Raw genomic sequence first — 115343 nt, forward strand, 5'->3', positions numbered from 1 at the left:
GAACACACCGGAGCAACACAAGCGGTTCGTCCAGTTCCGCCTCGCCCGTCAGAACGTATTGAGACGACGCGAGGAGCCGCTGCAGCTGCATGTCGTGCTGGGCGAGTTGGTGCTCCGGCGAGTGATCGGCGGCCCTGAGGTCATGCGTGAGCAGCTGTCGGCCATCGCTGACCAGCTCCGGAACGGCCTCCCCAACGTGACGATCCAGGTTGCCCCAGGCGCCCTGCTCACACGCGGCGCGATCGGCGGCCCGTTCGTCGTCATGTCCTTCGCGGACAGCCAGGACGACGACCTGATCTACCTCGAGGGGCGCTCCGGCGCCGAGTACCTGCAGGGCACTGACTATCTCACCGAATACCGAACTCTCTTCCATGAGCTCGCGTCCTCGGCTCTCGATCGCGAAGCGTCCCTGGCAATGATCGAGGAGGTGGTCAAGACACTGGAGTAGGTCACCTCCAACCATCCCCACCACGTTGACATCCGGCAAGCGCTTCCCGCCAACCGGATGCGGGATCGTCTGTGCCAAGTAGACTCTCCTCACCCATGTGAGGAGGCCTTGCGTGCCGGATTCGGAGACACCCGAGGAAGAGCTGTTCATCCGCAGCTCCTTTTCCACCGGAGGAAACTGCGTCGAGGTCGCGAGTCGCGACGACCGCGTGGTGGTGCGCCACAGCCGACATCGGGAGCAGGGCACCCTGGTGTTCTCGCAGTCCGAGTGGACAGCCTTCGTTCTCGGGGTGAAGCACGGCGAGTTCGACTACCCCTCGCCGAAGTAGCTCGCCCAGTGGCCAGGTTGTCTCAGGCCGGCTCCAACTCCGGTGCGCGCAGGTCGCCTTCCAGCTGGGCACTGGCGGCGTCCAGCGGCACACCGGATGGGTCGCGCAGCACCAAGGTCGCGAGTATCGCCAGCACGAAGCACGCACCCGCGAGCAATGTGGTGACCCTCAGTCCGTAGGCGCTCAGCACCAGCGGGGCGACGAGAGCACCGATGAACGCGCCCACTTTGCCGAGGCTGGAAGAGATCCCGTGGCCGGTGCTCCGCGCCGCCGTCGGATAACACTCGGCGCTCAGCAGGATCAGGCCCGGATTCGGGCCGAATGCGGAACCGAACAGGGACAGCCCGAAAACTACCGCGAATGGCGCCACCGTATCCGTCAGGCCCGGGATCAATGTGATCAGCAGCATCGATGCGGCACACAGACAGAGCCCCGAGATCTGCAGGGTGGTGCGCCGCATCCGGTCGATCACGGCGAGCCCGACCAGGGCGCCGGTCACTCCGAAGCAGATCACCAGCAGGGCGTTGATCGCCACGTTGGTCACGTTGTCGGTTGCCGGCGAAATGCTCTTGATCAGCAGCGGCTGGCTCACCGAGTTGCCGTAGGACGCCACGTCGTAGAAGAACCAGCTCACACCAGTGCCCACGAGCGTGATGAGAAAGATCTTGTTCCGCAGCATGTCGCTCAATGAGAGCTTGACGCGGGCGTGGCGAGAGACCGTGCCGACGTCGCGTCGCTCGGAGAACACGGAGAGATCATTGGCCGCCCGCTCTCGATCCCCGGCCACCCGCAACGTCCAGCGCGGCGATTCGGGCATGTGCCTACGGTTCCAGAGCACGACGATGGACGGAATCGCGCCGAAACCGAGGATGAATCGCCACGCCAGGTCGGATGGCGTGCCCGCCGCCAGAATGAGCAACGACACGAGGTATGCCGTCATCTGTCCGAGCACGTAGAACGCGAACGACAGCCCCACCAACCGGCCTCGATTGAAGCGGTTCGCGTACTCCGTCATGATCACGCTCGAAGCGGGGTAGTCGCCCCCGATGCCCAGGCCGAGGATGAACCGGGCTACCAGCAGCCACGCGAAGTTGGGTGAGACGGCGGAGAGCAGCGCGCCGACCACCATGATCGCGGCTTCGAGCCCGTAGATCCGGCGTCGGCCGAGCAGGTCGCCCAACCGTCCGAACAGGAACGCGCCGATCGCGGTGGCGAGCAACGCAGAGCTACTGGCCAGCGCCACCTGGCCCGCGTCGAGCCCGAACTGTGGTCTCACCAGCAACATCACGGTGCCGATGACGTTGAGATCGTAGGCATCGGTGAAGAAGCCCGCGCCCGCCGTGATCGCCGCTCTGAAATGGAACAAGCTCAGTGGCGCATCGTCCAGTGCTTCCTCGATCGGATCGGATATCAGCGGCACCGCCGCCCTGTCACGGCGGGCTGATCGCATCATCTGCAGCTCCATACGCCAGGCACAACTCGGCCGGGGCCAACAATCCAAGACGCCCTTCGCCGGAAATGCCGACCAGGCATGGCACGCCGGTGAATTCCGAGGAAACGCTACCGACCCACGCACGGACAACTCGACCCGGTTCCCCGGAGTGGCCGAGGCCATACTGTGTGAATGACTATATATGACAGAAGCCGCCGGTTGCGCCTACGGTAGATCTGATCATCAGAACGTCTCATCGGTCCGTTGTCCACGGTTCGTCCAGATCAGCAGCCTCGTCGTGAACCAGCTCGACAACGAGAAAGGAGTCGCTCATGCCGCGCGTGCTTTTTCTGGGGGACGTGGTCGGACCTGATGCGGTCGATTACGTCTGCGAGCGGATTCCGAAGCTCCGCCGGGATCGCCGGGCAGACCTCGTCGTGGTCAACGCCGAGAATGCACTGCGCAGCGGCCCGCAGATCCGCACGGGATTCGGCATGAGCCAGGACGTCGTGCGACGGCTCGTCGAGTCCGGTGTGGACGTCATCACCAGCGGGAACCACGCCTGGGACGGCGACGTCGCCGAGGTGGAACGGGTCCTGGCGCATCCCCGCGTGCTTCGACCGGTGAACATGCCCGCCGGGGTTCCCGGCAAGGGCACGATCGCGCTGTGCGTCCGCGGCCACACGATCACGGTGGTCAACATGATGAGTAAATCCGCGGTGGTCGAGGCCCAGCCAATGTTCCAGCGCTGGCTCGACTACCCGGGGCGCGTCGACCCGCTCTGGCCGGCCTGGGAGGCCGTCGATCGGCAGGGCGCCACCATCGTCGACTTCCACGGCCTGGTGATCAGCGAGAAGCAAGCGTTCGCCTACGCGGTGGACGGGCAGGCGGCCGCCGTGCTGGGCACCCACACCCACGAGGCCACCCACCATCTGCACCTGCTCCCCCACGGCACGGCTCTGGTCACCGACGTGGGGATGACCGGAAGGCTCGGCGGCGTCACCGGCATCGCCCCGGCGCACTGGGTGGCCACCTTGCGGGGCGAAGACGTCACCGACCTCCCGCCCTACGAACTCGCCGACGGCCCCATGACGCTCGGCGCGGTCGTGGTGACGATCGACGGAAACCGGTCCACGGCGATCGAGCGGGTCAACTGATGGTGATCAGCAGGTCGGCGAGCGTGGACGCTGTCCTCCAGGGACGCCCGGCGCCGTCTCCCGGAAAGTCAGGGCGAGCGCGCCGCCAACCCGATGGTGATCAACGTTTGGGGCCGCACGACTGCATCCCACACGGTTCCCGGCCCCGATTTGCTGATCATGGAAGCCAGGGCGCCGCCTCCCAGCGAGCACCGGCTCACCGCGAGCAATGATCGCCGGCCACACAGCCGGGTAGCACCCGGTTCCCGGTCCCCAAATGCCGATCATGGACCGGCACCAGGTCGGCCGCCCAGCACGGCGATGGACGACCCGGCCAACCCGAGCAAGCGCCCGGCACGGTTGCCGCTCCCGGCCTGCCAATCATGGACACCGGAGGGGCCGTCTCGGCGGGTCGCCAGCTCGCCGATACCGATGATCACCATTTGGGGCCACACAGCCGGGCAGCACCCGGTTCCCGACCCCCAAATGCCGATCATGGACGGACACCGGGGCCGATCACCCAGCACGGCAGGGGCCGACCTGTCCGCCTCCCGACTGTGATCATCGTTTGCGGCCCCACAACCGCGCCCTCCACGGCCCCCGGTCCCAACCTGTCGATCATGGACAGCAAGGAGCCCGTCTCCCGGCAAGGCAGGGCCGACCCGCCCTCCCATCGATGACGATCAGCCTTTGGGACCACACACCCCGCGTCCCAGCACGGCCTCCGGTCCCGACTTGCCGATCGCGAAAGCCAACGGAGCCGCCTCCCGGCGAGCGCCGGCTCACAGCCAGCAATGATCGTCATTTGGGGCCCCACAGCCGGGTACCGCTCGGTCGCCAGTCCCCAAATGCCGATCATGTGCGGGTCGCTAGGCCGGGCCGCCAGCCAAGCAGGGGCCATCCCTCGCCTCCCGACCGTGATCATCGTTTAAGGCCCCATAGCCGGGTAGCGCCCGGTTGCCGGTCCCCAAATGCCGATCATGGACGGGCACCAGGCCGGCCGCCCGGTGCAGGAGCCGACCCGCCAGCCCGGCGATGATCATCGTTTGGGACCACGCACCCGCGTCCAGCACGGTTGCCGGTCCCGACTTGCCGATCATGAGCGGGGAACCCGGGCGGCTTCCCGGCAGGCAGGTGCCGGCCCCGCCTCCCACGAAGATCCCCACAGCCGCTTCCGGCACGGTCGCGAGAATCGATTCCCAACCGAGCGCCGGCCTCCGGCGATCATCTCGACGCACAACCGCCTCCCTCGAGCCTCGGGCCACCGATGAGTCCGCGATGGCCACGGGGTCTACCTGTCATGGGGACGAGAACTGGAGAATCCACAACGCCGCTGGCCAACGGCCGCGTCGCCACGAGACTCCCGGCGCAGGATCTCGACCGGGCGCGGGCGTTCTATGCGGAGAAGCTGGGCCTCGAGCCGGCGGAGGAGCGGCCGGGCGGGCTGCTGTACCACTGCGCGGAGGGGAGTTTCGCGCTGTTCGCCTCCTCGGGAGCCCCGTCGGGCTCGCACACGCAGATGGCGTGGAGTGTCGACGACATCGAGACGACGGTCGGCGAGCTGCGGTCGCGCGGCGTCGCGTTCGAGGAGGTGGGCCTGCCTGGCACGACCGCCGACGGGATCACCACGGTCTCGGGCAACTACCCGAGCAAGGGCACCGGCGAACGGGGTGTCTGGTTCCGCGACAGCGAAGGCAACATGCTCGGTATCGGGCAGTCGATCAGCTGACGGGCGCCCCGGCGGCACGAGCGGCGTCGGCGCGCTCTCATGTACGACGCAGCACGCGGCCAACGGTCTGTCGACGGCGGCGCACAGCGCCCGGCGACCGACCTTAAGGGGAGATACGGCCATTCGGCGCAGTAACTGCCGCCCAAATGGATCATCGTCCTCCCATTCGTCGACGCGAATGCACCGCGCGGCACACCGTTCGCAACCTGGATTCTCAGGTTCCGTGTGCCGGGAGCGGCGCGAAGTTAGCGTCCCGCGCCGTGAAGCGAGTGGTGGTCCGTGCGGCGTGGGTGACGGCCTTCGTGGCGCTGCCCCTGGTCCCTCTGATCCTCCTGATCGGCGTCCGCGCCGAGCTCGAGTTGGAGGTCTCGGTGGCGCTGGGGCTGGGAGCGCTCTCGGCCCTGTTCGGCGCGATCGTGGTGGCGTCCCGATTGCGATCGCTCACCAGAGGGCTCGGGATGGAGCAGCTTCTGGTGGTGCACCGCTACATCGGCTTGGTGCTGCTCGCTCTCGTGCTGGCCCACGTCGCCGTGGTGGTGCTCGCCAACCCTGCCCGCAACATCAAGTACCTCGACCTCGTGCACGCCTCACCTGGCATGCGTGCCGCCACCATCTCGACCCTCGCGCTGATCCTGCTCGCCCTGACCGCCCTGTTGCGCCGCCGGCTGCGGCTGCCCTACCAGGTGTGGCGGATCGCGCACCTGATCCTCACCGCGACGACCGTCGGCGGCGCCGCGCTGCACGTCGTCCTCCGGAACAACCTCGTCCACGAGGACGGGACGCGCACCTGGTTCGTCGCTCTCATCGGAGCGCTGGTCGTCATCCTCCTCGTGCGATGGTGCTTGCGTCCGTTGCTGGCGGAGCGCGGCGGATTCCGTGTGCGAGGCATCCGCCCTGAGTCCGACGACGTGAGCACGCTCGTGCTCGCACCCACCGGCTGGCGCCGCAGTTCCCGCCGCGACGCGCTGGCGTTCGCCCCTGGTCAGTTCGCCTGGCTGCGTCTGCGGCGCTGGGGCCTGCTCAGCGACCATCCGTTCACCATCGCATCGGGCGCCCGCGCCGACGGCACCCTGGAATTCACCGTCCGCCACATCGGCGACTACACCCGGACGCTCGGCCGTCTGCGGCCCGGCACCCGGGTCTTCCTGGACGGGCCGCACGGCTCGTTCAGCGTCGACCACATGCGCTCCACCGGGCTCGTCCTGCTCGCCGGCGGGGTCGGCATCACCCCGATGATGAGCATGCTGCGCACCCTCGCCGACCGCGGCGACCTGCGTCCCCATCGGCTGCTGGTCAGCGGCCGCTCCCCCGACGACCTGTTGTTCGCCGAGGAGCTGGAGGACCTCAAGGCGCGGCTTCACCTCACGGTCGTGCCGACCCTCACCCAGCCCTACCCGGGCTGGACAGGTGCTATCGGCCGGATCGACGCGGAGATGCTCTCCACGGTGCTGCCGGGCTCGTTCCGCCGCAACCAGCTCGACTACTTCCTCTGCGGTTCCGGCTCGTTCGTCAACGGCATGATCACCACGCTCGACGATATCGGCATCCCTCGCCAGCGGATCCACACCGAGCAGTTCGACACGGTCTGATCATCTCAGCGAACGGACCGGAATTCAGGCCACCCGACAACCGGGAAATCATGCCGGAATGGGTGACGGACGTTTCGGCATCGGTTCCTTGCAGCATGATGGCGCCGTGGAGCTGCGCGACCAATTGATCGTCGAAGGCTCATTCTTCGACTGTTCCACCCCGACGGTCGGGGTGCTGCTATGACCGGGCGACTGCTGATCTGGGCCGTGATCTCACTCGCCGCGGTGCTCGTGCTGGCCACCTCGGCCTGCGGAAGCGGCGGGGGCACAGCGACCGGACCGAGCCCCGAAGCGCCGGCCTCCGACCTCGGCACGAGACTGCGTCCGATCATCACCGAAGCGATGAGGGACATGTCCGTCCCGGGGGCGGTTGTCCTGGTCCGTACTCCGGCCGGCCAGTACCTGGAGGCGTTCGGCACCCGCAGGGTCCGAACCGACGATCCGGTGCAGGTCGGTGACCATTTCCGGATCGGTTCGAACACGAAGACGATGACCGGCACGGTGGTGCTGCAGCTGGTGCAGGAAGGCCGGATCGGGCTGTCGGACCCGGTGGCGAAGTACCAGCCGGAGGTGCCGAACGGTGCCGAGATCACCATCGCGCAGATGCTCGACATGCGCAGCGGGCTGTACAACTACACCGAACTCGAATCGGTCAACCGCACGATGGACGAGGATCCCGACAAGGTCTGGCAGCCCCAGGAGCTTGTCGCTCTCGCCCTGGCCCAGCCGCCCTATTTCGCACCCGGCCAGGGCTTTCATTACTCGAACACCAACACCGTGTTGCTCGGGATGATCATCGAACAGATCACCGGGCGAAAGCTCGAGGACGTTTTCCGGGAACGGATCTTCACCCCACTCGGACTGCAGAACACGGTGTTCCCCCCGCTCACATCGAGCTCCATCCTCGACCCGCACCCGCAGGGCTACCTGTTCGGCACGAACGTCTCCACGCTGGCCGATCCCGCACTACCTCCCGATCAGCAGGCCGCCGCCCGCGAGGGCACCCTTGCGCCCACCGACGTCACCGACGTCAACCCGTCGTGGGCTTGGGCGGCAGGCGCGGCGATCTCCTCGGCGGAGGACCTCGCCACCTACGTGAAACCGCTCGTCACGGGTGGTCTGCTCGATGCGGCGACGCAGAAACAGCGCATCGACAGCCTCCCGCCGACTCCCGCGAACGGGAACGAGGACGGAAACGGGAACGCGAACAGCGCCTCGTACGGACTGGCCCTGGCCAGGTTCGGACCGATGATCGGCCACGACGGCTCATTGCCCGGATACCAGTCGTTCATGGGCTACGACCCCGACGGCGACACCACGCTGATCGTGCTCACCAACCTGCAGGCCGCGCCCGACGGCGCCCAGCCGGCGAACGAGATCGCCAAACGCATCATCGCCCAGCTCTGACTGACGACGAGCCCGTCATCCGCGGGGCGTGACGTGCTCGACGAGCTCGGCCCCACCCGGCCTCACGTCTGCCCAGGAGCCGGGCACGTTCAGCACCGCGATCGCCGACGTCTTCATCTCCGGCGATTTCCCGGTGAGCAGTTCGATGAGGTCGGCGACGCCCGGGTTGTGCCCGACGAGGACCGCAGGCCCGGCGCCGTCGGGAAGGTCCCTGACAACGGCGAGCAGCTTCTTGACCGACCCCTCGTAGATCCGTTCGTCGAAGACCGGGTCGGGCGCCTTGTCGAGTTCGTCGGCCACCAGAGCCCAGGTCTCGCGGGTCCGGGCCGCGGGCGAACACACGACCGCCCTCGGGCGGCCGATCCGCTTCCGCAGCCAGCGGCCCACCGCGGGCGCGTCCCGGCGGCCCCGTTTGTTCAGTGGCCTCTTCTCGTCGGGCACGCCGTCGGGCCACGCCGACTTCGCGTGCCGGACGATCACCAGACGGTGGGAGTCGTCAGCCATGTCGCACAACCTGTACCAGCAGTTCCGCGGTCATCCCGATGAGTGTTCCCGCCGATCCGCGCTTCTGCACGGCCACCGACAGCCTCGTGACTCATCGATGCTGCCTGTGCCACCGCCGTTCGAAGTCCGACGCGGCCGCGGCGAGCGCCCGGCCCGCGTTGCGCTCCTCGCGCACCCGCGCCGCGGTGCCGTGGTCGTAGCCCGCCTTCCACGCTCGGTTTTCCGTGGCCTCGTAGAGGAAGACGAAGGAGTACAGCAACCCCACCACCGACCCGCCCACCGCGGCCATCAGCCGCACCGACATCGGCCCCGGTATCAGCACCACCAGCACGACCGCGACCGGCACCACCTGAACGAGCAACCGCAGCAGGTGGCGCAGCGGCCACGTGCGGCAGGTGACGTCGTGGAGCACCCACTCCCGGTACGCCATCGGGAGCCCGCCGCCGAGGGCGTACCAGAACCAACGAGCCGGACCAGGGCGTCGCTGCGACGCGGAAGTGGCCGGTGAAGCCGGATTCCGTATGCGCGGTATCCACCTCATGTCGGGTCCTCCGATCTCCCGGACGCCATGGCCGTCCGGGAATGGATTCCCTCGAGAGCGACGCGAGCTCGCCCTGTTCGTGAGGTTACGCCGGGAGGGGTCGACTGTCCTGATCGAGCAGCGATCGGCCTATCGACATCAACCGGTGGCACCTCTTACGTTCGATCCGGTCGGGAGCAGCGCACGCGGAGGAGTACCGATGACGATCTTGCCGGGTGCTGGTGCCTACTGGTTCGAGGGCAACGACGTCGGCTGCCTGCTGGTGCACGGCTTCACCGGCACGCCCCAGAACGTTCGTCCGCTGGCCGACTACCTGGCCCGCCGCGGGCTTGCCGTATCAGCACCCCGGATGCCTGGGCACGGCACCACCGTTGCAGATCTCGATCGCACCGGGCCGGAGGACTGGCTGGGCGCTGCCGAACAAGCGCTGAGCGAGTTGCAGGAGCGCTGCTCGACGGTGTTCGTGGCCGGCATCTCCATGGGCGGGACGATCACCCTGGAACTGGCTCGCCGCCACCCGGAACTGGCCGGCATCGTCGTGATGGCAGCGCCGGTGCAGGCACTCGAAGCGCTCGAACCCCTCGTCAAGGACCCGAACCGGCCGGCCACCGTGCCCGCGCCGTGGTCGGCGGTCGGCGTACTCACCGAAGACGTCGGCGTCGGCGGCATCGCGTACCTGGAGATGCCGCTGGGTGCTCTCGAGCGCGGCATGGGCCTGATGAGCGAGGTCCGGCAGGGCCTCTCCGAGATCACCGTGCCGACGCTGCTCATCTACGGGGACGGCGACCAGATCGTCGACAAGGCCAACGGGCCGTTCGTCCTCGACAACATCGGGTCCGGCGACAAGCGCCTGCTGGCGCTGCCCGACTCGTCGCACGAGGTGACGCTCGACGTCGACCGTGAGCGCGTGATGATCGAGGTGTTCGACTTCATCCGCGCACGCAGCAAGGCGTAGCGCTCACACCGGAACGGATTGGCGTTCCTGTCGACGTCGTCACCTCCAGACCGAGGCGCCTACGCTTCTCCGCCATGCTCTCCGACGATGCGACAGGACCATCGCGTCGCACCCTGCTCCGCGCGGCGGCTGTGGTACCGCTGATCGGACTGGGGTCGTGCGCGTCGTCTCTCCGATCGGCGGCGCCCACACCGGCCACGACGAGCCCACCTCCGACGACGGGCTCACCACGAGTACCGCCGCCCACCGGTGAGATCGAGCATGCGACATCTGGACGCCCTCAGGTCGCCCTGACCTTTCATGGCGCCGGGGACGAGGGGCTCGCCCGGCGGGTCCTGACCCTGCTGCACGACCGGGGGGCCTCGGTCACCGTTCTGGCGGTCGGCACGTGGCTGCAGCAGTATCCCGACGCTGCGCGGCTCGTCACCGACCTCGGCCACGAGCTCGGCAACCACACGTGGTCGCACCCCGACCTGTCGGCTCTCGACGAGCCCGGCATCCGTGCCGAGATCGAACGTTGCCGCGACCGGATCGTCGCCGGTACCGGCATCCCGGGTGCGTTCTTCCGGCCGTCGCAGGCGCAGCACGCGACACCGGAGGTTCGCCGGTTAGCGGCCGCGGCGGGCTATCCGACCGTGCTCTCGTACGACGTCGACTCGCGGGACTTCACCGACCCGGGCGCCGCCGCGATCCGCCGCAACGTGCGCTCCGTGACGGCCGGCAGTGTCGTGAGCCTGCACCTCGGACATCCCGGAACGTTGGAGGCGCTACCCGGCCTCCTCGACGACCTGGCCGATCGGCGCCTCGCCCCGGTCACCGCGGGGACCCTCTTCGCCTGAGGGCTCAATGCCCGTGATCCAGCTCTGTCTTCCCCGCGGGAGCTCCCCGTTCCTTCTGGCGGGGGAGGCGCCGGGCTCGTGGTGACTGCGATCTTCGGGACCGGGAGGCCACCAGGGCCTACCGGACCGGCGGCGGACTGATCAGCGCATGGGGTGAGGTGGTGGGACCGTCGTGGTCCGGCTCGGCGCAAGGTGGACAAAAGTGAGGTAAGGCACGTCCCGCTCTTGGTTGATGCGTCACCATTCAAGACTATTGTTGACGCATCCTCAAAGGAGGGGCGATGACCACTGACGTCCCGGTCGTGCGACGGCGCATGACCTCGAGAGAGCTACGGATCTGGCGGGCGCTGCTCGACACGACCGCGGACCTGCGGCGCATACTCGGTGCCCAACTGCAGGAGTCGAACCTCTCGCCCGCCGACTACGCGGTACTGCTCGCGCTCAGTGAGGCCGCGGGACGCGAAGTACGGTCCACGCAGCTCGCGGCGATGATGGAGTGGGAACGCAGCCGCCTCTCGCACCACCTCGGGCGGATGGAACGGCGCGGCCTCATCCGGCGCGACGAGTGCCCCACCGACAACCGCGGCGCCCTGGTGTCGCTGACCCCCGAGGGGGCGGACGTCTTCCGCCGCGCGTCGTCCCCGCACCTGCGGGCGATCAAGCGGTACTTCGCCGACGCGCTGACCCCGGCGCAGTTCGACGCGCTGGCCGAGATCCTCGACGCCGTCCGCCGCCATCTCGACCGGGAGAGCGGACGGTCATGACACACCCGTCTTCGCGGCTCGCCGTGCTGGGCGCCGGGCACGTCGGCTCGACCCTTGCCAGGGTGGCGGCCGAGGCCGGTCTCGACGTCTCGATCGCCGCTTCCGGCGACCCGACGGAGATCGCGCTGATCACCCAGGTGCTCGCACCCGGCGCCGAGCCACGCTGGGCCGCCGACGCCGTCCATGACGCCGACGTGGTCGTGCTGGCGATCCCGCTGCACCGCTTCCCGGCGTTCGACCCGGCTCTCGTCGCCGGGAAGATCGTCGTCGACGCGATGAACTACTGGCCGCCGATCGACGGCGTCCAGGAGATGTTCGACGACGACCGGTACGGCAGCAGCGAGATCGTGGCGCGCCGGCTGGCCCGTTCGATCGTCGTCAAGGCGTTCAACCACATCGGCTACCACGAGCTCGAGAGTGAACGCCGCCCACCAGGAGCCCCTGACCGCCGAGGGCTCGGCGTTGCGGGAGACGACCCGGCGGCGGTCGCCGCGGTGGCCGCGATCGTCGAGCGCATCGGCTACGACGTGATCGCGATGGACTCGCTCCGTGCCGGTCGCGCCTTCGAGCCTGGCGGGCCCGTGTTCGGCGCCTCGCTGAGCCGTGACCAGTTCGCGATGGCCGTCCGGCCGACGGCCACCGTCTGACGACAACCCACCAGTACGAAAAGGGAATCATCATGAACGCCCCCGACCCCCAGTTCCCGATCGTCCTCGGCCTCGACACCTTCGGCGACGTCGCCCGGGACGATCAGGGCCGGCTCGTGTCGCACGCCCAGGCGATCCGCAACCTCGTCGAAGAGGGTGTGCGGGCCGAGGCCGTCGGACTCGACTTCTTCGGCGTCGGCGAGCACCACACCCCGGACATGCCACTGTCCGCGGCCGACGTCGTGCTCGGCGCGATCGCCGCGCGGACCGAGCGCATCCGGCTCGGGTCCGCCGTGACCGTGCTGAGCTCCGACGACCCCGTCCGCGTCTTCCAGCGCTACTCGACGCTCGACGCCGTCTCGAACGGGCGCGCCGAGGTGATCCTCGGCCGCGGCTCCAGCGTCGACTCCTTCCCGCTCTTCGGCTACGACCTCAAGGACTACGAGGAGCTGTTCGAGGAGAAGACGAACCTGTTCGCCGAGCTGCTCAAGGGTGGACCGGTCACCTGGCACGGCAAGACCCGAGCCGCGCTCGTCGACCAGGACGTGGTGCCCCATGTCGAATCGGGCAGGTTCCCCGCGTGGATCGGAGTCGGCGGCAGCCCCCAGTCCGTCATCCGCGCCGCCCGCTACGGCTTCTCGCTGATGCTCGCGATCATCGGCGGCTCACCCCGGCGCTTCGCGCCGTTCTCCGAGCTCTTCGCCCATGCCCTGGACCAGCTCGGCCAGCCGGCACGCCCGGTCGGAGTGCACTCACCCGGACACGTCGCCCACACCGACGAGCAGGCCGCCGAGGAGTTCTGGCCGCACTACCTCCAGGTGATCACACACGTCAGCAAGACCCGCGGCTTCCGGATCCCGACCAAGGAGTCGTACATGCACGACATCGGGCCCGACGGCGCGCTCTACATCGGCTCGCCCGAGACCGTCGCCCAGAAGATCGCGGCCAACATGACCGCCCTCGGGGCCACGCGGTTCGACCTCAAGTACGGCATCGGCGGGCTCTCGCACGACAAGCTCATGACCAACATCGAACTGTTCGGGACGAAGGTGGCGCCGCGGGTCCGCGAACTTCTCGCCTGAGAACCTCCGTGGCCTGGGCGGGAAACGGCGAGCTCCGGCCGATTTCCGAGCCCTCTGTCAGGCGGTGGTGGGCACTGCAACGAAGGTCACCGTTCGGATGGTCTGTGTCCCGAGTTGCGACAGTCGGTAGGTTCAGGTGATCGTCGCCGAGGCGCCGACCCGCACGACCACCTCCGTCGCAAGGAGCCGCGATCACGTTCCCGGAGTACCTACTCGACCACTATGACCGGCTGCTCGAACTGTCGCTCGAGCACCTCGCCGTCGTCCTCGCCGGTCTGCTCATCGGCAGCGTGGTCGGGTTGGCCCTGGGCATGACCGTCCACCGCAGGCCGCGTGCGCGGACCCTCACCATCAACGCCTGCGGACTGATCCTCACCGTGCCGTCGCTCGCGATGTACGCACTGCTGCTCGCACTGCTGGGCACCATCGGGACCGTGCCGGTGGTCGTCGCGCTGGCGCTGTACTCGCTGCTGCCGATCGTGCGTAACACGATCACCGGTCTGACCGGGGTCGACGCGGCGGTCGTCGAGGCTGCCCAAGGCGTCGGGATGGGGCGCTGGCGCAGGCTGGTGAGCATCGAACTGCCGCTGGCGTGGCCGGTCGTGGTCACCGGGGTCCGGGTGTCCGCGGTGCTGCTGGTGGGAGTGGCGGCACTGGGCCCGATCATCGGCGGCCCCGGCCTCGGCGAGCTGATCTTCTCCGGCCTGCGGGTGATCTCGAGTCCGAACGCCGTCAACCTCGCCCTCATGGGCACGCTCGGTGTCGTGCTCGTGGGGATGCTCCTCGACGGTGCGTTTCTCGTCCTGACCCGCGTGACGACGTCCAGGGGAATTCGCTGATGCCCGACATGATCGAGCTGGAGCAGCTGACCAAGCTGTACGACGGCCAGTCGACGCCGGCGGTCGACTCCCTCGATCTGAGGATCGCCGAGGGCGAGATCGTCATCCTCGTCGGCCCGTCCGGCTGCGGAAAGACCACGACCCTCAAGATGATCAACCGGATCATCGAGCCGTCGTCGGGGATCATCCGGCTGCAGGGCGAGGACGTGACCAGGGAGAATCCTGACCGCCTCCGTCGCCGCATCGGCTACGTCATCCAGCAGGTCGGTCTCTTCCCCCACCAGACCATCGGACGCAACATCACCACGGTCCCCCGGCTGCTGGGTTGGCCGCAGAAGCGGATCGACGACCGGCTCGACGAGCTGATGCACCTCGTGGGGTTGGACCCCTCCACGTATCGGGACAGGTTCCCCAAGGAGCTCTCCGGCGGTCAGCGTCAACGGGTCGGAGTCGCTCGCGCGCTGGCGGCGGACCCGCCGGTGATGCTGATGGACGAGCCGTTCGGCGCGCTCGACCCGATCAGCCGCGAGCGTCTGCAGAACGAGTTCCTCCGCTTGCAGGAGGAGATCCGCAAGACCATCGTCTTCGTCACGCACGACATCGACGAAGCGATCAAGATGGGTGACCGGATCGCCATCCTGCGCGAGGGGTCGGTGATCGCGCAGTACGACACCCCGGAGACGGTGCTCGCGGCACCTGCCGACGACTTCGTGCGGGAGTTCATCGGCTCCGGTGCGGCGCTCAAGCGTCTCGGTCTCGTACGGGTGCGCGACGTCGAACTCGAGCAGTGGCCGACGTCCCCGATCAGCGCAGGCCGGGAGGCGGCGCTGCGCGCGCTCGAGTCGTCCGAACACGGGTCACTGTTGCTGCTCGACGAGCGGCGCAGGCCGCTGCGCTGGGCGCATGCCCGTGAGCTGGGGCAGCCCGGCGGATCGCTCGAGGACGTGGGGCTGGAGGTCCGCGCGACGGTCGAGCCCTCCGCGACACTGGCGGGCGCGCTCGACTCGATGGTCGGCAGCCGCGTGGGTGTGGTGGTCGTCGTCGACGGCTCCGGGGCGCTACTGGGCACCGTCGACATGCGGGTGATCATGGCCGCGGTCGAGACCGTGCGCACCGACGCTCGTGAACAGGTGCCCGAGGAGGTATCGGCTCGGTGAGCCTCGCCATCGAGGATCCCTACGCCCGCAGCGACGAGGTGCGCGACGAACCCGGTCCGCGCAGGTCACGGGCGGCATGGTGGCGCCGCTACCTCGGCGTTCCCGCGGTGCTGGCACTCGTCTGCATCGGCGTTGCCGTCTTCGTCGCCGCTGCCGACCTCGACGACGTCGAGCAGCGTCTGCTCACCCTCGGCGGCCTCCTCAACGCCACGCTCGTGCACCTGCAGCTCGTCGGTCTCTCAACACTGATCGTCATCGTCATCGCCGTGCCGCTGGGGATCCTGGTCACCAGGCCTGCGGCACGCCGGCTGACCCCGATCGTCGTCGGGCTGGGCAACATCGCGCAGTCGGTGCCCTCGCTCGGCGTGATCGTCCTGTTCGCGATCCTCTTCGCCCCCGGCTTCCGCGGTGCCGTCGTCGCGTTGGTCGTCTACGCGTTCCTTCCCATCCTGCGCAACACGATCGTCGGGCTGCAGCAGATCGATCCGTTCGTCGTGGAATCGGCGCGCGGCATGGGCATGTCGAGCAACCGGGTCCTGCGTGAGATCGAGTTGCCGCTCGCCGTGCCGGTGATCCTCGCCGGCGTGCGCACCGCAGCCGTCATCAACGTCGGAACGGCCACCATCGGCGCGCTCACCAATGCCGGAGGGCTCGGCAGCGTCGTGTACGGCGGAATCGTGCAGAGCCGCACGCCCGTCATCGTGGTCGCGAGCATTCTCACCGCGGTGCTCGCCCTCCTCGTCGACCACGTTCTCGGCGTGGCGGAGGACGTTCTCCGGCCTCGCGGCCTCTAGGTCCATCGAGATTCACTCGCCAAAGGAGGCGCTGTGCCGTTTCATGCCACGACGACCCGAAAGCTCCGTGTACTGAGCGCACTGGCCGTGATCGGCCTGCTCGCACTATCGGCATGCAGTAGCGGCGCGGGTGGCTCGGGCGGCGCCGACACGGGCGACTCGGTCGCGGCGAGCGTCCACCTGACGGGCACCCAGATCGCCGTGGGCTCCAAGGAGTTCACCGAGCAGCAGATCCTCGGCCAGGTGGCTGTGCAGGCCCTGGAGGCCTCCGGCGCGACGGTGGAGGATCGCACCAACCTCGTCGGCACGCCGGTCGTGCGCGGCGCGCTGCAGTCGGGCGAGATCGACATGTACTGGGAGTACACGGGCACCGCATGGCTCGGTCCGCTCGGCAACACCGATCCGGTCTCCGGTGAGCAGGCCCAGTTCGACGCCGTGAAGCAGGCCGACGCCGCGAACGGGATCACCTGGTTCGCCATGGCGGGCGCCAACAACGCCTACGCGATCGCGGCGAACCCCGACGCCGCGAAGGAGTTCGGCGTCTCGACCATCAGCGACTGGGCACGGTTGGCACAGCAGAACCCGCAGGCGGCCGCCCTGTGCACCGCCGCGGAGTTCCCCACCCGGAACGACGGCCTGCCCGCGGTCGAGAAGACCTACGGCTTCGACCTCCCCGACGCCGACGTCGCCGTTCTCGACTTCGGACTGGTCTACACGAGCGTCGCCGCGCGCGAGCCGTGCAACTTCGCCGTTGTCTTCGGCACCGATGCCCAGGTGCTTCAGAACAAGCTCGTCGTACTCCAGGACGACAAGCAGGCCCTGGCCACCTACAACGTGGCCGTCAGCATGCGGACGGACGTGTACCAGGCCAACGCGGCCGCCTACGACACCCTGTTCGGCGCGATCGCGAAGCAACTCACCACCGAGCGCGCCACACAGCTCAACGCCAAGGTCGACATCGACGGCGAGACGCCCGAGGACGCCGCCAAGGAGTTCCTCGTCGAGACCAAGATCATCAACGGCTGACGATCGGCGCCCCGGAAGGTCGATCTTCGCAGCTCAGGGTAGGGGCATTGCCACAGCCGAGCCGTGAGAGAAGGGTGTCGGACGACCGGCGGCGCCGCCGGGGCGCCACCCCGATCGGAAGGGGGTGGATCGTGTACGCACGCTCCACCACAGTCCTCGCACATCCGGAGTCGATCGACGCGGGAGTCGGGCACATCCGCGACGAGGTCATGCCGGCGGTGCTGGGGGTAGACGGGTGCGTCGGCCTGTCCATGCTGGTCGATCGCACATCCGGCTGCTGCATCATCACGACTGCATGGCGGGATGAGGAAGCCATGCACGCGAGTGAAGGCCGGCTACGGCCCGTCCGCGAGCGTGCCGGCGAAGTGCTCGGCGGCAGGCCGCAGGTCGACGAATGGGAGATCGCCGTTCTGCACCGCGATCACACGTCGAAGCCGGGCGCGTGCGTCCGCGCCACCTGGGTGCGCACGAATCCCGAGGACACCGACCGCCTCATCGACATCCACAGGTTGGGGCTGCTGCCGGAGATCGAGATCTTCGACGGGTTCTCCAGCGCAAGCCTGATGATCGACCGCTCATCCGGCTATGCCGTCTCGTCGGTGACCTTCGACAGCCGCGACGCCATGGTGCGGAGCCGCGATGCGGCGACCGCTCTGCGGGAGTGGGGCACCAGAGAAGCCAATGGCCAGATCATCGAAGTGACTGAATTCGAACTTGCGCTCGCCCACCTGCGGGTCCCCGAACTGGCCTGAATGGCGCGGCCGACTACAGCGACGCGGGAAGCGCTCGGAACGGTCGGGCGCTTCCCCGGTCGCGTCACGAGGTGGATCACGGGCGGTTCTCGGTGCCTGATAGCGGGGGTTGAGTGGCGGCCGGGCCGTCCGTGCCCGGCCCGCCCGCAGTCCTCTGGCCGCGGCGCCAGAGAAGCCGACTCTGTCCGGTCCGGGTGTCGGCGACCTCGGCCGCAGGGTCCGCGCCCTTGTGGGAGACCACTCGCGACGCGAAGTTCTTTGCGGCGTGTGCGCCTTCACCGGCCACGTCCCGGCCACGTTCCCGCAGCCGCTTGGCCTGCGGCCCGTGGGCGTACTCGACCGCCTGCCTCCGCAGCTTCTCCAGTTGACGACGGCCGTCGGGCTGACCGGCGTAGTAGCCGATTCCGGCCGCAATCACGTGACTGATCAGCCCCATGACGTCCTCCTGGCTCACTGTCCGAAGCGGTGCGCACGGCGCTGTACGCACTCAGGTATCGGTTACCCGATCCCGGTGGCGCTGATGCTTCACATCTGTATCGAGCGGCGCGGCGGCAGCGCGTCCACGAGCCGGTCGAGCTCGTCCTCGGTGTTGTAGTAGTGGACCGAGGCGCGCACCACCTCCGCCAGCCCCCGGCGGGGCATGTCGAGCTGGGCAGACCTGGCCCGGGAGATGGTGGTCCGCACCCCGCGCTCGCGCAGCACCCTCTGCACGTCCTCGCAGGAGACGCCGTCGACGGTGAACGTGACAATGCCACTGCGACGAAGGCCCTGGTCGTGGACCCGTACCCCGTTGACCGCCCGCAGCCGTTCGCGCAGCGCCTCGGCCAGGACCGTGACCCGCGCCTCGATGGCCTCCATTCCCCACTCGAGCGCGTAGTCGACGGCGACGCCCAACCCGATCCGCGCGGCGATGTCGCTCTCCCAGTTCTCGAAGCGGCGCGCGTCGGGCCGCATCTCGTAGCGGTCCGGAGCCGTCAACGTCGCGGCGTGCAGGTCCAGAAACGGTGGCTCCAGCCGTTCGAGCAGCGCGCGACGCACGTACAGGAACCCCGTTCCCCGCGGTCCGCGCAGGAACTTACGGCCGGTGGCCGACAGCATGTCGCAACCGATGCGCTCGACGTCCACCTGCAGCTGGCCCACCGACTGGCATGCATCGAGCAGGAACGGCACTCCGGCCTCGCGGGCGACGGCGCCGACCTCCTCGGCAGGGTTGACCAGCCCGCCGTGCGTGGGTACGTGCGTCATCGCGATGAGCCCGACCCTCCCCGCGCCGTCCTGTAGGCGCCTGCACAGGTCGGTCACGGACAGCTGGCCGTGCTCGTCGTCGTCGACGACCTCCACGACCGCGCCCGCGCGGGCTGCCATCTGCAGGAAGGCGATGACGTTGCTGGCGTACTCCGCGTGAGCGGTCAGGATGCGGTCGCCCGGCTTGAACGGCATGGCGTAGAAGGCCATGTCCCACGCGCGCGTGGCGTTCTCGACCAGGGCGACCTCGTCCTGCTCGCAGCCCAGCAGCCGGGCCACGGCCGTGTAGGTGCCGTCGAGCCGGTCCGCCGCCACCGCGGCTGCCTCGTAGCCGCCCACCTCCGCCTCCGTGCGAAGGTGGGCGACCACCGCGTCGGTCACCTGTCGCGGCGGAAGCGCCGCCCCTGCGTTGTCCAGATGCGCCACGTCATGCGCACCAGGGGTGTCGCGCCGCGCCCGATCGACGTCGAAGTCCACGCGATCACACGCTAGCGCCTGGCTGAACGACCGGCGCGGTCGTCCGAAAGGTCCGGACGAGCGTGCCGGTCGTTGCGCGCATGGATTCCTAACGCGCGTTGCGCAGCCTGATCCCGCTGAATCCCAGCGTGCTCGCTGTCACCGCTTCCCAGAACGTCCACAGCGTCGGCAGCACGCGCAGTTCGATGCCGGCCTCCTCGTGCAGCGTGAAGAGGTCGCCCACCGGCTCCGGCGGGCCCAGCGGGCGCACCGGCACCTCGGTGACGTGGGCAGAGGGCTCCGGCTCGCCGAACTGCCGGTCCGGCTCCGGCTCCGCGTACGGGCGGAACACGGCTGCCGGGAACCGGTAGGCGTAGAGCCGCACCGTCCGCATCCGCTCCAGCCAGCCGTACTCCACGGCATGAACCCGCGAACCCCCGTACGGGCCGATGATCCGCGCCACGTCCGAGCTGGTGGATCCGTCGCGCGCCCAGGCCATCACCCGCGGGCACTGCCTCGGAAACCAGTAGGAGGGTGCCCTCTGCGCATCGACGGCCCACACATAGGCGACCGAGACCCGAGCCGTGGCGGCGACGTGCGGGACGAACTCCGCGATCGTCGGGTCCTCCGAGAAGTGGAGGACCTCGCCCTCACGTGGTCGCACGGCGGTTCACCAGAACAGCGTGTGATCCACACCTGGCGTGGACAAGTGAATTTGTTCGGTCAGACCGCGGCAGTCCGGGCGGGCACGACCACGACCGGGCACGGAGCGTGGTTGACGAGCTGTGTGGCGACCGAACCCGTGAGCAGATGGCGGAATCCGCCGTGACCCCGGGAGCCCACCACCAACAGGTCCGCGGATCGGCCGAGCCGGATGAGCTCCTCGGACGCATTGCCGACCCGAACCTGCAGGTGCATGTCCTCCGGTGCAGGCCCCCCGTCGAGGGCCTTGCCCACCTGGTCCCAGAGCAGCAGCTCCGCCTGCACGAGCGTCGGCTCGGCCAGCGAAGCCGCGGCCTCCGGGCCCACGTCCTCGCTGATGTAGGGCTGCTCGCACACCTCGACGACGGTCAGCTCGACGCCCCGGAGGCGCGCCTCCTCGATCGCGAACCGCAGCGCGTCCACCGCGCGTGCGGACCGGTCGACGCCGACGACGACTCCACCCATGACGAGCCCCTTCCGGCCGCTCGCTCGATGTCAGGGCAAGTGTGCGCGCGAGTGTCCGGTCTGGACACCGCCCACGTCAGTCAACGGGCTTCGGCCAGGCCGGCGGCAGTGTCGTCGTAGCTGCCGGCAGCGCGGCCGGCCTCCAGGCGGGCGACGGGAATACGGAACGGGCTGCAGGAGACGTAGTCGAGCCCGACCTCGTGGAAGAAGTGCACGGACTCCGGGTCGCCGCCGTGCTCGCCGCACACCCCCATCTTGAGACCCGGCCGCGCGAGCCGGCCTTCCTCGACGGCGATCCGGACGAGACGGCCGACGCCGACGGCATCGAGTGTCTCGAAGGGCGACACGGTGAACACGCCCTTGTCCAGGTACGCGGCGAAGAAGGCCGCCTCGACGTCGTCGCGGGAGAACCCCCACGCGGTCTGGGTGAGGTCGTTGGTGCCGAACGAGAAGAAGTCGGCGGCCTCGGCGATCCGCGCCGCGGTGAGCGCCGCCCTGGGCAGCTCGATCATCGTTCCGACGGGGATGTCGAGGGTGACGTTCTCCTGCTCGGCCACCTCGGCGAGCACGCCGTCGGTCTCGTCCCGGATCAGGTGCAGTTCCATCACCGACCCGACGAGCGGAACCATGATCTCCACCTGAGGGTCGCCTCCGGCTTTGATGCGTTCCGCGGCGGCCTCCGCGATCGCGCGGACCTGCATCGCGAACAGCCCGGGCACGACCAGCCCCAACCGCACGCCCCGCAGTCCCAGCATCGGGTTGGACTCGTGCAGCCGCTCCACCGCGGCGAGCAGCGTCTCGTCGACGGCGGTGTCCTCCCCGCGTTCCCGGGCGACGGCGACCCGTACGGACAGCTCGGTCCGGTCGGGCAGGAACTCGTGCAGCGGAGGGTCGAGCAGGCGGATCGTCACCGGCAGCCCGTCCATCGCCTCCAGCAGTTCGACGAAGTCGGCGCGCTGCTTCGGCGTCAACGCTTCCAGCGCCGCGGACCGCGCGGCGGCCGTGTCGGCGAGGATCAGGCGCTCGACGAGCGCGCGGCGGTCGCCGAGGAACATGTGCTCGGTCCGGCACAGGCCGATGCCCTCGGCGCCGAGCCGACGGGCACGCGCCGCGTCCTCGCCGGCGTCGGCGTTGGCCCGCACCCCGAGGCGCCGGGTGGCGTCGGCGTGGGTGAGGACGCGGTGCACGGCCTGCACCAGCTCGGAGGTCTCCTCGTCCGCCCCGGACAGCGCGGTGTCCAGGCCCTCTTCCAGGTAGGTCGCCACGGGTGAGGTCGTCACCGGCACGTCGCCGAGGAACACCTCGCCGGTGGACCCGTCGATGGCGATGACGTCGCCCTCGTTCACGACGATGTCGCCGACGCGGGCTGTTCGGGCTGCGGCGTCGACGTCGATGGCCTCCGCGCCGCACACGCACGTGCGTCCCATACCGCGGGCCACCACGGCGGCGTGCGACGTCTTGCCGCCACGGCTGGTCAGCACCCCGGCCGCGGCGATCATGCCCTCGAGGTCGTCGGGGTTGGTCTCCCGGCGCACGAGGATGACCGAGTCGCCGGCAGCGTGCCGGGCGACGGCCGTGGCGGAGTCGAACACGGCCTCCCCCACTGCCGCGCCGGGCGAGGCGGCCAGGCCGGTGGCGAGTCGGGTCCGAGCGGCGGAGCGGTCGAACTGGGGGAACATCAGGCGTGCGAGCTGGTCACCCGTGACCCGCTGCAACGCCTCGTCCATCGTGATCAGCTGTTCGTCGACGAGCTGGGCGGCGATCCGGAACGCGGCGGCTGCAGTGCGCTTGCCGACCCGCGTCTGCAACATCCACAGCTTGCCGCGTTCGATGGTGAACTCGATGTCGCACAGGTCCCGGTAGTGGGTCTCCAACCGGCGCATCACGGCGTACAGCTGGCGCGCCGACTTCGGGTCACGCTCGGCCAGGTCGGCCAGAGTGAGGGTGTTGCGGATCCCCGCGACGACGTCCTCACCCTGCGCGTTGGGGAGGTAGTCGCCGTAGACGCCCTGCCGTCCGGTGGCCGGGTCGCGGGTGAAGCACACCCCGGTGCCCGAGTCCGGGCCCAGGTTGCCGAACACCATCGCGCACACGTTCACGGCGGTGCCGAGATCGTGCGGGATCCGCTCGCGGCGGCGGTAGAGCCGGGCCCGCTCGGTGTTCCAGGAGTCGAACACGGCGTTCATCGCCAGGTCGAGCTGCTCGCGCGGCTGCTGCGGGAACGAGCGCCCCGTCTCCTGCTGCACCACCTTCTTGTAGGTCTCGACGAGCTCTTCGAGGTCGTTCGCGCCGAGGTCGACGTCCTGGGTGACGTTCCTCGTCCGTTTCATCGAGTCCATCGCCTCGGCGAACAACGCATCGTCGATGCCGAGCACGGTCTTGCCGAACATCGCGATGAGCCGCCGGTAGGAGTCCCAGGCGAACCGCTCGTCCCCGGACACGCCGGCCAGACCGCGGACCGACACGTCGTTCAGCCCGATGTTGAGGACCGTCTCCATCATCCCCGGCATCGAGAACTTCGCCCCGGACCGCACCGACACCAGCAGCGGATCCTGCGGGTCCCCGAGCTGGCGGCCGGCGTTGTCCTCCAACGCCCGCAGCGCGCGTGTCACCTGCACCCTGAGCTCCGGCGGCACCACGCCGTCGGCCAGGTACCGCCGGCACGCCTCGGTGGTCACCGTGAACCCCGGCGGCACGGGCAACCCGAGCCGGGTCATCTCGGCGAGGTTGGCCCCCTTGCCGCCGAGAAGATCCTTCTCGTCCTTGCTGCCCTCGCTGAACTCGTACACGTACTTCGGCATCAGCTCCACCTCACGGAAGCCGGCGTCAGGTCGCAAGCATCAGCACTGTGACCCCGCTGGGTCGGGTTTTCAACAGGAACGTCGTGGTGATCGGTGCGGCACCAGCGCCCAACTGGATGGCCGACGCTTGCGGCCGGGGCCGGGCCTGAACTCACGCGTTCGATAAAGGATGAGTCGTGACGATCACCGGATAGCGTGATCGGGTGCTCGCGGATGGGTCACACGTCTTCGTCGTCCCCGGCGACATCACTCATCTCGCCGCCGACGCCTGGCTGCTCCCCACCGACCGGACGCTGCACATCACGGAGGGGTGGTACCGAGCAGTCCCTCACCTGCGCGAGTCTGTCGCGCGCCTCGGGGAGGCCGGTTCGGAGTTCCGGGCCGAGCGCGTCAAAGCGCTCGTGCTCCCCGGTTGGCCCGAGCAGGAGCCTCAGCCCGTCCTCGTCCCGGTTCCCTTTGTGGGGATCCGCGACGCCGAGCAGGTCGTCGAGCCGCTGACCGCGGCGTTGCGAGCCGCAGCCGACCCCGCCCGGACGCGGGCCGATCGCCGTCCGCGCAGTCAGCAGCGGCACCTGCCGCTCGTCGCGATGCCGATGTTCGGCTCGGCGGGCGGCGGCGGGGATTGGCTCCGCGGTGAGCTGCTGCGGCGCATTCTCGAGGTCGCGAACGCGGTCGGCCGCGAGCAGGGCATCGACGTCGTACTCGTGCTGCGCGACGCCCCCGACCTCGCGCGGGCCCACGACATACGCCGCGTCGACCCCTACCGGACCTGGGCGGTGCTCGGTGAGGCCCTGGTGCGCCAGGCGCAGGACCTCGCCGCCAAGGCGAGCGCCGGGCAGCTCGTGCCGTTCATCGGCGCGGGCGTCTCGGTGTCGGCCGGCCTTCCGACCTGGAGTGATCTCCTGGCGAGGTTGCTCGATGACAGCGGCCTGCCGCGCGCCGAGCACGACGGTTTCTCGAAGCTCGACGCGCTCGACCAGGCACATGTCCTGCGTCGGCTCCTCACCGAGCAGGGCGACTCGTTCAACGAGACCGTCGCGCGGCACGTCCAGGCTCCGCGCTACGGCCTCGCCCCCGCGCAGTTGGCAGCGTTGCCGACCCGCGAGGCCGTCACACTCAACTACGACACGCTCTACGAGAAAGCCTCACAGGACATGGGGCACCATCTCGCCGTCCTCCCCGAGGAGGCGGTGCGACCGGACGGGCGCTGGCTGCTCAAGTTGCACGGCACCGTCACCCGCCCGGACACGATCGTGCTGACCCGCGAGGACTACCTCGGCTACGGCCGCGGCCGCGAAGCCCTCTCCGCCCTCGCGAAGGCCATGCTGCTCACCCGGCACCTGCTGTTCGTCGGGTTCGGCCTGGCCGACGACCACTTCCACGAACTCATGCACGACGTCCGCGAGGTGCTACCCACGTCCGTCCGCGGAGAGGGCAAGCTCGGCACCGCACTGCTGATGGAGCCCGACGCGTTGCGTACCCGGCTGTGGGGCGCCGATCTCGACCTCGTCCCGATGGGCGGCGCGGATGTCCCCGAACAGGGACGACGGCTGGAGATCTTCCTCGACTGCCTGCTCGCCCACGCTGACCGGGGCCTGCACTTCTTCCTCGACGATCGCTACCGCCACCGTCTCACCGCGCCCGAGCAGCGGCTCCGCGGGCGGTTGCTCGGTCTCACCGCCGAGGCGACCCCGGACGAGCGGGCGACGCCCGCGTGGGCAGAGGTCGAGGCCCTGCTGCGATCACTCGGCCATCGCGAGTAGACCGGCCACGATCGACGGGCGCGGTCTGGCCGAGGGCAACACTGCGCGGACCCTCCGAAGCGCCGCTTCCGGTGTCGACCCCGTGATGAGGGCGCCATAGGCCGCGGCGACGATGGGCGTACGGGCCTCGGCGAACACGCAATGCAGGAGCACCGTCTTGCCCTCCCGACGCAGGTCCCGGATGACGGAGGCGGTATCGGCGAGCAGACCAGGCAGGTCGAGGTTCGCGTCGTCGCGGTCGGTGATCCAGACCTCGACGTGGTCGGCCGCCGGCACACCGGCCAAGGGCGCCTGCGTGGTACCCAGCCGGCAGAGGCTGACGATCGCGTCGGCGACGCCGGGCCGCAGCGCACCGACCGCGCCGAGCAGCACTCCCGGATCGTCCGGGTGCGGGGTGGTCGCTCGTGGAGAGCCCGCGTAGGCCTTGACGGTCGGGGCGCTCGGCCAACCGTCGCCGTCGGGCCTGCCGCGGCGGGCGGCGAGCACGGCGAGACGGGTCAGGTCGCGCGCCCGCAGGCCCGGCCAGCCCTGGAGCAGCCGCCGCCACCGGCTGGGCACAGCGCTCCCTCCGTATCGGGCCCCGAGCAGCGCCCCGGCGATTGCGGCGACCGTGTCGGTGTCCCCGCCGCCGCGCACCGCGGCCTGCAGCCCCTCTTCGAGACCGTCTGCCTGCGCGACGGCCGACCACGCCGCCTGCAGCGCCGCGACGACCCAGCCGTTGTTCGCCGCGTACCGATCCGGCGTGGAACGCTCAGCCTCGTCGAGCAGGGCCGGCCACTGCGGCCCGACGTATCCAAGCCCGACCCGCACGTCCAGCTCACCCGTCCGCACCGCGTGGTCGATCGCCAGGCACCACAACACGCACGCGTCCCCCGCCTGCGGATCGTGGTGGGTCAGGCCGCTCACCGCGCGGGCCGCCTGCGCGATCGCCTCCGGGTCGCCGAGATGTGCGAGCGCGACGGGTCCGGTCCGCATCAACGACCCGTTCCCCGCGGTACGTCCGCTGCGGGCGTGCAACTCGGCCGCCCGCGCTCGCATCCGCGCCGCCGCGCCCGCCTCGGCCGAGCCGTGCAGCGCTCCGAGTACGGCGCGGGTCTGATTGCCGATGTCGGCCGGGCCGTCGTCGTACCAGCGCAGAAAGCCTGCGGCAATGCGGTCGAGCGCGGCGTCGTCACGCAGGTCGGCGCCCGTCGCAGCGACCTCGGCGATGACGCACGCCATCTCGGTGTCGTCGCTCCACTGCCCCGGCGCGTAATCGCCGAGCCCGCCGCCCAGCATTCGTGCTTCCTCCCCGGGCCGCGGAAGGGGGCGGCTGCCGTACTCGTAGGGCACGCCGAGCGCGTCGCCCGCGGCGGCTCCGACCAGGACACCGACCGCACGGTCAAGGTTCATGTAGGTCATGCCGTCACCAGTTCGTGCCGAGGGTTGATCGCCACGGTCTGCACGGCCCGACCACGCCAGCCGAGCACCGAGACCCGGGCGTCCGCCGTCGCACCGCGACCGCTCGCGTCCAGCGGGACGCCCTTGATCTGCTGAGCGAACTGTCGCGCCCGCAAGCCAGGAGTCGGGATCGCCGGCCTCCTGACGGCGTCGACCGCCGCCGCGTGCAGCATCCCGTCCCACACCTGGGCCAGCGTCCGCGGCGAGTCGAAGACCTCGAGCAGCACCGGCCATCCGCTGATCCCGATCAGAACCCCGCTCTGGAACGGAAGCGGCCGCAGATCCCCCACGAGCGCCGCCGCCGCGTCGTCGACGCTGCGCGTGGTCTCCAGGAGCGACTCGGTGGCGCTCTGTCCGTACCGGCGCACCCGCTCCCACACCTCGTGCTGCCCGACCGCCGCACGTACCTGCACCGGCGCGCGTCGTCCAGTTCGGACGTGCTCGCCGCCGCCGTTCCAGCGGCCGTGTTCCACGCACCGCACCTCGAGCACGACCGACGCGCCCGGTTCCACCATCACCGACCGTGCCGCGACCCGGTGCTGCCAGCCGCCCTCGAGCAGCTCTCCCTCCAACACGAGCGCGGGCCGGGCGCCCTCGTTCGTCACGACGAGCTCCTCCACGACCGGCGCCCCGGCCCGCTCCGCCACCTCGATCCACGGCGCGTGGAGGTCGTAACCACGCTTCTCCACCGCCGCCCCGTTGAACACGGGAAACACCGTCAACGCCCCGCGCACCACCGGGTTGCCCACGTGCACGTCCGCCAGCTCCATCACACACTCCCTAGTTAGCGCGACAACGCGCTAACTAATAAGAGCACAGATGCGCTAACTTGTCGAGCGTGACGTGGCGCGACCCCTCCGGGCGGACCCTGGCCGACTACCCCCACCCCTCGATCGCCGTGGACGTGGCCCTACTGACGGTCACGCAGGACGGCCGGCTGGCGGTGCTGCTACACGAGCGCAATGACCACTACGAGACGGGACGCTGGGCGCTGCCGGGGACGTTCGTGCGGATGGACGAGACCCTCCGGGACGCCGCACTGCGGGCCCTGCAGGAGAAGGTCGGCGAGACGGGGCAGGAGCCGCGGCAGCTCCGCGTGTTCGACGCCGTGGATCGGGACGATCGCGGGCGGGTGATGAGCGTGGCCCACGTCGACCTCGTCCCGCCCGGCAGGCTGGAAGGTACGACGGGAACGCTCGTTCCCATCGACCCGACGACCCGGCAGCCGGTCCTCCCGGACCGGCAAGGCGGACTCAGCTTCGACCACGACCAGATCGTCGAAGCAGCCGTCGAGTGGGCACGGGAGGCCTACCAGGAGCGGCCCGACCCGAGGCATCTGATCGGCGAGGAGTTCACGCTGCTGGAACTGCAGCGCGTACACGAAGCAGTGCTCGGGCGGCCGTGGCAGAAGGACACGTTCCGACGACACATGGTGCAGCACCTGGACGAGACCGGCGGCCTCAGCCGCGGGACCGTCGGCAAGCCGGCACGCCTCTTCCGCCGCCAACACGGGAATCCGGCCTGACGGTCACGGAACCTGTTCGAACTGGTCAAACCTTCAGCGGACGAGCCGGTGTTCAGGACGACGGACGTGGTGCGCGCCGGTCCTTACGCTGAGCCAACTCCTCCTCGTCGACGAGGGTGAGCATGGGCTTGCCGGGCGTGCACACCATCGTGACGAGGAATCGGCTCCGGACGTCTGTTCGATTGTTGCCGTCCTGGTAGTGGATCACGTCCCCTCCCGGCTCCCAGAACGCTTCCCCAGCCTTAATGACACGCTCCGGCTCACCCTCCAGCTCGAACACCATCTCTCCCTCCAGCACGTAGCCGAAGGCGGGTCCGGGGTGCCGATGCGGCGGGGTGCCCGGGTCGCCGGGTGGGAACTCGATGACAACGGTCATCACCTCGGCACCGTCGGGGATGAAGGGCGGTTTCGCCTCCTGCAGCACGGTGAGCGCCGTCTGCCAGGCGGTGGACCTCGGCTCGTTGTTCAGCATCGCGAGTACCTCCAGTTGAGTGACCCTGATGTCCTGCGTTGTCAAGCCGTTCATGGTTGCCCGCCGCGTGGAACCGAGCGGGAGGACAGCTCCGGCTCATCGCTGCGGAGGCCGCCCGGACAGACAGTCCACCTCGACTGCCACATTCCTGAGAGGCCCACAATCGCCCACCTACCGTTGTGATCGCCAGTGCTCGGGTGGTTCGGACGACGTCCGGGGATCGCCCTATATCCGCTGATCTGCACGCGATGTAGCTCTCCGGCCATGATTATCGCCGGATGAAACCCGGTGACGATCTCAGTCGGCGGGTTGGGGGATGCTCGCTCGCCGCCGACTGCCGGCCTTGGGCAGCCGACAGAAGGACTCACGGGCCCGCTTGATCACGACGGGCTCGCAAGGTGCATCGACCTGCCCAGGCTCGTGGGGTGCGACTCGCGGCGCGCCCGGCCTCCCGGAGCCGCGAGCGATCCTGCGGCGGGTTTGGTGGTCGATCAGGCCTCGGAGCGGTCCAGCCCGGTCGAGGAGTGGCTGGTCCAGCCAGTCGACCTCACCAGGACGTCAGTGGGTCAGGCGATTCCTGCGCCGCGTTGCGGCATTCCGACTGCACGGTTGCGGGAGCGGGTCCGGAGTGGCGGTGCTCGTGGCGGCAGGAGCCCGGTGTCATCCCGAACTGCCGGCGGAACGCGCGCTCGAACGTCCTCAGGTCGAGGACGCCGACGGCGACTGCGATGCTCGCGATCGCGAGACGGTCGTACCTCGAATCGGACAGCATCGCCTGTGCCGCGAGCAGCCGCTGCTCGCGAAGGTACGCACCCGGCGTGGTCCCGATCCGCTCGAAGAGGGTGTACGCCTGGCGGACCGACACATAGTGCCGCCGCGCCAGCTCCTCGACACGCAGGTCCGGGTCGGCCAGGTGTTCGCGCACGTGGGTCCGCATCATCTCGAGCAACACCTCCTCGGAGCCGTCCCCGCGCGGCACGGAGGGGGTGACGCCCCGCAGCGCCATCGCGAGCACATCGATCGCGGCGTGCCCGGCGTCCAGCTGCTGGTGCGCGGTGAGGTCGTCGGCTTCCTTGAACAGCTGAACAAGGTAGGCGGACAGCATCTGCATGGCCGGGGCCGCGGGGTCCACGCTGCGCGCACACGCTTCGGTGATTTCGGCGGTATGGAGCGGAAGCAGCCGGCGGGAGAACTGCAAGGTCAACCACCGGGTCTCGGTCCGCGAGATCCGCTCGTAGGGGCTACGCGCCTCGATCAGAATGCCCGTACCAGCCGCCCACTTAGCGAGACGGTCGTTCTGGAGCATTTCGGACTGGCCAGACAGATTGATACAGAAGATCATCACGTCGTCTGCCGACGCTCTCGCTGCCATCCGGGCGGTCCGGACCGCCGACATGGATCCTTTCCAGTGCGATCGAAAGAGAGTCACGGCCTCGCCCAGCTCCTGGATCGCCGCCCGCCCGCAGAAATCCGGATCCATCCGAGCGATCATCGGGACGTAGATCTCCCTGGCGAGGTGTTCGTACTCCTCACCGGAGAACTCGCGAATCTGCACGGCCCCGAGGCTAGCTCCGGGCCATCCGCCCAGGTGGGAGCACTGCGAGTGCTCTTGGTGCTACCTGGACGGCTGTTGTCGAGATTAGCGCGGCGGATGATCGTGATCGACGTGTTCACCAAGCTCGGCGGCACCCACCGCCGGTGGTCGCCGCCGACACCGCCTTGACACGAACCAAACGGGCGCACGAAGCCTACGACCTGGGTGTCGTGCTATCCGCAACGCCGCGTCCGAGGACGTTCTCGCTACGGTGCCGGGCACGAACGAACTCGCCGGGCTGCTCATGGGGTGTTTGCGCTCGCGCTCGAACACGCCCGGCCCCGCGTCCCCTCCGGCAGCATTCTGGTCACCGCATTGACGAATCATTGACGATATTCGTAGCCACACCATATTGCCCCCGACGAAGCGTCGCGTAATGATCAACTCGCCAGACTTTGCGAACGTGTGGAGTGTCTCGGAGGGAAGCGTGCACGAACGCCTTACCAGTGGCCCAGAGCGAGAGATGCGGTCAGGGGCCAGCCGGGTTTCGCGGGCGGCAGCGATCAACCGATCACATGCGGAAATCCTCGCATTGCAGCGACTGGCGGGGAATGCGGCCGTGGTGGCCATGCTCCGGTCTTCGGCCGTCAGCGTCCAGCGGGCACCTGCCGAATCTTATCCCGGGCAGTGGAAGGACCTTCCCCCAGTTCCGCCACGGCCTCATCCATCCCAGTCCAGCGACGGTCTCCGGGACGCCACAACTCGGTTTGCCGACACCAACGTCGGCCCCCTCGACGTGTCGTCCAACCAAGTAGCCACGTACACCCCTTTCACCATCGGGGCGGATTTCAGAGACCCCGAGGTCAGCACGAGCGCCTCCTTCGCCGGCGGCATTGCAGGCCCCGCGGGTTCGACGGTCGCCAACACGGTTGGGCTCGGACTGGCCGTCAAAGAACTGAGGGAAGCGCGGCACGACCTGAGAACATCTCCCGAAGGCAGCGCTGCGCACCGGGACGCAGGTCGCCGGCGCGGCCAGGCCCAAGGCGACATCGTTCAGGACGTTTCTGGCGTCGCCGGCAACGCTGCCCTCACGGCCGGCGGGGCGATAAACCTGGCACACCTGCCCGTTGAGGCGTTCAACACTGCGCTCGCGGCCGGGTTTGCGGCCGGGGCACCGGCGACGGCAATACAGGTGGGGCGGTACGGCCGCAAGGCAGCCAAGGCTCACGCCCGTGCCAAGGAACTGCAGAAGCTCATGGCGGACGAGAACGAGCAGCCGAAGCGGGCATTGGAGGCGGCAGAACAGGAGGTCGTCGCCTCGCGGGAGCTGGTGAAAACTCTCGACGACTATCACGCGGACAAAAGCAAAGAGTACGATAGACAGGTCAACATGCTTCTCCACCACCCAGAAGAATCCGGCATACCCGTGGACCGGCCCTGGGATGATGTGCTTGCGCGGCTGCGGCCGATGCAGCTCGAGCTTCAACGGTTGAATCAAGCGCGGGACGAGGCGAACCTCGCGCTGCGCGGGGCATTGGCGAGGCAACAGGAACGCAGCGATCTCAAGGCCGCCATGGAAAATGCGTTGAATGAGGCCGCCGAGGAAGTCCAACAGCATCGGCGCGGCGCGCCCAAGAAAATCTCGCTTCGTATGATCCAAGCGTATGCGGTGAAGAAGAACAAGCGCGGTCTGATCAAGAAGATAGTCAACGCAGGGGTTGGGGCGCTTCAAACGGCGGCAGCCGTCGCCAACCTCGTCGTCGCGATCGCCGTGGCTGCTGGACTGGCAACAGCTGGGGCAAGCGTGCTGGCCGGCACCCCGGTCGGGTGGGCGCTCACCGGACTGGCCGCCGCCGTGGCGATCGGCTTCGTCGGGTACAAGTCGTGGAGGTACTTCGCCAAGCGCTGGAACCTGACGGACGAGTTCGACGAGGAGAAGCCCGCCCGCTCCTTTGGCACCCGGATCGTCGAGACCCTCGCGTTCTGGAAGAAGGCAGGACCGAACAAGCGCGAGGAATACGCGTCCGCGCTCTACCGGATGGCCAAGGGCGACCGGGCCGATCCGACACGGGCGAAAGAGGCGAAGGCGACCATCGCAGCCCTCGGGCTGGACTGGGACGGCCTGAACATGCGTGACGATCCCAAGAGCGCCACCAGCTTGATCGCCGCAAAACTCGCTTCCTGAGCGCAGGGCGGGAATCACCTCCGGGATGCGATGTCGTTCCGTCGCTACTTGCGTGGTTGAAGCCAGCGGCATCGACGCCGAGACCAGGCCCAGATGCGCTGATCAGGTGCGCGGTGAGGTACATGATCAGCCTGTGGATCTACGTAGACTCCCGTTGATCATGCACTCGTCTCACGCTTGGACCGCCTCATGAGCCACTTCCCCTTGGAGCCAAATCGCGACGCCATGGTTGAAATGGGAGATCTTGTCCTCAATCGGGTCATCGACCGCACCGAGCAACTCCCGTCCCGACCCGCAACCAGCCCACTTTCTCCGCAGGCCACGGCAGACCTGGTGGAGTCCTTCCTGGCACCCCCGCCCGCCGCGGGCGGCGACCTGAAGGTGCTGATCGAGCGCTTGGACGAGGCCGCCGACTGCGCCGTGGAGTCCGCCGGGCGCGGCGCCCTCGCCTACATCCCGGGCAGCGGACTGTTCACCGCCGCGCTCGCCGAGTTCTACAACCGCGCCACCAACCGCTACGGCGGCGTGGCCGCGGTGGCTCCGGCACTCGCCGCGCTGGAGGAGAGCGTGATCCGCTGGATCGCCACGGAGGTGTGCGGGCTGCCCGCTGGCAGCGGTGGCCTGTTGACCAGCGGCGGCTCCATCGCCACCTTCTCCGCCACGGTCGCCGCCCGCCACGACCGACTCGGTGAGGACATCGCCCCAGGCACCGTCTACACCACCGCCTTCGCCCACCATTCCGTCGCCAAGGCCGCTCGCCTCGCCGGCATCCGTGCGGCGCACATACGCCTCGTGCCGCACACCCCGAATCTGCGGATGGACCCCGACGCCGCCGCCGCGATGATCCGCGCCGACCGGGAAGCCGGGCTACGGCCGTTTCTGCTGGTGGCCACCGCCGGCACCACCCATGCCGGCACGATCGACCCTCTGCCGCAGCTCGCCCGGCTGGCCGACCGTGAGGACCTGTGGTTCCACGTCGACGCTGCCTACGGAGGCTTCTTCCGCCTCACCGCACGCGGCAGGGAACGCCTCGCCGGTGTCGAGCAGGCCGACTCCATCACCCTGGATCCGCACAAGACCCTGTTCATGCCCTTCGGCACCGGTGCCCTGGTCGTCCGCGACGTCGCGGCGCTACACGCTGCGCACGAGGGCACCGGCAGCTACCTCCAGGACGTCGTCAGCGGCAGCGTGCCCGACTCCGGACACCTCGGAATCGAGTTGACCCACGAGATCCGCGGCCTCCGGGCCTGGCTTCCTCTGCATCTGCATGGCACCGACGCCTTCCGCGACGCCCTGGACGAGAAACTCGACCTGACCGAGCACGTCTACGCCGCCCTCTCCGGCATCCCGGACCTGGAGGTCCCGCTGAGCCCGGACCTGTCCACGGTGATCTTCCGCATCCGTCCCACGGACGGCAGCCGGGCCGCTGCGGAGCGGGCCGATGAGGCGAGCCTGCGCCTCATGGACCGGATCAACGCGCACCGGCGCTTCGTGCTTTCCAGCACAGAGATCGACGGCCGCTACACCCTGCGTATCTGCATCGTGTCCCACCGCACCCACCAGGAACTCATCACCGAGGCGGTGGAGATCATCGGAGGCGAGACAGCCCGCATCGCCTCTGAGCGGTAAGCAACGGTCGGGGCGCTACCGGGTCCTCACCGCCCGAGAGGGCCATCTGTCGCGATCACACGACGGGTGGCCCCCGGCAGGCGACGAGGAACACGTCGCCGCACAGATGGCGATCAGTCCTAGAGGTTGAGCACCGCGTTAGTGCCGGTGACGTAGGGCGCGCAGCGTCTGCGCCGTACGCACCCCGGCGACGGACGTTCCGACGATGACCGCCGTTGGTTTCAATTGTCCGTAACTCTCAGAGCGCCCGCCGGGCAGCGGTGGGCAACTTCATCGATTCTTGCTCGGTCGGCTTCCGGGATTTCGGTCTTCAGAAGCACGACGAGACCGTCGTCGTCGATGTCGAACACGTCGGGGGCTCCCGCGACGCAGTTCGCCCAGCCCTGACAACGTCCCCGATCTGCAGTCACAATTGGCATATTGCTCTCCCCACCTTGCACGGCCGGGAAGTACACGAAGCGGTGCGGCGCTGCCGCACGCTGCCACGCAGACCCCTCGGCTGCGGGCGCCTCACGGCGTCTTCGGACACGACCCCTGCTAGGCCATGGGAATGCGACTGCTCGCCTTCGCGGCGAGTTCCTGATCGTCCACCATCGTGATCATCTCGACGCCGGATGCGCACAGCATGACCACGACGAACCGGCTCGTCCTGTCCGGGAGAAGGTTGGCGGCGGTGTAGTGGATGACGTCGCCACCAGGCTCCCAGAACGCCTCGCCGGCTGCGATGCGATACGGAGCCTGGCCTTCGAGCTCGAACAGGATCTCGCCCTCGAGTATGTACCCGAAGACCGGTCCGGAATGACGATGTGGTCCGATTCCGGGGTCATCCGGCGGCAACTCGAGAACCCGGGTCATCACTGCCGAGCCTTCGGGTATGGACGGACTCGTGACGTGGAGTAGGTCCTTCTGCGTCATCTTCGATGCAACAACGGGCATGCACCCGACGCTAACCCTGCCGGACCACTGAGCAGTGAACCAGTTCGGAGCGATTTGAAGGGACCACTTCCTGTGGCGAGCCTCACTGAATGGTCTTCCTCGAAACGGATCACAAAGAAACGTTTCGCACAATTTGTTGACCGACGCTGAACCCTCGGATAGGCGATAGTCTCCGCGCAGGCGTGTCGGCCTGCGATCTCAACGTCAAACCGTCGTTTGACCCGTCACGTCCGCTCCGCGGGCAGCGTTGGCCGCGCACGATGAGCGGACCTGAGCGTGGCGGTGGGGTGACAAGTTGTCGCACACCACACGCGGCGGGCACCGGCCGTCGGGCCGAGCCCGATCACGGTGGCACTTTGTCCGCTAACGTCCAGTTCTGATGCATCCTTCCTGTGGTGTCCACTCCTCGAAGCCTGACAGCGTTCATGCGACGGTCTGGGGCTTCCTGAGTATCTCGACCAGCGCGGAAATGCTGTGATCCGCGTGGCCGGCCTCGGCGGCGCGCCTCACGAGGTCATGCAGTGGCGCGTTCCAGGACACGTCGACGCCCGTCTCTCTGCCGAACTCCTCGTCCCACGCAGCCGCCTCGAGGAAGAGGCGCACCGAGGACATGGGTTCGGTGTAGTCGCCGCTGTCGATCTCGCGTGCGAAGACGGGCAGCACGGAGGCGATCATCTCCAGCCATTTGACGGTGTACGGGATCAGCGTTGCGGCTTGCAGCCCGCGGGACTGGACGGCCGCAGCACCCTGGAAGAAACCGACCAGCGCCGGCAGCAACGTGGCACCCACCGCGGACTCGTAGAGCGCGGCCAGGTCGGGCTCCTCGCCGAGGTGGGAGATGTCACCGCCCAGAACGTTCAGGGTGTTCTCGTACTCGGCGAACGCGCTGTCGCTCCCGCTGTAATACAGCTGGGTGTCGTCGGCACCGATGGCCGAAGGCACGTTCTTGATCGCTCCGTCGAGGAACCGCGCGCCGTGCCCGCCGGCCCATGCAGACATCGCGCGGGCGCCCGCCGGGGTGCCGCTGTTCAGCGTGACCAGCGTGCGCCCGCGCAGTGCGCCGGCGACAGGCAGCAGAACCTCGGTCGTAGCGTCGTAGGTCGTCAGGCAGGTGACGATCAGGGGGCTCGCCGCAACTGCGTCCTCAACCGCCTCGACATGGCGCGCGCCTCGAGCGACCAGAGGGTTTGCCTTGGCGGCGGTTCTGTTCCAGACCGTCGTCGGATGGTCCGCATCGATGAATGCTTCGGCCAATGCCCGGCCCATCGACCCCAACCCGACAATGGTCACCGGTGTGCGAGCGTGCCCCAGCATGATCATGCTCCTTTCGGGAAAAAATTTCCCACTCATGCTGCTTCGGCGCACGCAATCCCGCAAGTACGCACAATTACATCAGATACTAACAAGTGTGTAAGTGAGAACAGATGACGAAGCGGACCTTCACCTGCGGACTCGACGCCGCCATCGCCGTCATGGGTGGAAAGTGGAAGGGGTTGGTCCTGTTCATGCTTCAGGACGGGGCGCTGCGCTTCGGCGAGCTGCGACGTGCGCTGCCGGGGATCAGCGAGCGTGTGCTGGCACTGCAGCTGCGCGAGATGGAGACCGCCGGACTCCTGCACCGAGAGGTACATCCCGAGGTCCCGCCGAGGGTGGAGTACTCCCTCACAGATTTCGGGCATTCGCTCAGTACCGCGCTCGCGCCGCTCGGCGAGTGGGGTGAACAACATATGACCCGTATCGAGAACATCCCGTGGGGGTCCAGCTCCAGACCTTGACCGAACACCCGTCTCAACACACGAACGTGCGCGGTCAGCGCGAGACCCGAGGACGCCCAGGGAGACGACCGGCGGCGATCAGCAGCGAGGCGATCTCGGAAGGCAGGAAGGCTCGCGATCCGTCCCGCGGGACGCAGGCCGCACCGCCACCGCGACGAACCGCCGGTCGTGCACCGGAGGGCCGAGCACCCCCGGCGCAGCAGTGGCGTTCGAGACGACCGGGAACGTCGGGCGGTCCGGGACGATTGTCGGCGTTGCGCCAAGATTAGGATAGCCTCACTTTTAGGTCGAGATGATCCACCCGCGTCGCACCGTCGGCGCTGACCTCGATCGGACGGAAGGTCGACTGTCGAGCGCAGTGTTGCGCCCTGACTTCACCATGAGGAGTAGCGATGTTCGGACGAGTCGAGCAGGTCGAACACCTGAGTCCACACATGATCCGGGTCGTCCTGGGCGGGGACGGGCTCGCCGACTTCACGCCGTCGCCGTGGACCGACAGCTACGTCAACGCCTACTTCCTCCCACCCGGCGCGACCTACACAGTGCCCTTCGACGTCGACGCCACCCGGGCGCTGCCCGTAGCTCAGCGGCCCCGCTCCCGCCGCTACACAGTGCGCCACTGGGACCCCGAGCGTCGTCAGCTCTCGATCGACTTCGTCGTCCATGGTGACACCGGCGTCGCCGGCCCATGGGCGGAGGCGGCCCGGCCCGGCGACGTCCTCCAGATCAACCGGCCAGCAGGCTCCTACGCCCCCGACCCCGACGCCGACTGGCACCTGATGATCGGGGACGAGAGCGCATTGCCCGCCATAGCCGCCTCGCTCACCCACGTCCCGACCGGAAAGCCCGTGTACGTCGTGGCCGAGGTGGACGGACCCGCCGACGAGCTATCGCTTGTTTCGCCAGGCGACCTGCACGTCTCGTGGCTGCACCGCGATGCCAACCCAGGCACCAACGACCTCGCACTGCAAGCGCTTGACAAGCTGGACCGCCTGCCCGGACGGGTGCAGGCTTTCGTCCACGGTGAAGCCGTCGTCAACCGCGCACTGCGGAAGCACCTGCTCGTCGACTGGAAACTCCCACGCGAAGCCCTGTCGGTGTCGCCCTACTGGCGGCGAACCTTCACCGACGAGAGTTGGCGCGTGATCAAGCGCGACTGGCTGCACGAGGTGGAACAGGACGCATAGTCACCACCGACGTCCGCAGCAAGGCCCCCGCCACGTTCAGCCCCTGGACGCGACGCGGGCCCGGACCGAGTGGTCCGCCACCGTTCCGATGCTCGGACCCAGCACAGCCACGCACCCCGCATCACATGGGCCGCAGACCTTCGGCGATCCGCTCGACGATCTTGGACACCGGGCCGTTCCGGCCTGTCCCCCACAGCTGGACGGGCCCGTCGCCATGGCCGTGAGTCCGGACCACGGCGTCATCACCTGTCGCCCAATGGAAGGATCGTTCTCCCACCATGCTTGCCTCCTCGTCCTGACCGTGCTCTCCACCGTGCTCGCCCCGGCCCTCGTTGCCTGCGGCAGCGACCGCGGCGGCTCGGAGGAGACGGCCACCGGGCCGGCCCAGCCGCGGACCGTCGTGCACGCCCGGGGTGAGACGCAGGTTCTGGCGGACCGCAGCGGGTAGTCGTGCTCGAACCGGTGCAGTTGGACACCTCCGTCGCGCTGGGAAAGATCCCAGTGGGCGCCGCCGTGCTCAGCGAGGCAGCCGGAGTGCCCGCCTACCTGAGCAAGGAGGCTGCAGGCATCAGCTCGGCCGGGACCGTCGCCGAGCCGTCGCTGGAGAAGATCGCGGCCCTCGACCCCGATCTCATCCTCGGCACCGAGTCGCGGCACTCGGCCTTCTACGACCAGCTCTCGACCATCGCCCCTACCGTGTTCATGCCCAGCCAGACCGACCCGTGGCCCGACAACGTCCGGCTGGTGGGACGCGCGCTCGGCGACGAGCCGGAGGCGCAGGCCCTGCTGGACCGCTACCAGGCCCGTTGTGCGGAGATCGCCGAGACCTACGCAACGGCAGGGAAGACCGCGCAGCTGATCCGGCCGCGCGACAGCGTGCTCACTCTCTACGGCCCGACCTCGTTCGCGGGCAGCACCCTGGAGTGCGCCGGGGTTCACCACGCCGCCGCGCGACTGGGAGGACTCCATCTCGGTGGACCTGTCCCCGGAGCTCGTCCTCGAAGCGCGGGCGGACTACGTGCTCGTCACGGCGGCCGACCCCGCGGACGAGACCGCGATCCCGCCGACGGTGGCGGCGGTCAGGGCCGAGTCGTTCCCGGAGCTCCACCTCGTCGACCAGGCATTCTGGATCACCGGCCTCGGCCCGCGCGGCGGGATGGTCGTGCTCGACGACATCGAACGCATCCTGTCCGGCCAGGACCGCCCACGGTGACGGCACGCTCCGGCCGGCGTCGGTGAGCTGTGGCCTACAAGGGCTCGCGAGCGGGCGCAGTGGTGGCGCCGAGTATCAACTCGGGGGGCGCGCGACGCGCGGCTACCGGAGGCCTGGCAGGTCATACCCCCGAGGGAGGTCTCTGCCGTCTTGGAAGCCAAGAAACAACGCTTCACACCTTGATCGCAATTAATCAGAATTGATCCACCTGGGAGCCGCTCGGGGCAATCACAGGAAACAATCAGGCATGAGGCAGCGAGAGTTGATCCGTCCCGTTGCTCCGACGTAAAGCCTGCACGAACAGGTTAGTGAGCTTGCGGACGTCGTTGGGTGTATTCTGCAGGCCGTTCCAACGGCGCTCGTCGCCCGGGTAAAGGATCCATGTTCCATCGGTCCACGCAGTCACCGGTTCAAGAACTTCAAGGCTAATATTTATATCGTCGCGGGAGAATTGAGAGACCGACCGGTCCGAAGTCAGCCTGTCCATGATGTATCCCAGAGCCTGGATACCTACGCCGTGGGTAAGCCGAGATTTGCGCGGTGGCAATTCCCAGGCAATCGGCCATTTATCGCGAACCTGGCCCCAAAAGGTCGTAAGGTGCCGCAACATCAAACTCTCATCGCCTTCTCCGGTGCGAGAATCGCGATACTGGTAGAGCGCACCTTCGTACAAGCTGTTCTCAATCATCTTGAGGACGCTGTTGTCCTTGATGTAGCCCCCGGGCGTCGTGGGCGTGGCGATCGCACCCCGGAAGGGGCTGTCTGCAGCAGTATTGAGCCGAGTCAGCAGCGACGCGGGCAACCGGCGGCGAGCGTAACGGGCCGGTAATTCACCGGTCGTCTCCGGAAGCAGTTCGTGAATCAGACCCTTGGGTAGCGGCTTAGTGCTATTAACAAGGATGAACTGCGATCGCTGCTCCTCCTCACCAGAGGCGATAAAGCCGACGGCGGCCACGGGGAACTCCGTGAGATCGGCATCTCGGATGGCAGCTGTCCGTTGCTGGCCGTCCACCAGCCAGGCAGGCTTGTCGGCGTCGTCGCACGCTTCGTCGACTGGGATGACCAGTTCCCCTGGCTGCGAGTAGGCGACCATACCGTCCGCGGTCGAGTGCGCCGAGGGCTCGAAGTAGACCTGCTCAGTGAAGGCGAGAACGATCGCATTCGGCAGCATCGCCCCGTCGGACTCGAGGTAGCGCCGGATAGCCCTAATGTGAGCGACCACCTCCGGCCGTTGGTAGCCCTGGAGTCCATCGTCGTCGCGGCGTGCCCGCGAGACAGTCGTGAAGTCATCGAGACGTTTGCCGTCGATCCCGAAGACGTAGATGCTGTGCCTGCCCTGCGCGAGGCGGAGCGCGGGCACACGCAAGAGGTACTGATCAGCCACTAACGCTCCCTTGTTGTACTGCTGTCATGCGAGTCGCGGACCTGCGGGCCGCCAGTGCGGGTATGGAGTGCATCCTCCCGGCGAGGACTGACAGGTTGTGAAAGCCTCGGCGCTTGTTCCGTTCCGTTCCGCGGAAGATGATCATCTCGACGCCGTGGCGGCCGCAGAGGCCACAGAGGCAATCTCGCCACGGCGCCGCTTCCAGTGTCCGGTGGTACTCGGCCAGCCGGGATTTCTTCACGCCGATGATCGTCTCGTAGTCCGCGAGCACGGAGAGGACGTCCTCGACCCCCACCTCGCCAGCGTCGAGCCTGCGTAGACGGCTGAGGCATTCCCGCTCGAGCCGGAGCGCATCACGCTGAGAGACGTGGCCAGCGAGTATAGCGCGCTTAAGGGAAACGTTTCCGTCGACCTGCGGAACGCGAATCGCGACATAGGTTCCGGACGCCGTATGATAGTTGTCCCGGTCGTCCATGAATGCTTGCTTAAAGGGACTCGTACTGTCGAAACTGGTCACACCGTACTTCGCAAACATTTCCATCGACTCGATCCGACTGACGCCAAGCAGATGCAATTCAACCTCAGGTAGGCGGATCTCGCCGATGGCCTCTAGACACGCGAGAATGTCTGGTGTCTTCAAGGGCACCATCCCGCCGAGGCCAATCCGCCTGAAGCCCAGGCCCTGGAGAACACGAACGGACTCCGCGTAACTAGCCGGAGACCAACCCTGAGCCGAGGCCACCGGTTCCACTTGACTCGCCCGCCGCTCGACAGCGCCAATGAAGTCCTGCGCCAGGCGAAGTGTGATCGCCTGCCTGGCTTTCCACGCAGGGTCGGTCGTCGCCTTCGTGGCGGCCCGGTCGTATCCGAGGATGACGTGGTCGACGCTGACGCCGGCGTCAAAGCGGCAGCCGTCGTAGAAGTCAATGACCTCGTCCACAGAGTAGGGCGGCTCGTACTCGCCTACGTAGTTGAACGCCCCGCAGTCGCCGATCGTCGCCATGTTATCGGGTAGCCGGAAGAACCGTCGGACGCCAAGCCGGTAGATGCGTTGACGCTGAGATTCAGAGTATTTGCCCGCCCCGCTGACCGACCCGTCGACAATCGCCTTCGAGACCAGAATCCCGTCATAGGGCACCCTGGCGAGCACTTCGTGGGCGTAGAGGTCGTCGCGCTGGCGGACCCGCAGCGGACTGTACTCGTCATGGATGAAGTCATAGGTCGGCGAGACGAGGTCCTGACTGTCCGGAAAGTAGAACCTCATCGAGTAGTTCCCTGGGCATCCATGTAGGCCCTGACGAGGTAGTTGGACAGCGCATTGATGTGGCGAGAGAGGTTCTGCAGGTCATTCCAAGGCAGGTTGAGATCTTGCCACGTGCCCTCCGTCCACCGGCACAGCGGCGCGATACGTGCGAGTTCTCGTTGCGCAGCGGCTACCGGGTCCTTACTCCGGAGGTCGACGTGCACCATCACCCGTTCCAGCAGTCGAGACATCGCCCGGATCCCAGCACCGTGCATGAGCCGCGACTCGGTCGGTGGCCGACCCCAGGCCTCCGGGAAGGTGTCACGGACCGCCGTCCAGTAGGTGGTCAGCAGTTTACGGATGCCTTCTGTGTCTGTGGTGCCCGCCGCTATGTTGCGGTATGGGAAGAGCGCGCCTGAAGGTGAGTCCAGCGACTCCTTGAGCGCCTCGACGAGGCTGTTGTCCGTCACAACACGCTGCCGTGATGGATCTGGCTCACTAGAAGCCCGCTTGATCAAGTTGTGGAAGGGCGAGGCCGGGTCCTGGTTGAGCATGTCGACCAGTGCCGAGGGCAACCGCCGAGCTGACAGTCGGGGCGACGGCGCAGTGAAGATCTCAGGCAGCAACTCGGTGACGAGGTTGGCCGGAAGCGGATGAACGTTGTTGACGCGCAGGAACTGGTCGCGCTGCAACTCCAGACTCGAGGCGGCAAATCCTGATACCGGGATCGGGAAGCGCCGGTTGGCCGCACGGGCAAGTGCCAAGCTGCGCTGCTGACCGTCCACGATCCACCCGGGCCGTGGCGCGGCAGGGTCGTCCGGGATTGCGATCTCGAGCGTGCCGGCCGTCGCGAGACCGTCCGAGGTCCCGGGACCGCGACTGGACTTGAACTTGAGATCGTCGGGCAGCGCGATGATCAGTCCGTTAGGGAACAGGACGTTCCCCGAGTCGAGGTAGGCCTGGATCTGTCGGACGTGCTGCTTCTTCTCCGGTCGCTGGTAGCCAATGAGCTTGCCGGCCTCGTCCCGGGAGATCCGGGCTACGTCCGCCACGAGGTCGACCTCCTCAGCCGCCAGTGTGAATAGGTAGAGGGGCACGGTCTCGTTCTGCAGGATCCGCAGTGCCCGCCGCTCCAGCACCCGCTGTCCGCCCCTATGGCTGCGCTCCTTGTTGGTCACGGTTGGGTCACCCTGCGGTACAGCGCAGCGAACCGGTTCTGCTCGCATGCTCTGCCGCTGTCGCGCAGTTTTCGCAGAGCCCGGGTTCTCGACAGGTTGGGCTCCTTCGCTCGTGACTCGCGGATGAACCGCAGGACCTCATCGTCGTCTAGCGTCTGCCGTGCCCATGACTCGGCCCGTCGGACCGTATCCGCCCAGCCTTGCCACTGCTGCATACGTGTCGGGCAGGTCAGGGCGGGCCGCTCTAGTCCGCTTAGCCAGGTTTGCGCCATGCGCATGGTCAATCCGGTCGCCGTGCCGCCAAGTGCGGAACGTAGGCCTCGATCGGCGCGCAGCCGGGTGATGCCGGGGATGTCGCTGGCTCCACCGATCAGCAGGACGTCGTCGCCGCGGTTACCCAGTGCAACCAGGTCGGACTGCATCGCAGAGGCATAGGTCTGCGACAACACCAGCAGCACGCGACCACGCAGTTCAGCCCCCGGATCGAGAGCGCTCGGGGCCCCACGGAGGTGGTGCCACCATTCACGCACGTCCGCGGATGTGTCGCAGACGGTGTCAGCCTGGGACGCAGCGAAGGTCGCGGCGTATCCCGGCGCAACCGACTCGGCACTACGCAGACCGAGCCCAGCCGAGGCAACCAAGAGTCGCGGGGAGAACCCCACCCGGCGTGCAGCATCGAGTAACGCCGGAACGACGCTCCACCCTTCTCCTCGGTAGAGGTCTGTCAAGGCGCGAACACCGGCTGTCCTGCGCAGGCGGGAACGCCACACGGATGATCGCGCGGCGACGCCCACACGGGGTAGGTCCCGAGCCTGCAGGCCGGCGAGCGGCACCTCGGCCTTCCGGTCCGAGCAGATGACTACAACGTTCAGTTTCGCCAACCTGCTCCCCCTGTCTCGCCTGAAACTGCAGGCGCGCCCTGCCGTAAGCCCGATGTAGTTTCAGGCTAGGGTGAGCCTAGCTCAGCCGACCGCCCGAGGAGACCACATGTCGAAGCCAGCGATCGTACTGCTGTCCGGAGGCCTGGACTCCACCACAGTGCTCGCCATCGCCAAGGCACAGGGCTTCCAGCCCTACGCGTTGTCGTTCCGCTACGGACAGCGCCACAGCATCGAACTCGACGCCTCCCGCCGGATCGCCGACGCGATGGGCGTGGCCCACCATGTGGTCGCGGACATCGACCTCCGAGCGTTCGGTGGCTCCGCGCTCACTGCCGACATTGATGTCCCCAAGCACAACTCGGCCGCCGACCTCTCCGACGACGGAGTGCCGGTCACCTATGTGCCGGCGCGCAACACGATCTTCCTGTCGTTCGCGCTCGCTTACGCCGAAACCGTCGAGGCCTCTGACATCTTTATCGGCGTCAACGCCCTCGACTACTCGGGCTATCCGGACTGCCGCCCGGAGTACATCGCGGCGTTCGAGTCCCTCGCCAATCTGGCTACCCGAGCCGGCATCGACGGCGCCCGCACCACCATCCAGACCCCGCTGATCAGCATGTCTAAGGCCGAGATCATCCGCACCGGCCTCGACCTCGGAGTCGACTACTCGATGACCTGGTCCTGCTACGACCCCAGCGCGCAGTCGACGGCGTGTGGCCAATGCGACTCATGCCTACTTCGACTGAAGGGCTTCAGCGAAGCCGGCGCCGAGGACCCCGTCCGCTACCAGGCTCGCTGACTCATGTATCGAATTAAAGAGATCTTCTACACGCTGCAGGGCGAGGGCACCCACGCTGGTCGTCCTGCCGTCTTCTGCCGATTCAGCCTCTGCAACCTGTGGACCGGACGGGAGGCTGACAGGGCACGTGCGATCTGCAAGTTCTGTGATACCGACTTTGTTGGTACGGACGGGCCAGGCGGTGGCCGGTTCACCGACGCCGCCGAACTCGTGGCAGCGATCACAGCCGTCTGGCCCCAAACGGGACGCGACCGTCGGATGGTCGTGCTTACTGGTGGCGAACCACTCCTGCAGGTCGACTACCCCCTCGTAACCGAGTTGCACCGGCAGGGCTTCTACATCGCGGTCGAGACCAACGGCACTCAGACACCCCCGCCGGAGCTCGATTGGCTGTGCGTCAGCCCGAAGGTCGGCGCCGAACTCGTGGTCACCTCAGGGGACGAGTTGAAGTTGGTATTCCCGCAAGCTGGCGGAGACCCTGCCCAGTTCGAGAACCTCGACTTTCCGTCGATGCGGCTCCAACCGATGGATGGTCCCGGAGTCGCGGGGAACACGGCTGCAGCCGTCGAGTACTGCCTAAAAAACCCACGGTGGACGCTGAGCCTCCAGACTCACAAGTTTCTGGGAATCCCGTGACCGGCACACATGAGATTCATCGCGAGTTCAGCTTCGAGGCCGCACACCGCCTACCGAACCTCCCACAAGGTCATAAGTGCACCCGACTACATGGCCACTCCTATCGAGTCACAGTCCATGTCGCGGGCGATTTAGATCCAACCCTTGGGTGGGTTCAGGACTTTGGCGACCTCAAGGCGGCATGGAAGCCATTGGAAGATCAACTCGATCATTACTATCTCAACGAGATACCAGGTCTCGAGAATCCCACCAGCGAAGTCCTTGCAGAGTGGATTTGGAGTCGACTACAGCCGAGCCTTCCTCAGCTGTGTGCGATTACCGTTCAAGAAACGTGCACCTCAGGTTGCACGTTTCGAGGCCCCGGCGCCAACTCCTGATGAGCCTTCCGGATATCCAAAGCGGATCCGACTTCCGAGGTATCGACCTCGATCATGTCGGCATCTCGAACCTTCGCTACCCGGTCACCTTCAGCGACGGCGAACTCACGCAGTCGGGAGTCGCCGATATTGAAATGACTGTCGGCCTCCCGGCCGCGCATCGCGGCACGCACATGAGCCGCATGGTCGAGATCACCCACGAACACCTGCAAGACCTCGACCCTCGCACTATCGGAACGATTTTGAAAGTCGCCTCCACACGACTCGATGTGCCTACTGTTGCACTCCAGGTCGCTATGCCTATATCGGCGGAAGTGCAGTCACCAGTGAGTGGCGCAACCAGTTGGCAGGCGCACGACCTTGTGGTCCGCGCCACGCTTCGTCACAGCCAGATCTCCGTCGAGACCGCTATAGCAAGCGAGGTGACTAGTGTTTGCCCGTGCAGCAAAGCCATCAGCGACTACGGCGCACACAATCAGCGGAGCCGCATCACACTGACGACCATCGGGGAAGGAGATTGGCCCTATCCGATCTCAGCAACGGAGTCCATCGAACTGATCCGCGCTTCCGGGTCTTGCCCCGTCCTTCCACTAGTCAAACGACCCGACGAACGCGCCGTCACCATGCGGGCGCATGACAAGCCGATGTTCGTGGAGGACATGGCTCGTGACCTCTCAACAGTTATCCGCAAGCGACATGTGTCGCATCGGATTGAAATCCGCAACTTCGAAAGCATACACAGCCACGACGCCGTCGCCCGACTGACCTGGCGAAACCCAGCGAGCGCTTCTGCCCGACACAATTCCAGTTGACCCTGTTAACGCAGCGGTCGACGAGCAATAGGACACCGCGACAGCATCAGCAACAAATGCGTCAAAGCTCCGTAGGTTCGGACGCCACCAAACTGCACGATAGTCCCCGACGTGGAGGAGTCCGCACATTCCGTCAACCAGCGTCAAGACGGTCCACTTTATCGCGCATAAGCGCCTCCACGGCGGCATCCAGCATAGTGCCGGACCCAGCACCACGCGGGTAAACAACGTCACCAGTAGTGTGCTGCTCGATGAACGTGGTAGCTGCATGACTCGCCCGTGCCGTCGCAATGACCACGACGTCGCTAGCTCTCGCCTGGTCACGGAGGCGACTGTTGCCTGCGAGCTCCCGGCTGAGGTGAACCGTGATCCGAGGAAAGAGCCGGTCAAGCGCACTATTCACCCGCGCAAGCACATGATCTTGAAGGCTATACAACAGGACCGTCGTCGTTATCCGTGCGCGCCGCTCGCTCGCCTGCGGGCCGGCATTAGAGGTGGTGGGCCACGCGATGCCCGTGTGCAACTCGTCGCTCAGCGTCGTGGCGAGTACCAACTGTGCCGCGTCGAGTCGCCCGGCGAAGGCCCGCAGGCGGGTCAGGAACTCCTGACAACCGGTGATCCGGGCGGCTGGGTCGATCTCCGGGCCGGCGGCGATGAGGTCGACGAGGTCGAGAACGGTGTCGGCCGTGCGGGCCTGCACCAGGCGCGCGCTCATGTCGGCCAGCGCACCGAGCGCCTCCCGATAGGTACCCGGATCGGGAGCCGCGGCGAGGAAGAGCCGAAGAGCGTGGGACAGCGCCGACAGAGTCGCCGCCGAGTACTCCTCGGACAACATCAACAGGTGCAGCACCGTGCCGGTGGTCTTCGGCGCCTCCCCGGCCTCGATGCGCTGCAGCAGGATCGGCAGGACGTCGAGGACCTGCGACAACCCCGGGCCGTCGAGCGGGCAGGCGGCCAGCGCGTCTGCGATGTCCCCGTCATGCCGCGCCGGATCGGGCCAGGCGGAGGTGAGGTCCTCAAGACCGACAAGCACCGCCGGGAGGAGGGCTGCGGCGGCCGCTTGCTGTAACATCGTGATCCAACCCGACGGCGCCGTCGCGTACCCGGCGCAGTCCTGGGCATGCCGCCGCCACGCCTCCCGCAACCACGCGTGCGGAAGCACACTCGCCAGGTAGGAGCCGTCGCGGCGACTCAGGCGCTCCACTACCGCCCGGGTACGCTCGGGGTCGTTGATGTCCAGGCAGCACCGCACCGCGAATCGGTCCCGGACGGGCCCGTCCTCCATCGCGTCGAGGGCCCGCCACGCCTCTTCGTAGCGCGCCTCGTCCAGAAGAGCGGCGATGTCCGGTTGGGCGGCGTCTGCTGCCTGCACATGTGGAGCCAGCGTGCCGGTGAGGGCCGCCAACCACGGGTCATCGTGCAGGTCTGGACCGACCTGGTGGGGAATCGCCGTCGGATACAGGCGGTCTAGCACCAGCAGCGTGGCGAGAGCCTGCGCTTGATGCACCACTCGGGGCCCCGAGCGCAGGGCAAGGTACTGCGCATGCTCCCGCAGCGCCTCTACTGCGGCCTCGGTGTCGAGGCGAACGCTGGCCTCCTGCAAGTAGCGGTCATGCACAGCTGCCAACAGGATCTGTCGCACGCCACTCGGAAGGCGCATCCGAAGGACGTCGTCGACCTCCGGCAAGTCCAACGCCCGGACACGACTGCCGATGGCATCCAGGCGGCGGATCTTCAAGAAGGCGACGTTGGCGGCGTCGAGCCCACCGGACGCGGCGATCTGCTCGAGATGGCGGGCCGACAACTCCGCGTCACCAGCGACTAGAGCCAACCGGAAGTCCCGCAACAGCCGCCCAATCGGCATCGGGTCGTCGCTCTCACGCCACGGCCGACTGATCCAGTTCGCACGCAGCATGCTCAAAGCCGCCCACGCCTGCTGCCAGGTCGACGCCGGCACCGACAGACGCCAGACCGCCTGTGCGCCGAGATCCAGCAGAGCACCCTCCAGCGGATCATCGCGCCGCAGGACGGCGGGAACCGGGTCGAAGTGGCTGTAACTGGGCCCGACGAAGGCAGCGAGACTCTCCACGAGTCGCCTGCTCTGTGGGGCTTTGAACGCGACTGCGTAGACGTGACGGGTCGAACCGTTGATGCGGGGCAGGAAGATCGGCCTCTCCGAGGCAACCTCGAGATCCTCGAGGAAGGCCCGGAGTTTTGCGAAGTCAGGCCGGCCCTGCCAGTCCGGTGGCAGATTGCTGTCGTTGCCGTCGCCGAACCAGCGCTGCAGGAAGAGGGCGACGTCCACTACCCGGCCACCCCGTTCCACCGAGCGCGAAAAGCCAGTCGCGCCTCAGCGATCACCGACGGACCAGTGTCATACCGCACCAGTTCGTCCAGCAGGCGCACGCCGCTGTAGGTGAAGTTCATCGATCCGCTCAGCAGAAAGCTGTCAGACAGCAAACCCTTCTCGTGCAGCACCTCAGAAATCCGAACGTGCAGAGCAGCAGAGGCGGCACCGGCCGACTGCAGACGCTGCAGGAACCGCGCATTGCGCTCGTCCGGCCGGACCTCGACGTAGACGTGCGTCCCGGCACTCATCAGTTGCGCAAGGACCTCGCTCAGGCGGATGTCACGAGCACCCCACTCGGAGTGCAAATCACCAAATCCACCATGACCGTTGTCGATCACCGCGATGTCGCTGATCCAGGGGCTGATCAGCCACAGTTCCTGAGTGGGCTGCAGCAACTCGGCGACGAACAGCGTCTGCAGCAGCGAGCGCAGATCATCGGTCGTGCGGGCGTGCCCGCGACGCAGGGTGCGACTGCTCACTGCTCGGCCTCTCGCAACTCAAGCCGAGCAGTGATCCGACCTGCACCGCGCCTGGTATCACGCACCACCGGATGAAGCAGCATGTATCCCGCGTCGATCGCCTCCGCGCTCAACTGGAGCAACGCCACCTTCAAGTCGCCGGCGCATTCAGCCCGGGCAGACAGGTCAGCGACTCCCGTGTCGATGATGACCCGGCTCAGTGCAGCTCTCCACTCCGTATCGTGCACCGATACCTCGCTGGCCCGATCGCCAAGGACAGCCAGGGTCAGGTGCCGGTCCAGCGGAAGGCGCTGGTCAACATAGGGCGCGTAGTGCAGCAGGTCCCGGTGAAAGACCTCCGTGCCGCGCGGCCACAGGCTGGAGTACAACTGGTCCGCGTAACGGAACACATCAGCGATCTCAGGCATCGCCTCGCCGGCCAGCGACGCCCACACCCGCGCGTCGATCTCGAAGCCGAGATCGGCGCTGCACTGCTCCCACCGCTGGAGAACAGCATGCAGCGCCTGGTCGAAGCGGGCATTGGTGCCCGGGCGCAGCACACGGACGGCAACGGCGGCGAGCAGAGCATGAGTGGTCGCATATCCGGCGGTGCGCAACTGGTGGTGCAGGCGCGACAGCGCCGCGCGCGTCGCCTCCGCCGTGTCTGCCGTCCTCACCGCGCCGACCGCACCTGCGATCTGTCCACCGGGCCGGGTGGCGAGTTCACCGACGAGCCGGCACAACTCTTGGTCGACCCACTCGTACTCCCCCGCGCTCAGCGCGCTCCACGCAAGCCGCCAGAACCGACGTGGATCCTCGGCGTACTGGCGGGCGATCGATTCGATGACCCCCGCGCCGCCCACCGTCGACTCGGTCAGCCACAGAATGGCCTCGCCATCGCCGTCAATGACGTCGAGTAGCAGATCATCGTCTTGCGCGTTCTCGGCCAACGTCAGGCACGCGCGTTGTACGGCGGCCCCTACAGTGCGGGCGATGACTTGCTGAGCAAACCGCGCATCGTCAAGAACCGGCGGCCGGTGCAGAACCTGCGCATGGGCGGCCAGCGCGTCGCGCACGGCCGCCACGCCCACCGCTTCCTCCAGACGCGCCTGCAGATCGCGGGACTCATCAGAGGCAGCGCCCGGATCCTCCTCGCCCCCGGCCGCGACGCCTTCCGCTCCCGTGAGACGTCTAATAGCGGCCACGAGGGCGGCCTCAGTGAGGCGCGCCCGGCACTCCTCGACACTGGCCTCGTCAGACAAGGCAAGCGCCACGATGGCAATCTCGACCGCTTGGGCCAGCCACGGGCGCGCGAAATCGTCCGCCCACGGCTCGAGTGACCCGTCCGCGGCGACGAGGTGCCGAAACCGTGCCGACATCCACGTCGGCGTGACCAACCCGGGCGACGCCAACAGATCATCCACCGACGGAAGACCCACAACGATCTTGAGACCGTCAACGTCCAGAGCAAAGCCGAGGGCAGCAGGTTCACCTCCGCGTGCCGAGTAGCTGACCTTCAACGTCGGCGGCGGGGCTCCACGAGACCCCCGATTGGCCGAGCGAAGTCGGGCCCGCGCGCCTGGAGTGAACCGGCGCACCTCCACGGGCCGACGATTGGCGTGGGTGTGGACGGTGAGACCCCTGATGTGCTGTGACCATGGCGTGGGGATAACCGCCTCGACCGGGTCGTCCCCCATGGTCTCAACCTGGGTGAACCACACCGGGCGACTGTTGGAGGACTCGGCGAGCGAGCGGGGTGGGTCAGCCAACTGGATGGCGTACGGGCGCACGACCAAGCGCTGCTCGCCGGTCGCGGCGTCGGTCCAGGTGCCTTCGACGCTGCCCTGGGCGACGAACTCCGACAACGCCACGGTGGCGTGCGCGGCGTCGAGGGGAACGGGCACCCAGGTGGTTTGCGCGCCGGAGTGGACGGCGAACCGCTTGCTGATGCGTCCCGGAACTGCTTCACCCAGCGCTTGCCGGACCGGCATGCGCGTCTCGACGCCGCCGCGATGACCGGCAGGGAGGAGGAGTTCTACCTCCGGCAGGTTGAGTTCAGCAAACAGCGCGGCCGGAACAAACTCAGGGGCGAACCTCGCTGCCTCTCCACCCGGATCTGGCGCGACCGCACGCCACTGCGTCCTCGCCCGGCGCAGCAGTGTCGGGATGACCGCGGTCAGCAGCGCACGGGGGGGATCCCAGAGCAGCGCCTGCACCTCCTCGGCGTCCACACGCAACGCTCTGCGAAGGAACTCCGCGAACTCTTGCTGGGTGACCGCGTCAGTCAGGATGTCCTCCAGCAACCGCGCGACGGCTTCCCGCTGCGGATGGTTCTCCCCACGGCGCTTGACCAGAACCTCCGCGGCGTCGGCCCGCCACTGCAGTCGCCGAGTCAGCCAGTCCTTGAGCGCAAAGGTGGCCTGCATCCGCAGCACGTACCGGTTGTCCACCGGTAACGACCGAGGCATCAACTCAGGATCGAACAGCCGGTCATAGGCCTGGTAGGTCAGCCGGTCACGCCCATAGTCACTGAGAACGACGACGGTTATCGGGCGGACGGCGCGCGTACGTCCGGCACGGCCTCGCCGCTGCAGAAACTGCGCTGCATCCCGCGGGGACTTGTGCTGCAGAACCAACCCCACCCGCGGATCATTGAAACCGACGTCAAGGGAAGCCGTCGCGACGACCAGGTCGGCGGAATCTGCGACGCCCGGATCTTGAGAGGATGTCTTGCTGATCCTCAACCCGCGGGCCGGTGACGTCCCCGGCAGTTCGTGGCCGATGCGCTCCGCGAGACTCCACACCTGCCCGTCGACGTCGCGCCTGCCGCGCTGAGGAAGGCGACTGGACCGCAGGTTGGCCAGCACCTTGAACAGACCGGAGCGCCGACGAGCCATCCACCCGTCGCCTTCGGCATCCCGCAGGTTGTGGAAGAGCCGGTTAGTGACATCGAGGTCATCGGTGAATAGGAAGCCCTTGCTGCCGAAGGAGGACTCCGCAACGCCAGGCGGGTCCAGCGCCCGTCCCAGCAACATCGACGTCTGGATCGTCGTCGACAGCAGACTCGCCCCAGAAGTGGGATCGCCGCGCAGAGCCACCTGATACTGGCGGCCCTCATCTACCAGATCCTCATCAAGCGGTTCGACCAACGTCACATCGTTTTCGGGGATGCCGACCAGCCCGGCCATGAAGGCCTCGCTGTCTCGCAGGGTGGCGCTCAATCCCACCACCGTCACCGGCCGGCCGACAGCGTGACGCCACCGCCGCAACAACAACGCGACCTGCGCGCCGTGCACGCCCTCGTAGGTGTGAACCTCATCCAGCAGTAGCAGACGCGGCCGAGACCCACCGGGTGCGAAACCGAGCAACTTCCCCAACTCGGGGCTTGACGAGCCGCGGTTGAGCATCTCCGTCGTCGTGAACAACACGTCCGGTGGCCGCTGAACAAGTGCAGTACGCGTCAAGCCCAGCACCTCACCTGGGACCATTGTGCCGCAGCGCGCGCACGACAGCTGCTCCCGCGGTGGCGTGGCCCGTCGGTCTAGGTCCCGCCACAGCAGATCGCCACGGCAATCCGGACAGGCGGCGTAGGGGCAGCGCCGCCCATCCCCCACTCGACGCCACGCCTCCTGCAGATAGGAGGCTTGATCCAACTGCGCCGCCGACCACGGGGTGTCGCCGTACAGCGTGCCGATGCGCAGCGGACGACGACCCCGCCCGGCGAGAACGGCACTGAACTGAAGGGCGCTGCGCAGCGCCTCTCCCACCTGATCCTTCAACAGCTCAGTCCGCGGATAGATCGCCAGCGTCTGCACATCCCCGGCCGGTGCGCCATGTTCCGCCATCCAGGCAAAGGCGGGCAAGTAGAAAGCGATTGTCTTGCCGCTGCCGGTGCCGGCCGCGACGATCACGGCTTTCGTTGTCTCAGTCTTCAATGCTGCTTGTATGGCTACCGCGGCATCGATCTGGAACCTAGCGAGGTCCTGGCCTGAGGGCAGGTACTTGCCGATGACGGCCCGAGCCGTCTCACCCAGGGGACCCACCCGCTGCAGGCTGTCGAGAAGCTCCGCCACTGGCCGGTCTCGATCTGGGTAGCGACGGGACGCGACATGGATCCGGAAGTCACCGACGAGCCGACGGCCGCGTAGCCACCAGTCACCGCTGCCGTCTCCCAGCAGCTGCCGCAAATGCGTCGCCAGGCGCAGGGTCTCGGCCAGCCGCGACCGCCAGCGCCCGGGGGCCACCTCGACGAGGAGACCCCGCTCCTCCAGCGTCTGCAGCGCCTCCTCCACCGTCGCGCTCGCCGACACCTCCGCCAATGCGCCCTCTACGGCGTCAGCGACCTCCGCCGAGGCGAGCGCGCCCTCCACGTAGCCCCACGACAGCAGGGGCAGTTCGAGATCCTCGATGCGATTGAGGACGGCGCCGAGCTCGCGCGGTGAGACGGGGGTCATGCTGTGGCCCAGCGAACCTGAAGGTGCCGGTCGAACCCGCGTTCCTTCAGCTCCCGCAAGTCCTGCTCGGTGAGTTCACTCAGCGGCAGGCCGCCACCGTTGACCTCGCGCAGCAGTGCGCTCAGGTGCGGGGGAAGCTCGCGCACCCGCGTCGCCTCCAGCCTTTGCGCGACCTCGGCGACGAGTCGGTTGAACGAGCGGATCCCCTCCAGCGTCGTCGGAGGGGCGTTCGTCGCGGCGTCGATCCGGTTCATCGTGCTATCCAGCGCCTGCCGAGATGCCGGCGGGAGCAGATGCACGCTCGCCAGTCCCGCCTGGTTCACCCGGCTGGTCGTGTGGCTCCGCCACGCCTCGTCCAGCCGGGCGCGAAGTTGGTGTTGAAGGCCGGCCAGCGCGTTGCGCAGATCGACGAACACCTCGTCCGGCGGCGACGAGTCCGGGCCCAGCATCGCACGCAGGCTCGCCAGAGCCGCGACGAGCGGTTCGAGTTGCGGTAGCGCGTTGACCGCCAGCCCTTCCTCTCGGTAGACGTCCCATTGCTGCGCTGCTGCCCCGGCCGCTGCGAGTGCTGACTTCAGTTGCCCAGTGCGCTCCCGTAACCGTTGGGCGTCCTGCAGCGCCGTGCGGTGTGCCCGCACCCGCCGGGAGTTTTCCAGGACGGCCACGGCCTGCTGTTGCAGCGTCTCAGACATCGGCACCGCTCCAGATCGCGACAGCCCGCTCGGCTTGGTCGAGCAACTGCTCCAACTCGTCGACCGGGCTTTCCGGCTGCGCGGACAACTGCTGTTCGGTCCTTCTCCGAACGGCGTCGAGGCTCTTGCCGTAACTCCGAAGGAACGTCAGCATCTCCTGCATGTTGGGCCCGCGGTCCACACTCCCGAGCGCGAACTTGCGTGCCCACGTCTCGACGCCCTGCGACTCGCCGTTGCTATCGGCGAATTCCTCGGCGAGTTGGCGGACCGCTTTCCACGGGAAGGATCGTGCGCGCACCATGTCTGCCTTGACCTGCATCGGGTCGAGGGCCAGCGCGCCGGGCACGGCCTGCTGCGCGGAGCTGAGGGCCTCCTCTACTGCCGAGATCATCTCCTCGGGGTCGTCGTCGCCGAGATAGCCCTCGACTTCCCGACAGAGGCCCTGGAGTCGCTCCCACTGGTCCTCAACGGCACCCTGCAGTTCCGCGCCGAGGCTCTTGTGGGGCCGGCCGAGCCAGTCGGGCAGATCCAGGCCCGACGTCTCGCGCCACGTCGTGCGCACCATGGCGAGCAGCGGCCGCAGCGTCTCCGCATCGACCAACTGCTCGCCGCCGTCTCCCTGCGCCACTCCGACGATCCCCCGCAACTGGGTGACCACCGCGCTGCGGGCGCCCGCATGCCGGCGCGCCGCGCGCGTCCAGGTCTCCGACCGCACCTGCTCGTCCTTGTACAGCGGGGTGTCGGGGGCGGCACGGTCGGCGGCGACGTTGAACAGGCAGTCCAAGATCTTCTCGGTGGTGTGGCTTTGACTGCCGTCGAGGTTGAGCAGTCGCGCACCGAGCAGGGACACCTCGACCGCCGCCTGCAGCGTGCCCGGGCGGTCCAGGCCGAGATCCGCTCGAACCGCGTCGACCATCGTGGCGCCCCACTCGTCGAGTTTGCGGGTGAAGCGCCGCTGCTGCTCGGGGCCTCCCGGGAAGTCCCAGGTGCCGCGCGCCTTCCGCTCGAGCAGCGCCCGGAAAAGGGTGGCGGTGCCCGGACCCCGCTTCAGCACGACCGTCGCGGCGCTTGGCGCATCGAGGTCGCGGTCACCGTAGGCACCTTCGATGATCACGCCGTTGCCGCGTCGGTCGACGAGCAGCGACCGGCGGGTCGCCTCGGTCGGGGTGGCCAGGCCGAGGTCCCCCCAGTTGACGTGAGCCACGATCGCTTCGCGGATGATCTGCCGCAAATCATTGGCCACCGCCTGGCTCAGGATTCCACCGTGGTGCCATTCATCGACGACAGCCAACTTCGCCGCAGCGACGTCCCTGTCCCTCGTGCCGGCCCCTGCCGGTGTGGGATCGACGCTGACCGGTGCGCGTTCCCGAGCGGCCTTCACCATCTCGTCCGGCAGTCGCGGCAGACGGAACGCCTCGTGAATCCCCTCGTGCAGGTTCTCGACGGTGCCGGTACCCCACAACTCCAGCAGCGGGATGCGCCGGGCGTGCTCCGGATCCTGCCGTGTCAGGTAGTCGGCCTGCGCTGCGGACAGGTCACCCCGGTCGTCCTTCGCGAACTCGCCCCGGAACGCCTCCGAGGGGAACTCGCCGGCCCGAAGAGCGCTGTCGTAGTTGTCGAGCACGTGTCTGACGACCCGACCGAGGATGCGGCGAGGATTGAAATCAATGCTGTCGCGCGGCATCGACAGCCGGACGGCACGAGCCACCGCTCGCTGACTGTAGGGGTAGAGCCCGAAACCATCGCTGGTCGTGCCAAACGCCACGTGACACCGAGACTGCACGGTGCAGGTCCGGCATGCGTTGGGCACCACACCGTCACCGTTGATGTCGCTGCGCAGCACATCCGCGCCGAGCCGGGCCGCGTTGAGATAGCGGCCGACGAAGTCGACGAGATGCTGGTCATCGACCCCCCCGTCGGTCTCGATCGGGACGTCGAGTTGGTAGGAGTAGGGGACGCTCGCCATCGCCCGCGTCCGGAACGTCTCCGGGATGTTGTCCTTGTAGTAGCCGGGAGTGACGGCGAGGAGGGTCCGGACGGTCGCCAACTCCTGGCGGCCCCCCCGGATCCCGGGTTCGCTCACTGCGTCCAGCAGATCGCCTTGGACGCCCTGGATGACCGCGAAGTCCTCGACGAGCAGGACGATCTCCTGGCCGCGGCCGTACAACTCGCGCCGAATGTCGAGCATCGCCTGCTGCAACTGCCCGGCGCCGAGGTCGGCCAGGCGCAACACCGCCTTGTCGAGGTTGGCGTTGAGCACCTCGGCAGCGCAGGTGATCAACTCCGGAAGTCCAAGGAGTTGCTGGAAGATCCTCCGCGCGGCCTCGCCCATGTCGCCGGACTTGATGTCCGCGGGGCGGAGGTCCTCGGCGGTAAACCCGAAGGGCCGCTCGTGCTCGCCCTCCTGGCGGCCCCGCTGAATCTCGCTCGCCAGGCGCGAGAGGACTCCGTCGGGCCGGACGAGATGCCGGTTGTACTCGTAGTCGTTGAGTAGAGCGGGCAGGCCCTTGTCGCTCGTCAGCATCTTCACGAGAGGCCGCTGCGCGGGGTCCAGAGTGTCGGACTGATGGAACCTGACGGCAATGGCCAAGCGTGCCAGCAACTCGTACGGCAACCGTTCCCGGTCGTACCGCTCCGTGGTGCGCGACACCCGGGTGCGGATCTCGTCGAACGAGGGCCCTTCCAGGTCCAGGAGCAGGGCCCGCACGACCGCAGGAAGGTTCGTTCCGGTCTTGGGCAGATACACGACCCGCCGCTGCGGGGTATCGGAAAGATGCTCCCAGACCCACCGGACGAGGTGGGATTTCCCCGTTCCGGATTCGCCGAGGACCGGCATCAGCACGACGCCGCCCACCGGCCGACGATCGATGAAGTCGTCGAACACTTGCTGCTCGTCGACCACGCGCGCGGTCTTCCCCGAATCCCAACTCGACTGCAGCACGCGCAGCGGCCTGTGCGTGGCGAGGAAAACTGCGCGATCGGCGTGAACTGCTTCCGTGCTGACGGTCTCGGCGACGAACTCGCGGGTCCAGCACACTGGGAACGACCTGGCGGTCATGCGTCATCGGCTCCGATCTCGACGTGGCTGATCGGGTGCGCAGCGTTGCCATCCGACAGGGTGACCTTGCTGGCGTCGGAAAGGCTCAGCAGGCCGAGCAGTCCGTCTTCCGCGCACCGCAGTAGCGCATGGCTGAGGGCCCGGTCGATCGCCCCGCTGACGGCCTGACGTCCCGGTGGGAGGTCCCACGTCGGCCGCCACCGCATAGCCAGGCGGCCGCCGTCGACGACGGGCAGTTCGGCGCGGACGACCGTGAGGAATTGATCGGCCCTGACGGTTCCATGGAGGCCGGAGATCCTGACCGCACGCTTGAGCGCGCGCGTCACGTCTGGGATGAGTCGCAGGCCGCCCGGTTCTCCGAACGATTGCTGCTCGGCGAAGCCCAGACTAACGGCCCATCGCCCGAACGCCAACCAGGGGACGCTGTTGCCGATCGGAAAGGACTGGAACGTCGCGCCCATATCATGGCTGAGCAGTTCTTGCACCCGATCCCAGCCCACGGGCTCGGCGTGTGGATCTTGAGCACACCACCAGGCGAGGGCAGCCATCAAGTCCTCCTGCGCCGTGCCGTCCTCCTCACCTATGGCGGCGTCGCTCATGATGCATGCCAAGAGCCCGTCATAGAAGGTTTCCATGTCGTCGGGCGCCGGCGCCTTTGCATTGTAGGTAACAGTAGAGCCGTCGGTTTGGGCCAAGCCAAGGTCGCGCAGTGCCTTCAGGGATGCGTCGAAGGTGTTCGTACCTGCCTTGCGCAGCGGAAGGCTAGGCGGCTGCAGCAGGGCCTTCAACGATGCCCTTTCGACGGGCTTGCCGTGGTGCCGCAAGGTGCGGGCGATGAGGAACATCCCCTTGGGCAGGATGTTCGGCGGGTTGAGAAGCGGCATCAAAGTTCCTCGAGGACGCGCGTTTCGGTGATCGCCGGCCCGTACATGTCTTGCCACGGCGTTCCCGGGCGACCGGGAGCCGTGTTGCCGGGCGGCGTCAGGACGACGACACAGGGGTAGTACAAACGGCACTCGTCGAGATCCGGTCCTTCTCGACGATCCGGACCGAGGACCACCACGGTGGGCACGGACGGGTGCCACAGGTTGGGCTCGTCCCGCGACCTAAGGACCGGGGAGGCGCCAGCTTGGCGCTGCAACCGCCGCCAATCTGTCGTCTCAACGACGCCGTCGACGTCGACGACATGGGTGAATCCTGCCGCGCCGAGACGGTCGAGCAGATCCACGACCCGACGCCGATAGTCCGCAGCGTTGGCCCCGGCGACCAGCACCGCGAGTTGACCACCGGGCATCAGCGTCCGCATTGCCTGCTGCAGGACCGTTCCGGACCCCCAGACGGCCACCGGTGGCAGAGGGACCGCCGCCTTCCGTGGCGGCCGGCCCTCGCGACGACACGACGGGCACCCCCGGCACGAGGCCGGAACGAGGGAGCGTCCCCAGGCATCCTCGAAGCTGTAGTAGTCGTGCAGTTCCTCGCCAAGGCACCGCTGAGTCGTGCGAAGGCGACGCAACCGGCGGAGCCCGTCTTCGCTCGCAGCCAGGGTGCGTTTCCGTTCCTCGTCGTAACTCGCCCAATCCACCTCGTGATGAACATTGACGAGCAGATGGCGGCTGGGAGCCACGTCCGCGTGCTCCTCGCCCTTCTCCGGCCCCTCATCGTCGGCGAGCAGGCTGAGCGCGCCAGTGCGAGCCAGCAACGTCAGCAGGCGGATGTTCCACGCGCGGTTGGTCGGTCCGGGCTCCATGACGTTAGGCGGGCGGGTATCGAGGTCCATCCGCAGCAGACCGTTGTTGGCGAGCGTGGACGTCGCCTGCAGCGCGTCCCAGCGGCCCTGCGCCGTCTTCACGCGAAGAATTCTGAGTTCAGCCAATGCCTCGCCGAGCCCCTGGTCCTCGGGCGCCGACAAGTAGAAGCCGACAGTGGGCGCCCCGTCGCGTCCACCCCGGCCCACCTCCTGGTAGTAGCGGTCGAGCGACTCCGGCTCACACACGTGGACCACGGTCCGCACGTCCGGGATGTCGACGCCGAGCCCAAACGCCGAGGTGGCGACGACGATGTCGTACCGCGACCCGTGCTCGTCCCCGCGCCACCCGTGGACGACGTGCTGCCGCTCCTTGGCGCTGCTGCGGCCGCTGACACCGGCATGGCGCCGAAAACCCCACCGGCCCAATTCCGCCCGCACCTCGCTGACCTGATCGGGCGTGGAGACGTAGACGACAGCAGGTCGCGGCGCGTGCCACAGCACGTCAGCCAACCCCTCAGAACGCGCCTGCTCGTTTGGCCATGAGGTGAGGAAGTACTCGGGCTCCTCCCGAAGCCCGGCACTGCTGAGAACGCGAAACGGGCCCGTGCGGCCGAACAGCAACTGCAGTGTCCGGGCGGCGGCGTGCGAGAGCGTCCCGGTCATCAGCACGGTGGCCGGTCGGACATCCGGCGCCGAGCGAGCGATGAGCGACCGCTGCAGCCCCACCAGCAGTTGGAAGTCCGGGCGGAAGCCCGAGCCCCACTGGTGCACGATGTGGGCCTCGTCCACCACCAGGTAGCGCAGATGCCCGCGGTCCGCGGCGTCGCGCAGGGCCGGGGCGAGCCCGGTGACGAACGCCTCCGGCGAGGTGTACAGGATGCGCTGCTCGCCGGAACGGACAGCGTCCCGGATCGCCTGTTTCTCGGTGTCGTCCATCTCCCCGAGATAGGCGTAACGGCCGGATGGGGACGGCCTATGGTGCAGGCTCTGCATCAGCTCCCGCACCCTGCGTTCCTGGTCGAGCGCGAGGACCACGGTCGGGACGATCACCACCGTCACCCCGGCGTGCTGTGACCGCAGCAGGGCCGGGGCCAACGCCAGCGACGTCTTGCCGGTCCCGGTGGGCAGGTTGAGCAGCAGGGTTGATCCTGGCGGCGCCGTCGCCACGGATCGCGCAGCCTGGGCATGCCCGGCGCTGCGGTAGGTGTCGTAGCCGACAGTGCAGGTCCAGAACGGGTCCGCGGCGGTGGGCGGGTCGGCCCGGCAGTGCTCGGAGTCCTTCTCCCGGTACACCTCGCCGAGAGGATCCCGGGCCACATCCACGGTCTCGTCTCCGGGCACGGTCCACGGCAACCGCTGCAGCAGCAGGCGGCCGTCCGTCAGCGGCGTCACCCCGATCCCTGCGCGATCGAGCGGCTCGGCGGTCGGCAACCCCGGCCGTGTCGTGACCCGCAGGCCGGAGCCTCCGCGGCAGTCCTCCCACCCCAGCACGTGCCGGATGAGCACCGCCAGGTCGGCGTGGCCGGCGCCAGCCACGAGGGCGTCGGAGAGCCGACGGTGCGGGCCGGGCAGACCCGGCCGGCATTCCTCGCCGGCTTCACCGGCCAGAGCGGCTTCGATGCACGCCCACGGGGCCTCATGCGTCGTGTGCACGTCACGCCCCACCCGCGGCGGCGAAAGGCTGTCCGCTTAACACGATGCACGTCACGGCGTATAGCCGGGTCGATGGCTGTCGGCACGCCTCCAACAACCGATCGACCAGATCGTCGGTCAGGCCCCCCGCCCGATCCTGCAGGCCTGCGGCGCCCCGTGCCGCCAGGGCCGCAATCTCGTCGCGCATCTCCAGGCGGGCGCGACGGCTTGCCCGTTCGATGACCTCGTCCACCCCGCGTTCTCGTTGGAGGTAGGCCGGCGCGACCTTATGCGCGTCGGTCACCGCCGTCCGGAACGCTCGCTCGCCACCGAAGAGATCATGTAGCCTGCCGATCCGTTCGGGGCTGAGGTTGACGTCCCCCCGCCTGGGTTCGTAACGGCGTCGCAGCAGCGCGCCGGTGGCGGGGTCCGGCGTCTGCCGCGACCACGCGTCGACGTGCACCCGGTGCGTGAACGGCGCGAGCCAGCCGTCCAGGCGCCGGCGCAGGGCTCGGCGTTCATCCGGTGCCAGGCTGCCGCCCCAGCCGTCGAGGTCTGCTTCGACGAGGTAGTCGAACGCCAGGTAGACCTGCTCCTCCGCCAGGTTCGGGCAAAAGCGCCACAACGCGCTGGCCTGCCCGCGGTCGTCGATCCACACCCAGGAGGCCAAGCTGTCCACCAACGGGGAGCCATAGCGCAGCACGCGGTGTCCCTTCCGGCGCAGGGCGGCCGTGCGGTTAAACGCGCCCGGCGTGTTCCAGGTGCCCGGAACTGCCCCGGCGAGCTGCTGGACCGTCAGCAGGGCGCGCTGTCCCGGGCCGAAGCTGCGGCTGGCCGTATCGCCATTCCCGACGGGCTGCAACTGCAGGCTGCCGTCCGCGCGGAACGCGAGGTCGTCGACCGCTGTGGCGAAGGCCGGCCAGGCTGCCTCTACCCGATCAAGTTGAGCCATTGTGTCGCTGTACCCGGAACTGCGATGAAACGAGGCCTCCAACTCGTCCTCGGCAGCGATTTCTGTCAACCGCTCGTCGAGCTCACCGCGGACGCGGTCGATCATCCCGGTCAGCCCCTCGCCGCCGCGCAGCAGGGCCTCCCGCGCCACCTGCGGCCTGAGGGCCTCGATGGCGTACTGCAGGCTTGCAAGGGATCCCTGCCACAGCCGGTAGCCGTTGCAGAGGAGCTCGAACCAGGCGCGCGACGATAGATCGATCGATTCGGGCACCACAACGTACTGCGCCGCAGCAGCGCCCTCACCGTGCCGATCGACCCGTCCGATGCGCTGCTCGAGCCGGTTGACCGAGGCGGGCAGATCCAGGTGGATGATGGCGTCGGCCGCCTGGAGGTTGCGACCCTCCTCCGCGCTCGAGTCGCACACCAACACGCGCGCCTCGCCCGACACCCACCCGGCGAGAGCGGTGTCCCGTTCCGCAGCGGTCTGGTCGGCCAGATGCTCCGCCACGGTCAGACCCGGAAAGGTTCCGGCCAGCGCGCGCGCGAGCGCATGCCCGAAGTCGGCGCCGGCGGTGAAGAGGACGACCTTGCCGTGCCGCCGCCACAACGGACGCAGCAGCCGAACCAGACTCGTGAACTGCTCAAAGTGCGGCAGAGCCCGAAGCCGCTCCAACAGCACCTCGTCGGCAGGCAGCAGCGGCGGCCGCCGGAGGATGTCCCGCTCCGCGGACGCGACCTCGGCGTCCGGCCCGTCGAACGCCGCGCCCTCCACGCGCGCCCGCATCAGCAAGCTGAGACGACGCGAGTTCCGTGCGGCCTCGAGGAGAAGTTGGAAGACCTCCTCGTAGCCAACCGCATCCTCGCCGTCTACGTAGGTCAGATGTTGGACCACATCCTGCCGCCAGTCTTCGAGGAAGAATTCGGCTTGGTCGCCGACGTTGTCGTCCGGGACGAGGGCCTGAGGCGCCGACCGCCCGGTCACCTGGAACTCAGGGCTGTCTGGACCGCATGACGACTCCACAAGCACCCGCGCGCGCCGGTGCCGGATCACCCGCCGGTGCAGACGGTAGGTCTCGTTGACGTAGCGACGCAGTTCATCGATGTCCTCGCCGAGACCCGAGGACTCATCGGCGGCGGACTTCTCCACGACGTCGATCAGGCTGGCGAGCCGCTCGTCGCCCGGGAAGGCCGCGCGGATGGTGTCCAGGTAAAAGGGAACGGTCTCCGGAAACCCCGGATCCAGTGCATGGAACGCCTGGGCGATGCGGTGGCGGGCTCGCACGCGAGCCGTGAACCCGGCAAGGTCGGACAGATCGTAGATCGCAGGGTCCAGCAGGTTGAGCAGGCGCAGGAACGCGCTCTCGTTGTTGAGCACCGGCGTGGCCGACAGCAGCAGCAGTCGTGGCACCTGGTGACACAGTCGCCTCAGCGCCTCCTGCTGTCGGTCGGACACCCCGTGGACGAGGCGGTGGGCCTCGTCCACGACGAGCAACCCCGGCGTAGTGGCGCCTAGCCACCGTTCCGGCGCCTCGTGCGCCACGATGCGCAACGCGGCCGCCGGGAACTCGTCGACGAAGAACTTGTCGCGCAGCTCGTCCTGCCATTGCCGCCGCAGCGCGTCGGGCGCCAGGACGGTCACGGCCCCCGTGGGGTGATCCAGCAGGAACTGCCGAAGGAGGAGACCAGCCTCGATCGTCTTGCCGAGACCGACCTCATCGGCAAGCAGGTAACGTTCGACGGGGTCCCGCATTACCTGCAGGACGGCTTGGAGTTGGTGCGGATACAACTCCACGGCGCTGGACAGGATGGCCGGGATACTCGAGCACGCCGCCCGCTGCTCGATCACGCCCTGTAGGAAGGGCAGGCGAGTCTCCGCGAAGTACGGGCTCTCGTTGGCCCCCGCGAGCAGCACCTCAAGGGGATCCGCGACCGGTTGCGACCAGCGGACATACAGTCGGTGGGCGGAGAGCCGCACGTCGTACCGGGCGTTGGGCATCCGCACCGCGTAGCCGGCCGAGCCGTCCCCTCCGACGATGCGGCCGGCCCACCAGCGCTGATCGTCCTCCCAGTGCACGCGGGTCTGCTTCGCCAGCACACCCGGAAACACGGCATCAACGGGCAGGCCGACTGTCATTGCCTCCGGCCGTGCCGGAGACTCGAAGAACACGACCGCCACCACGTCGGTGTGCACCGCGTGCACGCGACCCCAACCGTAGGGAGCACCGCACCAAACGTGCTCGCCCACCTGCAACCGGCGGCTATTCACAGCAGCCACGATCGACCGCACGAGAGCCACGCCGATCACGCAAACACCGAGCCCGGGCACCGCGACTGGATTGCGGCTTCGGCCGCTCCGCGCGAAGCACCTGACTCCTCCCCGCCGACCATGTTCCCGAGCGCTGAACCCCCGGATGGGTCAACCACGTCCCAACCCGGCAGGCACTGGGCACCGTGCGAAGTCGTCCGATAGCAAACTTGTGCCGCTCGGCTCGGATCCTCCGAACGGAGACCTGCTTGCATCTCGACGCGACGATGTCCAGTGCCAAGGCGTCCTCGTGATCGCGCCCAACTAGCCTCGCTTGGGAGGGAGCCGCAACATCGTCCTCGAGGTCCTCACCTGCGTCAGAGGTCTCGCAAACGCGGATAACCTCGACCAACTGTTTACCCCCAAGCCCGCTGCGCTGAAGACCCCGCTCCGACTCCACCGTGATCGCGATGTGTAGTCGCACACTCGCTCGACAGCGTTACTGGCTGCGCCGCCAGCGCCGAAGCACGACCCCGCGCTCCGCCGGCCGAGCCGGCGCCGCTACAGGCCATCGAGGCCGCGGTGCTCGTCCGGGGTGTCACCGCCGACCCCGCCAACCACATCGGCAAGCAGGCTCGGGTGACGGGCACGGCTGGGACGTCATCGGCGAGCCCTCGGCCTTACCCACCTGGCGAAGGACGTGGAGCGCAGCCGGGGCGAACTGGCCTTCGAGGAGGTCTCCGGAAAGCCGTGAATGCGCTTCGACGAAGTGATCGTCCACTGGACCTGCACCACCTGTGGGATGGCCCGGGACAACCGGCCGTACAAACTCGCACCCCGAGGACCAGGAGAGCGGCCACGCCGGCGACCGCACCCGGTACCGGCAGCCCGTCACCGAGTACGAGGCCGCGCTCGAGGAGTGAACCTCTGCTGCCCGTTCGAGCCTGCCGCGGAATCAGCCGCAGAGTCAAGGCCGGAACCCCTGAGTTGACCATGTCGGGCATGATTGCCGGATGCGATCTCTGCCCGAGAAGACTCTGGAGCACTGGACCGGCTTGTACTTAGCGTCGCGCTTCCCTCGCGCAGACCAATGGTGGCCGAGCGTCGGCGAGGATGTCGAGGTTTCATTGCGGTCTCATATAACCGAGCCAGGCAAACTTATTCTCCTTGAGTCAAGGTACCCGAATGGACCGGCAAGAGTCACCGATTAAAGATCAAAACGACACAGCTGACCACTTATGTGTCCCGACGCTTGCCGGTTTTTTATGTACTGCCCCTTCCTCGCTGGGACAACCCTCTACGATCCAGCAGTTTGCCGACATCGAGCACTCCACCGGCAGGATGGTGGCGTAGACGAGCATCTCCCAATTGGTTTGACGATTGGACGGTTGTGCTATCTGCCGCAGAGGTGATGGATCGAATGCCGTCCCCCAGCGTCGACCACTTTGTTCTTTACGATGTGCCATCAAACTGCCCTTTAAATGCCCATAAGAATCTCCGAAAGGCGATGCCCTGACAGCATTTCTGGGCCACAGTGCAGGCCTGCGGACCAACCAACTCGGAGCGCTGGATCATCAGGGCTTCCGACTCCGTTGCTTCTCGCATGACTGTCTCGAGCTTGCTTGACAGTGACACGAGGATTTATTTCGATGACGTGGAACCAGGAGAAGGATTGATCATCGGCGAGGATGATAATCTATGTATTCTCCGTATCAACGAGGCGGCACTTGCGCTGCCCCATTATCCTTGACTCCACCCAGAAGTGCAGGAAGCGGGCAATAGTCAGCATTTGTATAAGGGCAGCACTTCCGGAAGGGCGACCCTCAGTACCAAAATCTGGATCGCACTGTCGCCAAGGTCTACACGGTCGCCGACCAGGCCGATGTCTGACCAACGGGTTGCAACGGCGCGGGTTTCAGCCGTGGCAGCAGCCACTGGACGATCATCTCTTTCGTGTCGATGAGGTCGATCAGCTCGTAAGCAGACTGGTCGGAGCCCACGGACGCTCCGCAGAAGGGTGCCCAGTCCTCCTCCGCCGCTAGCGACTCCGCATCGAGCGCGCAATCCTTGAGCAACGCCTCACAGACCCGCATAGGCTCGCGCACCTTGACCGTGTTGACCCACTCGATCAGGACATCGGTCGCCATTTATGTTGCCGCGGCGGGCGGAAACGCGCAGCCCGTCCGTCATGAGGGCTCGGACCTGCTCGTGGTCGCGTGGGTCGACGGTGCAGAACCCCGGCGGGACGAGCGACGCCCATCGTGCGCGTGCAGCGGGAAAGAGCGTGCGGTCGACGGTGCTGAAGCCGACCCGGTGGAGATCGTCGTCGGTGCAGATGACGGCAAGGCAAGGGTCGTAGAGGAGCCCGACCGGTTCGATCTAACCGGAGGCACGCCCTGGCATGAGCAGGTCGACTTGATCAGGGCGGACGTCCATGGTCGACAAGAGCTTTAGCACGTCCGAGCCGAACGTTCCATGTGGGTCCATTCCAGGCCGATGCCCACGGTCGACCTGCCACACCTGCCGTTTACACCCGAATCTCGTCCGATCGTCGACGTCGTCGCCATCGAGGAGCAGCACACCGAACGGGCCTGCATTAGCCCTGATCGAGAGCCCTTCGAGGCGGATCGACGCGTAGCCACCCTGGTCGGCCGCTACCGCGACTACCTGTAGTCCCAGGGCCACCCGGTTAGGAGCCTGCGCGCCCTCCCACTTGGCAACTCGAGGCCGCTCAACAGCGACCTCTGGGACGAGACCACAGGAGAACTCGTCGAGGCGAAATGCACCGTCAACCGCGACCGCCTCCGGCAGTCCGCTGGTCAACTGCTCGACTACGGCCAATTCGCCGACGCCAAGAACCACGCCGTCCTGCTGCCCTCCAGGCCGCGCGGAGATCTCCTCGCCTACCTCGTCGCCGGACTCTCCGCCATCTACCCGAACCGAGACGCCTGAGGAAGGGTCGACCCGTGCTGCCAGTGGCAGACCTGCCAGATGAGCACCGCGACGTTGAGCGCGTCGTGTTGTCGAGGTCGACGCTTATGCGTACTTCGAGCAGGACTGGTAGCGGCACCCCATCGTGTGCGATCTGACCTTGACCACGGGGACGTAGCGGCGGCCGTTCATCAGGGCATAGCGGCCCCGTCCGGCTCGTCGTCTTGATCGGCGAGGTGTCGACCACGTTCGAACACCACTCACTGCCAGAGGACTGCGAGGTAGGCGAACACCCGCCCGGCCGGATGCCGCGACGGTGTCCAGCGTTTTCTGTATCAACTCGGAGAACTCGTCATCAGGGCATCGCAGCTGCTGACAATATTCGAGATTGTATTGCAGAGTTCACACAGGCCGTCCTCCGACTCAGTCTCGCCCGGTTCGGTAAACAACTGCACTAGTTCGTCGGACATCGCGCTCCCGGCCGAAGCTGCGAAGGCTCTTATCATACTCGACCCCTCCCGGTCGTCTGCACCGGCGCGCGTCCTCGTAAACTGATCTGATGCATACATACGAAGAACTACTGACCAGAGCCAGGGCCGTCGTCGACCTTCTTGATGCTAGGTGGCCCGTCAAGGACGATATTGTCAATGTTGACGCCAATACAGCCGACGAGGATAACAATAGCGCCTGGGCTATCTATGAAATTGATGCGACGACTTATCTGGGTATCGAACGAAATGATGATAGACTCGGGATACTCTGCCTATTCTTACACGACGAAGGGTGGCAGATTGACATGCACATAGAGGAGGACGCTGTAGAACTCCCCTTGCAGCCGCACTTCCCGGTAGATGCGGATCCCGAGTCTGTGGCCGATTATGTGAGACTTGCTCTCGATTTTGCCGAACCGACTCTGCGCAATTAAATCAAATCGGTTTGCAGTGGCACTCGCATTGAATTCAAGAGCCAACCTGCGAGCGGTGCACCGCAGACGGGTTAGTTGTACGACTGGCAATCCGTGCCTGACGCACGAGCGGCCACAACTTGGACGTTACGGGCGCCATCTATCTACGCGTTTGATCCTGCAGCAATGGCATAACGCGGGACCGAATGGGAGCGGTAGGACGCCCGTCGCGCTCTTCACACCCCAGAAGCCGCACGATGTAGGCTTCGGGTAGCCGCCGCATGAGAAGCAGGTCGGCCAGGTCGGCGGCGTCTTCGGACGTCGTTCTTCACCCGGCGGTATGCAAACCCCTTCACCCCCAGCGGGTGCGCCAGGTGGGCCTGCGCGCCGGCGGCCTGCAGCATGTCGACCCGGGGCACCCCTTCGCGATGCTGTCCGCAGAGCCGGCTACGGCTGGGTGACGACACACGTGTTCCACAAGACCGCAATCATCGTTCTGGATCATGTAGGGCTGACAGCACTGGCCATCGCCGGCCACAGCGGTCATTTGCGACCCTCGATCACGCAGGACGTCTACATGGGCAGGCGGGCAGACGGGCGGCAGGCCGCCGATGCACTCGACGCGGCCATGGGTTCGATGCTTCCGCAGAGTTGTGGGCGGCTAAAGGGTGGCGGTGATCGTGAGCATGAGCCAGCCCAAGGCTCTGACCAGCATTATTAGTGGGGCGGGTGGGGCTCGAACCCACGACCTGACGGATTCGGACGAGGGGCTTCGACCGTCCGCGGCCGATCGTCGATACTGTCTTCTACCTGCGCAGACGCGGTGAACTTCGCCTCAGCTGTCGGTGGTGAACAGCGACGGTCTACCGACGTTTGAGGTGAGTAAAGGGTGGCTGCATTGTCCCCGCGGCGCCGGTGCCCCCTCGCTCCCAAAGCCTCGACGAAGTGTGTGAAGCGGTGTGGCCAGCGCGTGACCGGGGTTTTGGCAGTCAGATGCTCCTGGGGAGTGGCCGCGTCTGAAATCTGTTGCTACTCGACTGCTAGATGCGTGCGCTGGGACAGCACTCTGCCCGACCCCAGCACTTGAGCCCCTAGTCGGTTTCTTCACGCTCCTGCAAGGATCGCTCGGTGGCCGCTAGCAGGATGTCAACATCTTTCCCTATCTCGGCTCCAATAGTTGGTTGCCCATGACCGGCCTTAACACACTTTTGTAGAATCGCATACAATTCTTTCGGGTCGCGTTCGGTCTCCCATTTTTCAAACGCTGATACGAGGTCTTGGACACTTGGCACTGTGGGAGTGACGAGAAAGCCGACCCTGCGCGTCATTGTATTGACCGCCCTTCGGCATTCTGGGTCCGAATAGACCTCCTCCATTCGCTCGTCGCGGAGTAGATCCCGTAGTTGATTCAGGGTGGTCGACCGATGGAAGCCGAGCAACTCCTCATCGGTTACATCTGCATCGATTTCCATCCGATCTACGAATTCGCGGACTTCCTTGAGTCCTTTCAGTATTGCCTCCGCGGCTGGCTTTCGCTCGGCGCAACGTTGAACACGTTCGGCACACTCTCGGAGAGAGCGCTCGGACTGCTCTTTTCGTCGGTGGAGCTCGATTGGCACAATGACGGACGCGATAAGCGCTACGACGGCGACTACAACTCCAGCGACAGTCCAATCCACCGGAGCATCATCCCGTACCCTGTCCCCTTGGTGGAACTTTGGCACTGCCGTGCTGTTAACTGCTAGACTCAGTCGGGCTGTTCGCTATCTGACCCACTTCTCTGCCCGGGCCAGCACTTTGCCCTGCGTCCGCCTGGGGTGAGGCCGGTCCAGACCCCCGCTGCTATCAGCTCTTGCCGTCAACACGAGGCGGCCGGCTTAGCCCCGAGTCCTGCCTGTAAGTCGGCTGGCCAGTCAACCCGCCGAACGCGCGCCTGGTACCAGCTTGAGCGAGCCTCATGATGATACAGCCGGGTCTAGGCCGTCACTGCTTCTAGCTCCAGGTTGCTGCGAATCCCTCGTGTCGCGGCCTGCGAAATCTCCGTCCCAGCTCGACGCTAGAGCATTTAATTCATCCGCAGCATCGAGTTCGCCATATTGAGCAAGCGCATTGCCCAGAAATGTAAGCAACATCTTCTTTCCCGCCGGATCGAGATCGCCCGCAAATTTGAGCAACACTGACGCCGTCCTGAACCAGGGTTCCACGGATCGTTCGTGCTCCATGACGCCCTCGACCAGCTTCGCTAGATGATCAGAAGTCTCCGATCCGATCAAATTTGGATGATTCATAGCCCAATACGCCATAGCAGTGCCGGAGTTTTCAAGAACAAGTTTTCTAAATTGCTCCGCCCGGTCCAATTGAATATCTTGCAGCTCTCTTGCACGCCTCTCCTCTGACACTTTTCGCTCATGCATTTGCGCCTGCTCGAGTGCTTTAGCATCCACAGAGAGAAGTACATCAGCGGTCTTAATACGCACCTCTCCGCCGAGGTCATTCCGCATACGTCCCAGCACTGCACGAGTTTCTTGCTGAGCGGCATCTAGCGCACTAATTGGCCGTCGCTCACAGATTCGGGCAACTACCTGACCTAATGTCCAACTTGCGACGTCACGCGGATTTCTCTGCCGACGCGCCGACACTAGAGGAACAAACCGAACATAAAACTCAGCGTCGAATTTATAGCTTGGCTCGATACTAGTAAGCCGAAGTGAAAATCGAAACTCCTCGGATCTCCGCCACATACCTAGCGTTCCGCGCCAGAGGATATCCCGAAGTCGGGTCTAGCGGCGTCGCTCACGTTACGACTCCAGACTCAACCCCAGGCGTCGGCGCCGTGGGAAGAAGGGCTCGCAGTGCATATCGCGAAAGGCTATCAACCGCACGGAAGTGAATTGATGCTTTAAGTTCGGCAAGGGCACCTGCTCCGCCATGACCCTGGTCCGAAGGCGGGTGTTCGTAGAGCAAGCGGGTGAGATGAGTGGCGCGCATCGCAGCACCGTGCATCATCTGATTTTCTCCGCGCACCGCAGCGACAAGCACGTCAGAAATAATATCCCGTTGGATCTCTGCAAGTAGCGCATCATTGAGCCATAGCGACAATACCCGGCGCGCACTGCTTTCGAGTGCAAAGCCTGGGGCGGCGACGTCGAGCACGGTACCCCAGCCAAGCTCCGCCAGACCACGATGAACCGCTGAACTCATCGCCTCGGCGAACAAATTAGACCGACCATCCTCCCTAGTGTAGCCAGCGAGGCTGAGGAAGGCTGACGCACCCGCTTTACGACGAAGTGCCCGACTTCCGGGCTCACACCATTGTTGCACAGTTGAAAGTATCCGGCCCCGCAATTGCTCCGATGCCCAAAGATTAGCGATAGACTCAATTACAGCGCGCACAACTACTTCGTGAGTACTCTCGGCAAGATTTGCCAGACGCAATAGTGCTGCGGTAGGACGAACACGAGCGTACTGGCCGCCGCAGACCTTCGCTAGTACTAGCTGTACTTCCTTTTCCCCAGAACGCGCCCAATTCAGCGTTTGGTCCGTCATGGCTCGCGCAAGGTCGCCTTCTAGTGTTGCCGCCAAGATAAGATCCGCAGCAGCATCATGAAGGTCCGACATCGTTGACCAGCTCAGAACGACTTCCCGCACGTCCTTTATTGAGCGCTGTCGGACCGCGGACCTCAGTATGTAGTGTGCAGCACGTGAAGCTATCTCACGCGGCTCCTCTCGATTTAATGGCAGAGTTGCCAGCCATTTCACGAAGTCTTTGCGCAGATGCTGACGATCGAGCCAAAAGTAATCAATTGCTGCCGCAGCATAATCTGGTTTGCGGAATTGCACACGATCCGCGCCGTCCAGATCCGCATCGATGATATCCGTGAGCTCGATAATTCCGGGCCCTTGTTGCCCGGCTGCCTCCGGGTCCGGCTCCCCCAGCTTAGTCGCGACGTCGAGAGCCGCTTCGAATACATTTCCGACCGGTTGCCCCTCAAGTACCGCAGCTGCGAGAAGAAAGTTTCGATGGCGGCTATCAATTTGTGGTTGACGGTGCCATTTCGACAGGTTATCTCGCCAGCTGCTTCGCATCTCAATGAGCATGTCTCGCCGCTGGGTTATTATCTCGGCTTCGGAGTCGAGAGATACAGATGATTCCGCGTCAAGCTCGGCCGAATGCACCTGGACTATCGCCTCGAACCACTGCACCGCTTCGGTCGGCGTTGCACTTAGTAGCCGCGATTGCACCCGAGCGTCATCTAGATAGACCGCAGGGTCGATACCGAGAGGGTTATCATTCTCCGTTAGTCGCTTGCGGATTATTCCGATTGGATCCGGACGCCTGATTCCTTGCATTAGATCATCGGCGCCCGAGATCCATTCACCCCGTGCACCGATTACAACAAGGAAGGAGTCGGCCAGCTTTAGACCGTCACACTCGCTCTTGATTCTACGCCCTACCGCAGTGGGTATATCGGTGTCACGGCGAAGATCTAGCAACCATGCTGTTTCTCGCTCACCCAGCAACGCACTTATGCTGACAGGGTCGCCAGGCTCGCGGTCGACCTCTCGGATACGCCGCGCTCCGGCTATCGTGCTAATTAAATAGACGGCCGCGTGGTGAAGGCCGACGCTCGGCCCGCCTTCAAGGATTACGACATTATGCCGATCCAATATCTCCTTGGCGCGATGAGTATCTTGCGATTCGACAAAGAGGCGCCCCATCGCCCGAACATATTCCGGGCTCAGGTCGTGATGTTCGATCAAGCGTCGGACATTCTCTGTCACACTGATGTTCTGCACGACACCGGCAACGAACCCGGTGTTATTCGCGACGTGCTGTTCAGTGCGAATCATGGCATGCCGAAGCAATTCTGAACTGTCGATCACATTCTTCTCCGATACTCACTCACCGACAGTATCTGCCTGAATTCCGATTAGCCATCCGCCCTCCTGGACATGGCCAGAGCCCTGAATGACATGCCCAGATTTAACCTGCTTGCCGGCAATTCCAGTCACCCTACCCGTAACGATATCTACGCTTTGCTCAACCGCTACACCAGTACGTGCACGGTTTTCACCCTGGAAGGTGATGTGCTGCCCGTAAACGAGTTCAAGTGAGTGGCGCAGCTCTCCCAGCAAAGCTCTGAGGTCGGAATCGCCAGGATCGATGCGGTCTGGATTACGCTCATACACGCTCAGTGCTCCGGCCAGCTCCCGCAACCGCCCGAGTTCCGCCTCGATGGCCTCGGGTCGCGGCGCGATCGGCCGCCACTCGCCTTCTAAGACGGCGGGGCTGTCTACCGCCGTCTCGTCGTCGGCTACCTTGGCCCCTCGTCGGTCAAGTGCGTGTCCCAGCCGGTCCAGCATGAACTTGAAGGCCTCCATCAACGCCTCGCCGCCGAGCTCAGGGAAGTTCAGGATGTCCACCGCCGGCCTCGCTCCGTTCGCGTCCTTCGTGCCTGTGGGTCCTGACCGTCGATGTCTGCTACCTCCCGGGCACAGAGGCTGCTTCCTCGTGATCGGCCAGGTCATGATCGCCCTCGACGCTTAGGGTCGCCGCCGGGTCGCAGATCGTTACGAGATGCAGTGCGGGGTCCCGTCTCACTACTCTCAGGAGGATCAGTCGGCAGTGCGACCGCTTCCGGTCTTCTACCGCACCTCTCCTACGGATCGATCTCGCACCTGCGCCATCGCCGCGGTCCTGGCCTGCACTTGGCGTGAGCGGGCGGTGTCAACCCGGAACCCCCGATCCCGCTGCTGGGCCACGCTCCCGACCTGCCGGATCCTGCTCGTTGTTACCACCGGCGGGATCGGGGCGCGCAGCGGGGTTGACGTCGTTCGGGCACGCTAAGACGATCTGCGGCCAGCGGGGATGACCCTCCCCGTCTCAACTTCCCCTTGCCGGCGCATGGCCGGCGGCCCTCAGGCGCGCGGCCGCCCGGGAGCGAAGCGGGAGGTAGCGGTCGCGCATGCCGTCCGGCGCAGTCCGGCCCGTCCCCGGCAGGGGACGGCTTGAAGACGTATAGAAAGTTCTCACCACCCGCTACGTACCTGCTACGTGCCCACCTCTGCGCTGCGCGCCCTGCGTCCGGATACCACGCCCGGTTTGTGCTCAGCTGCATTGTTAGCCCGCTGGTAGACTTCGTGAGTGACCGGCTCTTCTCAGCCAGAGGCTCACCGAACTGTCCGCCATGGTGAGCGGACGATTTATGACGATGAGTGGATTCGACTTACGCTGGTCGACATTGAACCTCCGGATGGTCGACGTTTCGAGCACCACGTCGTGCATATGAAGCCCGTCGCGATAGCCGTGCTGGTCAACGAGAACGACGAGGTGTTGATGCTTCGTCGTCACCGCTTCGCTGTCGATGAGTGGGGATACGAGCTACTCGGCGGCCTTGTGGAGCCAGGGGAGTCTCCGGCTGCGACTGCGGCACGGGAGGCCAGGGAAGAGAGCGGCTGGCAACCGCACGGTGAACCGGAACACCTGATCGATTTCCAGCCGATACCCGGGATGGTGAACGAGCGTATCGACATCTTCCTGTGGCGGTCGTTCGAGAAGATCGGGGAGCCGACAGACGCCGAGGAAGCCGGCGAGATGCGATGGGTACCCCTCGCCGACGTCCCTCGCCTCATCGCCGATCGTGACGTCCTGGGTGCTGGGACGCTTGTCGCGCTCCTCCAGCTGCTGGCTGTCAGCCGTGGGATCGAGTTCAGGCCGTCTTCCGCATGACGACCTCGATGCGCTTGAGCTGACGGACCGACCCCGTCTGCCTCGCCAACGTTCGCGCCTGCTGCGCATGACGTAGCGACGCAGCACGGTCACCGCGCATCGCCAGTGACTGGGCGATATCGCAATGCAGGGATGCTGCCGCTCGAACGAAGGTGCTGGGCGTGCCCTCCAGCGCAACCAGCAATGACTCCAGGGCGGTGGAGTCGCCAAGTTTGGCCAGGACGTTGCCTCGCCATCGCTCCAGATGCCATTCGTCGAGCGAGACATACGGTGTCTCGGCGTTGTCCGTGTCGCTGGGTAGCGTCTTCGTCGCAGCATCCAGAGCCGCTCGGCATTTCAGCCCGTCGCCGAGCGCCGCATGGACCTCGGCTTCAGCTGCGTGCAACCACGCGCGGAGCAGCTGCGGGACACGAGTTCCCGCGACGTCACGTGCTGCCTCGATCAGCTGGAGCGCATCGGCCGGCCGGTCAAGGTCGAGCAGCCCGTAGGCCTGCTCCCCCATCGCATGTGCGAGCAGCTGCGGTTGCTCGGATTCCAGCCCTGCCGTCCGGGCGAGGTTGTGCAGTTGCCAGGCTCCCTGCACCTGTCCCGCGTTGAGTACCTGCCAGGCATTCAACGCTGCCGCGTCGGACAGCACCGCCGCCAGCGCGCTGCGGATCCCACCGGCAAAGACGTGCGCCATCAGGTCCTGCACGGTGTTGACCAGGTGACGGGTCGGCTCGATGACAGCCGGAGAGCCCAGCTGGCGATCGAGCGCCCTAAGCCCGTCCACCTGCCGCTGAAGATCCTCGACCGTGGCCGGCGTGACTGCCGATGCTTGGGACAGCATCGCGCCCAGGTCCACGGCAGGAGCCAGAGCTACCGCCGGCTGGTCGTCGGGGAAGCCGAGCTCGTCCGCGGTGCGCCCGAACAGGTCGCACAGCAACGGCTTGTAATGCCCGGGCTTCCGCCGCCCGCGCTCCATGTCCGAGATCATCTGCCGCAGACTCGCGCGACTCACGCTGAGCGCTGCCCCACGGCTCTCGGCCAACCGCAACAGACGGATCGCTGTCTGCTCCAGCGTCCACCCTTGAGCGTCGCGTGCATCCCGAAGCGCGGATGTCATAGCGTCGATCCCCCCGCGTGACGATTCCGTACTGCTCATTATGCCTGGTCAACCGTGTAAACGACACCGTAAACGCGAACTTGTTTACAACCGTGAATTTACGCCGCTGCTTCCCCTTGATGTCCTAGATGAGCACGCCCGTCCGGGCGCGCATCACCTGCAAGTTGATCCGCAAGGGGAGCACAGCAGTCATGGATCTCATCATTGACACGTCCGCGACGAAGTTTCAGGTGAGCGGTGAGTTCGAGCCGCGTCTGGACAAGGACCGTGTGCAGCGTCGGGACAAGAGTGGTGGTACGAACCTGCCTCTGTGGGCCGTGAAGCTCGTGGCCTGGACTGACGGGGACGCGGAGACGATTCTGGTCACGGTGGCGATCGCTGATCCGCCCAGGATGAGCCAGGGTCAGTTCGTGTCGGTCGACCGTCTGCAGGCGATGCCGTGGGTGCAGAACGGCAACTCTCGGGTGGCGTTTCGTGCCAATTCCGTTGTTCCGCTGCCGAACGGGGCTCCGGCCCCGAAGCCGGCCAACTAGCCGCGACCAGCCCGATTCAATTCGGAGAGAGGTAGGTCGTGATGGTCGAGACCAACGGCAACGCCGTGGTGATTCCGGAGCAGTCGATTGTGCGGGAGCCGTATCGGCCCCCGGCCAGCACCGACAAGGTGCGGGAGACGATCTGGCGCTCGTTGAGCGGGATCGTGTCTGAGTCGCTGTATCAGGCCGGCAACTTCGTCGAGCTGGCGCAGGACTACGACCGCGACAAGGGGACGGCAGTCCGCTACGGGCACCTGGTCGATGCGACCGAGTGCCTGGAGATCGCGATGACCCATCTGGGTCAGCTCAAGTCGGCGGTGTCCTACCGCCTGAGGATCGAGGACGAGCAGAACACCGGCACGCCCGGCTTCTGATCCTCGACCCGCTGAGTAGCAGGGGTGGACACGGGACCGCCCGGTTCACAGGCCGTTTTGTGCGGCCCCGCGTCCACCTCTGTGCATCTCACCACAACCGTTTGAGTGTGAGAGGAACCCCACGTCATGGCACGCACTCGTACCCACGGCCGCACTCGGGGCCGACTGGGCTTCGGTCGCCGTTCCGGCCGCACCACCCCCGGCATGGGGGCGGTCGAGTTCTTCACCCGACCCGAACAGAACGTCGTCCTGCAGGTTCTCGGGTTCATCGTCCGCATCCGTGCGGAACTGCTGGTTGCCACCATCATCGTGGTGGTCTTCGTCCAGCTCCGGGACCTGTTCACCCCGGATGACCCCGCCTCCGCCGGAGGCGTCGACACCACCGACCCCACAAGCGTCACCGACGGCTCTGGGTCTCTGGATGGTGGCTCGTGGGCCGTCATCACGATGGTGGCGTTAGCGCTGCTGACGCTGGCCATTCCGGTCTCTCGCCGGTATCTGGTTCGCCGAGGGTGGTGTGTAACCACACGGCACCGGATGCGGTCCTGCTTTGCGCAGACCCGCACGATGACCCACCACGGCCGTATGCCGTTTCTGTGGTGGTCCCGGCCCTCCCCCGTGGGGGAACGGGTCCGAGTGTGGCTTCCGGCCGGCTTGTCGGTCAAGGACCTCGAACGCGTCACCGCCGAACTCGCTACCGCTTGCTGGGCCCGGGAGGTCCGCGTCACCGGCTCCCGTAGCCAAGCCGCCTCCGTGGTGGTCGAGGTGGTCCGCCGCGACCCGCTCGCCTCGAGCACCGTGCTCACACCTGCCGTCATCAACGACCTCGACACCGACAAGGTCGACGGCGACGACAACGAGGGCGTGATCACGCCCCTCCCGGACCGGGCCAGCCTCCGACCCGTTCCACCTGCGGACCCGCACTCAGCACCTGCTGCCGGCGGTCCCCGCTCTACCCGCAAGACGCCGGCCACCGTGCCAGCACGCACCAACGGCGCCAGCACGAGTGGCACCCCTGATGACTCCGATGACCCGGTGACCGGGTTCGGAGGGGTGGACGTCAGCGACTACGTCTGACCACCGCTGATGTGTCCACATGCGACGAAGGACGGATGCGAGATCCACTGCGCCGGTTACCCGGTCTGCGCTCGCATCCCCCTCGCCGCACCAACCCTGAGGAGAACCACCACGACACAAGGAACCGATCAACGATGACCAGCAACCACCGCCGCACGCGCACTCGCCGCCCCGGCTCACCCGCACGCCCTACCCGTTCGATCTATGACCCGATCCACTTCGGGATCGACGAGAACGGCATCCCGGTCGAGGTGACCCTGATGTACCGCAACCTGCTCTGCGGTGGGGAACCCGGCTCCGGCAAGTCCTCCCTGCTGAACACGATCATCGCCCACGCCGCACTCAGCACGGACTGCCGGTTGTGGCTGCTCGACGGGAAGATCGTCGAACTCGGGCTCTGGCGCCCGGTCGCCGACATCTTCGTCGGCAACACCATCGCTCACGCTCTCGAACGCCTGCGGGAGCTGCAGGCTGAGATGGACATCCGCTACCGGCTGCTCGACGCCGCCGGACGCCGCAAGATCCTGCGCACCGACGGCCTGGACGTCATCTTGTGCGTCATCGACGAACTCGCCTACTACTCGGTCACCATCGGCTCCAAGGACGAGCAGGACGAGTTCCGCAACCTCGTGCGTGACCTCGTCGCCCGGGGACGGGCCGCCGGCATCATCGTCATCGCCGCCACCCAACGCCCCTCCGCCGACATCATCCCCACCAGCCTGCGGGACTTGTTCGGGTTCCGCGTCGCCTTCCGCTGCACCACCGACTCCAGCTCCGACATTGTGCTGTCGGTCGGCTGGGCCAAAGAGGGTTACTCCGCCCGCACTATCCGACCCGAAGACCTCGGGGTCGGCTGGTTACTCGCCGAAGGCGGCATCCCGCGCCGGTTCAAAGCGGCTTATCTGAATGACGCGCAGATCCGCGCGATCATCGCTGCCGCGCAGATGATCCGGCAGAACGAGTCCGATTCCGGACCCGCCGCATAACCCAGTTCATCCCTGCACTACCCGGATCGGAATAGCCGCCGCTATTCCGTGCACAGGAGGAGTCTGCCCCATGAACGCCAAACACCTCACCATCACCGCGGCCGCCCTCAGCACGCTGGTCGTGCTCGGAGTCGCATCCTCCGCCTCACCGGAGTTCAAGCACCACGCCACCACCGTCTGCGTCGTCCTGCTCGGACTGATCAGCCTCTCGGGGATCGCCGCCGCCCTGGTCCTGGGACGCACCGAACCCAACCCGAAGGCGCCCGCTGAGCGGGCCTCTGCCGCTCGCACCACCACCCGCAGCGGTCAGTACATCGGGGCCCACCGGTGAGCGCCCCGACCGTCAAGCCCGGCTTGACACCCCACGGACGCACACACATGGGTCCAGGTCAACGGCCCCGACGGCGTCGGAGCGTGGTGGAGAACGACGACTACGCCGCCTTCACCCGCCGCATCCTCGCCGCCCACGGCCGCCGCATCGCCCGCCGCGACATCGAAGGACTCACCACCCTCGCCGCACTCGCCGACGACATCGACCACGCCTTGACCACTGCGGTCACCGGGCTCCGAGAGGCCGGCTACTCCTGGGCCGAGATCGGCGAACGCCTCGGCATCTCCCGCCAAGCCGCCCAGCAACGATTCGGAGTGAACCGATGAGCATCCAGCGCGTGAACTGCTTCGTCGTCACCTGCGACATGTGCCGCACCATCTTCGATGAGGCCGGCGACCACGTCATCCATTTCGACACCGACCTTGAAGCGGCCGATTACGTTGCCGACTACGGCTGGGCCATCACCGCCACCGGTAGCCCGATCTGCAACCGCTGTGCGGTCGCCCTGCTCTGCCACCGTGACGAGCACGCATTCAGCGACTGGATTCCCTGCTACTGCCGGGGACGCATCCCGGATCACGCCCTGTTCGGGTGCGGGCTGTTCCGCTACTGCCACCGAGACGGCTGCGAACACACCGACACCACCACCCTCGCGCACCTACCGACAACAGATGAGCCATCCATCGGTTGTTGACGGCGACTCCTCCCCCCGGCCCACCTCCGCCCCATCGGCAGTGAGGGATTCCGGGGGAAGGCGTGACCGCCAACCACCACCCACGACGGGAGACCTGCGATGACCACCACGACGCTCGACCACCCCACCACCACCGTCCCGAACGCTCGGACCGAACCGGTGTTCCTGCGTGCGGAGGGCTACACCCTCACCGCCCGCCAGCTCGTGTTCGCCCTCGCCGCGCACCTGGCCCGCTACGGCGACACCCTCCACGTCACCGTCGTCGACCCGCTCCATGCAGTCGATGCCCACATGCGGTTCGACGGCGGAGACCTCACCAGTTGGACCGCATCCCGCACACCCGCCGACGTCGCCACCGTCCTGGCCCGCGCCGAGCAGATCGCCCGCGACTACTTCGGCAGCGACTTCCCGGCCATCCCCTGGTAGCCGCCCATGACGACGACGGATCTCTCCCTGCATGAACGCAAGCTGCTGCGCCGAGCCGGCTCCCCCGACCTCGGCCGCTGGCTCGCCCACACCGCCCCCACCCGCGGCTGCGTCCGACCCGTCCGGCTGACCGGCTCGGTCCACACGGTCGAACAGTCCACCGGCGCCATCCTGCAAACCCGCCACACCACCGACATGCCCGACGGCGTCCTCTACGTCCCCTGCGGCGATCGCCGCGCCTCGGTCTGCCCACCCTGTGCCGAGACCTACCGCGCCGACACCTACCAACTCATCAAAGCCGGCCTCGTCGGCGGCAAAGGCATCCCCGACTCCGTCGGCGGCCACCCGGCGGTGTTCGCCACCCTCACCGCCCCGTCCTTCGGACCGGTCCACACCCGCGTGGTCAACCCCCGCACCGGGAAGATCCGACCCTGCCGCATGCGCCGCGACCTCACACCCTGCCCCCACGGCAAGTTGTTGGCCTGCACGCAGCGGCACACCGAGAACGCCCCGTGCCTCGGACGGCCGATCTGCCTGGACTGCTACGACCACGCCCACCACGTCGTCTGGAACGGCTGGGCCGGCGAACTCTGGCGCCGCACCACCATCACCCTCACCCGCGCACTCCGACCCCTCGAACGCACCCACGGCGTCAAGCTCCGGGTCTCCTACGGCAAGGTCGCCGAATACCAACGCCGCGGCGTCGTGCACTTCCACGCCCTCATCCGCCTCGACCGCCTCGACCCCGACGACCGCGATGCCATACTCGCCCCACCCGCCGCCATTTCGGCTGCTGATCTCGCCGAGCTCGTCGCCGGCGCCATCACCGCCACCGGCTTCCAGACACCCGAGTACGCCGACACCGGCCACACCTGGCCCATGCAGTGGGGCTCCCAGCTCGACGTCCGCCCGGTGAACAATCTCGGTACCGGTGAACTCACCTCCGAAGCGGTCGCCGCCTACCTGGCGAAGTACGCGACCAAAGCCACCGAGGCCACCGGCCTGCCCGTCACCGGCCGGATGACCGGCGAAGCCGCCGAGCACTACAGCGACCCGAACAGCCACCTCGGCCGCCTGGTCGCCTACGCCTGGCAACTCGGCACCCGCCCGCAGGACTGGGATACCGACGAACTCAAAGCCGAGTGGCACGACACCTACGGCCGGCTCCGCCGCTGGACCCACATGCTCGGCTTCGGCGGCCACTTCGCCACCAAGAGCCGGCGCTACTCCACGACCCACAAGGTCCTGCGCGCGGCACGGCGTGTTTGGCACCGGACCCAGCGCACTGACTGGCGCTACCGCCACGGAGAGGCCGGCCACCTCGAGGACGACGACACGACGCTGATCGTCTGCGACCTGACCTTGGCCGGGATCGGCTGGAACACCACCGGTGATGCCCAGCTCGCTGCCGACGCCGCAGCACGTGCTCGCGAGCACCACCAGCTCACCAAGCAGGAACGCACCACCGCTTGATCAGCTTTGTCCACTACTGACGAGAGGAATTGATGTGCTGACGAAGGAACGGCTTTGGAGTGTGCGCGACGTGTCGGAGTACCTCGGCGTACCGGTGCAGACGCTCTACACCTGGCGGTCGCAGGGGTACGGGCCAGCGGGGAAGCGGGTTGGCCGCTACGTGCGATATCGGCCAGAGGACGTCCGTCGTTGGTTCGAGTCACTTCAAGACTGAGCGATGGGACGACCACCGCTGCCCATCGGCACCTACGGCCAGATCGTGACGCGACAGGTCGGAGGCAGCTGGACGGCACGGGCCCGCTTCCGCGACAACGACGGTCGCACCCGGCTCGTCGAGCGACGTGGAAGCTCAAAGGCAGCTGCAGTACGCGGGCTGAAGCAGGCAATGCGTGATCGGGCAGGCCCTGCTTCGGGAACCGTCACCGGCGATACCCGCATCAAGGTCATCGCCGAGCTATACCTCACCGAGGTCCAGCGCCGCCGACGCGGCACGACCTACGACACGTACGCACTCCACATGCGCAACCACGTGCTCCCGGCCTTCGGCGAGATGCGTGCTCGGGAGGTCACGGTTGCTCGGGTGGACGCCTTCCTCCGGAGCTGCGAGGAGCGCTTGAAGCCGAACACCGTGCGGAGCATTCGAACCGTCGTCTCGGGAGTCCTGGCTTACGCCGCTCGCCTTGGGGCAATTCCTACGAACCCAACTCGCGATGCCGCCCCCGTCGAGGGTCGAATGAAGGAGATCCGCGCCCTCACCGCAGATGAACGCAGGGAACTGCTGCAAAAGTTGGACTCCGACGACGTAGCAGAAAGCCACGATATCCCGGACCTCGTGGTGTTCCTACTCGCGACTGGTTGCAGGATCGGCGAAGCCATTGCAGCACGTGTCGGAGCGGTGAACTGGATGGACGGAACGATCGCCATCGAAGCGAATCTGGTACGGATTCGAAACGTCGGGCTTGTCCGCCACACAGGAAAAACGTTCTCCGCGCGCCGAGTCCTGCCGCTGCCTGAATTCCTTCTGGCTCTCATGGCCGAACGGGGTTTGCAACAGGCCGATCCCGAAGCGTTGATCTTCCCGAACACCGAAGGAGGGTTTCGCGACCCCCACAACACCGGCGCGCGACTTCGCGATGCGGTGAGGCGAGCTGGCTACGGGTGGGTGACCTCGCACGTGTTCCGCAAGACTGCGATCACGGTGCTCGACCAGGCTGGGCTCAGTGCACGAGCGATCGCTGGCCACAGCGGTCACTCCCGGCCGTCGATCACCCAGGACGTGTACATGGACCGACGCGCTGAGGGGCGGCAGGCCGCGGATGCCCTGGACGCCGCGATGGGTTTGTTGCGAAACCGGGTTTCCGGTGAGTAAGCGGTGAGCGTGATCTTGAAGTGGACCGGGGCCAACCGCCCTACCTGCGAAGACAGTGGGGCGGGTGGGGCTCGAACCCACGACCTGACGGATTATGAGTCCGCTGCTCTGACCAACTGAGCTACCGCCCCGTACAGGCGAGGTTAGCGCGTGGCTACCTGGGCTGGTCACATCTGCCCCCGGGACACGCATGGCCCGGCGGCGATCCGCGAGCACGACGGCCCAGCGCTGCGTCTACTCGCATGCTCCGCTACGACACCGCAACGCTCGCCGTTCGGTAGGTGTCACCGGGCATCGGCCGCCGCAGCCGCCAGGTGATGGCGATCGGTCGCTCGCCCCGGTGCTCAACGTGATCGCCTTGGCCGAGGCAGAGGAAGGGTGCGGGGCCGAGGTCGTCGGTGGGCGTCTCCCTCACGAACAGCGCGACGTGTGTGCCCTGCTCCTGGTGGTGGAGGTAGCGCTGCCCCACCGCCGAGGCCACCGTCGTGCTGTTCTGCGACTCCCAATGGAAGAGGTCGGGGCTGATCGCGTAGTCGCGGTACATCGTCGTGGGCGAGAAGTCGCGTTCGGTCTTGCGGAGGTTGACCAGCAGCGCGTCGGTCCTCGCTTCCGGCGCCCAGGCGACGCCCTGCGCGTGCCCGTGCGCCTTCCGGGACATCGACGCCCAGTCGAGCGCGGCGAGGATCTCCTCACGGCGGTAGTGGGCGTGGCTGAGGAGCGGTACGTGCTGCAGCCCCTCGCCGAGGCTCCGCGGAACGTGACGGGCGCGGTCGAGGCCGAGGGCGACCAGCTCGCGGATCTCGGCGCAGACGGCCGGGTGCTGGCGCAGGTGGTCGAGGCCGGCCTGGTAGGAGGGGTGGCCGCCGCGGTCGGGCCACAGCAGGAAGAACAGCATGCGCGCCAGGCGCTGGTCGCGCTCCGTGAGGCTCGCGTACGTCGGACCGCTCGGCTCCGCGAGGCGCGCATATACGTCGGCGCGTTCCGGATCGTCGACGTGAGCGAAGGCGACGGCCCGCTTCAGGAGGTCCGTCTCGTCGGGGCCGGCTGGCAGCGTCGGCAAGCCCGCCTCGCGGCGCAGCGCCGTCCACGAGCCGGACTGCTTGTAGATGTCGGGGAGCTCACGCCCGGACTCGTCGAGGTACTGGGCGAGCGAACGGTCGCCGTGCGAACGGATGTCGCTGATGAGGTCACGTCGGGTCAATCGCAGCTGCTGACGCACGTTGTCCAGGACGATGCGCTGCGCCACTCGGTCGAGGACGAGCTGGGAACCGGACGGGAGGAACGGGAAGCCGCGCTCGATGTCGCTGATCAAGGCCTTGCGGCTGCTGCCAGTCAGCGCCCGGTATCGGACGTCGAAGCGGAACTCGCGCCGATGCTGGCCGATGAAGTCGAGGGCGGTCAGCACCGCCTTGCCGGGCGCGCGGCGCAGGCCGCGGCCGAGCTGCTGGAGAAAGACCGTTGCGCTCTGGGTTGGGCGCAGGAACAGGACCGTGTCGACCTGAGGAAGGTCGAGTCCCTCGTTGAACAGGTCCGCGGCGAAGAGGCAGTTGACCTCCAAGCTGGAGAGCTTCCGCAGTGCATCGGCCCGGTCGGCCGAAGCCGTGTCACCCGAGACGGCAAGGCTCGGGATGCCGGCACGCGTGAACACCTCCGCCATGTAGCGCGCGTGGCCAACAGACACGCAGAAGCCCAACGCTCGCATGCGTCGGACATCAGTGACCTTGTCCGTTGTCTCGCGGACCACCTTCGCCGCGCGCGCATCGTTGCCGGTGTAGATCTTGTCGAGCGCGCCGACGTCGTACGCGCCGCGCTTCCACTCGATGCCCTGGAGATCGACATCATCGGCCACGCCGAAGTAGTGGAACGGCACCAAAAGATCCGCGCTCAGCGCATCCCAGAGCCTCAGCTCGTACGCCGTCCGCCCGCCGAACTGCTCGCGGACGTCAATGCCGTCGCCGCGCTCCGGGGTTGCCGTCAACCCAAGGAGTTCTCGAGGCTTGAGGTGGTCGAGCAAGCGTCGGTAGGTCGCTGCCTGCGCGTGGTGGAACTCGTCGACGACCACCACGTCGAAGTGATCAGACGGAAGCCGCTCCGCGCCGTACGCCGCCAGGGACTGCACGCTCGCAAACACGTGATCCCAACGCTCCGGCCGCTCGCCCCCGACGTAGGTCTCGCCAAAAGCTCCGTCGGCGAGCACCTCGCGGTAGGTGCGCCGCGCCTGTTCCAGGATCTCTCGTCGGTGCGCGACGAACAGCAGCCGGTCGCCCGGCAGAACCTTGCGAAGCCGTGCGTAGTCGAGTGCCGCAACCACAGTCTTCCCCGTGCCGGTTGCCGCGATGACGAGGTTTCGGTGGCGGTCGTGAACCGTCCGCTCGGTCTCGAGTGCCTCCAGGATCGCGTCCTGATGTGGGTACGGCCGGACCTCTAGGCCGGAGACGAGCGATCCCGTAGTGGTGAACCGGTCGCGGCCCAGCGCTTGGCGCAGCCGCTCCGCGTCCTCGGCGTTTTCAGGGTCGTAGTCGACGAAGGACGGGTTCGCCCAATAGCTGTCGAACGTGCCAGCGAACTTTCGCAGCAGGTCTGGCGTAGCAACTGACGAGAGCCGCACGTTCCACTCGAGCCCGTCGACCAACGCGGAGCGCGAGAGGTTGCTGCTCCCGACGAACGCCGTGTCGAAGCCCGAGTTGCGGTGAAACAGCCAGGCCTTGGCGTGCAGGCGGGTCGACTGGCTCTCGTAGCTGATCTTGACCTTCGCCCCGAATCGGCGCACGAGCGCATCGACAGCACGTTGTTCGGTGGCCCCGACATAGGTCGTGGTGATCACCCGGAAGAGAATGCCGCGCCGCTGGAGCAGGTCGAGCTGCTCCTCGAGTACACGAATCCCGTGCCAGCGGATGAACGCGCAGAGCAGATCGACTCGATCCGCAGAGCCGAGCTCGGCTCGGAGCTCGGCGCCAAGCGACGGTTCTTCCGGAGCGTTCGTGAGTAGCGCTGCCGATGACAGCGGCGTGACCGGGCGCTCCAGCTTGTGCACGCCCGGCGCCGTCTCCCGAGTGAGCACCACCAACTGCTCGGCGACGTCTACAAGCTGCTCGTCGGACGCAGCCACGCGCATCAGGAGTTCGTTGACGAGCGCTACGCGTCGCGCCGGATCCCCTTCCGCAGTCAGCGCCCGTTCCACCGCGGTCGCGACGTGCCGCGCGAGCACATGGGGCTCGTCCGCGTTCTCGAGCGTCGCGAAGCGCGGCGTGAGGTCCGTGAGCTGGTCGAGAGCCTCGTTCAGCCGGGCGGTCCGCAGGGACTCATACACACCCTCGGGGAGCGATTGCGTCAACGCGGTGAGCCTTTCGATCAACGTGAGAGAGCGGCTCACCGTGCCACATCAGTCACAGCGTGCATTCAGCGGCCGATCAGCTCCTCGATCACCGCCTTCTCCCCCGGCGTGACGACGGACGGCCGCTTATCTGTGGCACGCACAGAACCTCCATCCCGCGGTCCGAGGATCAGCCCGAGGCACTGCGGGCGGGAGCAACGTCATCTCCAGCCCCGCACGCGGCCTCGAGAGATCCCGTTCGGCGACGCCGGTGGTCCGTCCGACCATCCAGATCCTCGGCTCCGGAACCGAAGCCGAAGCACAGCGACCTGCGCCGCCCTCACCAAATCAACGCGGTGAGTCGGGTCGAGCCACCACTTGCGCGGGTTTACGCCCGCCCCGTCACCGCATCCCCCGCCGTCCGGGACAGGAGAACACCCTCGATCGCCGGCCACACCAGCACCACCGCAAGCAGGACGAACGCCACCCGATACGGCCCGGCCGCGCCTTGGAACGGCCCGACAGCCTGGCCGACGCGCACGAGCAAAGCCCCGACCGCGACCCCAAGACCCGCACCAAGTTCCTGCAACGTCGACATCAGCGTGTTGGCGTGCGTCATCTGGACGGGCTCGACGTCGGCGTAGGCGACGCTGTTATAGGCGGTGAAGCCGATCGACCGGAAGATACCGCTCAATGCCAGCAGGCCCAGCAACAGGGGCAACGGCGTCGTCGCTTCCAGGGAGGCGATCCCCACCAGGCAGGCGGCAGAGGCGGCGATCGAGCCGAGCAGCACCGTGCGGATCCCGAGGGCACGCATCAGGGGGGTGGTCACCGGTTTGATCCCCACGTTCCCCAGGAACAGTGCGATCACGACGGCACCGGCCTCGGCGGCCGTCCAACCGAACCCGAGCTGGAAGAACAGCGGGAGCAGGAAGGGGATGGCGGTGATCACCGCGCGGAAGATCGACCCGCCGAACGCCGTCACGCGGAAGGTGCGGATGCGGAGGGTTCGCAGGTCCACAAGCGGCCGCGGGCTCCGAAGGAGGTGAAGCACCGCCGCACCGAGCAGGACGGCGGCGAGGACGAGACCGGTCCCCGCGACGGCCCATCGCGGCTCGCCCGCCCCCAGACTCTCCATCCCGACCACCAGCGCGGCAACGCCGAGGGCAGTCAGGGTGAAGCCGCGTCTGTCCAAACGACCGGCGTCCTCGGCGCGGAGGTCGGGCACCAGGCGCCGGGCGAGCAGCAGCGCGGCCAGCCCGAGCGGGATGTTGATCACGAAGATCCACCGCCATGAGGCGTACTCGCTCAGCACGCCACCCAGCACCGGGGAGATCACGGGCGCCGCGAGGGCGGGCCAGGTGAGGTAGGCGATGGCGCGGACGAGGTCGGGCTTGGCGGTCGTCCGCAGCACGACGAGGCGCCCGACCGGCACCATCATCGCGCCGCCTGCCCCTTGCAGCACCCGTGTCGCGGTCAGCATCGGCAAGTTCGTGGCCAGCGCGCACCCGGCCGAGGCGACCGTGAACATCACCAGCGCCGCCATGAACACGCGTCGGGCTCCGAAGCGGTCGGCCAGCCAACCACTGATCGGGATGAGCACGGCCAGTGTCAGGACGTACGCGGTGATCGCGACATTGATGTCGACCGGGCCGACGCCGAAGTCGGCGGCGATGTGGGGCGCGGCCGGGGCGATGATCGTGCCGTCGAGGATCTCCATGAAGAACGCGCCGGCGATGAGAAGGGCCAGGCCCCGGTTCAGACCTGCACCTTTGCTCACCCGATCACCGTAAACAGGCGCACACCGACGACAGATGTGAGATCAGCGACGTTGGCGCCAAGCACCGTGCAACGGGACCTTGACGTTGCACTGCCGGCACTGCCAATACAGCAGCGGGGCGGCTTTGCTCCAGCGCCGTCGCACCTCCATGGGCCGACGGCACCCCGAACAGTGCTGGGGAGTCCCGATCTCGTCGACCCGCAGTTCGGTGAGCAGGCGGGAGGCGAACGCGCGGCCTTCCATCGTGATCATCGATTCGCGCGACCTCCCCGGACTGTTGGACAGGACGTTCAGGCTGCCCAGGAGCACAACCTGCCCGTCGATGACGACGATCTTGCGGTGCTCCAGATCCGAACGGATCACCGTCGCCCCCGACTCGACGAGCGTGGGGAGCTGGCGCTGGGCCCAGTCCTTCGCCATGAGGCGGTCCTCGTCAGGGCGGATGAACACCCGGACGTCCACGCCGCGCTCGACGGCCGCGCGAATCAACGGCACCACCTCCCGGGCCCGATTGGCGATCCACGGCGACCACATCCACACCGACTGCCGCGCCGCCTTCAGGCGTTGTTCGAGCTCACGGCCGAACGCGTGCTCGTCGTGAACGTCGGTCACCGTCACCAGTTGCTGCAGCAGCCGGGACACCTGGACGAACGTCTCGTCCACGACATCGGGCGCCGGTTCGTCCAGCCCGAGCATCGCCGCGGCGCTCCACCGCCGGATCTCTCCGCTGTCGATACCCTCTCGCAGCTCACGGAACGGCCCGGTGCCCGCGCCCGGAAGGCCCCGCCCGTCGCCGATCAGGTAGAGGCGGCGGCGTGCCCGCGTGATCCCGACGCCGAAGACCTTCAGGCCGTCGTACTCCCACGGATCGTCGCCGCGTTTGCCGCGAGCCACCCAGCCGCGCCCGTCGTCGACGAGGTCGAACACGAGCGTGGGGTACTCGCGTCCCTGGAAGGAGTGCACCGTCCCGACGGCCGTGCCGGCAATCATGTCGCGGTCGCGCAGTGCGGCGAGCGTGGCCTCGGACTGCACGTTGTACGGGGTCACGACGCCGACCGGTCCGTCCGGAGCGTGCAACTCCGCCAGCGCCCGCGACAGCACGACCCCTGCCGTCCACCATCTGCCCCGCACGCTCCCGGCGCGGATGGGAGCGAGATCGGGCACCGTCGAGACGTCGACCAGCACGATCTCCGTCTGCGGTCGAGCGGTGATCCCAGGCAGCTCGCGCGCGTCGCGCAGGACGTCGTAGATCACGCTGTTGGCGAGCCGGCGCAGCTCGGGGCCGAACCGGAACTGGTGGGTGAGCGCCACGCACCGGGCGTCCGTGTCAGCCGGGGTGTGGATGCCCACGTGCTTGAAGCAGGTGGCCAGGATCCACTTCTCGACGACAGGGCTCGGGTCGTGCCGGATCCCGTCGAGAACCGGCCCGAGCTGCAGGAAGTCGCCGAAGAGGACGGCGGTCGTCCTTGCGCGGCACAACGCGAGCAGCACCTCGGCCAGTGCCGCAGCGCCGGCCTCGTCGACGAGGACGACGTCGAAGGTCGCCGTCGCGATCGCGGGGTGCATGCGGGACCGTGCGAGGGTCGTCGCGACGACCTGTGCCTCGCGGACGATCTCCGCTTCCGCGTCGGCGCGCAGCCTCCGGACCCGGCCGACCAACGTTCGGAGCTTCGCCTCGAGCGCGCCCCGCTGTCCGGCTGCCCGGTGTTGTTGGGCTGTCAGATCCTGAAACCGCTGGTAGTGGGCCGGAAGATCGAGCTGCGCGCACCGCTCGACGAGACGCCGATCGTCGTCGCTGAGGGCGGAGTGATCCTGCGCCGTGCCTCGCAGACCGTCGAGCTCATGTCGGGCACGGTGGAGCTCCTCGACTGCCGCGGCCGCCTCAGCCTGAGCGCGCGCGACGCGGTCGTCGGCCGCATCGAGGTCGGCCGCCGAGACGCTGCCCATGATCCGGCGGGCCGTGAACTGCAACGCCAACAGTCCCCTCCGACGGCCGACCGCCTCCGCGATGAAGCGGTCGTACTTGGCTACCGCGTGAGCGTGCTGACGGTGATGGCGTCGGCGCGCGATGTAGCCGGCGGACGGCGACGGCCCGAGATCGAAGGCGTCGCGTTCGAGCTGGACGATCCGCTGCTCCTGGTCGAGGCGAGCGAGCTCGTCCGCGGCCTTCGCGTGCTGGACGAGGGCCCGACGCGCCGGGTCGAGCGCGACGTGCGCGGCCTTCGCTTCAAGCAGCGCGGCACGGGCCGCCGCGTCCGCTGCCTCCGCGCTCTCGACCGCAGCCTCTGCAGCGCGCACTCCGGAACGCCGCTCGTCAGCCTCCCGCTCAGCTGCAACTCGCGCGGCGGCGGCTCGGTAGGCCCGGTCGTCGTAATCGGCCAACTCGGCGCGCAGGCCCTCGATCTCCGCATCGAGGTCGTCCATCTGCCGCAGCTGCGCAGCCACGCGTTCACGTGCCTCGTCGGCCTCGTGGGACGCCCTCGCGGCGAGACGTTCCAACTGCACGTCCGGATCGGCGGCGATCTCCTTCAGGTGCGCCGGGCCGACGCGCACCGCCACGCCCGGCCGGTGCGGCAACCCGGGCAGCGCGGCGTGCAGCGCGTTGTCGACCGCGACATTGGCCGTGGACACCAGCAGCACACGCTTCCCGCGACTGACCAACTCCTCGATCGCACGGGCGAGCACCAGCGTCTTGCCCGTGCCCGGCGGCCCCCAGACGAGCCGAACCCCGGGGCTGAGACAGGCCCGGAACGCCTCAGCCTGGGCTGCGAGAAGCCCGACGGGCTCCGCCGACGACGTCACGTGCCCGCCGAGCCGCTTCTCCACCAGTGCCTGCGCCAGGGGTGCGGAACCCGCGTGCCGCAAGCCGTCGCGCAGCTTCTCCAGCAGGAACCGCGGCGACATCGAACGGGCCCACAGGTAGCGGCAGTACGCCGGCAGGCCCCGCGGTTCGCGCAACATCAGCACGCCGTCGACGTTGCGAAGCTCCTCGACCGGATACGCGGGCTCGTGCTCGGGGCCGCGCTCGCCGGCGAAGCACGGCTCCCCCAGCGCGTCAGGGTTGGTCCGGCTCGCGCGGAGGTCGAGCACCAGCCATCCGTCACGCTGTGGCGTCGCCGGCCCGATGTTGCGCCAGCATCCGGCGTTGCGTCCGAGATCGGGTTTGGTCTCGATCCACCGCTCGACCGCCTCGATGACCTCTGCCGACCAGTCCGCGGTCATCCCGACCCCCACTCACACACAAGCTCTGTGTGATCTAACCAACAATGACTAGTTAGTTACACAGAGCTAAGAGAGTGACGATTCGTCGGTGACGGACTTTTCGCCGCAGTGACCGTGTGGGCTTCGGCCGGAGCTCCCAGCAAGCGAGGTCAGCGGGCCTCGGAACGGGCGACACCCAGCCGTGCAGCTTCGAGGGCGAGCGTCACGAGCCCGGCCATCAGCAGTATCCCGGCCACCACGATGAGCACGAGCGCGATCCCACCCTCCGTCGCTTGACCGTCGCCGACCGCCTCGATCAGCGCGGTCGCCGCGACGATGCCGATTGCACCGATGCAGATCATCACCGTCAGCAGAACCGAGGTGCCCTCGGCGGAGCGCCTGGCGGGAAGCACGTTCTGCACGGCGATCTGGCCGAGCGAGTAACCCATGCCCGTGGTGATGCCACAGAGCCCGAGCACGATGACGTAGAGCGGCAGCGGCTTGACGACCGCCAGCAGCGCCAACGCGGGCGCGGAGAGCAGCACCGCGATACCCATCACGATCCCGGCCGGATAGCGGCTGCTCAGCCGGCCGGCCACGGGCCCGCACGCAGCCAACCCGATGGACGACACCATGAACAGCAGGCCCGCGGCCGCGGCCGTCAGACCTCGCACGTTCTGCAACTCCAGGGTGGCACTGACGACGTAGACGACCGCCCCGACGTTCGCGAGCGTGCCGGCGACGGTGAGCACCACGAACAGCCGGTTGTGCATGAGCGAGGGACGGACCAGCGGTGCCGCACTCCGCGACTCCACCACCCCGAACGCCACCAGAAGCGTCACCCCGACGATCAGCGGGACGAGCGTCACCGGGTTCGTCCACCCCTGGGCGCCGACGTCGTCGATCGCGATGCTGACCAGGGCGAGCCCGCCGACCACGGTGATGACACCCCACCAGTCCAGCCCGGCGAGGTTTCGCGGCCCGGCCTCGTCGCGGGAGTTCGAGAGCCGCAGGCCACCCCAGATGGCCAGCGCCGCGATGGGCACGTTGAGCAGGAACACCCAGCGCCACCCGACGGTGGAGGCCAGCACCCCGCCCACCACAGGCCCGAGCGCGGTCCCGAGACCCGCGATCCCCAACAGTGCCCCCGTGACGCGGGGCCGAACCTCCTCGCTCGTGGCGTTGGTGACGAGGGCCAATGCCGTCGGCATGATCATCGCGGCCCCTGCGCCCTGCACGATCCGGGCCGCGATCAGCACGGGCACCGACGACACGAGCCCGCAGGTCAGGGATGTCAGCCCGAACAATGCAACCCCGAGCAGCAGTACAGTCCGGCGCCCCAGTACGTCACCGGCCCGACCGCCGGGGATGAGGAGCGAACCCAACGCGATCATGTAGCCGCTCAGGAGCCACTGCAGGTCGGTGACCGTCGTGCGCAGGTCGTCGGCGATGGTGGGGAGGGCCAGGGTGAGGGAGAAGAAGTCGAGCTGGACGCAGAACAGCGCCGCCCCGACGGGCAGGAACGGCGCGGTCTGGCGCAGCGTGCTCCCGGTCGCGGTCATTCCCACCGCCCCTTCCGCGGGCCCAGTCCGCGGTGTCGCCGAGCTGCCCTCCCCCACCGTCAAAACCGTTCGAGCTTCGGAAGCTAACAGCGTGTTCGGAGCACGCGCGCCCTGCAATCGGGCGAGCGGGAGCAGCTCGTTGTCAAACCTCCGCCGGCAACGCCATCAACCGCCGGCAGGCCGCCCTCTCAGACTGTGCTCGACATCGAGCCGTCCGCGCGCGCCAAGTTCCGAGAGCCGATGTGCGAACGATCAGCCAATTCCGGCTGGGTGACCGAGCGGCCCCAGTCGCGCGCGAGCGATATCCAGCTCAGCCGCGGTGAACAGCGAGCTGAATTGTTGATCGAGCACGAGCGCTTCGACAGTCAGGTCCAGACGATCTTCCTGCCAGAGCCGCACGAATCCGTCGCTGATCGTCGGCGACGCCAGAAGGATTCGAGCGGCCCCGAGAGCCCCATGCTGGTGTGCCATCTCCCGCAGCACATTGGGAGCGTAGTTGAGCTCGGCTTTGCACCTGTCGATCAGCATGAAGAGCGCGTGGTCAAATGCCCCCGGCTCGGGCTTCTCAACGTCGTCCGGTTCCGCCAAGCCGGCTTCGCCGAATCCAGCGCCTCGCTCGCCAGAGGCGACGGCGTTCCGTCGCTGTACGAATCCGCGCAGCGCGTCGACGGAGGTGAAGACCTCGTATCCCAGCTCGGTCAAGCGTGGGAGGTCTGCCTCATCGGGGTCCATCTCCAGCATCACGGGCGAACCCTGACCCGACTGCAACCCGTCGGCCCAAAACGCCTCCGCGACTGCCAGCGGACGGCCGGTTTCCGGATCCGCGATCTCGGTGTCCAACGCGGGCCTCGCGTAACCCATACCGGCCAGCTCGTCCACCAACGACCGGATCTGCGCCGCGCGAGCGTCGACGTCGTCCGGGTCCGGGGACACGACGATGGGCTCGAGCCTGTCCCACGGGCGAGTGCCCGCAAGCAGTTGGTCCAAGAACTCGTTTGCCCTCGCGGCCAGCAGCTCCCGCCGAGCGGCGAGGAACTCGCGATAGTTCTCGATGCGCCACAGTCGCGCGTCGTCAGGGATCCATTGCGAGGACAGCGCGGCGGGATCGAGCGAACCTAGGTACTGCGCCGGATCAAGCCCCGCCAAGCTCATCGCCGAGGACGGCGTCAGGAACACGAAGTTCGCGATCGCGTTGATCTCGGCGCGGGTGTAGCCAGCCTTCGACAACGCCTGCTTCGGGAAGATCTCGTGCACCTGAATCGCAGAGGCGTCTTGACCGAGAGGACGGCTGGTGGCGAGATCACGCGCACCCTGGACCCGAGCCAGCATGTAGAGCAGCGGGTAGGAGCGCGAGCCACGGCCTACGCCCTCGAAGTCCTGCGCGTCGATCGACATGTTGCCCTTGCGCGTGCGGGCAAGCGCCGCGATGACTCCGTCGATCCCGCTCTTGTCGACGGTCTCCAGGTCCTTTGCCAGGAACGTCTCTGTCGAGCCGGCGAACCGTCCGCGCAGCGCGGCGTGCACGTACCAGTAGAGCGCCTTGTCCGCCTCGGGACCGTCGATGAACCGCCCACCGCGGTTGTGGAGGTGCCGCGAGATCACAGGAATCGCGTACCGCCCCATGAGCACACGGTCGTGATCCAGGCCGAGCCGTCCCACCGCGAGGTCGGAGAGGAAGTGATCGACGTGGTGGAGCGCCTCGTTGAGCGCATGCTCGAAATCCGAGGCGGTGACGTCCTCCAGCGCCGAGAACGGTGCCCGGCCGGTCGCCACCGCGTTGACGTTGCGCAGCAACCAGTCCGGCGTGAACTGGTAGCCGGCGTCCCGCCAGCGGTCGAGGTTGCGCCGCATCGTCGGACGGGCGTCGCCCCACTCGGAGCAGATGCGCGCGAGCGCCAGATCGCCCTTCGAGAGCTTGGTGCCGCCCGAGTTGACGCGGTTGAAGATGTCGACGACGACGTCGACGGTCTTGTCGACGCCGGTGATGGCCTCGATGTGGAAGACCCGCTCGAGGATGTTGCGCAGCAGTTGCACCCGGTCGACGTACTCGGCGAACCGGTCTTGTGTGTCGGGATTCGCGCCGAGCATGGCGTAGGTCGCGTTCGGGCCGTCGACGAACAGCGACGTCACGTCGATCCACCGCGGATCGTCCTTCATCTTCACCGGGCCGTAGAACTCGAATGCCTCGGTCTCGACGTTGAACCGCAGACCGCGGAATGTGTCCGAGTCGCCTTCGAAGAACGACGGCGCTCGGCCGCGGATGATCCCGTACAGCGTCGTGACTCGCTGCTGTCCGTCGAGCAAGAGCGACTTGGTCCCGGCGGTCACAAGGCTGCCTCCGCGCACCGCCTGCACACCGGACTCGGTCTCCCAGACGAGCAGCGCACCCACCGGATAGCCCTTGTAGAGCGAGCGCATGAGTCCGCGAACCTGGTCGCGGTTCCAGACGTACCCCCGTTGAAACTCCGGAAGGAGCATCGATCCCGCATCGATCTGGTCCAAGATCGTGCTCAGCTTCGCCATGCCGTCCCCCTCCGCGCGCCACCCACAGATCGGTGAACGATCAACTGGTGTTACGCGCCACATCGACGCAGGAACGAGCTGGGATCCCGCCCGGCGCCATCCGAGGAGGCGATCGAGCGACGTTGGCCGTCCGCCGCGCGGATCGGCGGCTGCCTCGGTGTGGATCACGACGCCGCCCGCCGCGTGAAGATCGTCTTCGTGCCCATAGAGTGCTGACCGCGGCCCGCCGGGCACCGAGTTCCGGCTCGTTGCTGCCCCCACCCGCACGCCGATGACGCGTGCCTTGTGGGGGATAACCGGTGGCCTTGGTCCGTGACCGTGCCGATGTTCTGCTGGAGAAGGCCGAGGCCGACGAGTTGCACGAACTCCTCGCTCAGCAGGCCAGGATCCAGTTCAACTCGGGCACCGGCACCGGTGAGATCACGTCGTGGCGGAACAGTCTGCCCGCGTTCCTCCGTGACCTCCGCGAGGCAGGGCTGGGCCACGTCGAGGTCCTCCTCGAACACAAGCTGCCGTTCACTCCCAAGAGAGTCGACGTGCTGCTGTGTGGGACGCATCCCAAGACGCACCGCAACTCGTACGTGCTGGTCGAGCTGAAGCAGTGGACCAACGCGGAGCCCCGCGACGATGGGCTGGTCATGATCCCGCAGTACGGCCAGCCCGTGCTGCATCCCGCCGATCAGGTTCGCGGGTACTGCGAGTACCTGATCGACTTCACGCCCTTCCTCGCCGATGGAAGCGCCGGGGTGTATGGGATCGCGTATCTCCATAACGCCACCACCGAGGGCTGGAAGCTCAAGAAGTACCGCCTCGACGAGCACGGCCGCCTCTACACCCGCGACGAGCGAGCCGAGCTGATCAACGAGCTGAGGCGCCTGCTCGACTCGAGCCCGGCGTCTGCGGGGGCAGCCCGACAGGCCGCCGACGACCTGCTGCAGGCCCGGACCGAGCCGTCGAAGCAACTCCTCGCGGTGGCGGCGAAGGAGGTGAAGGAGCGGGAGCAGTTCGTTCTCCTCGACCAACAACAGGTGGCCTACAAGATCGTCGAGCAGGCCGTCGATCTCGCCAACCGCGAGAACACGAAGACCGTCGTCATCGTCCTCGGCGGGCCGGGCTCGGGTAAGAGCGTTCTGGCCCTCAGCCTGCTCGGTGACCTCTCACGACGTGGTCGCCGTGTCTTGCACGCCACCGGCTCCAAGGCGTTCACCGAGACCCTCCGAAAGATCGTGGTTGGTTCCCGGAACGCCCGCGCCCAGACCATGTTCACCTTCTTCAACGGCTTCATCGGCGCCGAGAGCAACTCCCTCGACATGCTGATCTGCGACGAGGCGCATCGGATCCGCGAGACCAGCGTCAACCGCTTCACGCGGGCTGCCGTACGTGCGGCAGCCAAGCGGCAGGTACACGAGCTCATCGAAGTCGCGCGAACCCCCGTCTTCCTTCTCGACGAGCACCAGGTGGTGCGTCCAGGCGAGTTGGGCACGGAGGCCGAGATTCGGGCGGAGGCCGAGGCTGCGGGCTGCCGCGTCGAAGTGGTGCGTCTCGAAGGTCAGTATCGCTGCGGGGGATCCGAACTGTATGAAGAGTGGGTCCTCCGCCTCCTCGGCCTTGATCCTCGTCCTCCGATCTCCTGGTCCGAACTCGTGCAGAACCGAGACGAGACCTACAAGGTCGCGGCTCTCCCCACTCCAACGGCACTCGAATCCTGGTTGATCTCTCAGAACCCGCTCGGTGCTGACACCGCGCGGATCGCGACCGGCTACTGCTGGCGGTGGAGTGACCCCGACGTCGTCGACGGCGCCAAGCGACTCGTCGACGACGTCGTCATCGGCGAGTGGAAGCGCCCGTGGAACGCGAAGCCGGAGAAGGCAGTACCGGGCGTGCCTCCTTCTCATTTCTGGGCCAGTGACAGCCGCGGCTTCGGGCAGGTCGGCTGCATCTACACGGCGCAGGGTTTCGAGTACGACTGGTCAGGAGTGATCTTCGGCGACGACTTCGTGCGCCGGGAGGGCGGCTGGGTCGCGCGGCGCGAGTACTCCTACGACACACCGGTGAAACGTGCCAAGGACCAGTGCCCGGCCCTCGTCCGGAACACCTACAAGGTGTTGCTGACTCGCGGTATGAAGGCGACAGCCACCTACTCGACGGATCCGGAAACGCAGGAGTTCCTCGAGCGGATGTGCCGATGACCGAAGTCGCCGATCTCGCTGATCGGCTGCGATCGTTCGCCGCAGCGCGGGGATGGGAGCGATTCCACACGCCGAAGAATCTGTTGATGGCCCTCGCCGGTGAGGTCGGGGAGCTCAACGCGGAGCTGCAGTGGTTGTCCGAAGCAGAGGCCGAGCCACGAGCCTGGGACGACGAACTCCGCGCTCGGGTCACCGACGAGGTCGCCGACGTTCTGATCTACCTCGTCAGATTCGCAGACATGTGCGGCATCGACATGATCGACGCCGCACACGCCAAGATCGGGCGGAACGAGACGCGCTATCCGCCCTCCTGAGCCTCAGCCCGTGAACCGCTCCTGCAATGCCTTGATCCCGCCCGCGTACACCACACCGGCGAAGGTCTTGGTGAGCCCCTCCTCGTCCGCCGCCTCGGCGTCGAATTCCGACCACCACTCCGCGAAGGTGTGGCCCGAGTCGGTGACGGGTGCCAGGCGCACGGTCGAGATGTAGCGCCGCACCGCGAACGGGCTCTCGACGATCTGGTAGGTGAAGGTGTGGTCGGTGTCATCGAGGGTCACGAGTCGCTCGACGACCACTCCCCCGCCGCCCAGGACGAGGCGGCGGACGGCGCCCACCTCGGTGCCGGATGCGCCGGAGTCCAGGGAGCTCTTCTCGATGCCGGAGTGCCAGCTGGTCATCCCGTTGAAGTCACGGATCAGAGCCCAGACCTCCTCGACGGGGGCAGCTACGACACCACTGGCGTACGGGCGGGGCATGCGGGTCTCCTATTTGGTTAGCCGGGTCTTGAAGGCGCGGGTTTGTTCGGTGAGGGCTCGCTCGGTTGGCAGGCGTTCCATCGACGACGCCCCGTAGAAGCCGTGGCAGTGCTTCGTGCGGTCGAGGACGTGGGCGGCGTCATCGGGCATCGCGATCGGGCCGCCGTGGCAGAGCACGAGTACGTCGTCGCGCACCTCGCGCGCTGCGGCGGCCCACTCGTCGATCAGCGCCACGCAGTCGTCCAGCGATTTCGCCGTCTCCGCGCCGATCGAGCCACCCGTGGTGAGGCCCATGTGGCAGACGATGATGTCCGCCCCGGCCCGGGTCATCGCCCGTGCGTCGTCGGCGGAGAAGACGTAGGGCGTGGTCAGGAGGTGCGCGGCGCGGGCGGCGGCGACGAGGTCCACCTCGAGGCCGTAGCCCATCCCGGTCTCCTCGAGGTTCGCGCGGAACACCCCGTCGATCAGCCCGACGGTCGGGAAGTTCTGGATCCCGGCGAAGCCCAGGTCGGTGAGTTCGCGCAGGAACCTGTCGGTGATCATGAATGGGTCGGTGCCGTTGACGCCCGCGAGCACCGGGGTGTGCTCGACGACCGGCAGCACCTCCGCAGCCATCTCCACCACGATCTCGTTGGCGTTGCCGTACGCGAGCAGGCCGGCGAGGGAGCCGCGGCCGGCCATGCGGTAGCGGCCGGAGTTGTAGATGACGATGAGGTCGATGCCGCCGGCCTCCTCGCACTTCGCTGAGAGGCCCGTGCCCGCCCCGCCGCCGATGATCGGCTCGCCTCGACGGGCCATGTCCTGGAACTTCTCGACGAGCTCGGCGCGCACGAAGCGGGTCACCGCTGCACCTCCTGCCACGCGCTGACGATCGCGGCGGCGAACTCGGGGTCGTTGACGTGGTGTGGCAGGCGCACCACGCGCCGCTGGTCCGTCTGCTTCACCTCCGCCTCGAGCGTGGCGAAGAGCGCCTCGTCGGTCTCCGGGTCCCAGAACGCCTGCCCGGGGGCGTCGAGGGCCGAGACCCCGCCCGTGGGCAGCAGGAACCGCACCGGGCCCTCGCACGCGTTGAGCTTGCGGGCCAGGAACCGCCCGATCTCGACGCACTCTGCGCGCGTGGTGCGCATGAGCGTGACCTGCGGGTTGTGTTCGTAGAAGGTGCGGCCGGCGAACTGTTCCGGGACGGTCGACGGGGCGCCGAAGTTGACCATGTCGAGCGCCCCGCACGACCCGACGTACGGGACGTGGGTGCGGGCGATCGCGCCGAGCCGGTCCATCGTCGCCGCCATCACACCGCCCACGAGGAGATCGCACACCTCCGTGGTGCTGATGTCGAGGACGGAGCTGACGAGCCCGTCGTCCACGAGCTTCTCCATCGCCCGCCCGCCGGTGCCGGTGGCGTGGAAGACGAGCGGGTCGACGGAGTCGCCGAGCCGCTCGATCACGGCGGTGACGCAGGGGGTGGTGACGCCGAACATCGTCAGCCCGACGGCGGGCTTGTCCTCGGCCTCGGGGATCTCGTTGAGGACGAGGCCGGCGAGCGCGTGCGCCGCGTTGCCGATCACCCGGCGCGAGATGCGGTTGAGGCCGGCGACGTCGGTGACCGAGTACCACATGGCGATGTCGGAGGCGTCCACATAGGGCGCGACGTTCCCCGAGGCGACCGTGGACACCATGATCTTCCCGACGCCGACCGGGAGCGCCTGCATCGCGGGCGTGATCAGGGCGGTTCCGCCGGATCCGCCCAGGCCGAGAACGCCGGCCACGTCGGTGCGGGAGGCGACGAACCGCTGCAGTGCCTCGGCCATGGCGGCAACGGCGGTACCGCGGTCGCCGGTGAAGACCGCGTCGACGCCGCCGGGGTGGTGCGCCGCGACCTCCTCCGCGGAAACATCGGCCGCAGTGCCCCGCCGCTGCGTCGACACGTCGACGGTGACGACCTCGGCGCCGGCTGCCCGGACCCGCTCCGCGGCGTACTGCAGCTCCGCGCCCTTCGTGTCGAAGGTGCCGATCACGTACGCGAGCGCCATGTGATCGTTCTAGCGCATCGACCGTGGACAGGGACACCTATGCGTCGGGACAGCGCTGAACGGCGCAGGCGGACCTCGCGGTGTCCTCGCAGCACGAGCGTCGTCCTCGCAGAGGCCCCAACACGTGCGAGGAGACCACAGCCTCTGCGACGACTCCCGCTGATCGATGAGTTTTGGGGAGCCGGGTGGTCGGATCTGCGCACCCTCACCTTCAGGAGGACTCTTGAGCACGATCTCACCCATGATCATCACGCGTGACCTCGAATCCCTGGTCCGCTTCTACACGGAGGTGTTCGGGGCCGAGGAGACCGAGCGCTACCCCGCCGAGGGCCCCGCCTTCTTCCTCGGTCTCCGGATCGGCGATTCGCAGCTCGGGATCGTCGCGAACACCGAGATCGACACGTTGGCCCCGCAGCGTCTGCTGCTGAGCATCGACGTCGAGAACGTCGACAAGCTGCTGGAGCGGGTCGAGACGCTCGGCGGCAAGGTGCTCGGGCCGCCGAACGACATGGCGTGGGGGCAACGGGTGGCGCACGTGCAGGACCCCGACGGCAACCCGGTCAACCTCACGCAGGCCATCTGACTGATGATCAACGCGCATTGATTCATCCCCGATGATGAATCAGTGCACGTTCGTCGCCCCGCGTCGGCGCATATTGCGGCGCTCGGACGCCGTCAGAGGCAATGATGTGGTGTGAGCACTTCGACGCAACCGGCGCGCACCGGGCTCGACCTCCAGTGGGTCGACACTGCGATCCGCCCCCAGGACGACCTGTTCCAGCACGTCAACGGCCAGTGGCTGCGCACGCACGAGATCCCGGCCGACCGGTCGCAGGACGGCGCGTTCTACGCGCTGCGTGACCGCGCCGAGGAGGACGTGCGGGCGATCGTCGAGGAAGCGGGGTCGCAGCCAGGCGACGACGCGCGGAAGATCGCCGACCTGTACGGCTCGTTCATGGACGTCGAGCGCATCGAGGCCGCAGGCACCGCGCCGCTGCGCCCGCTGCTCGACGAGGTGGCCGGCGCCACCGACAAGGCAGCGCTGGCGGCCGTGCTCGGCCGGCGCCAGCGGGAGGGGCTCAGCTCGCTGTTCGGGGCGTTCGTCATCACCGACGCCAAGGACTCGACGCGCTACCTCGTGCACCTGTCGCAGTCCGGTCTCGGGCTCCCCGACGAGGCGTACTACCGCGAGGACGCCTACGCCGAGATCCGCACCAAGTACGTCGAGCACCTGGCGCGGCTCGCCGAGCTGGTCGGGTTGCCCGACCCGGAAGGCCTCGCAGCCACGGTGATGGACCTGGAGACGGCGCTCGCCGCCGTCTCGTGGGACCGCGTGACGAACCGCGATGCCGAGAAGACCTACACGCTCATGACGCTCGGCGAGCTGCGCGAGCACGCACCCGAGTTCGACTGGGACCCGTGGCTCGCGGCCCTCGGCGCACCGGCGAGCGCGTTCGACGAGGTGGTGGTGCGGCAGCCGAGCTTCATCGCCGCGGCAGCGAAGCTCTGGTCGGAGCGACCGCTCGAGCAGTGGCAGGCCTGGCTCGCGATCCGCACCGCCTCCGCCTCCGCCGACCACCTCAACGAGGCCGTCGTCGAGGAGGACTTCGGCTTCTACGGCCGCACCCTCTCGGGCACCCCTCAGCTGCGGGAGCGGTGGAAGCGCGGGGTCGGGCTCGTGGAGGGCGCGCTCGGGGAGGCCGTGGGCCGGCTCTACGTCGAGCGGCACTTCCCGGCGTCGGCCAAGGAACGGATGGTCACGCTCGTCGCGAACCTCGTGGAGGCTTACCGGCAGAGCATCAGCCAGCTGGACTGGATGAGCCCGGAGACCCGCCGGCGGGCTCTGGAGAAGCTCGAGCGGTTCACGCCGAAGATCGGCTACCCCGATGAGTGGAAGGACTACTCCGCGCTCGAGATCGTGGCCGACGACCTGCTCGGCAACGTCCGGCGCGCCGGTGCGTGGCGCACCGACGACGAGCTCGCGAAGATCGGCAAGCCGGTGGACCGCAACGAGTGGTTCATGACCCCGCAGACGGTCAACGCCTACTACAACCCGCGGATGAACGAGATCGTGTTCCCCGCAGCGATCCTCCAGCCGCCGTTCTTCGACCCCGATGCCGACGACGCCGCGAACTACGGCGGGATCGGCGCGGTGATCGGACACGAGATCGGCCACGGCTTCGACGACCAGGGCTCGAAGTACGACGGCGACGGCAACATGACGGACTGGTGGGAGCCCACCGACCGCACGGAGTTCGAGCGCCGCGCCGACGCCCTGATCAAGCAGTACGGCGACCTCTCGCCTGCCGGGCTGCCCGACCACAAGGTCAACGGCGCCCTCACGGTCGGCGAGAACATCGGCGACCTCGGCGGACTGACCATCGCGATCAAGGCCTACAAGATCGCGACGGACGGATCGGAGCCGCCGGTGCTGGACGGCCTCACTGGCCTGCAGCGCGTGCTGATCGGCTGGGCGCAGGTGTGGCGGGCGGTCACCCGGGAGGCCGAGGCGGTGCGCCGGCTGGCCATCGACCCCCACTCGCCGCCGAACCTGCGCTGCAACGCCGTGGTCACCAACCTCGACGCGTTCCACGACGCGTTCGACGTGCAGGAGTCCGACGCCCTGTACACGCCGCCTGAACAGCGGGTACGTATCTGGTGACGCCACCGTGCAGCGGACCATCCGGAGCCCGCCACCGCGCGACACAGTTCACCAACGGGTGACTGCCCACCCATCCGATGGAGAATGGGAACCATGCAAACCCGAGTCGCATACGGCGAGAGCGGCCTCTGGCTGGAGCTGCCCGACGGGGCGACCGTCGTCACCCCGAGCCACCGGCAGGCGGCCGCCGACCCGAGGGAGACCCTTCGGGCCGCACTGCGCCGGCCGGTGGCCGGACCTCCACTGCGGGAGCGCGTCTCCCGCGGCCAGACCGTGGCGATCTCCGCGTGCGACATCACGCGCCCGCAGCCGCGCGAGCTGATGATCCCCGCGATCCTCGACGAGCTGGACGGGATCGTCGACCTCGACGACGTGGTCGTCCTGGTCGCCACCGGCACCCACCGCGCGAACACGGAGGCCGAGCTGCGGGCGATGTTCGGCGACGAGGTCGTCGACTCCGTACGGATCGTCAACCACGACTCGCGCGCCAAGGACACCATGGTGTGGCGCGGCACCTTTGGGCGCGACGTGCCCGTGTGGCTCAACCGGGAGTGGTGCGACGCGGACGTCCGGATCACCACCGGGTTCGTCGAGCCGCACTTCTTCGCGGGGTTCTCGGGCGGTCCGAAGCTCGTGGCGCCGGGGCTCGCGGCGCTGGAGACGGTGCTCGTGCTGCACGACGCCGCGCGCATCGGCGACCCGCGCGCCACCTGGGGAATCACCCACGGCAACCCGGTGCACGACGACGTGCGCACGATCGCCGAGGCCACCGGCGTGACGTTCGCGCTCGACGTGGTGCTCAACGCCGACCAGGCGATCGTCGAGGCGTTCGGCGGCGACATCCTCCCGATGCACGAGGCCGCCACCGCGTTCGCGAAGGACGTGGCGATGCAGCCGGTGGACGACCGGTTCGACGTGGTGATCACCACCGGCTCGGGCTATCCCCTCGACCAGAACCTGTACCAGTCGGTCAAGGGGATGTCGGCCGCCTACAAGGTGGTCAGGAAGGGCGGCATGATCGTCTGTGCTGCGGAGTGCCGCGACGGCTTCCCCGACCACGGCTCCTACCGCACGTCGCTGACCTCGGGGGCGTCGCCGGAGGAGATGCTGACCGAGATCGCCGGCCGTGACCACACGGTGCCCGACCAGTGGCAGATCCAGATCCAGGCACGGATCCAAGCCGACTCCCGCGTCGTCATGCACACCTCGTACCTCTCCGACGCCGACCTCGCCGCGGCCCACCTCGAACAGACCGACGACATCCCCGGCACGGTCGAGAAGGCGCTGCGCGAGGCGGGGTCCTCGGCCCGGTTGTGCGTGCTGCCCGAAGGGCCGCAGACGGTCCCGTACGTCGCGGGCGAGCTGGCCTGATTCCCGCGCCCTCGTCCCGGCGAGCTCGGGAGGCGTGAGATCGTCGGCGTCGGCATTCCTCCGGATGCAGAGGGAGGCGGGGACGATCGCCGGCACCGAGACCTGGACGAGCGATGAGTGCGCGCAGGCCTGGGGCGTGAAGACCACGACCTGGGCGGGTTACGTCTCGCGCGGGCAGGCGCCGCAGCCGCTCCCGGGCAACGACGAGCGGGGCCGCCGGCGATGGGACGCCGACGAGGTCCGACGGTTCCCCCGCCCGGGCGCCGGGCGGTCCCGCGCCGGAGCGGGCCCGGAGGCCGAGGCCGTGCTGGCGGAGATGCGCGAGGTCGCCGAGCAGATCGAGGGGCTGCGGGCTCGGCAAAGGGAGTTGCTCGGGGCAGGCAAGCGGCAGGGCTTGGAGGTGCTCGCGATGGCTCGCGCCCTCGGGATCTCGCGCCAGACCGCCAAAAGCTGGCTCGACGACGCGTAGCGCGCCTGCGCGAGTGACCCGATCGGCCGAAGCTATTGGACGAGAGTGCCGGTCGTTCGATGCCGGTGGGCTACCAGCACCCGCGCGAGCGGGCCGTCCGCCCAGACCTACTGGACGAGAGTGCCGTTCGTACAGGGAGGCGGTGCGCGGCGGCGATCCGGTGTTGTAGCAGGCCGCGTCACGCCCGGGCCGGGGGATCCCCTGCGGGGCTGTCCGGCCCGTCGTGCCAGGCCGGCAGGACGAGTGCGCCCTCCATCCGGCGGAGCTCGTCGCGGTGCAGGGTGCTGAGCCGGGCGAGGATCTGCTGGCCGATGGGGGTGAGCACGACGCGGACCGCCCGCCCGTCCGCCGGGTGGGCCTCCCGCTCCACGAGGCCGTCGCCCTGGGCGCGGTTGACCAGCTCCACCACGCTGTGGTGGCGCAGTTGGAACCGATCGGCGAGCTCCCGCACCGTGGCCCACTCGCGCCCGGGGAAGCCCTTCAGCGTCAGCAGCAGCTGGTACTGCTGCGGGGTCAGGCCGTGGTCGCGCACCACTTCCTCGCTGAAGCGCAGGTAGCGGCGGATCCCGAAACGGAACCGCGCCAGCGCCTCGAAGTCCTGCTTCGTCAGGGGCGCCGCCTGGCCGGCTGACTCGACCTCAGCGGGCGCGGCGACAGGGCGCCGCGCTCCTCCGCTTTCATGGTCAGCCATCGATCAACTATATCGTGTTACGATAATACTGTCGTCAGCGGCCACGAAGCGCCGGTCAGGGAGCCGCCTCGAGGAGGTGGGCGATGCTGGAAGACCATGAGCGGGAGACGCTGCGCGAGGTCGAGCGCCGGCTCCTCGCCGATGACCCCGAGTTCGTCAGCGAGTTCCAGGCCCGCCAGTCGCACCTCCGTGGGCGCACCATCCGGTTCGGCACCATCGTCGCGATCGTGATCGCGCTGCTGCTCGTCGGATTGATGCTCGCGGCCGGGTCGGTGGGTGGCGCCGTGCTGTGGATCGTTGCGACCGCAGTGGTCTGGGCGATGTGGAGCCACTCCACCAGGAAGAAGCGCCGCGGCGGCGACTAGAGCTTCCGGGGCGGGTGCCAGTCGAGGCAGACCGCGGTGGCGTCGTCGTTCAGCTCGCCGTGGCAGGACTCGGTGACGGCCCGCGTGATGTGCCGGACGAGTTCGGCGGGCGGAAGGTGCCGGTGGTCGGCCAGCAGGGCCGCCAGGCGGCGGTAACCGAACTCCGGCTCACCACGCTGATGCGCCTCCGTGATGCCATCGGTGAACAACAGCAGCCGATCACCGGGCTGCAGCCGGATCGGGTGCAGCGGGTATCGAGCCGGCACGACCAGCCCCAGCGGTAGAGAGGCGGGAAGAACCAGCTCGCTGACCGCCCCGTCACGCAGCAGCAGCGGAGGCGGGTGTCCCGCGTTGATGATCGTCCCGACACCGACGTCCACGTCGAGGTCGAGGAGGAGCCCGGTGACGAAGTCCGCGCCGGGGAACTGGTCCACCAGGTGCTGGTTGGCCGACTCGGCCTGCTCCACGATCGTCGACCGCGCGCGGCGGGCGTTACGCATCGCGGTAACCGACAGGCTGGCCAGTAAAGCGGCTCGCAGCCCGTGGCCGGCGGCGTCGCTCACGCCCACCGTCAACCGGTGGGCGCTGATCGCGTAGTCGAAGTTGTCGCCACCGATCTCGTACGCCGGCTCCACCGTGCCCGCGATGGAGAACGCGGGAAGCTCGAACGCGAGGCTGGGCAGCAGCTCCCACTGGATCTCCGCGGCCAGCCCCAGCTCCCGGCGGCGCCGCAGCATCTCGAACCGGTCGGTGTAGCGGCGCGCCCCGGTCAGCACGTGCCCCAGCACCCGCGTCACGTCCTCGAGCACCGGCGCCACGTCCGGATCCATGCTGTCGCCGGGCAACGTGACCGCCAGGACCCCGAGCCGCTCGGCACGCACCGACACCGGGAGATAGACGACCAGCGCAGGTTTTCCCTCGCCGCCCGCCACGGCCCCGGCCGCAGCGGCCTCGGCGGGATGCTCCACAACCGCTGTGACCTGGCGCTGTTCGCGGTAGGCCTCCCCCGCGGCGCTGTCGATCAGGTCCTGCGGACGGACCGCCGCGGCGACGGGGCCGTTCGCGACCGGCTCCAGTGTGGCCTCGGCGTAGTCGGCCAGCAGCAGAACGCATGCCCGGGCCGCCAGATGCCTGGTCAGCCAGCTCGAACAGACGTCCACCAGCTCCGTGGGAGGCGCTTCGTCCAGACTCCGCAGCAGCTCCCCGACCCTGGGTCGGGCAGCAGCGGTCCGCTCGGTCATCCACCCACCCTGTCACCAGTAGTGCTGTGGGTGTCAGTACGGGGCTACTGACGCGGTGGCGGATCCGACTCGACACACCGCCCGCCCTGACGGTCTCGCGTACCGGACATCTGTCATCGCACCGCCGCAAGGGAATCGACGAGCCGGTCGACGTCCGGTGTGCTGATCAGAATCTCGTGATAACCCAGCTCCTCCCGGAACTTGTCGTCCACGACAAGGCGTAGTGCGGGCACCCAACGGCGGACGCTCACGAACCGGCTGGTCGAAGTTCCGATGCCCCAGCGACCCAGCTTGAGGATCCCGGTCACCACCAGTCCCGACCGTGCCACTCCCGTGGCTGCCGCACGGGTGGGCAGCTCCACCCGCTCTGCTCCGCGTACCTCGCCCAGCGGCACCACGAGCCGGGTCCGCCCCCCGCAGAACAACTTCTCGACGGCCGAGAGCGTGACCGTGACCGCGTGCTCGTCGACATGGACAGTTGCCATCTCGTTCCCCCTTCTAGACTGTTACCACTAACAGTATTGATACCAGATTTGGAAACGGTGGTCCAGATTGTCCCAGGAGACGTCCCTCGCGGATCTGCTGCACCAGCCGGTGCGGTGGCGCGTTGTCCAGGCCCTGATCGGGCGGTCGCTGACGACCGGGCAGCTCGCCGAGCTGTTGCCCGAGGTCCCCACGACCACGCTGTATCGCCACGTCGGCGTCCTGGTGAAGGCCGGCGTGCTGCTCGTGGTGGAGGAACGCCGGGTCCGGGGCGCGGTCGAACGGACCTACGAGCTCAACACCGCCGCGGCGGACTCCGACAACGCCGGCCCCGACCGCGACCGGCTACGAACGATGTTCACCGTCTTCATCGCCGGGCTGGCCGCAGACTTCGACCGTTACCTCGACCGGGACGATCTGGACCCGGTCCGGGATCGGGTCAGCTTCCGGCAGGCCGCGCTCTGGCTGTCCGACGAGGAACTCGAACAGCTTCAGGCTCGCCTGACGGAGGCGTTCGAGCCGTTCCTGGAACAGCAGGATGCGCCGGGCAGGACGCGGCGCATCCTGTCCACGACGTTCATCCCCGATGCCTGAACGTGTCCCTCAGCGCAGTTCGAGACCGGCCAGCCCGCCCTCTGCGCGCCACTTCGCCAGCATCTCGAAGAACGCGGGTGAGCCGGCCCCGTACGCAGCGTTGCGCGCTGCCTGTGGGGACGGCATGCCCTCGTTGTTGTAGTAGCCGGGCGTGCATTCCTCCAGCCAGGCCCGGCGCCGCTCGCTGAGGGCCACGATCGTGTCCACCCATTCCGTCTCGGCCGGTGCCGACGCCTCCACGGTGGCGACGCCCTGGTCGGCACAGTGCCGGACGATGTAGGCGATGTGCTGTGCCTGCTCGGCCAGCATGTGCGGGAAGTTCACGGTGAACCCGGTCTGGGTGTTGCTGACGATGAAGCAGTTCGGGAAGCCACGGCTGTGCATCCCGTGGAAGGTGGCGGCGCCGTCCTTCCACTTGTCGCTGAGCGTGGTGCCGTCACGGCCGTGGATCTCGAACCCGGCCCGTCGGGTGTAGCCGGTGCCGACCTCGAAGCCCGTGGCGTAGATCAGGCAGTCGAGCTCGTACTCGCGGCCGTCGACGACCACACCGCGCTCGGTGATCCGCTCGACCCCGCGGCCCTCGGTGTCCACCAGGGCGACGTTCGGCCGGTTGAACGTGTCGAGGTACTCGTCGTGGAAGCAGGGCCGCTTGCAGAGCTGGTTGTAGTACGGCTTGAGCGCCGCCGCCGTGGCCGGGTCGTGCACGACCTCGTCGACCCGGGCCCGGATCTGTTCCATCTTGCGGTAGTCGGCGAGCTGCACGATGTTGGCGGGGTTGGCGGGGTCGTCGGACGCCGCCTGCCGCGCCCGCGCGACGACCGACAGGTTGCGGATGATGTCGGTCCAGCCGTCGCCGACGAGGTCGTCGTCGGCCTGCCCGCCCGAGACGAGCGTGTTGAAGTTCTCCATCCGCTCCCGCTGCCAGCCGGGCTGCAGGCTCGCCGCCCACTCGGCGTCGGTCGGCCGGTTCGCGCGGATGTCGATGGACGAGGGCGTGCGCTGGAAGACGTAGAGGAGCTCCGCCGCCGCGCCGAGGTGCGGAACGCACTGCACCGCGGTGGCCCCGGTGCCGATGATCCCGACGCGCTTGCCGGCGAGCCCGGGCAGGCCGTCCTCGGCGCGGCCGGTGTAGGCGTAGTCCCAGCGGCTGGTGTGGAAGCTGTGGCCGCCGAACGTCTCGATTCCGGGAACGCCGGGCAGCTTCGGGCGGTGCAGCGGACCGCCCGCGGTGATGACGAAACGGGCCCGCATGCGGTCGCCGCGGTCGGTCGAGACGATCCATCGCGCCGTGTCGTCGTCCCAGCGCAGCTCCGTGACCTCGGTCTGCAGGCACGCACGTGCGTAGAGGTCGAACTTCTCGGCGATCCTGCGGCTGTAGGCGAGGATCTCCGGGCCCTTCGAGTACTTCTCGACCGGCATGTAGCCGGTCTCCTCCAGCAGCGGGAGGTAGATGTAGGACTCGACGTCGCAGGCCGCGCCCGGGTACCGGTTCCAGTACCAGGTGCCGCCGACGTCGCCGCCCTTCTCGATCAGCCGGACGTCGTCGATGCCTGCCTCGCGGAGCCGGGCGGCCACCAGCAGGCCGCCGAAGCCGCCTCCCACGATGACGACCTCGACCTCGTCGGTCAGGGGCTCGCGGGAGAAACCCGGCTCGACGTACGGGTCGTCGAGGTAGTGGGCGAGCGTGCCCTCCGGCTCGCGGTACTGGTCGTTGCCGTCCGGCCGCAGGCGCCGGTCGCGCTCGGCGCGGTACCTGGCGCGCAGGGCGTCGGGGTCGAAGTCGAGTTCCGCCACCATCGATTTCCCCCATTGGTTCTAGAACCGACATTCACCCTATGTGAGCGTCCGCGAGTGCGTCCATCGCTTCCGATGGGGAACAACCCTCGAGGCGCTGCGGTTGGCGGCCGAGGAGGCGGTCGCAGGATCGCCACGGAAGGAGTTGACCGTGCTCGCTCTGCTGGTGGACCACGACGCCCCGGCCGGCCTGCGGCTCGGCGAGACCGCAGATCCGGTCCCCGCGCCCGACGAGGTGCTCGTCGAGGTACGCGCGATCTCGCTGAACCACGGTGAGCTGCGCGGCGTCGTCAACCACCCGGCGGGTCACGTGTCGGGGTGGGACGCCGCGGGCGTGGTGCGCACCGCTGCGGCTGACGGCTCCGGGCCGCCGTCGGGCAGCCGGGTTGTGACGTTCGGGCCGTCGGGTGCGTGGGCGCAGTTGCGGGCGGTCCCGGTCGCCGAGTTGGCGGTGGTGCCCGACGGGGTGGACCTGGGAGCGGCCTCGGCGCTGCCGGTTGCCGGGGTCACGGCGTTGCGTGCGCTGCGCCGGCTGGGTTTCGTGACGGGGCAGCGGGTGCTCGTCACCGGGGCGTCGGGCGGGGTCGGCCGGTTCGCGGTGCAGCTGGGAGCCGCGGCCGGGGCGCACGTGATCGCCTCGGTCGGCAGCGCGGCACGCGGTGAGGGTCTCGCCGAGCTGGGGGCGGCCGAGGTCGTCGTGGGGCTCGAGGGCGTCGAGCCGGGGCTGCACGGCGTGCTCGACAACGTCGGTGGACCTCAGCTCGCCCGAGCGTTCGCCCTGCTCGCGGTGGGTGGGTCGGTGCAGTCCATCGGCGCCACGTCCGGTGAGCCCACCGTGTTCGAGCCGTACGCGACCGTCGGGGAGCTGCGCAGCGTGCAGTCGTTCATGATGGGCGGGCAGCTGGCGGGGGACCTCGCCGTCCTGGTCGGGATGCTCGCCGAGGGCCGTCTCGACCCGCAGATCGGCCGGCGCGGGGACTGGAAGGACGTCGCGAGCGCGGCGGAGGCTCTCTTCGCTCGCCGGATCGCGGGTAAGGCCGTGCTCGACGTGAGCTGACCGGTCACCGCCGAGGTTCACGACGCCTCGCCCAGCACCACGGCGCCGCGATGCAGCTGCCGCCACTGGGTCGGACTCATGCCGTAGGCAGCCCGAAACCTCCGGGCGAAGTGCCCGGCGTCGGAGAACCCCCACATCCGTCCGACGGCCGCGATGGACGCCCGGTGGCCGGAGCGGGAGGCCAGGGTCCGGCGGGCGCCTTCGAGGCGCTCCCGGACCAGCCACGTGCGGACCGTCAAGCCCTGCTGGGCGAACAGCAGGTGGAGATAGCGCACGGAGATGTTGTGTTCGGCGGCGATGCGGGCCGGGCTGAGATCCGCATCGCCCAGGTATGAGGACATGAAGCTGGTGATCCGGGCGTACAGCGACTCGGTCGACGCCGCGCGCAGGGTCGGCTCGGCCGCGGCGGACGCGATCAGGGCACGGACGAGCTCGACCGTCCCGGCGCCGAGCATCGCTCCCGCCTCGGAGCCCTCGACCTGCCCGGCGACGGCACGGACCTGCTGCAGGTGGCGACGGACGAGGTCGTAGAGCGGGCTTCTCGCCAGGAGCGGCGCCGCATCCCGAACGACGTCGACGGGTAGACCGAGCCGCTCGTTGTCGATGTACAGGGCGTCGGCCACCCCTTCTCCCTCGGCGACGTGGTCGAAGGGGGAGGTCAGGTCCACCAGCTGCAGCTCGCCGGGATCGTTGATGGTGTGCTGGTCGGCCCGCGAGCGGGTGGCGCTGTAGCCACCCAGCTGGACCGCCAGCGCGATCTGTTCCGGGGCGCTGATCCGGACGTGCCGCGACAGGCGCGTCAGCCGGTGTCCGGACGCCATGACGTGCACGAGTCTCGCGCCCGGCCCGAGCTGCCAACCGTCGATGCGTACGTTCACATCGGCGCCGTGCCCGGCGAGCTCGACCCGCGCCGGGAGCAGCGCCGAGCTCATCGTGTGCCGTGCAGCCTCGGCACGCTCCTGGACCGACATCGACGCGGTGTCCAGGAGAAGTGTCATCCGCTCACCACACGCTGCTCGGGCCCGCTCGGGGCGCTTCGCTGTCGTCCCAGAAGTGTGCACGCGCAGCACATCGATTGACCGGTGACGTGATTACGTTCTCCCCCGGACGACGAGACGAGCCGCGGATCCGGGCATTTCCGGACAGCGCTATTCCCCCGAGTCGTCACGACATTGAGCGAAGGAGACATCATGGGCGTATTCACCACGAAGGCCGGCGTGGACATCTTCTACAAGGACTGGGGGGCCGGCCGGCCGATCGTCTTCAGCCACGGCTGGCCGCTCAGCTCCGACGCCTGGGACAACCAGCTGAACCTCGTGGCATCGGCCGGCTACCGCGCCATCGCCCACGACCGGCGCGGCCACGGGCGCTCGACGCAGACCTGGGACGGCCACGACATGGACCACTACGCCGACGACCTCGGCGAGCTCATCGAGGCCCTCGATCTGCACGACGCCACGCTCGTGGGCCACTCCACCGGCGGCGGCGAGGTCACCCGCTACATCGGACGGCACGGCACGTCCCGGGTGGCGCAGGCCGTGCTGCTCGGAGCGGTGCCGCCGCTCATGCTCAAGACCGACGAGAACCCCGAGGGGCAACCGATCGAGGCCTTCGACGCCATCCGCGCCGGTGTCACAGCGGATCGGTCGCAGTTCTACAAGGACCTGTCCGAGCCGTTCTACGGCGCGAACCGGCCCGGCGCCACGGTCTCGCAGGGCGCCCGCGATGCGTTCTGGCTGTTGAGCATGCAGGTGGGGATCAAGCCGGCGCTGGACTGCATCAAGGCCTTCTCGGAGACCGACTTCACCGCCGACCTCGGCGCCATCGACGTCCCGACGCTCGTCGCCCACGGGGACGACGACCAGATCGTGCCCATCGTCGCCTCCGCGGAGAAGTCCTCGAAGCTGATCAAGGACGCGACCCTCAAGGTCTACCCGGGCGCCCCGCACGGCCTCACCGGCGCCTACGAGCAGGCGTTCAACGCGGATCTGCTCGCCTTCCTCGACAGCTGACCGTCCGCGCAGCTCCCTGACCTCCGTCCACGCGCTCGGCCGATCGGGGTAGAGGTTTCGTCGGCCGGGCCCTCCGGGAAGAGGGTGGAGGGGGAACCCCTGGCAGCCCCCCGACGATCGCGGGCCTCTGCGATTGAACGGTCTCCGCTGGTACGAGGCGGAGCGACGGGAGGAGTTCAACAGTGGGCGACAACGTCTACCACGTCACCGAGATCGTCGGGACGTCGACGGAGAGCATCGACGACGCCATCCGCACGGCGATCAAGCGCTCGGCGCGCACCCTGCGCAACCTCGACTGGTTCGAGACGGTCGAGATCCGGGGGCACCTCGAGGACGGGGAGATCAAGCACTTCCAGGTGACGCTCAAGGTGGGCTTCCGCCTCGAGGAGCTCACCTAGGACCTACCGGATCCGCCCATGGCACCGGCCCGGCTCCCGAGGGAGCCGGGCCGATGCGCGCACCCGGACCGGGTCAGTGCGTGAGCGCGGCGGCCCGCTTCTTTGCGTCCTTCGCCACGCCCCCGGCCTGGTGTGCAGCCTCACTGCCCAGCGCGGTGGCCCGGACGGCGACGTCGTGGCCGAGCTTGGCCGCCTGGTCGAGAACGGCGGCGCCGGTTGCCTTCTCCAGTGCCGCCATCCTGTGGGTCTTCTTCTCCAGTGCCGCCACCTTCTGGCCGGCAACCTTCTGCAGCTCCGCGGTGCGCTTGGCGGCCCGCTTCTGCAGGTCGGCGCCCCGCTTCTCGGCGGTCTTCTGCAGCTTCGCCGCGCGCTTCTCGGCCCTCTTCCTGGCCTTCGCTGCGCGCTTGACCCATTCGGCGGAAAGGTCGGTGGCGCGTGAGCCCAGGCCGGAACCGGCATGGGAGGCCCGGGCCGAGACCACGGCGCCGGCACCTGGCGCGAGCCCGGCCAGCCCGGCGGCGAGCCCGGCGACCGTGCCCGAGGCGTCGGAGGCCGTGCCCGAGAGCTTGCCGGTCACCTCGTGGGCCGCACCCGAGACCTTGCCGGAGACACCCGCGGCGCTACCGGAGAGCGCCGCCGCCTGCGCCGCGGCCAGTTTCGCGGCCTTGCGCCCACGCCAGCCCAGCGAGGGCTTGCCATGGGTGTCGGCCGCGGCGATCAGCAGCCCACCGAGGAGACCCACGTTCTTCAGGAAGTGGACGATCTGATCCTGCTTCTTCTCCTCGTCGGTCTCCTCCCAGAAGCGGTGACCGGCCGCCGTCGTGGGGATCAGCGTCGCGGCGAGGGCCGTCGCGGACAGGCGCGGGAACTTGCCGAGCGCCAGCATCGTGCCGGCGACGACTTTGACCGCGCCGTCGATCTGCACCAGCAGCACGTCGTCGGGGCGCTCCTGGATGGGCGCCATCTCGACGGCCTTGTCGACGACAGGCGCGACCGCGTCGAGTACCGGCTTCGCCGCCTGAGCGGGGCCCTCGGGAGCCCGGAGAACCTGGATGCCGCTGTAGATGAACAGCGAGGCGAGCATAGGTCGGGCAACACGTCGAAGGAGCATGCCCAACCGTTCCCCGGAGGGGGCCGGATCAAACGCCGGCGCTCAGCTTCGGATGCCATCATGCGCAGGTGACGGACACGAGGCTGGCCATCGGACTCGACATCGGCGGCACGAAGATCGCTGGAGCGGTGGTCGACGAACACGGCACTGTGGTGGCCGAGCACGTCGAGCCCACACCCGCGGAATCCAGCGGCGAGGCCGTCACCGAGGTCCTGCTATCGATGATCGAACGCTTCCGTGCCGACCACGACGTCGTGACCATCGGCGTCGGCGCGGCCGGGATCGTCGAGTGGCCTGCCGGGGTGATGCTCTGGGCACCGAACAACGCCTACCGGGACTGGCCGGTGCGCGAACAGCTGGAGAAGGCCACCACCCTGCCCGTCATCGTCGACAACGACGCCAACGTCGCCGCGCTCGCCGAAGCGCACCTCGGCGAGCCGTACCCCAACATGGTGTTGATCACAGTCGGCACCGGCATCGGCGGCGGACTCGTGCTCGACGGGCAGATCTACCGGGGCCCCACCGGGCTCGGCGCCGAACTCGGCCACATCATCCTCAACCCCGACGGCCCGCGGTGCGGCTGCGGCAACCACGGCTGCTTCGAGGCCTACGCAT

102 protein-coding genes, 1 tRNA gene and 1 pseudogene (2 of these 104 cut by a window edge) are annotated in these 115343 nt (G+C 67.6%); 57 read left to right on the top strand and 47 right to left on the bottom strand.

Features of this window, described 5'->3' with window-relative positions; genetic code table 11:
- Positions 1-448, top strand: the 3' end of a protein-coding gene (locus ABD743_RS01785) for a helix-turn-helix domain-containing protein (protein WP_344718058.1). It extends 491 nt beyond the left edge of the window; 448 of the gene's 939 nt are visible here — the last part of the coding sequence; its start codon lies beyond the left edge, outside the window; the stop codon is at positions 446-448.
- A 112-nt stretch (positions 449-560) separates the two neighbouring features.
- The gene (locus ABD743_RS01790) at positions 561-776 is read left to right on the top strand and encodes a DUF397 domain-containing protein (RefSeq protein WP_344718060.1); all 216 of its coding nucleotides are present in this window, start codon (positions 561-563) and stop codon (positions 774-776) included.
- A gap of 22 nt (positions 777-798) precedes the next feature.
- Here ABD743_RS01790 and ABD743_RS01795 read toward each other — a convergent pair whose 3' ends face one another.
- The gene (locus ABD743_RS01795; protein ID WP_344718062.1) at positions 799-2229 is read right to left on the bottom strand and encodes an MFS transporter; all 1431 of its coding nucleotides are present in this window, start codon (positions 2227-2229) and stop codon (positions 799-801) included.
- A 311-nt stretch (positions 2230-2540) separates the two neighbouring features.
- Here ABD743_RS01795 and ABD743_RS01800 point away from each other — a divergent pair, with 311 nt between their 5' ends.
- The 5 genes from ABD743_RS01800 to ABD743_RS01820 all read left to right on the top strand — a co-directional run bounded on the left by ABD743_RS01800 (position 2541) and on the right by ABD743_RS01820 (position 8069).
- Complete coding sequence (locus tag ABD743_RS01800; protein ID WP_344718064.1) at positions 2541-3365, top strand: YmdB family metallophosphoesterase; 825 nt, start codon at positions 2541-2543, stop codon at positions 3363-3365.
- A gap of 1279 nt (positions 3366-4644) precedes the next feature.
- The gene (locus ABD743_RS01805) at positions 4645-5073 is read left to right on the top strand and encodes a VOC family protein (RefSeq protein ID WP_344718066.1); all 429 of its coding nucleotides are present in this window, start codon (positions 4645-4647) and stop codon (positions 5071-5073) included.
- Positions 5074-5333: 260 nt separating this feature from the next.
- Positions 5334-6662: a ferredoxin reductase family protein gene (locus ABD743_RS01810; RefSeq protein ID WP_344718068.1), complete on the top strand. Its 1329-nt coding sequence runs from the start codon at positions 5334-5336 to the stop codon at positions 6660-6662.
- A gap of 58 nt (positions 6663-6720) precedes the next feature.
- Positions 6721-6846 (top strand): hypothetical protein, encoded by a 126-nt coding sequence (locus ABD743_RS01815; protein ID WP_344718070.1) that lies wholly within the window; start codon positions 6721-6723, stop codon positions 6844-6846.
- On the top strand, positions 6843-8069 hold the full coding sequence (locus ABD743_RS01820) for a serine hydrolase domain-containing protein (RefSeq protein WP_344718072.1): 1227 nt from the start codon (positions 6843-6845) through the stop codon (positions 8067-8069). The genes ABD743_RS01815 and ABD743_RS01820 overlap by 4 nt, the downstream gene beginning before the upstream one ends.
- 15 nt (positions 8070-8084) lie before the next feature.
- Here ABD743_RS01820 and ABD743_RS01825 read toward each other — a convergent pair whose 3' ends face one another.
- Positions 8085-8573, bottom strand: a complete 489-nt coding sequence (locus tag ABD743_RS01825; protein WP_344718073.1) for a SixA phosphatase family protein — start codon at positions 8571-8573, stop codon at positions 8085-8087.
- Between the two features lie 91 nt (positions 8574-8664).
- On the bottom strand, positions 8665-9114 hold the full coding sequence (locus ABD743_RS01830; RefSeq protein ID WP_344718075.1) for a DUF5313 family protein: 450 nt from the start codon (positions 9112-9114) through the stop codon (positions 8665-8667).
- 199 nt (positions 9115-9313) lie between these two features.
- Between ABD743_RS01830 and ABD743_RS01835 the strand changes: the two genes are divergently transcribed.
- The 10 genes from ABD743_RS01835 (at position 9314) to ABD743_RS01880 (ending at position 17969) form a co-directional block, all read left to right on the top strand.
- Positions 9314-10069: an alpha/beta hydrolase gene (locus tag ABD743_RS01835; protein ID WP_344718077.1), complete on the top strand. Its 756-nt coding sequence runs from the start codon at positions 9314-9316 to the stop codon at positions 10067-10069.
- A 74-nt stretch (positions 10070-10143) separates the two neighbouring features.
- On the top strand, positions 10144-10908 hold the full coding sequence (locus ABD743_RS01840) for a polysaccharide deacetylase family protein (protein WP_344718079.1): 765 nt from the start codon (positions 10144-10146) through the stop codon (positions 10906-10908).
- A 281-nt stretch (positions 10909-11189) separates the two neighbouring features.
- A complete protein-coding gene (locus ABD743_RS01845; protein WP_344718081.1) occupies positions 11190-11672 on the top strand; it encodes a MarR family winged helix-turn-helix transcriptional regulator in 483 nt (160 codons plus the stop codon).
- Complete coding sequence (locus ABD743_RS01850) at positions 11669-12319, top strand: NADPH-dependent F420 reductase (RefSeq protein ID WP_344718083.1); 651 nt, start codon at positions 11669-11671, stop codon at positions 12317-12319. The genes ABD743_RS01845 and ABD743_RS01850 overlap by 4 nt, the downstream gene beginning before the upstream one ends.
- 32 nt (positions 12320-12351) lie before the next feature.
- Positions 12352-13401 (top strand): LLM class flavin-dependent oxidoreductase, encoded by a 1050-nt coding sequence (locus tag ABD743_RS01855; RefSeq protein WP_344718085.1) that lies wholly within the window; start codon positions 12352-12354, stop codon positions 13399-13401.
- Positions 13402-13691: 290 nt separating this feature from the next.
- On the top strand, positions 13692-14240 hold the full coding sequence (locus ABD743_RS01860) for an ABC transporter permease (RefSeq protein ID WP_344718087.1): 549 nt from the start codon (positions 13692-13694) through the stop codon (positions 14238-14240).
- Entirely contained in the window at positions 14240-15397 is a 1158-nt protein-coding gene (locus ABD743_RS01865) for an ABC transporter ATP-binding protein (RefSeq protein WP_344718089.1), read from the top strand. Before ABD743_RS01860 ends, ABD743_RS01865 begins: the two co-directional genes overlap by 1 nt.
- Positions 15394-16191: an ABC transporter permease gene (locus ABD743_RS01870; RefSeq protein WP_344718091.1), complete on the top strand. Its 798-nt coding sequence runs from the start codon at positions 15394-15396 to the stop codon at positions 16189-16191. The genes ABD743_RS01865 and ABD743_RS01870 overlap by 4 nt, the downstream gene beginning before the upstream one ends.
- Positions 16192-16224: 33 nt before the next feature.
- Positions 16225-17217: a glycine betaine ABC transporter substrate-binding protein gene (locus ABD743_RS01875; RefSeq protein WP_344718093.1), complete on the top strand. Its 993-nt coding sequence runs from the start codon at positions 16225-16227 to the stop codon at positions 17215-17217.
- Between the two features lie 131 nt (positions 17218-17348).
- Positions 17349-17969 carry a hypothetical protein gene (locus tag ABD743_RS01880; RefSeq protein ID WP_344718095.1) on the top strand — a complete coding sequence of 207 codons (621 nt, stop codon included), beginning with the start codon at positions 17349-17351 and terminating at the stop codon, positions 17967-17969.
- A 76-nt stretch (positions 17970-18045) separates the two neighbouring features.
- Here ABD743_RS01880 and ABD743_RS01885 read toward each other — a convergent pair whose 3' ends face one another.
- From ABD743_RS01885 to ppdK, 5 genes are all read right to left on the bottom strand, one after another.
- The gene (locus ABD743_RS01885) at positions 18046-18405 is read right to left on the bottom strand and encodes a hypothetical protein (protein ID WP_344718097.1); all 360 of its coding nucleotides are present in this window, start codon (positions 18403-18405) and stop codon (positions 18046-18048) included.
- Positions 18406-18494: 89 nt separating this feature from the next.
- Complete coding sequence (locus ABD743_RS01890) at positions 18495-19691, bottom strand: aminotransferase class V-fold PLP-dependent enzyme (protein ID WP_344718099.1); 1197 nt, start codon at positions 19689-19691, stop codon at positions 18495-18497.
- Between the two features lie 88 nt (positions 19692-19779).
- Entirely contained in the window at positions 19780-20334 is a 555-nt protein-coding gene (locus tag ABD743_RS01895) for a DUF6886 family protein (RefSeq protein ID WP_344718101.1), read from the bottom strand.
- A gap of 59 nt (positions 20335-20393) precedes the next feature.
- Positions 20394-20837, bottom strand: a complete 444-nt coding sequence (locus ABD743_RS01900) for a universal stress protein (protein ID WP_344718103.1) — start codon at positions 20835-20837, stop codon at positions 20394-20396.
- Between the two features lie 80 nt (positions 20838-20917).
- A complete protein-coding gene (ppdK, locus tag ABD743_RS01905; RefSeq protein WP_344718105.1) occupies positions 20918-23674 on the bottom strand; it encodes a pyruvate, phosphate dikinase in 2757 nt (918 codons plus the stop codon).
- Between the two features lie 167 nt (positions 23675-23841).
- Between ppdK and ABD743_RS01910 the strand changes: the two genes are divergently transcribed.
- Positions 23842-25401, top strand: coding sequence for an SIR2 family NAD-dependent protein deacylase (locus ABD743_RS01910; RefSeq protein ID WP_344718108.1), 1560 nt, complete (start codon positions 23842-23844; stop codon positions 25399-25401).
- Here ABD743_RS01910 and ABD743_RS01915 read toward each other — a convergent pair.
- A complete protein-coding gene (locus ABD743_RS01915) occupies positions 25381-26802 on the bottom strand; it encodes an ADP-ribosylglycohydrolase family protein (protein WP_344718110.1) in 1422 nt (473 codons plus the stop codon). The two genes, ABD743_RS01910 and ABD743_RS01915, sit on opposite strands and share 21 nt — an antisense overlap.
- Positions 26799-27611, bottom strand: a complete 813-nt coding sequence (locus ABD743_RS01920) for an ARPP-1 family domain-containing protein (RefSeq protein ID WP_344718112.1) — start codon at positions 27609-27611, stop codon at positions 26799-26801. Before ABD743_RS01920 ends, ABD743_RS01915 begins: the two co-directional genes overlap by 4 nt.
- A 68-nt stretch (positions 27612-27679) precedes the next feature.
- Between ABD743_RS01920 and ABD743_RS01925 the strand changes: the two genes are divergently transcribed.
- Positions 27680-28366, top strand: a complete 687-nt coding sequence (locus tag ABD743_RS01925; protein WP_344718114.1) for an NUDIX hydrolase — start codon at positions 27680-27682, stop codon at positions 28364-28366.
- 52 nt (positions 28367-28418) lie between these two features.
- Here ABD743_RS01925 and ABD743_RS01930 read toward each other — a convergent pair whose 3' ends face one another.
- Positions 28419-28883 carry a cupin domain-containing protein gene (locus ABD743_RS01930; RefSeq protein WP_344718116.1) on the bottom strand — a complete coding sequence of 155 codons (465 nt, stop codon included), beginning with the start codon at positions 28881-28883 and terminating at the stop codon, positions 28419-28421.
- 502 nt (positions 28884-29385) lie between these two features.
- A complete protein-coding gene (locus ABD743_RS01935; protein WP_344718118.1) occupies positions 29386-30393 on the bottom strand; it encodes a helix-turn-helix domain-containing protein in 1008 nt (335 codons plus the stop codon).
- 775 nt (positions 30394-31168) lie between these two features.
- Here ABD743_RS01935 and ABD743_RS01940 point away from each other — a divergent pair.
- Positions 31169-32557, top strand: a complete 1389-nt coding sequence (locus tag ABD743_RS01940; protein WP_344718120.1) for a hypothetical protein — start codon at positions 31169-31171, stop codon at positions 32555-32557.
- Between the two features lie 234 nt (positions 32558-32791).
- Positions 32792-34186: a pyridoxal phosphate-dependent decarboxylase family protein gene (locus ABD743_RS01945; RefSeq protein WP_344718122.1), complete on the top strand. Its 1395-nt coding sequence runs from the start codon at positions 32792-32794 to the stop codon at positions 34184-34186.
- Between the two features lie 221 nt (positions 34187-34407).
- On the opposite strand, the gene ABD743_RS01950 is transcribed toward ABD743_RS01945, so the two are convergent.
- The 3 genes from ABD743_RS01950 to ABD743_RS01960 form a co-directional block, all read right to left on the bottom strand.
- Complete coding sequence (locus ABD743_RS01950; RefSeq protein WP_344718124.1) at positions 34408-34605, bottom strand: ferredoxin; 198 nt, start codon at positions 34603-34605, stop codon at positions 34408-34410.
- Positions 34606-34723: 118 nt separating this feature from the next.
- Positions 34724-35122 carry a cupin domain-containing protein gene (locus ABD743_RS01955; protein WP_344718126.1) on the bottom strand — a complete coding sequence of 133 codons (399 nt, stop codon included), beginning with the start codon at positions 35120-35122 and terminating at the stop codon, positions 34724-34726.
- Between the two features lie 423 nt (positions 35123-35545).
- Positions 35546-36436 (bottom strand): NAD(P)-dependent oxidoreductase, encoded by an 891-nt coding sequence (locus ABD743_RS01960; RefSeq protein WP_344718128.1) that lies wholly within the window; start codon positions 36434-36436, stop codon positions 35546-35548.
- Between the two features lie 110 nt (positions 36437-36546).
- Here ABD743_RS01960 and ABD743_RS01965 point away from each other — a divergent pair, with 110 nt between their 5' ends.
- The 5 genes and pseudogenes from ABD743_RS01965 (at position 36547) to ABD743_RS01980 (ending at position 39297) form a co-directional block, all read left to right on the top strand.
- On the top strand, positions 36547-36897 hold the full coding sequence (locus ABD743_RS01965) for a winged helix-turn-helix transcriptional regulator (protein WP_344718130.1): 351 nt from the start codon (positions 36547-36549) through the stop codon (positions 36895-36897).
- A gap of 392 nt (positions 36898-37289) precedes the next feature.
- The gene (locus tag ABD743_RS01970) at positions 37290-38084 is read left to right on the top strand and encodes a siderophore-interacting protein (RefSeq protein WP_344718132.1); all 795 of its coding nucleotides are present in this window, start codon (positions 37290-37292) and stop codon (positions 38082-38084) included.
- 256 nt (positions 38085-38340) lie between these two features.
- Positions 38341-38532, top strand: coding sequence for a hypothetical protein (locus ABD743_RS01975; protein ID WP_344718134.1), 192 nt, complete (start codon positions 38341-38343; stop codon positions 38530-38532).
- Between the two features lie 53 nt (positions 38533-38585).
- Positions 38586-38978, top strand: a pseudogene (locus ABD743_RS44375) (ABC transporter substrate-binding protein); the annotation flags it as partial.
- 79 nt (positions 38979-39057) lie between these two features.
- The gene (locus ABD743_RS01980) at positions 39058-39297 is read left to right on the top strand and encodes a hypothetical protein (RefSeq protein WP_344718136.1); all 240 of its coding nucleotides are present in this window, start codon (positions 39058-39060) and stop codon (positions 39295-39297) included.
- A gap of 241 nt (positions 39298-39538) precedes the next feature.
- Here the strand turns inward: ABD743_RS01980 and dbpB (ABD743_RS01985) are convergent, their stop codons facing one another.
- From dbpB (ABD743_RS01985) to ABD743_RS02000, 4 genes are read right to left on the bottom strand one after another with little or no spacing between them, the layout of a single operon-like run.
- A complete protein-coding gene (gene dbpB, locus ABD743_RS01985) occupies positions 39539-40681 on the bottom strand; it encodes a DGQHR domain-containing protein DpdB (protein ID WP_344718138.1) in 1143 nt (380 codons plus the stop codon).
- Positions 40674-41945, bottom strand: a complete 1272-nt coding sequence (dpdA, locus tag ABD743_RS01990) for a tRNA-guanine transglycosylase DpdA (RefSeq protein WP_344718140.1) — start codon at positions 41943-41945, stop codon at positions 40674-40676. The genes dbpB (ABD743_RS01985) and dpdA overlap by 8 nt, the downstream gene beginning before the upstream one ends.
- A complete protein-coding gene (gene dbpB / locus ABD743_RS01995) occupies positions 41942-43102 on the bottom strand; it encodes a DGQHR domain-containing protein DpdB (RefSeq protein ID WP_344718142.1) in 1161 nt (386 codons plus the stop codon). The genes dpdA and dbpB (ABD743_RS01995) overlap by 4 nt, the downstream gene beginning before the upstream one ends.
- Entirely contained in the window at positions 43099-43560 is a 462-nt protein-coding gene (locus ABD743_RS02000) for a hypothetical protein (RefSeq protein ID WP_344718145.1), read from the bottom strand. The genes dbpB (ABD743_RS01995) and ABD743_RS02000 overlap by 4 nt, the downstream gene beginning before the upstream one ends.
- Positions 43561-44089: 529 nt before the next feature.
- Between ABD743_RS02000 and queC the strand changes: the two genes are divergently transcribed.
- From queC to ABD743_RS02020, 4 genes are read left to right on the top strand one after another with little or no spacing between them, the layout of a single operon-like run.
- Complete coding sequence (gene queC / locus ABD743_RS02005) at positions 44090-44782, top strand: 7-cyano-7-deazaguanine synthase QueC (RefSeq protein WP_344718147.1); 693 nt, start codon at positions 44090-44092, stop codon at positions 44780-44782.
- A 3-nt stretch (positions 44783-44785) separates the two neighbouring features.
- Positions 44786-45418: a 7-carboxy-7-deazaguanine synthase gene (queE, locus tag ABD743_RS02010; RefSeq protein WP_344718149.1), complete on the top strand. Its 633-nt coding sequence runs from the start codon at positions 44786-44788 to the stop codon at positions 45416-45418.
- Positions 45415-45795, top strand: a complete 381-nt coding sequence (gene queD, locus ABD743_RS02015) for a 6-carboxytetrahydropterin synthase QueD (RefSeq protein WP_425566871.1) — start codon at positions 45415-45417, stop codon at positions 45793-45795. The genes queE and queD overlap by 4 nt, the downstream gene beginning before the upstream one ends.
- Positions 45795-46607: a GTP cyclohydrolase I FolE2 gene (locus ABD743_RS02020; RefSeq protein ID WP_344718151.1), complete on the top strand. Its 813-nt coding sequence runs from the start codon at positions 45795-45797 to the stop codon at positions 46605-46607. Before queD ends, ABD743_RS02020 begins: the two co-directional genes overlap by 1 nt.
- A gap of 133 nt (positions 46608-46740) precedes the next feature.
- On the opposite strand, the gene dpdD is transcribed toward ABD743_RS02020, so the two are convergent.
- The 9 genes from dpdD to ABD743_RS02065 all read right to left on the bottom strand — a co-directional run bounded on the left by dpdD (position 46741) and on the right by ABD743_RS02065 (position 66341).
- A complete protein-coding gene (gene dpdD / locus ABD743_RS02025; RefSeq protein ID WP_344718153.1) occupies positions 46741-48912 on the bottom strand; it encodes a protein DpdD in 2172 nt (723 codons plus the stop codon).
- On the bottom strand, positions 48912-49436 hold the full coding sequence (dpdK, locus tag ABD743_RS02030; protein ID WP_344718155.1) for a phospholipase D-like domain-containing protein DpdK: 525 nt from the start codon (positions 49434-49436) through the stop codon (positions 48912-48914). The genes dpdD and dpdK overlap by 1 nt, the downstream gene beginning before the upstream one ends.
- A complete protein-coding gene (dpdJ, locus tag ABD743_RS02035; protein WP_344718157.1) occupies positions 49433-53869 on the bottom strand; it encodes a protein DpdJ in 4437 nt (1478 codons plus the stop codon). Before dpdJ ends, dpdK begins: the two co-directional genes overlap by 4 nt.
- Complete coding sequence (locus ABD743_RS02040) at positions 53866-54561, bottom strand: hypothetical protein (RefSeq protein ID WP_344718159.1); 696 nt, start codon at positions 54559-54561, stop codon at positions 53866-53868. Before ABD743_RS02040 ends, dpdJ begins: the two co-directional genes overlap by 4 nt.
- Positions 54554-57619, bottom strand: a complete 3066-nt coding sequence (gene dpdH / locus ABD743_RS02045; RefSeq protein ID WP_344718161.1) for a protein DpdH — start codon at positions 57617-57619, stop codon at positions 54554-54556. The genes ABD743_RS02040 and dpdH overlap by 8 nt, the downstream gene beginning before the upstream one ends.
- Entirely contained in the window at positions 57616-58503 is an 888-nt protein-coding gene (gene dpdG, locus ABD743_RS02050; RefSeq protein ID WP_344718163.1) for a protein DpdG, read from the bottom strand. The genes dpdH and dpdG overlap by 4 nt, the downstream gene beginning before the upstream one ends.
- Positions 58503-61019 carry a protein DpdF gene (gene dpdF, locus ABD743_RS02055; protein ID WP_344718165.1) on the bottom strand — a complete coding sequence of 839 codons (2517 nt, stop codon included), beginning with the start codon at positions 61017-61019 and terminating at the stop codon, positions 58503-58505. Before dpdF ends, dpdG begins: the two co-directional genes overlap by 1 nt.
- A 1-nt stretch (position 61020) precedes the next feature.
- Complete coding sequence (dpdE, locus tag ABD743_RS02060) at positions 61021-64275, bottom strand: protein DpdE (RefSeq protein ID WP_344718167.1); 3255 nt, start codon at positions 64273-64275, stop codon at positions 61021-61023.
- Between the two features lie 1778 nt (positions 64276-66053).
- Complete coding sequence (locus ABD743_RS02065) at positions 66054-66341, bottom strand: hypothetical protein (RefSeq protein WP_344718169.1); 288 nt, start codon at positions 66339-66341, stop codon at positions 66054-66056.
- A 349-nt stretch (positions 66342-66690) separates the two neighbouring features.
- Here ABD743_RS02065 and ABD743_RS02070 point away from each other — a divergent pair, with 349 nt between their 5' ends.
- The 3 genes from ABD743_RS02070 to ABD743_RS02080 all read left to right on the top strand — a co-directional run bounded on the left by ABD743_RS02070 (position 66691) and on the right by ABD743_RS02080 (position 69774).
- Positions 66691-66867 carry a hypothetical protein gene (locus ABD743_RS02070; protein WP_344718171.1) on the top strand — a complete coding sequence of 59 codons (177 nt, stop codon included), beginning with the start codon at positions 66691-66693 and terminating at the stop codon, positions 66865-66867.
- Between the two features lie 817 nt (positions 66868-67684).
- Positions 67685-68050 carry a hypothetical protein gene (locus ABD743_RS02075; RefSeq protein WP_344718174.1) on the top strand — a complete coding sequence of 122 codons (366 nt, stop codon included), beginning with the start codon at positions 67685-67687 and terminating at the stop codon, positions 68048-68050.
- Between the two features lie 1403 nt (positions 68051-69453).
- On the top strand, positions 69454-69774 hold the full coding sequence (locus tag ABD743_RS02080) for a hypothetical protein (protein WP_344718177.1): 321 nt from the start codon (positions 69454-69456) through the stop codon (positions 69772-69774).
- Positions 69775-69984: 210 nt separating this feature from the next.
- Here ABD743_RS02080 and ABD743_RS02085 read toward each other — a convergent pair whose 3' ends face one another.
- From ABD743_RS02085 to ABD743_RS02095, 3 genes are all read right to left on the bottom strand, one after another.
- On the bottom strand, positions 69985-70542 hold the full coding sequence (locus ABD743_RS02085; RefSeq protein WP_344718179.1) for a hypothetical protein: 558 nt from the start codon (positions 70540-70542) through the stop codon (positions 69985-69987).
- 280 nt (positions 70543-70822) lie between these two features.
- Positions 70823-72913 carry a hypothetical protein gene (locus tag ABD743_RS02090; RefSeq protein WP_344718181.1) on the bottom strand — a complete coding sequence of 697 codons (2091 nt, stop codon included), beginning with the start codon at positions 72911-72913 and terminating at the stop codon, positions 70823-70825.
- Between the two features lie 15 nt (positions 72914-72928).
- Positions 72929-73453 (bottom strand): hypothetical protein, encoded by a 525-nt coding sequence (locus ABD743_RS02095; protein ID WP_344718183.1) that lies wholly within the window; start codon positions 73451-73453, stop codon positions 72929-72931.
- Positions 73454-74174: 721 nt separating this feature from the next.
- Between ABD743_RS02095 and ABD743_RS02100 the strand changes: the two genes are divergently transcribed.
- Positions 74175-74759 carry an NUDIX domain-containing protein gene (locus ABD743_RS02100; protein WP_344718185.1) on the top strand — a complete coding sequence of 195 codons (585 nt, stop codon included), beginning with the start codon at positions 74175-74177 and terminating at the stop codon, positions 74757-74759.
- Here ABD743_RS02100 and ABD743_RS02105 read toward each other — a convergent pair.
- Positions 74740-75735 (bottom strand): NsdA family TPR-like regulatory protein, encoded by a 996-nt coding sequence (locus ABD743_RS02105; RefSeq protein WP_344718187.1) that lies wholly within the window; start codon positions 75733-75735, stop codon positions 74740-74742. The genes ABD743_RS02100 and ABD743_RS02105 overlap by 20 nt on opposite strands.
- Before the next feature lie 257 nt (positions 75736-75992).
- Here ABD743_RS02105 and ABD743_RS02110 point away from each other — a divergent pair, with 257 nt between their 5' ends.
- From ABD743_RS02110 to ABD743_RS02160, 11 genes are all read left to right on the top strand, one after another.
- On the top strand, positions 75993-76397 hold the full coding sequence (locus tag ABD743_RS02110; RefSeq protein WP_344718189.1) for a hypothetical protein: 405 nt from the start codon (positions 75993-75995) through the stop codon (positions 76395-76397).
- Positions 76398-76438: 41 nt separating this feature from the next.
- A complete protein-coding gene (locus ABD743_RS02115) occupies positions 76439-76771 on the top strand; it encodes a hypothetical protein (RefSeq protein WP_344718191.1) in 333 nt (110 codons plus the stop codon).
- Between the two features lie 126 nt (positions 76772-76897).
- Positions 76898-77848: a hypothetical protein gene (locus ABD743_RS02120; RefSeq protein ID WP_344718193.1), complete on the top strand. Its 951-nt coding sequence runs from the start codon at positions 76898-76900 to the stop codon at positions 77846-77848.
- Positions 77849-77982: 134 nt separating this feature from the next.
- A complete protein-coding gene (locus tag ABD743_RS02125; RefSeq protein ID WP_344718195.1) occupies positions 77983-78834 on the top strand; it encodes an FtsK/SpoIIIE domain-containing protein in 852 nt (283 codons plus the stop codon).
- A 70-nt stretch (positions 78835-78904) separates the two neighbouring features.
- The gene (locus tag ABD743_RS02130; RefSeq protein WP_344718197.1) at positions 78905-79165 is read left to right on the top strand and encodes a hypothetical protein; all 261 of its coding nucleotides are present in this window, start codon (positions 78905-78907) and stop codon (positions 79163-79165) included.
- A gap of 83 nt (positions 79166-79248) precedes the next feature.
- Positions 79249-79491 (top strand): hypothetical protein, encoded by a 243-nt coding sequence (locus ABD743_RS02135; RefSeq protein ID WP_344718199.1) that lies wholly within the window; start codon positions 79249-79251, stop codon positions 79489-79491.
- Positions 79488-79859, top strand: a complete 372-nt coding sequence (locus tag ABD743_RS02140; RefSeq protein WP_344718201.1) for a hypothetical protein — start codon at positions 79488-79490, stop codon at positions 79857-79859. Before ABD743_RS02135 ends, ABD743_RS02140 begins: the two co-directional genes overlap by 4 nt.
- A 99-nt stretch (positions 79860-79958) precedes the next feature.
- Complete coding sequence (locus ABD743_RS02145) at positions 79959-80285, top strand: hypothetical protein (RefSeq protein WP_344718202.1); 327 nt, start codon at positions 79959-79961, stop codon at positions 80283-80285.
- A gap of 6 nt (positions 80286-80291) precedes the next feature.
- Positions 80292-81758, top strand: a complete 1467-nt coding sequence (locus tag ABD743_RS02150; RefSeq protein ID WP_344718204.1) for a replication initiator — start codon at positions 80292-80294, stop codon at positions 81756-81758.
- Between the two features lie 34 nt (positions 81759-81792).
- A complete protein-coding gene (locus ABD743_RS02155; RefSeq protein WP_344718206.1) occupies positions 81793-81972 on the top strand; it encodes a helix-turn-helix transcriptional regulator in 180 nt (59 codons plus the stop codon).
- A gap of 3 nt (positions 81973-81975) precedes the next feature.
- The gene (locus tag ABD743_RS02160) at positions 81976-83127 is read left to right on the top strand and encodes a tyrosine-type recombinase/integrase (RefSeq protein ID WP_344718208.1); all 1152 of its coding nucleotides are present in this window, start codon (positions 81976-81978) and stop codon (positions 83125-83127) included.
- A gap of 56 nt (positions 83128-83183) precedes the next feature.
- On the opposite strand, the gene ABD743_RS02165 is transcribed toward ABD743_RS02160, so the two are convergent.
- From ABD743_RS02165 to ABD743_RS02190, 6 genes are all read right to left on the bottom strand, one after another.
- Positions 83184-83258 (bottom strand) — tRNA-Ile (locus ABD743_RS02165).
- A gap of 119 nt (positions 83259-83377) precedes the next feature.
- Positions 83378-86461: a DEAD/DEAH box helicase gene (locus tag ABD743_RS02170; protein WP_344718777.1), complete on the bottom strand. Its 3084-nt coding sequence runs from the start codon at positions 86459-86461 to the stop codon at positions 83378-83380.
- Positions 86462-86828: 367 nt separating this feature from the next.
- Entirely contained in the window at positions 86829-88220 is a 1392-nt protein-coding gene (locus tag ABD743_RS02175) for an MFS transporter (protein WP_344718210.1), read from the bottom strand.
- A 42-nt stretch (positions 88221-88262) separates the two neighbouring features.
- Positions 88263-91442 (bottom strand): AAA domain-containing protein, encoded by a 3180-nt coding sequence (locus ABD743_RS02180; protein ID WP_344718212.1) that lies wholly within the window; start codon positions 91440-91442, stop codon positions 88263-88265.
- Between the two features lie 149 nt (positions 91443-91591).
- Positions 91592-92983, bottom strand: coding sequence for an MFS transporter (locus tag ABD743_RS02185; protein WP_344718213.1), 1392 nt, complete (start codon positions 92981-92983; stop codon positions 91592-91594).
- A gap of 252 nt (positions 92984-93235) precedes the next feature.
- Positions 93236-95506, bottom strand: a complete 2271-nt coding sequence (locus ABD743_RS02190) for a GmrSD restriction endonuclease domain-containing protein (RefSeq protein ID WP_344718215.1) — start codon at positions 95504-95506, stop codon at positions 93236-93238.
- 299 nt (positions 95507-95805) lie between these two features.
- Between ABD743_RS02190 and ABD743_RS02195 the strand changes: the two genes are divergently transcribed.
- Together ABD743_RS02195 and ABD743_RS02200 are read left to right on the top strand one after the other, a co-directional pair.
- Positions 95806-97695 carry a DNA/RNA helicase domain-containing protein gene (locus ABD743_RS02195; protein WP_344718217.1) on the top strand — a complete coding sequence of 630 codons (1890 nt, stop codon included), beginning with the start codon at positions 95806-95808 and terminating at the stop codon, positions 97693-97695.
- Complete coding sequence (locus ABD743_RS02200) at positions 97692-98009, top strand: nucleotide pyrophosphohydrolase (RefSeq protein WP_344718219.1); 318 nt, start codon at positions 97692-97694, stop codon at positions 98007-98009. Before ABD743_RS02195 ends, ABD743_RS02200 begins: the two co-directional genes overlap by 4 nt.
- A gap of 3 nt (positions 98010-98012) precedes the next feature.
- Here ABD743_RS02200 and ABD743_RS02205 read toward each other — a convergent pair whose 3' ends face one another.
- From ABD743_RS02205 to ABD743_RS02215, 3 genes are read right to left on the bottom strand one after another with little or no spacing between them, the layout of a single operon-like run.
- Positions 98013-98450 carry an SRPBCC family protein gene (locus ABD743_RS02205; RefSeq protein ID WP_344718221.1) on the bottom strand — a complete coding sequence of 146 codons (438 nt, stop codon included), beginning with the start codon at positions 98448-98450 and terminating at the stop codon, positions 98013-98015.
- Between the two features lie 9 nt (positions 98451-98459).
- Positions 98460-99293: a phosphoenolpyruvate hydrolase family protein gene (locus ABD743_RS02210; protein ID WP_344718223.1), complete on the bottom strand. Its 834-nt coding sequence runs from the start codon at positions 99291-99293 to the stop codon at positions 98460-98462.
- Positions 99290-100480, bottom strand: a complete 1191-nt coding sequence (locus ABD743_RS02215; RefSeq protein WP_344718225.1) for a Tm-1-like ATP-binding domain-containing protein — start codon at positions 100478-100480, stop codon at positions 99290-99292. The genes ABD743_RS02210 and ABD743_RS02215 overlap by 4 nt, the downstream gene beginning before the upstream one ends.
- A gap of 223 nt (positions 100481-100703) precedes the next feature.
- Between ABD743_RS02215 and ABD743_RS02220 the strand changes: the two genes are divergently transcribed.
- The 4 genes from ABD743_RS02220 (at position 100704) to ABD743_RS02235 (ending at position 104982) form a co-directional block, all read left to right on the top strand.
- Positions 100704-101063, top strand: coding sequence for a VOC family protein (locus ABD743_RS02220; RefSeq protein ID WP_344718227.1), 360 nt, complete (start codon positions 100704-100706; stop codon positions 101061-101063).
- A gap of 111 nt (positions 101064-101174) precedes the next feature.
- Positions 101175-103142, top strand: a complete 1968-nt coding sequence (locus ABD743_RS02225; RefSeq protein ID WP_344718229.1) for a M13 family metallopeptidase — start codon at positions 101175-101177, stop codon at positions 103140-103142.
- A gap of 93 nt (positions 103143-103235) precedes the next feature.
- Positions 103236-104513 (top strand): nickel-dependent lactate racemase, encoded by a 1278-nt coding sequence (gene larA, locus ABD743_RS02230; protein WP_344718231.1) that lies wholly within the window; start codon positions 103236-103238, stop codon positions 104511-104513.
- A 64-nt stretch (positions 104514-104577) separates the two neighbouring features.
- A complete protein-coding gene (locus tag ABD743_RS02235; RefSeq protein ID WP_344718233.1) occupies positions 104578-104982 on the top strand; it encodes an RNA polymerase sigma factor in 405 nt (134 codons plus the stop codon).
- A 178-nt stretch (positions 104983-105160) separates the two neighbouring features.
- On the opposite strand, the gene ABD743_RS02240 is transcribed toward ABD743_RS02235, so the two are convergent.
- Positions 105161-105673, bottom strand: a complete 513-nt coding sequence (locus tag ABD743_RS02240) for a MarR family winged helix-turn-helix transcriptional regulator (protein WP_344718235.1) — start codon at positions 105671-105673, stop codon at positions 105161-105163.
- Positions 105674-105756: 83 nt separating this feature from the next.
- On the opposite strand from ABD743_RS02240, the gene ABD743_RS02245 reads away from it, so the two are divergent.
- A complete protein-coding gene (locus ABD743_RS02245; RefSeq protein ID WP_344718237.1) occupies positions 105757-106038 on the top strand; it encodes a DUF3040 domain-containing protein in 282 nt (93 codons plus the stop codon).
- On the opposite strand, the gene ABD743_RS02250 is transcribed toward ABD743_RS02245, so the two are convergent.
- Positions 106035-107279 carry a PP2C family protein-serine/threonine phosphatase gene (locus tag ABD743_RS02250; protein ID WP_344718239.1) on the bottom strand — a complete coding sequence of 415 codons (1245 nt, stop codon included), beginning with the start codon at positions 107277-107279 and terminating at the stop codon, positions 106035-106037. The two genes, ABD743_RS02245 and ABD743_RS02250, sit on opposite strands and share 4 nt — an antisense overlap.
- A 113-nt stretch (positions 107280-107392) precedes the next feature.
- Positions 107393-107764, bottom strand: a complete 372-nt coding sequence (locus ABD743_RS02255) for a hypothetical protein (protein ID WP_344718242.1) — start codon at positions 107762-107764, stop codon at positions 107393-107395.
- 67 nt (positions 107765-107831) lie between these two features.
- Here ABD743_RS02255 and ABD743_RS02260 point away from each other — a divergent pair, with 67 nt between their 5' ends.
- Positions 107832-108356, top strand: a complete 525-nt coding sequence (locus ABD743_RS02260; RefSeq protein WP_344718244.1) for a helix-turn-helix domain-containing protein — start codon at positions 107832-107834, stop codon at positions 108354-108356.
- Positions 108357-108365: 9 nt separating this feature from the next.
- On the opposite strand, the gene ABD743_RS02265 is transcribed toward ABD743_RS02260, so the two are convergent.
- Entirely contained in the window at positions 108366-110153 is a 1788-nt protein-coding gene (locus ABD743_RS02265; RefSeq protein WP_344718246.1) for a flavin-containing monooxygenase, read from the bottom strand.
- Positions 110154-110301: 148 nt separating this feature from the next.
- Between ABD743_RS02265 and ABD743_RS02270 the strand changes: the two genes are divergently transcribed.
- Positions 110302-111207, top strand: coding sequence for a zinc-binding dehydrogenase (locus ABD743_RS02270; protein ID WP_344718248.1), 906 nt, complete (start codon positions 110302-110304; stop codon positions 111205-111207).
- A 17-nt stretch (positions 111208-111224) separates the two neighbouring features.
- Here the strand turns inward: ABD743_RS02270 and ABD743_RS02275 are convergent, their stop codons facing one another.
- Positions 111225-112205, bottom strand: a complete 981-nt coding sequence (locus tag ABD743_RS02275; RefSeq protein ID WP_344718250.1) for a helix-turn-helix domain-containing protein — start codon at positions 112203-112205, stop codon at positions 111225-111227.
- A gap of 192 nt (positions 112206-112397) precedes the next feature.
- Between ABD743_RS02275 and ABD743_RS02280 the strand changes: the two genes are divergently transcribed.
- Both ABD743_RS02280 and ABD743_RS02285 read left to right on the top strand, forming a co-directional pair.
- Entirely contained in the window at positions 112398-113219 is an 822-nt protein-coding gene (locus tag ABD743_RS02280; protein ID WP_344718252.1) for an alpha/beta fold hydrolase, read from the top strand.
- Between the two features lie 182 nt (positions 113220-113401).
- Positions 113402-113617, top strand: coding sequence for a dodecin (locus ABD743_RS02285; RefSeq protein WP_344718254.1), 216 nt, complete (start codon positions 113402-113404; stop codon positions 113615-113617).
- A gap of 73 nt (positions 113618-113690) precedes the next feature.
- On the opposite strand, the gene ABD743_RS02290 is transcribed toward ABD743_RS02285, so the two are convergent.
- Complete coding sequence (locus ABD743_RS02290; protein WP_344718256.1) at positions 113691-114701, bottom strand: DoxX family protein; 1011 nt, start codon at positions 114699-114701, stop codon at positions 113691-113693.
- Between the two features lie 95 nt (positions 114702-114796).
- Here ABD743_RS02290 and ABD743_RS02295 point away from each other — a divergent pair, with 95 nt between their 5' ends.
- Positions 114797-115343, top strand: the 5' portion of a protein-coding gene (locus ABD743_RS02295) for an ROK family protein (protein WP_344718258.1). 398 nt of this gene lie beyond the right edge of the window; 547 of the gene's 945 nt are visible here — the first part of the coding sequence; its start codon is at positions 114797-114799; the stop codon falls past the right edge of the window.

Source organism: Pseudonocardia yunnanensis (assembly GCF_039534065.1).
Classification (GTDB): domain Bacteria; phylum Actinomycetota; class Actinomycetes; order Mycobacteriales; family Pseudonocardiaceae; genus Pseudonocardia; species Pseudonocardia yunnanensis.

Coding starts and splice junctions, on each gene's coding strand:
- ABD743_RS01795 (WP_344718062.1), bottom strand. CDS start 2,229: ATGATGCGATCAGCCCGCCGTGACAGGGCGGCGGTGCCGCTGATATCC.
- ABD743_RS01800 (WP_344718064.1), top strand. CDS start 2,541: ATGCCGCGCGTGCTTTTTCTGGGGGACGTGGTCGGACCTGATGCGGTC.
- ABD743_RS01805 (WP_344718066.1), top strand. CDS start 4,645: ATGGGGACGAGAACTGGAGAATCCACAACGCCGCTGGCCAACGGCCGC.
- ABD743_RS01815 (WP_344718070.1), top strand. CDS start 6,721: ATGGGTGACGGACGTTTCGGCATCGGTTCCTTGCAGCATGATGGCGCC.
- ABD743_RS01820 (WP_344718072.1), top strand. CDS start 6,843: ATGACCGGGCGACTGCTGATCTGGGCCGTGATCTCACTCGCCGCGGTG.
- ABD743_RS01825 (WP_344718073.1), bottom strand. CDS start 8,573: ATGGCTGACGACTCCCACCGTCTGGTGATCGTCCGGCACGCGAAGTCG.
- ABD743_RS01830 (WP_344718075.1), bottom strand. CDS start 9,114: ATGAGGTGGATACCGCGCATACGGAATCCGGCTTCACCGGCCACTTCC.
- ABD743_RS01835 (WP_344718077.1), top strand. CDS start 9,314: ATGACGATCTTGCCGGGTGCTGGTGCCTACTGGTTCGAGGGCAACGAC.
- ABD743_RS01840 (WP_344718079.1), top strand. CDS start 10,144: ATGCTCTCCGACGATGCGACAGGACCATCGCGTCGCACCCTGCTCCGC.
- ABD743_RS01845 (WP_344718081.1), top strand. CDS start 11,190: ATGACCACTGACGTCCCGGTCGTGCGACGGCGCATGACCTCGAGAGAG.
- ABD743_RS01850 (WP_344718083.1), top strand. CDS start 11,669: ATGACACACCCGTCTTCGCGGCTCGCCGTGCTGGGCGCCGGGCACGTC.
- ABD743_RS01855 (WP_344718085.1), top strand. CDS start 12,352: ATGAACGCCCCCGACCCCCAGTTCCCGATCGTCCTCGGCCTCGACACC.
- ABD743_RS01865 (WP_344718089.1), top strand. CDS start 14,240: ATGCCCGACATGATCGAGCTGGAGCAGCTGACCAAGCTGTACGACGGC.
- ABD743_RS01885 (WP_344718097.1), bottom strand. CDS start 18,405: ATGGGGCTGATCAGTCACGTGATTGCGGCCGGAATCGGCTACTACGCC.
- ABD743_RS01900 (WP_344718103.1), bottom strand. CDS start 20,837: ATGGGTGGAGTCGTCGTCGGCGTCGACCGGTCCGCACGCGCGGTGGAC.
- ABD743_RS01915 (WP_344718110.1), bottom strand. CDS start 26,802: ATGACCTACATGAACCTTGACCGTGCGGTCGGTGTCCTGGTCGGAGCC.
- ABD743_RS01920 (WP_344718112.1), bottom strand. CDS start 27,611: ATGGAGCTGGCGGACGTGCACGTGGGCAACCCGGTGGTGCGCGGGGCG.
- ABD743_RS01945 (WP_344718122.1), top strand. CDS start 32,792: ATGGGAGATCTTGTCCTCAATCGGGTCATCGACCGCACCGAGCAACTC.
- ABD743_RS01950 (WP_344718124.1), bottom strand. CDS start 34,605: ATGCCAATTGTGACTGCAGATCGGGGACGTTGTCAGGGCTGGGCGAAC.
- ABD743_RS01955 (WP_344718126.1), bottom strand. CDS start 35,122: ATGCCCGTTGTTGCATCGAAGATGACGCAGAAGGACCTACTCCACGTC.
- ABD743_RS01960 (WP_344718128.1), bottom strand. CDS start 36,436: ATGCTGGGGCACGCTCGCACACCGGTGACCATTGTCGGGTTGGGGTCG.
- ABD743_RS01965 (WP_344718130.1), top strand. CDS start 36,547: ATGACGAAGCGGACCTTCACCTGCGGACTCGACGCCGCCATCGCCGTC.
- ABD743_RS01970 (WP_344718132.1), top strand. CDS start 37,290: ATGTTCGGACGAGTCGAGCAGGTCGAACACCTGAGTCCACACATGATC.
- ABD743_RS01975 (WP_344718134.1), top strand. CDS start 38,341: ATGGAAGGATCGTTCTCCCACCATGCTTGCCTCCTCGTCCTGACCGTG.
- dpdA (WP_344718140.1), bottom strand. CDS start 41,945: ATGAGGTTCTACTTTCCGGACAGTCAGGACCTCGTCTCGCCGACCTAT.
- queC (WP_344718147.1), top strand. CDS start 44,090: ATGTCGAAGCCAGCGATCGTACTGCTGTCCGGAGGCCTGGACTCCACC.
- queE (WP_344718149.1), top strand. CDS start 44,786: ATGTATCGAATTAAAGAGATCTTCTACACGCTGCAGGGCGAGGGCACC.
- ABD743_RS02020 (WP_344718151.1), top strand. CDS start 45,795: ATGAGCCTTCCGGATATCCAAAGCGGATCCGACTTCCGAGGTATCGAC.
- dpdJ (WP_344718157.1), bottom strand. CDS start 53,869: ATGACCCCCGTCTCACCGCGCGAGCTCGGCGCCGTCCTCAATCGCATC.
- ABD743_RS02040 (WP_344718159.1), bottom strand. CDS start 54,561: ATGTCTGAGACGCTGCAACAGCAGGCCGTGGCCGTCCTGGAAAACTCC.
- dpdH (WP_344718161.1), bottom strand. CDS start 57,619: ATGACCGCCAGGTCGTTCCCAGTGTGCTGGACCCGCGAGTTCGTCGCC.
- dpdG (WP_344718163.1), bottom strand. CDS start 58,503: ATGCCGCTTCTCAACCCGCCGAACATCCTGCCCAAGGGGATGTTCCTC.
- ABD743_RS02065 (WP_344718169.1), bottom strand. CDS start 66,341: ATGGCGACCGATGTCCTGATCGAGTGGGTCAACACGGTCAAGGTGCGC.
- ABD743_RS02070 (WP_344718171.1), top strand. CDS start 66,691: ATGCCCACGGTCGACCTGCCACACCTGCCGTTTACACCCGAATCTCGT.
- ABD743_RS02075 (WP_344718174.1), top strand. CDS start 67,685: ATGCATACATACGAAGAACTACTGACCAGAGCCAGGGCCGTCGTCGAC.
- ABD743_RS02080 (WP_344718177.1), top strand. CDS start 69,454: ATGGAAGCCGAGCAACTCCTCATCGGTTACATCTGCATCGATTTCCAT.
- ABD743_RS02105 (WP_344718187.1), bottom strand. CDS start 75,735: ATGATCTCGGACATGGAGCGCGGGCGGCGGAAGCCCGGGCATTACAAG.
- ABD743_RS02110 (WP_344718189.1), top strand. CDS start 75,993: ATGAGCACGCCCGTCCGGGCGCGCATCACCTGCAAGTTGATCCGCAAG.
- ABD743_RS02115 (WP_344718191.1), top strand. CDS start 76,439: ATGGTCGAGACCAACGGCAACGCCGTGGTGATTCCGGAGCAGTCGATT.
- ABD743_RS02120 (WP_344718193.1), top strand. CDS start 76,898: ATGGCACGCACTCGTACCCACGGCCGCACTCGGGGCCGACTGGGCTTC.
- ABD743_RS02125 (WP_344718195.1), top strand. CDS start 77,983: ATGACCAGCAACCACCGCCGCACGCGCACTCGCCGCCCCGGCTCACCC.
- ABD743_RS02130 (WP_344718197.1), top strand. CDS start 78,905: ATGAACGCCAAACACCTCACCATCACCGCGGCCGCCCTCAGCACGCTG.
- ABD743_RS02140 (WP_344718201.1), top strand. CDS start 79,488: ATGAGCATCCAGCGCGTGAACTGCTTCGTCGTCACCTGCGACATGTGC.
- ABD743_RS02145 (WP_344718202.1), top strand. CDS start 79,959: ATGACCACCACGACGCTCGACCACCCCACCACCACCGTCCCGAACGCT.
- ABD743_RS02150 (WP_344718204.1), top strand. CDS start 80,292: ATGACGACGACGGATCTCTCCCTGCATGAACGCAAGCTGCTGCGCCGA.
- ABD743_RS02160 (WP_344718208.1), top strand. CDS start 81,976: ATGGGACGACCACCGCTGCCCATCGGCACCTACGGCCAGATCGTGACG.
- ABD743_RS02180 (WP_344718212.1), bottom strand. CDS start 91,442: ATGACCGCGGACTGGTCGGCAGAGGTCATCGAGGCGGTCGAGCGGTGG.
- ABD743_RS02185 (WP_344718213.1), bottom strand. CDS start 92,983: ATGACCGCGACCGGGAGCACGCTGCGCCAGACCGCGCCGTTCCTGCCC.
- ABD743_RS02190 (WP_344718215.1), bottom strand. CDS start 95,506: ATGGCGAAGCTGAGCACGATCTTGGACCAGATCGATGCGGGATCGATG.
- ABD743_RS02200 (WP_344718219.1), top strand. CDS start 97,692: ATGACCGAAGTCGCCGATCTCGCTGATCGGCTGCGATCGTTCGCCGCA.
- ABD743_RS02205 (WP_344718221.1), bottom strand. CDS start 98,450: ATGCCCCGCCCGTACGCCAGTGGTGTCGTAGCTGCCCCCGTCGAGGAG.
- ABD743_RS02215 (WP_344718225.1), bottom strand. CDS start 100,480: ATGGCGCTCGCGTACGTGATCGGCACCTTCGACACGAAGGGCGCGGAG.
- larA (WP_344718231.1), top strand. CDS start 103,236: ATGCAAACCCGAGTCGCATACGGCGAGAGCGGCCTCTGGCTGGAGCTG.
- ABD743_RS02235 (WP_344718233.1), top strand. CDS start 104,578: ATGCAGAGGGAGGCGGGGACGATCGCCGGCACCGAGACCTGGACGAGC.
- ABD743_RS02240 (WP_344718235.1), bottom strand. CDS start 105,673: ATGGCTGACCATGAAAGCGGAGGAGCGCGGCGCCCTGTCGCCGCGCCC.
- ABD743_RS02245 (WP_344718237.1), top strand. CDS start 105,757: ATGCTGGAAGACCATGAGCGGGAGACGCTGCGCGAGGTCGAGCGCCGG.
- ABD743_RS02250 (WP_344718239.1), bottom strand. CDS start 107,279: ATGACCGAGCGGACCGCTGCTGCCCGACCCAGGGTCGGGGAGCTGCTG.
- ABD743_RS02255 (WP_344718242.1), bottom strand. CDS start 107,764: ATGGCAACTGTCCATGTCGACGAGCACGCGGTCACGGTCACGCTCTCG.
- ABD743_RS02265 (WP_344718246.1), bottom strand. CDS start 110,153: ATGGTGGCGGAACTCGACTTCGACCCCGACGCCCTGCGCGCCAGGTAC.
- ABD743_RS02275 (WP_344718250.1), bottom strand. CDS start 112,205: ATGACACTTCTCCTGGACACCGCGTCGATGTCGGTCCAGGAGCGTGCC.
- ABD743_RS02280 (WP_344718252.1), top strand. CDS start 112,398: ATGGGCGTATTCACCACGAAGGCCGGCGTGGACATCTTCTACAAGGAC.
- ABD743_RS02290 (WP_344718256.1), bottom strand. CDS start 114,701: ATGCTCGCCTCGCTGTTCATCTACAGCGGCATCCAGGTTCTCCGGGCT.